The organism is Mesorhizobium sp. AD1-1, assembly GCF_020164655.1.
In the GTDB taxonomy this organism is placed as follows: domain Bacteria; phylum Pseudomonadota; class Alphaproteobacteria; order Rhizobiales; family Rhizobiaceae; genus Mesorhizobium; species Mesorhizobium ciceri.
Genome location: NZ_JAIUGP010000004.1, coordinates 285,040 through 400,382 on the forward strand (window position 1 = coordinate 285,040; position 115,343 = coordinate 400,382).

Here is a 115,343-nt window from a genome sequence, read left to right on the forward strand (position 1 = left end):
GCAAGGATCTGGCCGCCAGTCTCAAGGCCGCCGCCCAGGCGGCAGAGACAGGCGCGGAAGCGACCAAAGCGATGGTGGCCACCAAGGGCCGGGCATCACGCCTCGGCGAACGTTCGCTTGGCCATATGGATCCGGGCGCTGCGTCCGCCGTCACCGTGATCGAGGCGATGCGGACCGCCTTGACCGACTGATCATCAGCGGACTTGCCGCGTCTTTCAGCGCTTGGCGTCGAGCTTGTCGACGGCCTGCACGTTCGCGGCAGATGGGCCATTCGGATCAAACTCGGAGGCAAGCCATGCGTCGGCGATCGATTTCGCCAGTTCGGGACCGATGACGCGGGCGCCCATGGTGATGATCTGGGCGTTGTTGGACTTGGCGGCGCGCTCCGCGGAATAGGTATCGTGGGTCAACGCGGCGCGAATGCCCGGCACCTTGTTGGCAGAGATGCTGACGCCGATGCCGGTGCCACAAAACAGGATGGCCCGGTCGTAGTTGCCGTCGAGAATTTCGTGGCCGACCGAGGCGGCGATATCGGCGTAGAAGCCGGCCTGGCTCAGGTCGACGACCTGCAACTCCGGCTTGGTGGCGAGATGCTTGGCGATGACATCGAGCAGCGGCTTGCCGGCGCTGTCGGCTCCGAGTGCGATCTTCATGATGATGAACTCCTTTGCTTTTGTCTCTGTCTCTTTGATTTGACGCAATTCCGGACGGAAAACCGCTTCACACTTTTCCTGGAATTGCTCGCGCGGTTAGCGCGCGATGGCGGCCGACGCCTTTTTCAGAATGTCGATATAGCCTTCCGCTTGCCACGCCGAGCGGCCGATGAACAGGCCATCAATATGCGGCTGGCCGATAAGTTCGGCCGCGTTGCCGGGGTTGACGCTGCCGCCGTAAAGCACAGGCGGGGCAGCCGGCAGCCGGTCAGCGGCTACCTGCTTGATCAGCGCTTGCTGCTTGTCGGCATAGTCGGCGCTTGCGGGAATGCCCTTCTCCCCGATCGCCCAGACAGGCTCGTAGGCAAAGAGGATTTCCGCCTTCGGTTGATCGCCGCTCAGCTCCTGCAGCGCGCCGAGAACCTGTGCCGTCAGCACCGCCTCGGCGCGGCCTGATTCACGCTCGTCCAGCGTCTCGCCGACGCAGATCAGTGGCACGAAACCGTGCCTGACAGCAGCTGCCGTTTTCAGTCCGACAGTCGCATCCGTCTCGCCGAAATGCTCCCGGCGCTCGCTATGGCCGAGTTCGATTACATCCAGCCCGCAGTCTTTCAACATCACTGGCGAAATCTCTCCCGTCCACGCGCCGGCATCGGCCCAATGCATGTTCTGGGCACCTACCTTCACGCGGGTGTTGGCCAGTGCCGCCTTGACCTGGCGCGCGGCGGTGAACGGCGGAATGACGAAAGGCTGTATCGCCTGATCGAAACCAGGCACGAAGGCGGCCAACGCATCGGCGAACAGCAACGCCTCGGCAAGCGTCTTGTTCATCTTCCAGCTCGTGCCGACCCAATATGGGGCCATTGTTTTTCTCCTTCGATACTCTTGCGGCCGAAGCCGGCTTCCGGGCGACGTATTCGCTCAAGTCCGAGGCTTGAGACTGTCGCGGCCACTGTCGACGTAAGGCGCCCAGAAATCCACCGACTCGCGGATCATCTCGATAACCTGATGGTCGACTGGTTCCCTCTCCCTGAAGGAAAGTTCAAGGCAAATTTCGTTGTCGGTTCCGCCACCCTGCCGAACCGCGTCCAGCAACTTCTGCGGCACTATGCGGCCATCCTTGTTGTAGGCGGCCGTGAACGGCCAATGGCCGCCCTTGTTCATGGAAGACTGCTTGATGTGGATGATCGGAGATTGCAATGGAAACGCTTTCGCCCAGGCGTAGGGATCGGTGTCGGCAGGGTTGGGTGAGGTCACGTCGCCATGGTCGATATCGACCATCATCTTCATCGGTATGGGCAGCTTCGCTGCGTCGATGGCGCCTTGCAGCGTGACGCAGCTTTCGATCGTGTGGCCGAACTCGCGGCCGACCGACATCGGCTCCCAGAACAGGTATGTCAGCCCCGCCGCCCTGGCGTGTTCGGCAACCTCGCGCCAGCATTCGAGCGCGATATCGAGAAGTGCTGCCCGCCGTTGCGGATCGTCAAAGTCCTTGTAGGTGAAGATGGCGAACTGCGTGCCCATGCCTGGCGCGCCGAGTTCGGCGGAAATGTCGGCGAAGGTCTTGAACCAGTCGACATAGTAGCGCCGGACGTCGGCGTCCGGGTGGCCGAAATGGTTGAGCCGGCCATAAGGTCCGGTCATGCCGGAGGTGATCCTGACACCGGTCCGCGAAAGCGCGCTGTTGAACAGGCGCAGGAATTTGGCAATCGTGGCCGCCGGCCAGCCCGGATTGACGAATTCATGCGTCAACTGCACGTCGCGAATGCCGATGCCATAAGCAATCGCGTCGATCAAATCGTCTGGATCGGCGAAGCGATTGACCAGAGGATTGGTGTTGAGGGAAAGCGTGAAGGCCATCAGTCCGCCGTCGCCATGATGTTACCGAACCAATCTTCGAATGCTTTCCGCTCGGCCGCATTGATATGCAGGCCATGCTTTGTGCGGCGTTCCAGTATATCGGCTGATGTGCCAGCCCATTCGGTCTCGACCAGGAACTTTGCCTCCCGTTCATACAGATCGGGACCGAAGCGTCGGCCGAGATCAGCCTCGCTTTGCGCGCCGGCGAGCAATTGCCTGGCGCGGGTGCCGTAGCTTCGAGCGTAGTGCTTCACCAACGACGGGCTGAGCCATGGAAATTCGACATGCAGATCGCTCAGAAACTGCTCGAAGTCCGCATTGGGCAGGTCGCCCCCCGGCAAGGGAATTTTGGCCGTCCAGGCTTTCTTCATCGTCGGAAAGAATGGCTGGATCTTTTCCAGCGCGTGTTCCGACAGCTTGCGGAAGGTGGTGATCTTGCCGCCGAACACCGAAAGCAGCGGTGCGTTGCCGTTGGAGGCGTCGAGTTCGAAAATATAGTCGCGCGTCACCGCGCTTGGATTGTCGGCATTGTCGTCATAGAGCGGACGCACACCGGAGAAGCTGTAGACCACGTCCTGTGGCGTCAGCTGCCGCTTGAAATAGCGATTGACCACCTTGATCAGGTAGTCGACTTCGCTGGCCTCGGCGACCACTTCCTCGGGCCTGCCTTCGTAGGGAATGTCGGTCGTGCCGATCAGCGCCAGATCGTTCTCGTACGGGTTGACGAAGATCACCCGCTTGTCGTTGTTCTGGATGAGATAGGCCTGCCGCCCCTCCCAGAATTTGGGCACGACGATATGGCTGCCTTTTACAAGCCGGACATTGCGCGTCGAATTCTGCCCGGCGACGCGGCTGACAATGTCGTTGACCCAGGGACCTGCTGCGTTGATCAGAGCGCGCGCGCGGACTTTCGTGACGGCGCCCGTGCGGCCATCCTGCATGTCGATCGACCACAGTCCGCCTTCACGGCGCGCCGCGACACAGGCGGTGCGCGTGAGCACTCTGGCGCCTCGCTGCCTTGCATCGAGCGCATTGAGCAGCACCAGGCGCGCATCGTCGACCCAGCAGTCGGAATATTCGAAACCGCGCTTGAATTCGTCCTTGATCGGCGCGCCTTCAGGCGAGGTCCTCAGGTTCAGCGTTCTTGTCCCAGGCAGCCGTTTGCGGCCGCCAAGGTGGTCGTAGAGAAACAGCCCGAGCCGGACCAGCCATGCCGGCCTATCCTGCGGGCTGTGCGGTAGAACGAAGCGCATCGGCCAGATGATGTGCGGCGCCGCCTCGAGCAGCACCTCGCGTTCGATCAGCGCTTCGCGAACCAGCCTGAACTCATAATATTCGAGGTAGCGCAGGCCGCCATGCACCAGCTTGCCGGAGCGCGAGCTGGTGCCTTGCGCGAGATCGTCTTTTTCGCACAGGATGACGGACAGGCCACGACCTGCAGCATCACGCGCTATGCCGGCTCCATTGACGCCGCCGCCGATCACGAAGAGATCGACGACATCTGTTGTATAGCTCAAGATCTTGCTCCTGTGCGGTGCGCCATGCCCTTCCACACCGGCCGAAGCGCCTGGCGCGCCGCAACGAAGGAAGGGAAGAGCGCATCGTATGTTTGCGAAAGCGCCTCGTCATAGGCATCGCAGTCGCCGAGAAGCGGCGTCACCCATTCGGCGGCGCAGTCTTCCATGGAGCCGTAGACGCCGAGCCCGACCGCGGCCATCATCGCGGCACCCGCCGCGCCGGCTTCCTGGCGGCTGCTGGTGCGCACCTGCGCCCTTGTCGCCGCCGCGATGATGCGACGTAGAGACGGACTGCGCGCTGCGCCGCCCGACAGGCGGATCTCACTCGGCACGGCGCCCATCGCCTGGTAGCAATCGCGAGCGGCGAAGGCCAACCCCTCGAGCACGCCGCGTGCCAGATCGCCAAAGCCATGCTTGACCGAAAGGCCGATGAAGCCGGCGCGTGCGTCAGGGTCGACGAACGGCCCTCTTTCGCCGGCTAGCGATATGTAAGGCTGGTAGATCAGCGATCCCGGCTCCGATGCTTCCATCCAAGCGTCGAGGGCCTTCAGCAACTCGTCATGAGAAGGTTTGCCGCCAGCCGTGGCGAGCACGTCGCGCGCAAGGCCAAGCACCCAGTCTATGTTGAGCGTCGCCGCCATGTTGGATTGCAATTGTGCAAAGGCGCCCGGAATAGGCATGGCGATCGTGTAGCCGGAGCCATCTGCGTTCAGCACGACATCGTCGGGAGTGGCTGCGAAGCGCGTGTGTATGCCGGTCGAGCCGATGACCGTGCAGCCGACATTGCCCGAGGGATCATAGAGGCCGGCTCCGAGCGCCGTCATGACCATGTCGACGTAGCCCAGCACCACCGGCGTGCCTTCGAGCAGGCCGGTCTCCGCCGCCGCCGATCGCGATAGCGGATGATGGTCGGTGGTGCCTTCGAGCATGGGAGGCAACAGGCGGCGATGCGTCGTCAGATCCAGGATGTCGAGGGCTTCGTCGGAATAGGTGCGCGACCGAAAATCGCCGAAGGTGAAGGTTCCCTCGGAGGGATCGGTGGCGCGTTCGCCCGTCATCTTGAAGTAGAGCCAATCCTTGCAATGCAGTGCGGTGGCCGCCCGCTCCAGCATGTCGGGATGGTTCTTTTTCATGAAGGCAAGCTGGGCGCCTTGCTGGCAGGAATTCAGCCCCGTGCCGGTCAGTTCGAACCGCCTGCGATCCCGGGGATCGGCGCGCATCTCGTCCACCAAATGTCCGGCGCGGGCATCGAGCCACAGCCAGGCGCGCGAGACAGGCAAGCCGTCGCTATCGATCAGCCAGGTTCCGTCGCCTTGCCCGGTGATGGCCACCGCCGCGGTTCGTTGCGCGAGGTCGGGAATCTTGGCCGCGAGATCGCGAACGGTCCGCGCCATGTCGCGCCAGGTCTGGTCGAGGTCCTGCTCGGCGCCGCCGCCTTCCAGCGTGACGAAGCTATTGGGCACCGACGTCATGGCGAGCTGCCGCCCGGACAGATCGAAAGCGATCGATTTGATCACCGACGTTCCCGCGTCGATGCCGATCAGCAGGTCTTTCATGCCGCAAATTCCGATTGGTTGCGAAGGCAGTTCACGAGGGCAGTCATTTCGTAGAAGAGGCAGGGAGTGCCCGCAAGGACACCCCCTGTACAGGTATTACTCAGACAGCACGAAGGGTGCGGTGTACTTGTCGACATTGTCCTTGGTGATGAGAAGGCAATCGAACAGCTGCTTCTCGGTCGCCGCACCGGTGGCACCCGTCTTGATAAACGAGTCCGCCTGCTGCACGGCCTTGGCCGAGAAGATGGCGACCGGCTGAAGCACGGTGTACTGCAGTTCACCGGACTTGATCGCCGCAACCGCGTCCGGGGAGCCGTCGAAGCCACCGACCTTGATGCCGGCGAGCTTGCCAGCTTCCTTCAGCGCCGCAACCGCGCCGAGAGCCATTTCGTCATTGCCGCTGATCACTGCGATGATGTCGGGATTGGCTTGCAGCATGCTCTGCATCTTGTCGTGGCCCTGGGTACGATCCCAGTTGGCGACCTGCGAAGCAGCCTTTTCGAGATCCGGGTACTGGCTCAGCACAGTCGCGTAACCGTTCGAGCGCGTGGCGGCATTGTTGTCCGACGGGGCGCCGAGCAGTTCGACATATTTGCCCTTTTCACCGACGGCCTGCACCCACTGCTGGGCACCGAGAGCAGCGCCCTGCGCGTTGTTGGAAACGAGCTGCCCCTTGGCGAGGCCTTCCTGGTTGATCTCGGCATTGACAAGGAACACCGGGATGTTGGCTGCAATCGCCTTCTTCACCGCACCGACAGAGCCGTCGGCGTTGGCCGGATCGAGAATGATCGCCACCGACTTGTTGGTGATGGCGGTGTCGATCAAATTGCTTTCGGTATTGGTATCGCCCTTGTGGGCGCCGACATTGGCCGTATAGCCAAGCTTCTCGGCCTCGGCCTTGGCGACGTTGCCCTCGGTCAGCCAGTAGGGATTGGCCGGATCGTTGACGATGATCGAGATCAGGCCCGCGGCTGACGCGGCGGCCGTGAACCCAACGACCATCGCGGCCGCGAGCAGACTTTTCAGCATGGTTTTCATGTACATTCCTCCAATGATTACGCGTGTTGCTGCCAGTTCACCTGGCAGTCTTCCCTTGGGCAGGATTGGCCGGTTCGGCCTTCCCCCGTTTCTGAGAAGTCGGTTGGCCACCTGTCGCGCTTGGGAGCTTGCTGCGGCGGCGATACTGAACGGCATTGAGGAGCACGGCGAGCACGATGACCGCGCCGGTGAACACTGTCTGCCAGTAGGATGAGATGCCGATGATCACCAGACCGTCGGACAGGAAGCCGATGACGAAGGCCCCGAGCAGGGTTCCGCGGATGTTGCCGCGGCCGCCGGTCAGTGCCGCGCCGCCGATGACGACGGCCGCAATGGCCGTCAGTTCGTAGGTGGTGCCGGCGGTCGGTCCCGCCGACGTCAACTGCGAGGACAGGATCAGGCCGGCAATGGCGGCACAGATGCCCGACAGCACATAGACGGAAATCTGCACTGTCTTGACCGGAACGCCGGAGAGTTCGGCCGCGCGTTCATTACCGCCCGAGGCGTAGAGCCAGCGCCCGAAAGCGGTTCGGTTCAGGACGATGCTGCCAATGAGCGCGATGACCACGAGAACCACGACGCCCGTCGGCACGCCGAACAAGCGGTTGAAGCCAAGCGCATCGAAGCCGGTGTTTCCGAGCTCCGGCTTGCCGCCGAGATTGTTGTAGGTCAGGCCGCTGGTCATCAGCAACGCCAGGCCGCGCGCCATGTACATCACGCCGAGCGTGGCCACGAACGCCGGAACCTTGAAGCGCGCGATGAGCACGCCGTTGATCAGCCCGACGACGGCGCCCAGCATGCAGGCCAGCACCGCGACCACCCACACCGGCGGATAGAGAACGACGCCCAGCCAGCTCAGCGTCACCCCTTGCATCAGGAAGCCGGCAACGACGCCGGCCAAGCCCAGCGTCGACCCCACCGACAGATCGATGCCGCCATTGAGGATGACAAGCAGCATGCCGATCGCGAGGATTCCGAAGATGGCGACATGCGAGGCCATGGTCAGGAAATTCGCCACCGAGAGGTAGTAGGGCGACAGGATCGAAAAGACGACGATGATGACGATCAGCGCAAAGAAAGCGCGGCCCTCGAGCAGCAGCTTGGCGAGATCGAAGCCTTCGCTCGCGCTTGGACTGGACTGTTTTCTGGCCTGGCTGACATCGGTCATGGTGTGGGCTCCGAAATTCCTGGTGATCAGGCGACCACGGCTTCGCCCGAGGCGGCCATGATCTGCTCTTTGGTGGCATTGGCGCCGAATTCGGCTGAAATCCTGCCGCGGCGCATGACGACGATGCGGTGGGCAATGCTGAGGCATTCGTTGACCTCAGAGGTCGAGAAGACGACGGCAAGGCCCTGCGCAGCGCGTTCGCTCAGCAAGCGGAAGACTTCGGCCTTGGCGCCGACATCGATGCCGCGGCTCGGCTCGTCGAGAAGGATAACCTTGGGATTGGTCGTCAGCATCTTGCCGATGACGACCTTCTGCTGATTGCCGCCCGACAGCGATCCGATCATGGCATTGCCGCCAGCGGTCTTGACGGTCACCTTGCGGATCGAGTCTTCGACCAGCTCTCGCTCTCTGGAACGAGACAGAAACAGGCCCCTGGCGAACGCTTCGATGCTGGCGAGCGAAAGATTACGACCGACGGTCATCGTTTGCACCAGCCCGTCGCGCTGCCGGTCCTCGGGGACCAGCACAAGCCCTCTGGAGATACGCTGGGCAATGCTCAGCCCCGAGACGTCCTCGCCTTCCAGCAGCGCCCGCCCGCCCGCCATCGGCACTCGTCCGGCGACGGCCTCCAGCAATTCCGTGCGCCCGGCACCCATCAGCCCGTAGATGCAGACGATCTCGCCTGCTCGCACGTCCAGCGACAGGTGATCGACGACGGAATAACCTGAGCCCGAAGTGTCGACGACGCTGACATCCTCGATCGATAGGGCGACTTCGCCGAATTCATGGCCGGTCGGCGGCGAGCCGAGATCGAAATTCTCGCCGACCATGTTGCGCACGATCCATTCGAGATCGATATCCCGGGCTTCGGCCGTCGCGGTAATCGCGCCATCGCGCAGGACAACGGCATAGTCGGTGATCTGCAGCGCCTCTTCGAGGTGATGCGATATGTAGACGATGGAGACGCCGCGGCTGGTCAGATCGCGGATCACCTTGAACAGAACTTCCACCTCGGTTGCGCTGAGCGCGGAGGTCGGCTCGTCCATGATGAGGATGCGCGAATCGACCGACAGTGCCCGGGCGATCTCGACGATCTGCTGTTGGCCGAGGCGCAGATCCTCGACCAGGGTCATCGGATCGATGTCCTCTTCGAGATCAGCCATCAGAGCGCGCGCCTGGCGTTGCTCCTCGGCGAAGTCGAGGCCGGTCCTGGTGCGCAGTTCGCGGCCCATGAAGATGTTGTCGCGAACGCTGAGGTTGGGCGCCAGGCTGAGTTCCTGGTGGATGATCGAGATGCCGCGATCGCGCGCGTCCGAGGACGAAGAAAAGCTGACGAGATTGCCGTCGAGCACGATGTCGCCGGATGTCGGCGTGACCACGCCGGAGAGGATCTTCATCAGCGTCGACTTGCCGGCGCCATTCTCTCCGAACAGCGTGGTGACCTTGCCGCGATGGATGTCGAAATTGACGCCCTTGAGCGCATGGACGCCGCCATACGACATGACGATGTTGCGCGCCGAAAGCACGGCGTCGCCAGTCGCGGGTCCGGTGTCGGCGGCCGGTTTCATTTGACGTCCAGCCTCACGGGGGTGACGAGCCAGCTCTTCGGGTTGACCAGCTTGAATGCGCCGACCACCGATATGGTCTTGCCGGTCAAGGTGCTCGTATCGACCTTGGCCAGGACTTCCTTCTTCATCTCATTGTTCAGCGCCGAACCGGCGTCCTGGTACTCAATCTGGTTGGTGAACTGGCCGAATGTGATCTTGCCCGTGGCGTCACGCAGTTCCGTCCCGTTGATCGCCGGTCCCGTCTGCACGCGGATCATCAACGTATCGGGTACGCCGTCGACGGCGACTTTGTAGATGCCAGATTTTCCTTCGCCGACGACGCCGGTGAACTTGACTGAAATGACCGGTCCGACGCCCGCAGGCACACCGTATTCCTTTTCCGCCGTTGCCCTGTCCTTGGCAATCGCCGTCGCCACCGTCACCGCGTCGGCGGCGCGTGCCTCGACATCGGCCTGCACCTTGGGAAATTCCGACTTGCCGTAGTCAGCGGCGGAAAACACGGCGCTGCGAACGTCGCCTGCCGACCCTATCCTGACCACCTTGGTATCGAGCGCCATGGCGCCGAGCAGGACGACAACCGCGGCGCCGGCAAGTGCCCGACGCAGGGCGGGCGAGGCAGGCCTGGTCGATGCGGTGGCGGCTTTCGCGCTCATGACGCAACCGCCAGCAAGGCTGATCCGCGCTTGTCACGCATTTGGCGATCCTCCGTTCATATGGCGCTTCGCGCCATTGGGTTTTTTCTGTTCGACAAGGGCACGAGCGGTGGACTCGTCGGTGATCAGGCCGCTCAGATAGCGGCTTTCGAGCACCGCTTTGATGGCGCGTATTTTCACTTTGCCTCCGGCGACGGCGACGATCCGGCGGCCCTTCAACTGGTCCCGCGGGAGTGCCAGGATTCTGTCCGACAGCGCCGTTTCCACTGGGCGTCCCTGGTCGTCGAAGAAGTGGGCGAGCAGCTCGCCGACGCCGCCATCGCGTTTGACCTCATCGATTTCGGAATGTTCGATCATGCCGGTGGCGACCAGCGAAGCTTCCCGCTCGGCGGTCCCTATGCCGACGAACATCAGGTCGGACCGGCTTGCGAGGTCGAAGACATCGCTGATGCCGCGCTGCCCAAGCAGCACCTCACGGTCCTCCGCGGTGTTGGCGACAAAAGGCACCGGCATCACATAGGCCTGCGCGCCGGTCCGCTCGGCCAGCCGATGCATGACGTCGTGCGGGTTGGCCGCGAACTTGCGCGTCACACCGCCAAGCAGCGAGACGAAACGGATATGGGCGGCGGCGGTGCGCGTCAGATACTCGACGCTTGCGGCAAGGGTACGGCCGTGGCCGACGCCGATCAGCATGTCCTCGCCGCGATCGATCTCCCGCTTCAGAAACTGAGCGCCGGCGATGCCAAGCGCCTTCAGCGGCAGCTCGTCTTGATCGAGATCCGGAACGACCTCGCAGTAATCGAGCCCGTAAGCATTGATCAGCTGCTGCTCGAGGTCGATGCATTCGCCGACGTCGCCGTCGATGATCACCCTGACCAGGCCATCCTGGGTGGCCCGCGTGATGAGCCGATGCGCCTTGAGGCTGGTCAGGCCGAGCCGCTTGGCCACCTGGGCCTGCGTCAGACCCCCGGCATAGTGAAGCCAGGCCGCGCGGGTGGCGAGGCTGGACTCATGATCGCGGTTAGCGGTTCCGCCGGATTTCAAGCCATCTCCTCCCTGAGATGATATTATTATCTTTGTGTGCAAAAATTTTCACATCCCTGCATCGCTGTCAATCCCCCGCCGGATTTGGCGCATGCACATGCGGGCAATTCACAGGTCTCGCCCTTCCCGAAACACCGGTCTGCCGGCATTCGGCGGGCAACATCGGCCTATTAGGAGGTGAGCATGTTACTCGATCATACCGTGATGTTAATTTAACGTCAATCCATGTTACCTCACGCCTAAGCCAGCAGAATTGCATGGCCATCGGCTATCCAGATTTTCTTCTAACTAGCTGTTTTTCAGGGATAATATCTAATATCGGCAAAATCCCAATCTGCCTGTGAGTTGGGCGATTTGCGGATGCGGCGCATCCATGGGCAAACCGACCGGATTGCCTATGGAAGAGCATCGGTGACGGACTGATCAACCCAGCCGCATCAGGTTCCGGTCCTCGAGTTCCACAATTGCGGCCTCGACTTCCCTTGCAAGGCGCCCGGCGCTCCAGCCCAGCGCCTGTCCGGCAATCGCCGCAATCGCCTGCAGGTCGCGGCCTGTCAGGGAGCCTGATATCGCCAAGGTGCTGCGGCGCATGACGATATCGGCCAGATGTTCGACGAACTCGTTGCGGACGATGTAGTCGATTTCCGATTTGCTGTAGCTTTCTGAATCCGGCAGCCGACCCTCATCGCCCGACCCATGCGTGGCGATCTGCGTGGCTCTGGTGCCGTATCGCGACAGCAGGGCATCGAGACGCCGTTCCTCAGCGCCCGTCTTCGAGCGAGCCAGAGCCAGCCAACTTGCTCGCGCTGCGGCATTGGTCGGGAAATCCCTGCCGCCGCCGATCGGCATGGCTTGCGTCGTCACCTTGCGGCTGCGCTGCAGCCGGCCGAGCACGGTGTCGGCGACTTCCTCGGCGAAACCGCGAAAGGTCGTCCACTTGCCGCCGACCAGCGAGATGACCGCGAAAGGTCTGTTCCGATCCGGCTCGGTGACCGGCGCGGAGTGGTCACGGCTGATCAGCCCGGGCAGCGATGCATCGGAGGCCGGCAGCGGCCTGATGCCGCTATAGGCATAGACGATCTGGTCGCGCTCGAACGCCATTCCCGGCAGCAGAGTCCGCACGCTGTCGAGCAGGTACTCGACTTCGTCGGGCTCGCAGCGCACCGCGTCGGGATTGTCGGCCTTGATGTCGGTGGAGCCGACCAGCGCCAGGCCGAGATAATCGTAGACGAGGCAGATGCGGCCGTCATCGGCTTCGAAATAGAGCATGCGCCCGGCCAGGCTTTTGACCAGTTCGTCATGTTTGAGCAGGATGTGCGAGCCCTTGGTGCCGCCGATCATCTTCGACGGCGCGCCAAGCAATTCGTTGACATCGTCGATCCACGGACCGGCGGCGTTGACCACCAGCTTCGGCCGCACCGAAAACGCCGCGCCGTTTTCCGGCTGGAAGGTCAGTACCCCATCGGCGGACTTGACCAGCGCCGTATAGTTCGCGCTGGCCGAAGCCGCGTTTGCCTGCCGCCCATCGAGGATCAGTTCAAGCACGAGCCTTTCGGGGTGGCTTATCTTGGCGTCGTAGTAGGTGCCGGTGGCGACGATCGAAGGATTGAGCGCCGGCATCCCGCTGAGCGCCTGGCGCCGCCCGACCATGCGGTGGCGCGGCATGACCTGGTTTCGCGAGCCGTAGAAATCATAGATCATCAGGCCGATCTTGATCAGGATGGCGCCGCGGCTGCGCGGTGCGCTGGTCGAGCCGAACAGCGTCCGCAATGCCGCCAACATGCCCTTGCTCCAGGAAAAGATCGGGATGACGGTCGGCAGCGGGCTGACATAGTGCGGCGCGTTCTTCAAAAGCAGATTGCGTTCAAGTGTCGACTGTGCGACCAGCCCGAACTCGCCGGTTTCGAGATATTTCAGGCCACCGTGAATGAGCCGCGATGGCGCGGCACTGGTGCCCGAGCCGAAATCCGCCTTGTCGACGATCAGACAGCTGACGCCTTGCGCGCACAGGTCGCGAAACAGCCCTGCCCCGTTAATGCCGGCGCCAAGAATGACGACGTCGACCTCGCCGGTTCCGGCCATGGCGGCCAAACGCCCGGCGGGATTTTCCGTAAATGTTGCTTCGCTTGAGCTCATGACGCTTTCGTCTTGACGATGCGCAGCTTCACGCCGGCCCGTTCGAGAGCTTGCGCCCGCGCATCGCCCAGGCCTTCGGTCGCCAGCACGACATCGAAGCTGGTCAGATCGTCGAAGACATGCAGCGCGATCCTGTCGAACTTGGCATGGTCGATCAGAAGGATACGCTTGGCCGATGCGGCCATCATCGCCTGCTTGACCCGCACGACATTGGGATCCTGGATGAAGGCCGTGGTTCCGGTGATGGCCGAAGCCGAACAGATCAGCACATTGGCGCGCAGCTGCGCCACGGCGTTCTCGCAGACGATACCGATATAGGCGTTGTAGGTGCCGTGGTACTGGCCGCCGAGACAGATGAAGTCGAGTTCGTCGACATTGATCAGCAGTGATGCCGTCGCTACGGAGTTGGTGATGACGGTCAGCGGCTTGACGTCGAGCAGCAGTGCCGCGACGGCGTTTGCCGTCGAGGAATCGTCCAGCATCACCACCTGGCCGGCTTCGACATAATCGAGTGCTGCCCGCGCCAGCGCATCCTTCTCGGCCCGGTTGACCGTCACACGGTAGCGGAAGGCGCTTTCGTAGAGGCCGGAAGGCTGAACCGTCACCGCACCGTGCAGCTTGCGCAGCACGCCCTGCTGCGCCAGCCGGTCGATGTGCCGGTGGATGGTCATGCGCGACACGCCGAAATGCTCGACCAGATCGTCGATGCGCACCTGGCCGAGCTTGATCACATAGTCGGCGATCTCTTCGCGTCGTTCGTCGGCCTTGATCATGCGGTTCCCCCAGTGTCTGGCCGGCCCAGCTTCTCGATGTCGGGCCAATGCGGTTCGAGCGCACCGGCTATGCGGCCATAGAGGGAAAAGCGCTCGTTGAACACAGCACTCGAGGCTTGGTCAGGCTCGTATTGGCGCGCCGTCATCCCGACCTGCCTGGCGCCCTGTTGCGGCGTCGCGAAGATGCCAACCGCCGCCCCCGCGCAAAGGGCAGCGCCAAAGGCCGCGGCCTCGTCGGTCGAGGTGACGATGACCGGGGCGTTCAGCACGTCGGCAAACATCTGAACGAAGGCCGGATTGCGCGAACCGCCGCCGGTCAGGCGGATCTCGCTGATGGCAAAGCCGTCGCGCAAGGCTTCGACATGGGTGCGGTGATTGAAGGCAATGCCCTCCAGAACCGCCTTCAGCATATCGCCGCGATTGTGCCAGCCGTGCAGGCCGACAAAGCCGCCGCTGGCGACATCGCCATAAGGAGAGCCGAACAGATAGGGATGAAACAGGATGGTCGACGGCTTCTTCAGCGCCGTGTCGATCTCTGCTGCCAGAAGCTCGTGGATCGAGCCACCATCGACCGATGCCTTTTCCTGCTCCGAGCGGCAGAACGTGTCGAGAAACCAGTCGTAGTTCGCGGTCGACGCCGGCGAGATCGCCATGTTGTTCCAGCGGCCTGCGTCGATGGCGTTGCGACAGAGCCAACGCGGGTCGACGCGTGGTTGCGAAGAGACGACTTCGTTGATGGAATAGGTTCCGGCGACGATGGCGAGCACGCCCTCCTCATGGCCGCCCATGCCAAGTGCGGAGGCAGTCACGTCATGCAGTCCGCACGCGACCGGTGTTCCCTTGGCAAGGCCGGTCATTTCGGCTGCCTCGGCGGTGACATGGCCGACGATCGCGGCGGAGTGCGCCATCGGCGGTAGCGCGTCGAAAACATCGTCCAATCCGAAGATTCGCATCGCTTCCGGCGCGAAGGCTTGCGTGCGGAAATCCGTGAATGAGGTGCTGGCCTCGGTACGGTCGGTGCCGATCGTGCCGGTCAGGCAAAAGCGCAGCCAGTCCTTGCAGGCCAGTATATGCCCGATACGCCCATAGCGGGCCGGTTCGTGCTCCCTGATCCAGGCGAGCAGCGCCGACGGCGCCGAGACGTGGGGCGCCTGGCCTGTTCGCGCTAGCGCCTCTTCGAAGACCCGGTCCGCCGACCATCGCTCGACAATCTTGCCGGCGCGGCTATCGAGCGACAGGATTCCAGGCCCCAGCGGCCGACGATCCTTGTCGAGCAAATAGAGACCGTCGCCATGCGCGGTTGCCGCCACCGCCCTGATGTCGTCCGCCGGGCGGCCACATAGCGCGATCGCCTCCTTGATTGCGTCGGCGGTCGCTTGCCAGAGGCCGGCCATGTCGCGCTCCACCCAGCGCGCATGGGGCATCGATTGCGGAACCCGCCGACGCGCCACCGACAACTGCGTGCCATCGGCATCGAAGATCACCGCCTTGGTGACCGTGAGACCGTTATCGATTCCGAGCAAACTGGGCATGGGCGCCGCCGTTTTCAGCAACTGGTGAAGGGCGCTGCAAGGCAATCCTGCAGGTTGGGATAGGGATAACGGACATGACGACAATCAACGAGCAACGGTGATACCAAAGCGCCGCATCCGACGCGGCAAACAGACCATAGTAGCCTGTTAAATTAACGTCAACATGTGATATATTTTGTGGAAATGTCTAACGTAAGCTGAGACATGCATCCGATGCGGGACGAAGCTCCGACCAGTGCCCAACTGGCTGGACCCTGCACGGCGGGCCAGTGGGGGGACGGTGCGACTGACGCTCGAAACGCGTTTGACTGGCTTAGCGAATTCCGTGCGCAGCGGCCGGACCGCCGGCACCGTTCAAAGAAAACGCGACGACTCAAGAAGTTCAGCCACGCCGTCCAGTTCCTTGTGCAGGCGATGCCAGCGACGGTCGAGGTAGACCAGCGAATGCGCCTCAGGGGGGATCTCGTCCGGCTGCACCTCGCCGTCAAGGAGTTCGGCCGCCACCAGTGTCGCGCCCTCGATCGGCAGGACGCCGAGCCGGCGGGCGCGGAACCAGGTCGAGACGCCGGTATAGCGCGGTTCGCCCGTGGGCAGCCGAGCCCAGGCGCCTCCCGGCGGGAAGCGTTCCGCGCCGCTCGACGCGCAGAGCTGCGCCAGGTCGATATCGGTGTAGCGCAGCAGGTGGATCACCATGGTCTGCGCCCGTAGCAAGGGTTCGGACGAGGTCGATTTCATCGACAGCGAGAAGGCGACGACCGGTGGCGCAGCACTTACAGAGATCAGCGAGGACACGGTCATCGCCACCGGTCTGTCGCCGGGATCGGCCGTGATCACGGCAACACCGGCCGGGTGGTGGCGAAAGGCTTCGCGGAAGGCGTTGGTCATCGGATGCGGGAAGCTCATCGACGTCTCTCTTCTGCAGCATGAAATGGGGCCGGATGGGTCCGCCGTCCGGCCCTTGCGACTACTTCTTCTCGATCAGATCGTAGAACTGCCAGGTGCGATCGCTCCACAGCCCGCCGATGTCGCGGCCGGCCGAGGTGACGATCGATGGCGCGATCGTGAAATGGTTGGCCGCCACCATCATCTCGCGGAAGGTGCGCTGGATCACACCGGCGCGCAGCGACGCGCCGCCGCCCGCGCGATAGGCGAAGTTGCAGATATCGACGCCAACCTCATGAATCTCGGATTTGGCCAGATGGACAAGGCTGATCTGCCGCGTCGACATGCTGTTGCCGGCTTCGACCGTCGCCTCGATGTCGCGCCAGACTTCGAAGACGAAGGCGCGGGCAGCGCGATAGCGGGCTTCGGCGCGGCCATAGTCGTGCCAGAATTTCTCGCTCTCGCCGATCAACCCGGCGCGGCCTGACTTGCTGCGGGCGAACTTGGCGATCTCGTCCAGCATCCGCCGCCCGGTGCCGAGTGCCCAGCCGGTATGACCGATGGCGGCGAGGCCGACGACACCGAGACTGAAGAACTCCTTCTGGCGCAGTGGCGGCGCGGTCAGGATCGGGAAGACGAGATCGTCGGCGATGAAGACATCCTCGGCCGCATAGTCGATGCTGCCGGTTCCACCGAGGCCCAGAACGTCCCAATTGCCGAGCTGCTTGTGCTGGGAGATCGGCGCATGGGCGCACATGATGATCACATTGCCCCTATCGTCCTTGGCGGGCTTGCCGGTGCCGTCGTCGACAAAGGCGGCACTGTGGCTATAGGTGGCGTGGCTGAAGCCGCTGCCATAGCTCCACTTGCCGTTCAGCCGGTAGCCACCGTCGACCTTCTTCAGCATGCCGAGCGGCGCCCCCTGTCCCGAGAAACGGTTGTCGGAGCCCGGCGCGAACAGCCGCTCGACCGCGCTGTCCGGCAGAAAGGCAGCCGACATCGCGCCGATGCAGCAATGCACCATGGAAACCCAGCCGGCCGCCCCGGAGTGCCAGGTGATCGCCGCCAGCAGTTCGAGACCCTCGGTGGGTCGCAACTGCGCACCGCCGAGGCTCTCCGCGGCAAAGATATGCGACATGCGCAGCGGCTTCAGCAGCTCGAACGTGGCCGCAGTCAGTTCGCCATTCTCCTCATCGGCGGTGGCGTTGGCTTCCAGGGCCGGTCCGATCTCCGCGATCTTCCTGAGCAAGTCGCGATAGTCGGTGGTCGTCCCCCACGAGCTGTGCTTGATGGGTTTGTTCATCGTGTTCTCCTCCTCCTTTTCAACTGCGATCAGCCGGCGAAGAAATCGCCGATCTTCCTGAGCGTTTCGGGTTTCTCCTGCATGACGAAATGGCCGGCCTCCTCGACGAGGATCAGGCGTGCGTCGGGCAGCGCCTCGACGAAGAGCGGAGCCTGTCCCGCCGGCAGCATACGGTCCCTGGTGCCCCAGACGACCAGTGTCGGATTGGCGATGCGCGCCAGAAAGCGCCGCAGGTTCGGATGCCCCATGCCGAACGGCGCCAGCAGCCGGCCGAGCGTCTCGCCTTCGCGGGCGCGATCGGCGCCGAAGGCCTCGGCAAAGGCGGCGTCGGAACCATCCGGGAAGTAGCGCAGCGCCACCGAGACGTCTTGCGCCAGATAGGCCGGCAACTCCTGCGGCGCGACCGCGCCGAGATCAGTGGCCGGATATGCGGGGTCGTTGAGCCCTGCCGGCGCGATCAGCACCACCTTGTCGAAACGCTCGCGCGCAAGGCCAGCGAGTTCGGTCGCCATCCAGCCGCCCATGGAAAAGCCGATGAGATGAGGCTTCTCCGGCAGACGGAGAACATCGAGCAGATTCAGATAGTGTAAAACCATGTCGGACATCGTAGCGACATGCGGCGCCGGGCCAGAAAAGCCGAAGCCCGGATGGCTCGGGCAGAGCACGCGGAAACGGTCCGCGAGGCCCTCGGCAAAGTCGAAGCCTTCAAGCGTCGAGGCGCCGTGCAGGAACAGCACGGGCTTGCCTCTACCGATGGCCATCACCACCGTTTTCGTGCCATCGATATCGTATTCGAGCGTTTCGAATTGAACGGCCATTTTTCACTCTCCTCAAACAAGGTCCGGCTGGATCAGCACTTTGCATTGCGTGGTGCGGCGGCGAAGGCTCTCGAATATCTGCGGAAGCGGCGAGAGGTCGATCCGGTCGGTGACCAGAGCTTGCGGTGCGAAAGGTCCGCCTCGAAGCGCATCGAGGGCGACGCCGAATTCGTTGCGCTGATGGAAGAAGACCGAAAACAGCAGGTTCACTTCCTTCGTCAGCGCAACGAACGGGTCCCACTGGTCTCCGCCAATGCAGAGGCCGACCCCGACCACCGTGCCCTGCAGCCGGACCGCCTCGACCGCCGCGCCGATGAGGCCACGCTTGCCAACGCATTCGAAGACGATGTCGGGCGCGCCGCCGCAGAGATCGGTGAGGTTCTCGCTCAGCTTTTCGCCGGAAAGCGCGAAGCCGGTCGCGCCGAGAGCAAGCGCACGCTCGCGCTGATGGCCGTGGATGTCGGCCACCACGACACGCGATGCCCCCATGCGCCGCGCCCAGAAGGCGACGAGCAGTCCGATCGGCCCGGCACCCAGTATGGCGACCCGATCCCCCGGCTTCATGCCCGAACGGACGATGCAATGCAGGGCGACCGACAGTGGCTCGGCCAACGCACCATCCTCGAGTGCTACATCGTCGGACAGGATATGACATTGGCGTGCGGCCACGGTCGCGTATTGCGCATAGCCGCCGCCGATCAGCTCCATCTCGTGACAGCGCGCCGGATCGCCGCGCTCGCAGGCCTCGCAGTGTCCGCAACCGCGCATCGGCACGACAGCGACCCGGTCACCGATCCGAAGGCCCGTTGCCTCCGATCCGACCGCGACGATGTCACCGGAGAATTCATGGCCGAGCACAAAGCCTGCCTCGATGCCGAAAGGCACCGGATCCTCGGTGATGTGCAGATCGCTGCCGCAGATGCCGCAAGCGGCGACACGCAAGACGACCTCGTCCGGTGCTGGCGTCGGGTCCGGCACCGTGCCGATCCGCAGTGGGACGCCGACCTTATCGAAGATGGCGGCTTTCATGAAATCCTCCTCGTCAGCGGTTCGGGGTCGACGAGCTTGCGTCGGATCGGGAACCATGGTGCATCCCACCGCTTCGAGATCAGGCCCCAGATGCCCGTCCGGGCGTAGAGCGCCACCAGAAGCGTCATCAGGCCGAGGACGACGAAATAGGTTGCGCCATATTCGCCGAACCAGCGGTCCGCGATGAAGAAGATCAGCGATCCGATCAGAACGCCCTCGATGGACCCGATCCCGCCGACCATGACGATGAAGATCGCGACGTTCGCCCACATCGGATCAAAGGCCGAACCCGGGGTGATGCGCAGCTGCGCCATGAAATAGATCGCGCCCGCGAGGCCGCAGCCGACCGCTGACGCGACATAGATCAGGAAGCGTAGCTTCACGACATTCACGCCCTGGCTGGCAGCCGCAACCGGATTGTCGCGTATGGCGATCAGCGCAAGGCCGAAGCGCGAGCGAAGCAGCCAATAGCTGCCGCCCAGCGTGACGAGCAGCATCCCCGCACAGAGCAGCGACATAGCGACATTCCGCTCGAAGGCCGAATAGTCCTTCATCACGCGAAGCGACATGCCCGCGCCGGAATTGACGAGCGGCAGGTTCGAGGCGGTCAGCCGGAAGACCTCGGCCACCACCCATGTGCCGATCGAAAAATAGGGGCCATCCAGGCGATGCAGCAGCAGGTAGATCGGCACGGCCAGCGCGGCCGGCACCAGGAGCGACAGGAAGACCGCCACAAACGGATTGATGCCGTAGGTCTGCGCCAGCACGAAAAGCGCATAGCCGGCGGCGCCCATGAAGGCGTGCTGGCCCACGGAGACGAGGCCGGCATAGCCGGCGAGCAGGTTCCACATCTGCGCGACGGCGATATAGCAGCACAGCACCAGAACCGACCGGATCGTGCCGGTCGAAGCCCACCACGGCATGACAGCGACAGCGATCATGGCCAGCACCGCCAGCGTCATCGCAATGCGACCGGACCGGGTCTGGCGCTGGACCACGACTTCGGGCACCTCGGTTGTTGCCACATAGGGAATCGCACTCATGACAATGCCTTTCCGAACAGGCCCTGTGGGCGGGTCGCCAGCACGACCAGGAAGACGATATGTCCGGCAAGCACGCCGAAGCCCGGATCGATGCGGAAGCCGATGGCCTGCGAGATGCCGAGCACCATCGAGCCGACGAAGGCGCCCCATACCGTCCCCATGCCGCCGATGATCACCGCTTCGAACGCGTAGATCAGCTGGGCAGGCCCATCGGCCGGAGCAACAGTCGACCGCAGCGCCTGGAAGACGGCTGCAAAACCGAGAATGCCGACCGCCGCCGCTGTCGCCATCGCATAGACGGCGCGCGGGTTGATGCCGGTCATCGCCGCCGCCTCGACATCGGCCGACGCGGCGCGGAGCGCGCGACCGAAGCGCGTGCGCTTCAGCGTCAGGTCGAGGCCTCCTGTCAGGCCCGTGGCAACGGCCAGCACGATCAGCGGCAGGAGGCCGACATAGATGCCGCCGATCTCGATGGACTGGCTCTCGATCCCATGGCCGGGCAGCGATCGGCTGTTCGCGGACCATATCTGGAGCATCAGGTTCTGCAGCGCGATCGACAGTCCGAAGGTCGCGATCAGCGAGGGCAGCGGATCGCTGCCCACCACGCGGTTCAGCACGGCCTTCTGCAGCACCCAGCCCATCAGCACCGCGAGCGGCACCAGCACGATCAGCACCGGCAGCGGTCCCAGACCCCAAGCCGTGGCGATCGAGATGCCGATCAGCGACAAAAGGATCACCAGATCGCCATGGCTGATGTTGACGATCCGCATGACGCCGAACATCAGCGCCATGCCGAGTGCATACTGGGCATACATGCCGCCCAGCAGGACCCCCTGCACCAAGGCGTCAAACCACTCCATGGCCCGCTCCAAAATAGGCTTTGCCGATCTGCTCGCGCGTGATTTCGGCGGACCTGCCGGTCAGGGTCACGCGGCCCTCCAGCATGCAGTAGAGGCGGTCCGTGGCGGTCCGGGCGAGGCCGACATCCTGCTCGACCACGATCATCGCCGTTCCGGTGGCGCGGATTTCGGGCAAGGCGGCATAGATTTCGCGGATCACCTTGGGCGCGAGACCAAGGCTGATCTCATCGCAGAGCAGCACGCGCGGCTGGCAGAGCAGCGCGCGGCCGATCGCCACCATCTGCTGCTGCCCGCCCGAGAGGCTTTGCACCTGGGTGCGAGCCTTCTCCTTGAGGATCGGGAACAGCTGGTGCAGCCGCGGCAGCGTCCATCCGCCCTTGGCGCCCATGCGCGCGGCCTGGTCGATGGCGACGCGCAGATTGTCCTCGACCGACATGCCGGTGAAGAGGCGGCGGCCCTCCGGCACGATGGCGACGCCCTTCTGCACCATGCGGTCGGTGGCGGTGCCGCCGACCGGCTCACCGTGCAGCAGCACCATCTCGCGCCCGACCGGAAGCAGGCCCATGATCGAACGCAGGAGGGTGGATTTTCCGGCCCCGTTGGCGCCGATCAAGGCCACGGCCTCACCCTGGTGCAGCTCGATGTCGACGCCGTAGAGCGCCTGGAAGTCGCCATAGCGGGCCAACAGCCCGTGGGTGGAAAGAACGGCCGTCATCCCTCGATCCCCATGTAGACGCGCTGGACCTCGGGCAGCGCGATCACGTCGGCGGGCACGCCTTCGGCGATCTTCTCGCCGAAATTCAGCACCAACAGCCGGTCGGCCACCGCCAGCAGCGCGTTCAGCACATGCTCGATCCACACGATGGTGATGCCGCGGTCGCGGATGCGGCGCACCAGCGCCACCAGCGCCTTCGATTCATCGTCGGTCAGCCCGCCCGCGATCTCGTCCAGCAGCAGCAGCTTCGGATCCGACGCCAGCGCGCGCGCCAGCTCCAGCCGCTTGCGGTCGAGCAGAGTGAGAGCGCCGGCCGAGACATTGGCCTTGTCGGAGAGTTCGCACTCGCGCAGGACCTGGGCGCAGAAAGCATAGCTCTGCTTCTCGGACCGGCCGCCCCCGCAAGCGGCGGCGACCAGCAGGTTTTCGAAGGTGGTCATGCCGGAATAGGGACGCGGGATCTGATAGGTCCGCCCGATCCCCATCTGGCAGCGGCGGAAGGGCGGCTCGCCGCGAAGCGCGGTGTCGCCGAGCTGGATCTCGCCGCCGGACGTCTTCAAGTCGCCGCTGATCATGTTGAACAGCGTCGTTTTGCCCGCCCCATTCGGGCCGAGGATGCCCAGCACCTCGCCCCGATGCACGTCGAAAGTCACGTCATGCAGGACGCGGACAGCGCCGAAGGACTTCGACACCCCGTGCGCTTTCAGCAGGATTTCCCTACCCATGACTCTGCCCGCGTCCCCGCTCATGTCACCAGGCGATCGGCTGAATAGCCTGTTGCGGCGCGAAGAGCTGATTGACCGTGTTGTCGACGATCTTCAGGTCATAAGGCCATTTCTCGCCCTTCACCCACTGGCCGCCGAAGATCGGCGTCTTGCAGATGTTCTTGTGGGGCGAGCCGTCGAACTTGATATGACCGACCAGCGTCTGCAGATCGGTAGCGACCAACGCGTCTCGGTTGGCTGTACGATCGAGCGGATTGGAAGAGCGCTTCAGGATGTCGAGCGCGACCTCGAGCAAGGCATGCGAATAGCCCAGCGGCTGCGTCCACTGCCGCTTCGAATCGACTTCCCATTGGCTGGCGATGTCGCTGCTGACCTGCCCGGTCAGCGACGACTTGAACGGGAAGGCCGGTGTCCACCAGACCTCCGAGGACATGCCGTTGCCTAGAGGACCCATGGCCTCGACACCCCCCGGGAACAGGAGTGCCGCCGCCACCGTGACCGCCTTCGGCTTGAAGCCCTGCTGGTTGCACTGGGTGACGAAGGTCTTCAGATCGTCCGGATAGGTAATGCCGCCGATGATCTCGCAGCCCTGCTTCTTGAACTCGGCGATCTGTGCGGAAAAATCATTGGTGCGGGGCTGGAAATAGCCGGGCACCACGACCTCGTAGCCGGCCTTGCGGGTCGGCGCTGGCAAGCCATATTCGTCGTTGCCCCAGGTCTCGCCGTCGATGTTCTGCGGAAACAGCATGCCGACCTTCTTGTTGGTCTCCAGATGGTTCCAGAGTCCGACGAAGGTGTTCAGCGCCTCGTCGAGGCCCCAGAAGAAATGATAGGTCCAGTCGAAGGTCTGCTTGCCGCCGCCGCGCGGCATGATCACCGCTTGCCAGGGAGCACCGGAGGAAATGCAGGGGGTCTCATAAAGCTCGGCCTGCTCGGCCGCGGGCAGGATCGTGTCGGTGGTCGAGGCCGGTACGAGCAGATGCACCTCGTCGTTCAGGATGAGGTTGCCGGCGATTTCCGATGCCTTGTTCGGATTGGACTGGCTGTCGCGATCGAAGATCTCGATCTCGTAAGTATTGCCGTCGGCACATTGCAGCTGGCCGCCGAGCAGGGCGCGGATTTTCTGCAAGGTGTAGCCATCCGTTTCACCAAACAGGGCGAGCGGCCCGGTCGTGGGGCTGAGATAGCCGAGCTTGATCTTCCCCGCCGTCGCGGCGCGCAGATAGGTCGGCATGCCCAGCGTGCTGGCGGCAACGCCGGCTCCAATCCCCTTCAGGACGCTTCGGCGGCTGGGCCGCAAGCCCGATTTCACCAGTTTGTTGTAGTAGGTCATTGTCGGTTCCTCCCTGGGTTAAGTTTCTCCGGCCCACGGGACCGGTCTCAGTTCAAAGCTTGTTCAGGTCATCCTCAGCAGCGAGCCGCCATCGATGACGATCAGCGAGCCCGTCACGTAGGACGCGGCCGGCGACGCCAGATAGAGCGCCAGGCCCTTGATCTCTTCAGGGTCACCGATCCGGCCGATGAGCGACTGGGCCTCGAAGGCCTTGCGGTCCGCCGGATTGCGCAGCCGGCCGCCGGCGATGTTGGTGATGAACGGCCCGGGCAGGATTGCGTTGATGCGGATGTTGTAGGCGCCGAGCTCCATCGCCATGTGGCGAACGAGATGGTTCACCGCGGCCTTGGCGGGCATGTAGGGTGTACCCACGATGCTCTCGTTGATCAGCGAGGCGATGGACGACGTGACGATGATCTGGCCGCCGCCATTCGGCTTCATGTGCCGCACGGCATGCTTGATCGTGGTGTAGACCGAGGTCAGGTTTATCTCGATCACCTTGTCCCAGTGCTCGTCGGGCAGGTTCTCGATGGCGCCCTCGGGGTTCCTTTCGCCCGTCGGGGTGTTGAAGCCCGGCCCGGCGTCGATCCCGGCATTGGCGAACACGACGTCGATCGAGCCGGCCTTCTCGGCCACCTTGTCGAAGGCGGCCGCCATGGCCGCACGGTCGCCGACATCGACGACCTGGCCCCAGACATCGCCACCCGCCGCCCTGATCGCCGCCACGGTCTTCTCCAGCCCGGCAGGGTTCAGGTCGAAGATGCAGACCTTCGCCCCGTGCTCGGCCATGATCTCGGAATAGGCCTGCCCGATGCCGCTGGCGCCGCCGGTGACGATCACCGACTTGCCTCTGACATCGAACATCTTCTCAAGTGCGGCCATCAGTTTCCTCCCTTGCGCGACAGCACGAAATCGAACTCTACGTCGTAGAACGGCGCCGCGACCTCGACCCTGGCCGCGGCTTCGGCGTCCTCGACCTTGCGGAATTCGGCGAGCAGGCTTTTCTTCACGCCGAAGACGGCATCTGAATCGATGTACGGATCGTCCGGATCGAAGATGTGCGTGGTCAGCGCGTCGAAGCCCTCGGCCTCGACAATGTAGTGGAGATGCGCCGGACGATTGGGGTGGCGGCCTAGCGCGCCCAGCAGCTTGCCGACCGGACCGTCATCCGGGATCGGGTAGTATTTGGGCTTCACGCCGCGGAACCAGTAACGTCCGTCCGCACCGGTGCGGAACACCCCGCGCAGATTGAAGTCGGGCTGGATGCCCTTCTGCTGCACGTCGTAGAAACCCTCGTCATTGGCCTGCCAGACGTCGATCTTGGCGCCTGCGATCGGGTTACCCTCGGTATTGAGGATGCGGCCATGCACGAACATCGGCTCGCCCTTCTGGTCGAGGCAGATGTTCGATCCCATTGGCAATTCGGGCGCGTCGGCGACGTGGAAAGGCCCCAGCACCGTGGATTCCGAGGCACCCGACGGCTTGCGGTTGTTGATCGCATCGACCAGCATCGAGACGCCGAGAACATCCGACAGCAGGATGTACTCCTGCCGCCATTCGTTGCAGATCTGGCCCGTCTGCGTCAGGAACATGATCGCGCCGAACCATTCCTCCTGCGTCGGCTCGATCTCCTTCACCGCCTCATGCAGCTTGCGGGTGATGACCTCCATCACCTCTTTGAGCCGCTCGTCTTTGGCGTTCCTGTTGCGCGCCACGACGACCTCGGCCGAGTTCGCCTCGGTGAAATAACCGGATTCGTGTTCGTCGATCATGCGATCCTCCTCAGCGCGCCAGAACGGATTTGAAGACCCGGCGCAGTTCGGCCGCCGGATCGGCCGCGAGCGTTTCGGAACGCCAGGCGACGTGGTGGTCGGGACGGACGACCAGGCAGCCGGTGTCGCGGATCTCCCGCGCGCCGGCCCAGTCGCCGGCATGATCCTCGATCGTGCGGCGCGGGCCGATCACATGGCTGCGGATCGGCAGACCGAGCTCCGCGCCCACCGTCTCCGCCGCGGCGACCCACGCCTCGCCGCCAATACCGGTCAAAAGCGTGAACTCGCCATGCCCGCAAAGATCGAGCGTCGAGACCTTCCTGCCCGAGCGCTCGAACACCCAGACATGCGGCAAGCGCGCGCCCGGCCACGTCGTTGGCGCATAGTGCAGCTCGCGATCCTTCTCGAATGCCGGCTCGCGCTGGCCGTCGGTCACCACCGCGCCGGACGCATAGCGCTGGTTCATCTCGACGCCATGGGCGTCGAACTCGTACTTCTTGAAGGCGATAGCCTTGCGGAGCGCCTCGCGCTGCGCTTCGGCCGCGGGCGTCGCGTCGGCGCGGGCCTCCATGTTTCTCTGGATCTTGTCGTGATCGACGCCGCCATCCATGCCGAGCGCCTCGAAGATCGGTCCGAATTCGGCAATGGACTGGTTCGCCCGCGTCACGATCTGGCGCGCGATCGGTGCGCGCTCGGCAGAGTAGCTATCCAGAAGCCCGATGCCCGCCTGCCCCTTGACGACCTTGGCAAGCTTCCAGGCGAGATTGAACCCATCCTGGATCGATGTGTTCGAGCCGAGCCCGTTCGAGGGCGGATGCCGGTGCGCGGCGTCGCCCATGATGAACACCCGCCCCTTCTGCATGTGCGTGGCGAAGCAGTTGTTCACCGTCCAGGTGTTGGCGCCCAGGAGCTTGATCTCGAGCGCGGGATCTCCGACCAATTGACGCGCGACCTCGGTGGCCAGTTCCGGCGTTACCTCCGGCGGCGGCTGGTTGATGTCGTAGCCCCAGACGATCAGCCACTCGTCCCACGGCCGCACCATGCGAACCAGACCCATGCCGATGCCGCCGACGTCGGCGCCGGGCTGCATGACCCAGTAGAGGACGCTCGGCCGGTGCGCGACGTATTTCGACAGATCGGCCCTGAACAGGATGTTCATCGAGCCGCCGACGCCCATCTTCCCGTCGAGCGGCAGGCCCAGATGCTCGGCCACCAGCGAGTTGCCGCCGTCGGCGCCGACGAGGAACTTCGACCGCACGGTGAAATCCTTACCCGACAGCCGATCGCGGCAGGTCGTGGTCACGCCGTCCTCATCCTGGACATGGCCGACATATTCCGTGCTCATGCGTGCCTGCGTCCCGCGGGCGCAGGCCGACTTGAACAGGATCGGCTCCATGAAGGTCTGGGGCAGATCGTTCATGAAACAGGGAGACGACAGCAGATGTTCGGCCTTGGAGAGCGGCGCTGTACCCCAGCTCTTCATGCGGCCGATCTCCTCGCCGGCCAGGCTTTCGCAGAACACGTTCTCGCCCATCAGTTCCTGCGGCGAGGCGTGCATCATGGCCTCTGCCTCGACATCCGGACCGAGGTCGCGCAGCACTTCCATGGTGCGCTGGTTGGTGATGTGGGCACGCGGCGTGTTCGACAACCAGCGATAGCGATTGACGATCATGTTGGCCACGCCGTAGCTCGACAGCAGCGCGGCGGTGGCCGAGCCGGCCGGGCCAGTGCCGACGATCAGCACGTCGGTTTCGATATCCGCCATCAAATTCCTCCCTCGATCTTCGGACCGGTCAGCCTGCGGCGGACCGGAAACAGGTGCAGGCCCTTGCGGGACGCGATCAGGCCCCACAGCCCCTTTGGCGCAAAAAGCATCACGACAACGGCGATGAGGCCGAGCGTCATCAAGTACCAACTGCCGTAGTCGGCCAGCGCCGAACGCAGCGCAAAGAAGACCAGCACACCGAGGATCGGCCCCTCGATGGTGCCGATGCCGCCAATGACGACGATGAAGATGACGTTGGCGGTCCAGTCGGTGACGGCAAAGGCCGCGCTCGGCGAGATGCGGGCCGTCTGCAGGAAAATCAGCGCGCCGGTCAGCCCGGTGGCAGCCGCGGCGATCAGAAAGACCGCCCATCTGAGCCGGGCGGTATCGACGCCCACCGATTGCGCCGTGTCGACATTGTCGCGCACGGCCGCCAGCGCCAGCCCGAGGCGGCTGCGCAGCAGCCAGTAGATGCCGCCCGTCACGGCCACGACCAGCGCCAAAGCCAGCCAGTAGGCCATGACATCGCGTGCCGCGGCCTCGCGGACGCCGAACAGCGCCCGGACCGCATCGGTGCCCAGGATGCTGCTCGTCGCCTCGCGCGGCAGCGACGTGCCGGTGCCGCCGCCAAGTGCCTTCCACTGCGCAACCAGCAGGCGCGTCACTTCGGCGATCACCCAGGTGCCGATGGCGAAATACGCGCCCTGCAAGCGGAACGCGAAAAAGGCCGTCGGAACCGCCAGCACCAGCGCCGCAAGGGCGCCCAGCGGGATCGCCAGGACCGGATTCCAGCCGAGCAGGATCACGCTGGCGAACATCGCGTAGGCGCCGATGCCGACGAAAGCCTGCTGGCCCACCGAGACCAGGCCGCCATAGCCCGCCAGCAGGTTCCAGATCTGCGCCAGCGTCAGCATGGTGAGGATGAAGAACAGATCCTGTATGACACCACGCGAGGCCACGGCAGGCAGCGCGAGCGCGGCGACGAGGAAGAGCGGCACGATGATCGCGGTCACGGTTCCGGCGCGGGTGCGGGTTGTCAGTCGATACATGCCGCCCCCCTCAATCCATTGCGCGCGGAAAAAGTCCGCGCGGCCTGAGCAGCATCACGGCCAGGAAGGCGATGTGGCCGGCCAGTATCTGCCATTCCGGATTGAGCGCGGCGCCGAACGTTTGCGCCACCCCGATGATGATCCCGCCGGCAAGCGTCCCCCACAGGCTGCCGAGGCCGCCGATGATCACCGCCTCGAAGGCATAGATCAGCCGCGCCGGTCCGATCGAAGGATCGAAGTTCGCGCGCATGCCGAGATAGAGCGCCGCCAGCGTCACCACGACCATGGCGATCCCGGTGGCGATCGCGAAAATCCGCTTCGGCTCTATCCCCATCAGCCCCGCCGTCACGGCGTCGTCCGAGGTGGCGCGGAAGGCACGGCCGAGGGCGGTGTGGTAAAAGAGCGCGTTGAGCGCAATGATCGTCACGATCGCCGAGGCAAAGGTTATCAACGGCATGATCCCAACCGTGACCAGCCCTAGATCGAGCGATGCCCCTTCCAACGCGCCCACCGGAATGCGGCGGCTGTCGGCGGAGAAGGCCTCGAGCAGGCCGTTCTGCAAGGCGACCGACAGGCCGAACGTGACCAGAAGCGGCGGCAGGATGTCCTTGCCCAGCACGCGGTTCAGGATGGTGGCCTGCAGCAGCCAGCCGAGCCCGAACATCACGGGCATGGCAATCAGGGCAGCGATCCAGGGCGACAAGCCGAGCAGCGTGACGCCCATCAACACCAGATAGGCGGCAAGAATGATGAGGTCGCCATGGGCGAGGTTCACCAGCCGCATGATGCCGAAGACGAGGCTCAACCCTGCTGCAAACAGGGCATAGAGCCCGCCCAGCAGAATCCCTTGCACGAGGGTGTCCAGCCAGATCATCGCCGCGCCACCTCGATCAGGCCACAAGGGTGCTGCGCGAGCAGACGACCGAGCCTTGGTTCCCGCGTCATGCCGCCACTCCGAAATAGGCAGAGTGGATATCTTCGCGCGTGACCTCGGCCGCCCTGGCGGCCAGCGTGACGCGACCCTCCATCATGCAGTAGACGCGGTCGGCCACTGCCAGCGCCTTGCCGATATCCTGCTCCACCAGCACGATCGCGGCGCCGCCTTGGCGGATCCTGGGAAGTGCTGCGTAGATATCGCGGATGACGACGGGCGCGAGGCCGAGGCTGATCTCGTCGCAAAGCAGCAATTCGGGGTTCGACATCAGCGCCCGGCCGATCGCCACCATCTGCTGCTGGCCACCCGAGAGCGCGGTACCGGGGCTCTTGCGCCGCTCGCCCAGGATCGGGAAAAGGTCATAGACCGCGTCGAGGCTCCACGGCCCCTGCACCTTACGCGCCTGCCCGCCGACCAGCAGGTTTTCCTCGACGGTCAGCGAAGGGAACAGCCGACGCCCCTCCGGCACCATGGCGATGCCGCGCTTCATGATCTCGGCCGAAGACAGCGCGCCGATCGGCTCGCCCCTGTGCAGCACCATGCCGGGCGCGTTGCCGATCACACCGGTGATCGAGCGCATCAGCGTGGATTTGCCGGCGCCGTTGGCGCCGATGATCGCCACGCATTCGCCCGCGGCCACGGTGATATCCACACCGAACAGTGCCCGGAACTGGCCGTAATTCGCGGTGAGGCCGCGCGTTTCCAGCATCAGACCTCAAGCCCCAGATAGATTTCGCGAACCGCCTTCGAGGCCATGATCTCATCAGGCGCGCCGATCCCGATCACGCGCCCGAAATCCAGCACGAGGAGCCGCTCGACCACCGAATTCAGGGCATGCAGCACATGCTCGATCCAGATGATGGTGGTCCCCCTCGCGTGGATGGCTCTGATCGTCGCGACCAGGGCCTTGCATTCGCCCTCCGTCAGACCGCCCGCGATCTCGTCCAGAAGCAGAAGTTCGGGGCCTGTCGCCAAGGCGCGGGCGAGTTCCAGGCGCTTGCGGTCGAGAAGGCTCAACGAGCCGGCCACGAAATTGGCTTTCCTGAGAAGCTCCGTCGCCTCGAGGATACCAGCGCAATCCTCGACCATCTCGGCCTCGCGTCCGCCGCGGCCGAAGGCGGCGGCGGTCAAGAGATTTTCGAACACGGTCAGCCCCTCGAAAGGCTGCGGAATCTGGAAGCTGCGGCCGACGCCCATGCGCACCCGCTCCATGGCCGGAGCGCGGGTCACGTCGCGGCCGAGGAATTCGATGCGACCCTCATTTGCAAACAGATTGCCGGTGATCAGGTTGAAGAGCGTCGATTTTCCCGCGCCGTTCGGGCCGATAATGCCCAGCGCTTCGCCGCGCGGCACGCTGACGGTCACGGAATCCGCAACCTTCAGGGCGCCGAAGGACTTCGAAACGTTTTCCAGCCTGAGTATCATCACAGTCATCCTTGGGTCGCGCCGAACGAGGGCGGCGGTATCAGCCGCCCCCGGCAGCGTCAGGCCAGGGCTTCCATCTTGCCAGCGGTGGGAATCTCGGTAGCGCCGGCGTTCTCGACGATCACCAGATCGAACCCGCCACCGGCCTTCTTCCGCCACTGGCCGCCAACGAGCGGCGTCTTGCAGACGTTCTTCGCGGCGAAAGGCGGCAGTCCCGCACCGCTCCATGCCACTTTCCCCACCACCGTCGTCATGTCGGTGGCGGCTATGGCCGCCGCGATCGCCTCGGCATTGGTCGGATCCGAAACGCGCCCCATGACATTGGCCGCCACCTCGAACAGCGAATGGACAAAACCGATCGGCTGCGTCCAGGGGCGCCCGGTCTTGGCAGTGAAATCCGCCGCGATTTCCGCCGAGCTCTCGCCCGTCACGGACGATTTGAACGGATGCGAGGCCGACCACCAGACCTCGGATGAGAGGTTGTGGCCAGCATCGCCCAGCGTCTCGACCGATTGCGGAAAGAGGATCGCTTTGGCCACCGTTATCGCCTTGGGCTTGAAGCCCTGCTGGCGGGCCTGGTTCCAGAAGGTGGTGAAGTCCGGCGGAATGACCACACCGGTAACGATCTCGGCATTGGCCGCCTTGAAGGCGTTGACCTGCGCGGTGAAATCGTCCGACAGGTTCTGATAGCGGCCGGGATCGGCAAGGCTGAAACCGGCGGCATCGAGGCCCGGCTTCAAGCCGTTCTTCGGATCACCCCAGGCATTGCCGTCGGCATCGTTGGGGAACAGCCCTCCCACCTTGCCGTTGGTGGAAAGCTGCTTCCACATGCCGGTGTAGACGGCGATGATGTCCTCGAGACCCCAGAAATAGTGATAGGCGAAGTTGAAAGGCTTCCACGAGGACGGATCGGCCGGATTGCCCTGCTGGCCGATGAACCAGGGCTGCCACGGCGCCATCGTCGAGATCACCGGCACGCCCTCCGCCTCGCAGGTGGTGGCCACCGGATTGGCGTTCTCGGGCGTCGAGCCGACGAGCATCAGGTTGATCTCGTCATCGACGATCAGGCTCTTGGCCACCTCGGCCGCGCGATTGGGGTTCGACTGGCTGTCCTTGACGATGACCTCGAAGTTCTTGCCCGCGTCGGAAGCGAGGAAGGCCTTGATGTTGTAGTCATCGCTTTCCGCGAAGCCGGCGAGCGGCCCCGTCTGCGGCGAAACATAGCCCAGGCGGATCTTGGCGCCTTGCGCGATGGCCGGCGTCGCCAGACGCGAACCGGCGAGCGCCAGGCCTGTCGCCGCCGAGGCTTTCAGTAGGCTGCGTCTTGTGATCATGTTTGGTTCCTCCCTTTCGTTTTGTTCTCAGTCCCCCGGACGGCGTCCCTCCCACGCCGCCTGAAGGAGTTCCCTTATCGATCCCGGATCAATCGGCCTTGGATTCGCATAGGCATTCTTCACCGCGATTGCCGCCGCGCGGTCGAGATCGGCCTCCTCGATGCCGATCGCCTTCAGGCTCAGCGGAGAGCCGACCGACTGTGCGAAATCCCAGAGCCCACCGCCCGCCGAACCACCACCGAATGCCTCAGCGATCGGGCGCAGCAGATCGGGCACCGCCGCTTCGTTGAAGGCGGTCGTGTAGGGCAGCAGGATGGCGTGGGTTTCGGCGTGCGGCGTGTCGAACGAGCCGCCGAAGACGTGCGCCAGCTTGTGATGCAGCGCCATCGAGACATAGCCTAACGCAGTCGAGCAGCACCACGCCGCATAGAGCGCCTGCGTCCGCGCCGCGCGATCCTGCGGATTGCCGATCAACCTTGGAATGCCTTCCCGGAAGGCAACCATGGCATCCCTGCACATCAGCACGATGACCGGATGGCGATCGGGGGCATACAAGGCTTCCATCGCATGAGCGATCGCGTTCATCGCCGAGGTTACGGTGAGGTTTACCGGCAGGCTCAGTGTCAGATCGACGTCGTAGATCACCGTCTCTGGGCGAATGTCCGGCGAGCGGCGGGTGGTCTTCTCGCCGGCTGCCGTCTCGCCGAGTATGTCGGTCATTTCCGAGCCGGCATAGGTGGTGGGAATGACCACCTGGTCGGCGCCCGTGCGCACGGCAATGGCCTTGCCGAGCCCAGTGGTCGAGCCGCCGCCGAGGCTGACGACCGCCGAAGCGCCACTGCCGCGGAAGGTGTCGATGGCCTTTTCCGTGACCTCGACAGGGGTATGCATGACCGCGCCGGCAAAGATCCCAGCGGCGAGGCCACCAAGGCTTGCGGCCAGCCTTTCCGCATCGCCCTTCTGATGCGGCGTCGAAAGCACCATCACCTTTTCATGGCCGAGCCGCCGGACTTCCTCCTCGACGCGAGCCATGGTGCCGGAACCGAAGACCACCCGTGTCGTCAGGCCCGGAAAGGTGAAGCTGTCCATCATCGCGCCGCCTCCATGCGCGGGCCACGCCCGGCCGCGAGGTCGTCGAGGATAGTGCCCAGCATGGCAATCTCGGCGTCCGAGACCTCATGGCCGCGGCCCGGGAACAGATCGGCCCGCAGGCTCGCGCCAATCCGGCCCAGCGATTGCGCGGCATCGGCAAACGCCGAGACCGGTATCCAGGGATCGGCATCACCACCGGAAAGATAGATCGGCATTCCGGCCGGCGCCGCCTCGGATCTTTCGTCCGCCGGAACGCCGACACGGCAGCCCGTGAAGGCCGCCAAAGCGTCCGGCGGCGGCAGACCCGCACAGAGATATTCGATCGAGAGACACGCCCCTTGCGAGAAGCCCGCGAGAAGCAGCGGCAGTCCGGGCAGTTCGGCACGCGCCGCAACCATTGCGGCCGCAAGGTGGTCGAGCGCATCAGAGAGCTGCGCGCGGGCGACCGACGTCAACGGGTCGACGGCACGCGCCTCCCACCACATGCCGTGCGGCGCGCGCGGCAGGATGAAGGCCACGGCCGACGCGGAAAGCCGCGACAGCACATGGGACTGCATCTCTTCGGGCGATTGGCCGCGGCCGTGGACGAAGACGCAAATCGCCTTGGCCTCCGGGCCTCTTGGCCCAAGCCGGAGCGGACCGCTGCCTGAACTCACGCGAAATCCGCCTGTTCCAGGCCGGCCTGCAATTCGCTCTCGCGGTCCTTGAACCAAGGCGGGAAGACCAGCGTCTTGCCGATCTGGCCCGGAGGCTCGTCCTTGGCCCAGCCTTCCGGCGTGGTCCAGGCAATTTCGAACAGCGCGCCGCCGGGCGAGCGGACATAACAGGACTTGAAGTAGTTGCGGTCCTTCTGCTCCGATATGTCCGTGAAGCCGAGGCCCTCGATATGAGCGCGCAGCTTCAACTGGTTCTCTTCGTCGCCGGTGTTGAGGGCGAGGTGGTGGATCGTGCCTCCCGCCAGAGTCCAGGTGCCCTGCGGGCTGTCGCGGTCGACAATGACCTCCACGCGCTGTGCGACGCCGGCCGCATCCGGCACGCGGAACACGAGCCCCTCGTGGTCGTCGGCCTCTTTCTCCATCGGCAATGCGATGGTCAGGAAGTCGTCCATGGCGGTGCGGTCCATCACCGCCACCACGGCGCCGTAGATTCCCTTGATGCCGTGGGCCTTGCCGATGCCCTGCGCCTCGTTGGTGATGGGCGCGCGGGGATCCCTGTCGCTTTCCACCAGCTCATGCGGGATGCCGCAGGGATGTGCGAAAGCCGCACGGTCGGCGCCAAAACGGGTGATCTTGATGGCCTCGATGCCGCGCGCATTCAACCGGTCGACCCAGAAATCCGCGGCGCCCTTGGGGATCGACTGCATGATGGTGCGCGATTGGTTGGACCCGCGGCGGCCATAGACGCCCGGCTTGCGGAACGGGAAGGTGGTGATGATCGTCGACGCATCGCCATTGGGCGAGCCGTAATAGAGGTGGTAGACCGGGATGACGCCGTCGAACAAGACGGTGCGCTTCACCGAATGCAGGCCGAGCGCCTTGGTATAGAAATCAAAATCTTCCTGAGCGCTGTCGGTCGAGAGCGTCAAATGGTGGTAGCCGCTGATACGTGCCATCGGTCATCTCCTCCCAGAGGTTTCGGTATCGCTCCGCCGCTGCGGGCAGAGCACGAGGTTGAGGTCCAGCGCGTGCTTGCGTTTTCCTCCATTGGGCGGCAGCGCGCGGAACTCGGCCATGAGTTCGGGTTTGACCCCGAAGATGGCATCCCGGCCGATCGCAGGGTCCGACCGGTCGAAGATGTGGGTCGTCAGCGTCTCGAAGCCCTCCGCCGAGACGCGAAAATGGATATGGGCCGGCCGCTCGAGGCCAAGGCCCAGCGCTGACATCAATTGACCGACCGGTCCGTCCGACGGCAGCGTGTAGCCCTTCGGCTTCACCGTCGTGAAGCGGAACCGTCCCTGCGGATCGGTACGGAAGCGTCCGCGCAGATTGAATTCCGGCTGGCGGTCGGGTTCCTGGTTCTCGTAGAGACCCTCGGCATTGGCCTGCCAGATCTCGACCGTCGCATCGCCGACCCCCGCGCCGTCGAGCGCGACGATGCGGCCCGCGACCTCCAGCGGCTCGCCCTTGTGATCGCGCGAGATGTTCGCGCCGGGTGGCATCTCCGGCACGTCGGCCCGGTAGAAGGGCCCGGCCAGGGTGTTTGGTGTCGCTCCGGCGGGGCGCGGGCTGTTCTGATCCTCGATCAGCGAAGACACGCCCAGGACGTCGGCGAACAGCACCCATTCCTGGCGCCGCGCATCGGCGTAGTGGCCAACCTCGGTCAGAAAATCGATCGCCTGGCGGAATTCCTCGCCGGAGGGCCGCAACTCCACGATCAGCGCGTGCAAACCATCCACGGCTGCCTGCGCCGCCGCCGCCAGGCGGGACTGGCCCATTGCCGTCAGGCGCCGCGAGAATTCCTCGGCCTGCGTCGATATCGCCTTGGGGGACTCATCCCGCTTCGGGTCGTGCTGGCCGTGCATTCCGCCGGGGCCTCCCTTCCCCTTGCCAAGCGGGATAGCACGGCCCGACGCGATGCTTGATGAGATGTGACGTCCCTTGTATAGCGTTTTGCTATGAAGCTGAACGAGCGCCACCTCATGCAGCTCGCCGCGGTGCTGGATGCCGGCGGCGTGTCGGAAGGAGCCGCCATGCTGGGCTTGACCCAGCCGGCGGTCAGCCGATCCCTGGCCATGCTGGAGGCGCGGGTGGGTGAGCCGCTGTTCCTCAAGGGCCGCCGGCCGCTGCAGGCGACGCCGCTCGGCTTCCAGCTGGCGGCGCAGGGCCGCACGATCATCACCGCGTCCCGCAAGGCGTCGGATGCGGTGCAGGGTTTCATGAAAGGAACGAAGGGCGTCGTGCGTGTCGGCGGCGTGCCTTTCTTCATGGACGCGATGATCAGCCGGATGATCGGAGAATTCCAGAAGCTCGAACCCGAGGTCACCGTTCAGCAGAGCTATATGAACCTGCCCGAGATGGTCGCGGCGCTGGACAGCAACCAGATCGACCTCGGCATCGTGCCGATCGGCGTTCTCGACCTTGGTCCCGGCTTCGAATTCACCGAAATCCTGCCCGGACGCAATGTCGTGGCTTGCCGGCCCGATCATCCCCTGCTGCGAAATCGCCGCCTCAGGGCGCATGACCTGACCAGCTTTCCCTGGGTGGCTCCCCTGCCCGGCTCTCCGCTGATGTCGGACCTGCAGATGATCCTGATGAGCATCGGCATGTCGGACCTGAACATCCGCTATTCGGGAGGCTCGCTGATGAGCGTGATCAACTTCCTTGCCGAAACCGATGCGTTGGCCGTGCTGCCATTCTCCGTAGTCTTCGCGCAGCGCAAGGAGAGCCGGGTTACGGTGCTGCCCTATGAAATCCCGCAGCCCAGCCGCTCACTCGGTATCCTTCGCCGGGTCAGCGGACCACGCTCACCGGCGGCAGAGCGCTTCGCGGGCCACGTCACGACCGCCTTCGAAAACCTGAAGCACATCATTAAACGGCATGAGAATGCCGTTGTCTGGGGACGGTAAACCAGCCTCGCTATTCGAATGATGCGGTAGCGTCACACAACGCGCATGTTTCCTCCAGCCGGAGGCGCTTCATCCCCGCGTCGCCGGTTAGGCTCGACGGCCGCCCGCCCCCAAAAGCCGTCGGGCCGCCAGAAATCCCAATATCCTATTGGTCACGCCCTCCTCCACCTCGCCATCACTGCGTAAACGCTTTGGACATCTGATCCGCAAAGGGTTTCAACAGATAAGACCAGACATTGCGTTCGTCGGTGCGGATATGAACCTCGGCGGGCATACCTGGCCTCAGCACCTTCGCTTCGGTCAGGCAGCTTGATTTGCTTTCAACCTTGATACGCGCCGAAAAATAGGAAAGCTGACGTTGCGGGTCTTTAATCAGATCTGCCGAGATGTGTTTCACTGACCCTTGGCAGACCGGAGTGGTTCCCACGTCGAACGCCGGAAAACGGATCGACACCGGCTGCCCAGGCCGGACGTCGTCGACCCGCGACGGAGGGATCAGCGCGTCCACCACAAGATCGTCGGTATCAGGTACGATGGTCATAAGCATCTCGCCAGGCGCGATAACGCCGCCGACGGTATGGACAGCCGATTCCTGTATCGTTCCGGACTGTGGCGCGCGGATCGTTGTCTTGGTCAGTTCATCCTGCGCCACAATCCTCCGTTCGTTGAGTTCGGTCTGCTTGGCTTCCGTCTCGCGGAGTTCGGTCGTCACGTCGGTGCGCCTTTGGTCATCCAGCTGCAGCATCTGCAACCCCGTTTCGCTGATGCGCGCCTGGGCTTCAGCTACTGCTGCAGCGAGGCGCCCCGATTCTCCCCTGGCCCGGGTGGCATCCAACTTGATGTTGCTTACCCTCTCCTTGGAGACGAGTTTTTTGGCGTAGAGGGAATCAACGTCGGCGAAATCCTTGCTCAGCAGGGCAACCGATTCATCCACCGCGCTCTGTTGCGCTTTAAGACCGTCGATCTGACGTTCAAGTTGCTGGGATTGGCTTCTCAGCTGTGCCTTCTGTCCAGCCAAAGCCGAAGAGCGCGTTTCAAAGAGAGCGCGTTCGCCGTTGACGAGCGCAGCCAGCTCCGGTTGGTTCATTCGCGCTTTCAGGCCGACCGGCAGCTGCATTTCCGCCAAGCCCGTGCGCTCGGCCTCCAGCCGGGCGAGGCGAACGGTCGCGCGATCGAGATCCTCGCTGATGATTTGCAGGTTCGCGCGTGTCAGCGTGTCATCCAGCCTGACCAGCACGTCGCCGGCTCGCACATGATCTCCGTCCTGCGCGAAGATCCCGCCCACTGTTCCTCCGGTTTGATGCTGGACCTTCTTGACGTTGCTTTCTACCACCACGGTGGCCGGTGCAACCACGGCGCCGGCGATCTTGGTCAATCCCAGCCACAGGCCGCCGCCAAGGACCAGCAGACCTGTAATCACCAAGCCGAATATCAGGTTGGCCCGTATACCGTCCGGCAGATCTGGCGAGCTCACGGCAGGTCCTTTGCTGCCACGAAGGGTCCGGGCATAGGACGAGAAGGTGACGAATGTTTCGAGCAGAGCCTCATGCATGCCCGGCAACCCCCGGTATCGGCGCCAAAGAAGATGGCCGAGGTGAAACAGGCGGTGAAGGTCGGAGCACGTTCGCCAAGACCTCCTCGCGCGAGCCAAAGGCATGAACCGTCCCGTTCGACATAACCAGCACCTGATCGATGTTGGCGAGTGCCGAGGGACGATGCGCAACGACAATGACGATGCCCCCGCGCTGACGCACTGCCCGTATGGCGCCGGCCAGGGCAGCGTCTCCATCCACGTCGAGGTTCGAGTTCGGTTCGTCGAGCACGACAAGGAACGGCTCGCCATAAAGTGCTCGGGCGAGACCCACGAGTTGCCTCTGCCCTGCCGACAGGGCCGCTCCCCCCTCCCCGATGCGGGTCTGAAATCCCTGAGGGAGTTGCATGATCATTTTCTCGACGCCGGCGGCTCTTGCCGCCGCAAGGACGCCTTTTGGATCCGTCTTGCCTCGGAACCTCGAAATGTTGTCTGCTACCGTGCCGTCAAACAACTCCACATCCTGCGGCATGTAGCCGATATGGGCGCCGAGATGTTCCGAGTTCCATTGATCGAGAGAGGCGCCGTCCAATCTCACCGAGCCATGGAGCGGCTTCCACACCCCGACCAACGAACGGGCCAGCGTCGTCTTGCCGGAGCCGCTCGGGCCGACGACGGCCATTCCAGCCCCCCTCGACAGGTGGAAACTTACATTTACAACGGTCGGTCTTGTCAGGCCGGGCGGCGCGACTGTCAGTTGCTCGACGGCAAATCGTGCCTGTGGACGAGGCAATTCCATCGGATCGTCCTGACTGCCAAATGCAGCCATGACAGCTGCCAGCTCGCTATAGCTGCGCCGGGTCGATAGAAAACCTCTCCAGTTTGCAATCGCCGCGTCAACTGGGGCCAAGGCCCGGCCGAGCAATATGGAAGATGCGATAATCACCCCAGGAGAAGCTTCACCGCCGATGACCAGGTAAGCACCGAGCCCCAGAACGCCGGATTGCAGACCCATGCGAAGCGCCTTCGAGAAGGAACTGGCGCCACCGACGACATCCGAGAGGCGCTCCTGCTGACCAAGATATGCGCGGCTGACGTCGCTCCAGCGTCGAGCCAGTCGACCAGAAAGCCCCATTGCATGAACAACCTCGGCGTTGCGCCGGGCGGAGTCGGCAAGCGCCCGTTGCGACGACAAGCCTTCGGAGGCGCGCGCGGCCGGACCACGGCTAAAGACTTCCGCAACCGCCGTCAGGAGGACCACGGCGATCGCGCCGACGGTTGCCAACAAGCCGAGCAAAGGATGGAGCAAATAAATGATCACCAGATAAAAAGGGATCCACGGAGCGTCGAAGATGACCGTCGGTCCCGTTCCGGAAAGAAAGCCGCGCAGTCGGTCAAGATCGTGCAAAGGCTGCAAGCGGCCCGCATCACGTCCTGCCTTGAGCGGCAAGGACAGGGAGATGGAGAACACCTTTTCCTGCAAATTTCTATAGAGAAGACTGCCGATGCGGACCAGCACGCGAAGCCGCACGAAATCCAGGAGCCCGTAGACCGCATACAAGCCCAGCATGCCGATCGTGAACCCCACCAGGGTTGGAACGCTCTGCGACGGCAGAACGCGATCGTAGATCTGCAACATATAGACCGAACCGGTCAGGGCGAGAATGTTTATCACTGCCGAGAACAGCGCCACGCCAAGCAGCCCAGGCATGCAGGCGAGAATGGCGGAACGCAGCTCGGGAGAACCGGCCCCCGATGTTTTCATGACCAGCGGTCGTTCGCGCGACACTGCCGCGCCATTACTTCCGTAAATTGTGATGGCTCAAACCTTTCTTGGTGCGCATAGCAGCCGCTATCCGTCGCCCCCCTTATTACGCTCTGCTTACATACGTCGACTTTGAGGAAAATGCAGCGGATTCGTGGCGCAGGACCAACGAAACGCGACCCGCAGCGTGCACAGGCTGGGGATAACTCCCCCAAAAAACGGCAATTCACGCTAGTAACGCAGTCCAGAATGGAACACGCAAAAGGGGCTTATGTCCTTGCTTCCACACACTTTCAAAGACGCCACGGTCGTTGACACAAAATACCTGATGCGGAGCAACAACTTAGATCAATCAAACCTTTTGTCGTTCTGTATTCTGTATTTGATCTCGTCCCGATACACCAATCACCCGAGCAGACCATCAGTCTCCCAGACTTCCAGAGGCGGCAAATTGACGACCGTCAGGCCGGCACGCCGGATCGTCATTCAAACGGAGGAGGACGGTGATCGAGCCTGACGTATTGTGGTTTAACGCATGCGCAGGGATGGCGACTGGAGGGCTCGTTCACCTCGGGGCGCTGGCCGACGGGTTCGACTGGCCCCATCTGTGACGGCTGCCAACCTGCCCAAGGAGGCGGATCGCGCCTTCGCCATCGTCGTTATCAGAGCGGACGCCGCGTTAGCCGTGCGTTATCCGCGTAGTGGGGTGTTGCGTGGAAAAGAAGTATCGGAAATTAAGAAGAGCTGTCTGGGAAACGATATATAGGGTCAGCTTGATAACCCCGAATTTCTACGTTCTGAACTACCCCATAGCAGCAGCGGGATTCTTTAACGGGAACAACAGGTTCCCAAGACGGGTTTCCAGTCAATCGGCTACGATAAATGATTTTATATTTGACAGAATGATACGAAATAGATGGGGATACCTGGAGAAGATTTGCGTTGATAAGCATTATGCTAAGTACATAGCTAGTGGAATCGCAGGCCTTAAAATCCCAAAGACGATCTCTGTATTCAAGATAGATAGAAATACGACGGCAGATGACATTTTACTTTGGATCCAGCCTTTCCTCGGACGTCATTTCGTGATGAAGCCGACCCATTCCTCTGGAAAAATTATATTCCTCGACAAACCGCTCAATAGGAAAACTCTAGAGGAATTCTTAAATTTCTCTAAGAGGTCGTACTTTAATATCGGACGAGAGACACAATATTATAAAATGGAAAAGAAATTAATTGTCGAAGACAACATTTCTACTGGTGGTGAATTAAGTGACTACAAATTCTTTTGCGTTCGCGGCAAGGCAATTTATCTTCAGGTCGACGTCGGTAGATTTGTTGATCATAAAAGGGCTGTCTTTTCTCTTCCGGATTTTAAGCAGATTGATGTCATGTATGGTTATGACCTACCAGAAAACGTAGAAAGGCCGGAAAATCTCGAAAAAATGATCGAGATCGCGGAAACGATATCTAGGGATGTTGAGTTTGTCAGGGTCGATTTGTACAGCATTAATGGTGACATATATTTTGGAGAGATGACTTTTTCTCCATGCGCTGGGTCGGATCATATTTCAAACGAGAGTTGGGCCATCGATTTTTTAAATAGGATCAAGGCAGAAAGTGCTCCTAAAGCAGCGATAGGTGGCCGCTTCACGTCGCAAGCGGCACGATCTTTCGACCGTCAAGTTGGCGGGTGAGCCGCGAGGGCGTCAGCGCAAGCCTCGGTTCATGTGCCGAGACACCCCCAATTGGCTTTCCCCTAGTTGGGGATAACCCGGTCGGGAAAGGCGGATATTTCCCAATCACGCGGCTCAACAATGAGCCGGATGAGAGGGGCTTATGTTGTTGTTGCGGCACTGTTTTAAAAGACTTCGGTTGACCGAAGCGGAACATCTCCTGCTGTGCAGCAATCCTGTCGGCGATCAAAGATTCTATCCAGCGGGTGTCGTATTTGATTTGGGCCTAATATGCGCCGTCAACTAAGCAGACGTGGGGCATAACCGAATCAACCAAAGGATTTTTGGATGACACTCCACTACGCGTCCGGTGGATCAGCCGCCGAGATCGCAACCGCCGGATTCAATCTGGCTGATGTTCAGTACGTTTCGCAAGTCAATGCCTTGCCGGATGGCATGAAAGGCTTGGTTTATCTCGGTGAGCACGACGGAGTAACTTCGTCTTTCATTGATAAAGTCACTCCCTTCATAGGTAATCCAAATGTGTTCGGGTTTTACCTTAGCGACGAGCCTGATCCGACAGGCAAGTGGGGCAGCTACGCAACCGCTGCAAACCTAAAGGCGGAATCCGACTGGATTCATTCTCATGTTCCCGGCGCCAAGACCTTCATCACGATGATGAACTTGGGCACGGATGGCTCCCCGAGCTACATGAACCCGAACGACCCGGCCCACGCCGCTTACAATCCGGCGAATACGGGCATCGATTTCTACGGTATCGGCTATTACCCCATCAACAACACTTCGGCTCCCGACTACACCCATATCGACAAGATGGTTGCGGCTGCCGGTGAAGCAGGCATCCCGATTGACAAGATCGTCCCGCTTTACCAGGCGTTCGGTGGTGGCAACTGGGAAACCAGCGCTGGCGGCAAGTTTGTCATGCCCACCGCTGCCCAGGAGCAGGCCATGATTGATCGTTGGGCCGCACTGGTTCCGTCGCCGGCCTTTGACTATACCTATAAATGGGGAACGCAGAATGGCGACACCGCGCTTGAAAGCGCCTCGGAACTGAAAGCCTTTTTCCTCCAGCACAATCTCGAGGGCACCCATGCCCCGGTCTCGCCCCCGGTTAGTGATCCTGTCACGCCCCCGGTCAGTGATCCGGTCGGCACACCGACCACACCTCCTACTCACGTCGGCACCCCTGCTCCCACCGCGCCGGCCCCGTCGGGCAGCGATCATGTCTTCCATGGCACGCGCGGCGCAGACGTTTTCCACGCAACCAGGGGCAATGACAAATATCTCGTCAACAATGCTCATGACAAGGTTATGGAAGCGCCAAACGGGGGCTTCGACAAGGTCGCGGCCTCGGTGAGTTACGCTCTTACGGCGGGATCACATGTCGAGCAGCTCTCCACCGCCAATTCCGGTGGCAGGGCGTCCATTAACCTGACCGGCAACGAATTCGGTCAAGCCATCTATGGAAATGGCGGTGCCAACAAGATCAATGGCGGCGGTGGCGCCGACAAGATGACCGGCTATGGCGGCAATGACACCTATTACGTCGACAATGCCCACGACAAGGTGGTGGAGCAGAGAGGAAGCGGCCTCGACAAGGTTCTTGCCTCGGTGAGCTTCGCTCTTTCGGCTGGCTCGCACATCGAGCAACTCGCAACCACCAAGGCGTCCGGCAAGGCCGCCATCAATCTGACCGGCAACGAATTCGGACAGACCATTCACGGCAATGCCGGTAACAACAAGATCGACGGTGGCGGCGGGGCCGATACGTTGACCGGGCACGGGGGCAGAGATGCCTTCGTGTTCAGTACCGCCCTTGGTTCTGGAAACGTCGACAGGATCACTGATTTCAACAAAGCCCAGGACAAGATCCACCTCGACCATTCCATCTTTGCCGGTCTCGATCAGGGGGGCCTCTCGTCGGACGCTTTCTTTGCCGGCAAAGCGGCGCATGACAGTTCCGATCACATTATCTACAACAGTTCGACCGGAGCTCTTTCTTTCGACAGCGACGGCGTCGGAGGCGCAAACCAGATCCATTTCGCGAGCCTCTCTCCGCATCTGTCGATTACCGCATCGTCTTTCCTGGTCACCTGACGCTCCAGCGACGAATGCCTTAAAGGTCGGCGAGGTCTTGGTGCCTCGCCGACAGTCGTTTGGGCCGAGCGTCCGAACTTCGCGCCCATCAGCGAGCCGCGGAGTTCAGGTCCGCCACGCCTTACTCCAGCCACTCATCGTACCCACTTCAGGCAATGCCGTGGGGGCGTCCCGGTGAGACTGCGTCGGCAAGACAGGAGGGACATTAGCGCTCCCCACTGCGAGGGAATCTCGCCTCACTGGTCCTACCCCTTTCCAAACATCATGGTGTCATTCAAACGGACGAGGACAGGAACCCGGCCTCCCCATAGCGTGCACTCGGGCGGGATGCGCTCATAGGTGATGAAACCGGGCCGTGGCAGCATCGAGAGCGTCAGTTACTCGATTGCCCGCCGTGTGCGCTGGGAGAGGCAGATGAACCCACATCTGGTCTGCGTGGGAGGCGAGGATCACGCCTTGAGAGTTCCCTTCCTCATCGCGCTGCGAGAGAAAGGCTTTCGCGTTACGGCGGTCTCGAGCGGTTCTCCCGTACCGTTTTTAAGGCATGACATTTCGCATCACAGGTTCTCCTTCGACCGGTTTGCATCTGGCGGCGGAGAATGGCGTGCTCTCGGAACGATGCGCCGATTGATGCGGGAGCTTCGGCCCGACATCATCCAGAGTTTCGACACCAAGCCAAATCTGTTGACGCCCCTTTCCATGCGGGGAACAGTTCCGGTTATTCGCACCATCAACGGGCTGGGCTGGACGTTCTCATCTCTGGCGCCTCGCGCTTTGGCCCTGCGTCCGGTCTATTGCGCGCTGCAATGGCTCGCGTCTTCGTGGACGGCGGCGACCGTTTTCCAAAATCGTGATGACCAACTGTTCTTCGAGCGCTTTCGGCTGACCGGTCGCGGAAGCTCGCGACTGATACGCAGTTCCGGAATCGATGTCGATGCGTTCGCAACGGTGCGCCATCTCGGGTCCTCGGCAACGAAGATGCGTAAGGAACTCGGCCTCCAGTCCGCTGAAGTGGTGATCTTTGTCGGCCGCTTGACCCGTCAGAAGGGTGTGGGAACCCTCCTCGAGGCGGTTCCTCGCGTCGTGGCCGAAAGACCAGCAGCACGATTTGTGCTTGTCGGCCCGCGAGAATCCGAAGGCTCATTCGCAATCGACAAGTCCGAGATCGACCGGCACGCATCTCATGTGCTGGCCTTGGGTCCACGACGCGATGTCGCTGATCTCCTCGGCATGGCCGATGTATTCGCCTTTCCCACCCAGTATCGCGAAGGAGTACCGCGTGTGTTGCTGGAAGCGGGGCTTTCGGGACTGCCAATCGTGGCTTCCAGGATGCCAGGCTGCAGAGACGTCGTCGAAGACGGGTGGAATGGCTACCTAGTTGCACCGCATGACGCCGATGCCCTTGCCTCGCGAACAATAGACTTGCTGTCCGACCGCGCTGGGGCAAAGGCAATGGGCGTCCGTTCCGCTGAACTTGTGCGGGAGCGATTTGCCCTGCCGTTGGTGGTCGATCAGTACTGCGACCTGTACGAAAACACACTCCGCGCGGGGCTTCCGCGACCGCTCCCTGCTGTCGCACTTGAGGGCACCCTCGCAGATCACCGGGACGGAGCACGTCAATGATCCGGGACGCCTTGCTCGCCCTGGGAGTTGCGATGTCCTACGCGACGCAACTGGCCGTTCCGGGATTGCCGCTCGGCTATGGCGAATTGTTCATCGCGATCTGGATCGTTCTGGCGATTGGACGAATATTCGCCGGGGGTCGTCTCCAGGTCACACCCGCTTTTGTCCAACTGGCGAGCTTCTGGCTGATCTTGTCGCTGGCTTTGGGAATCGGCACGATCGTCGGCTACCTGACCACCGTCCTTTACTTGACCGGGCTGGCACATGACCTGATGGCCTACATGCTGCTGGCCGGCTTCACATGCCTGGCGGCCGCGGAGCCCGACGCCGATCGTCACCTTCGCCGCAGTGCCTGGTGGGTGATCGCCATCGCCAATGGAAGCTTCGTAATTCAGCTGGGATTGGCATTTGGGGTAGCCCACCAGCCCGGCGTCGACCCCTGGTTCTGGGACAGATTCCGTGGCTGGTCCGAGAACCCGAACCAACTTGCGCTCTATTGCGCGCTTTTTGGCCCCCTGGCTTTGCACCTTGCCACGACCACCCGTAACCCATGGCGCCGTTTGCTCGCATTCTCCAGCCTGATCCTGACCTTTTATGTCGGCCGGCTGACGAAGAGCGACACCTATCTCTACACCAGTATCCTGAGCTGCCTCGTCTTTCTCGGATTGCGGCTTCGTGCATGGATCGCAACAAGCGGTCGCGCCAGCCTGCCCCGCTTGGCAGCAATTGTGCTGTTGGCGGGTTCCTTGCCTTTAGCGCTGGCGATGACGCCGTACGCGCTCACCGAAGAGGCCAGCGTCGCCCATTTTGCCAAGAGCCTTACAAAGGACCAGGGTGGGGAAGCGACACTCGAAACGTTCGAACTCCGGCTCTATCTGTGGCAGGATGCGGTGGAAACGGGGTTGAAATCCGGGTCCCTGGGATTAGGCCCTGGGCCTCACCTCGAGCGCCCGCCCGTCGCCGACCGTCAATTTCTACAGCGACCTTTCGAGGCCCATAACACCGTTCTTGACCTTTACCTGCAGGGCGGATTGCTTGCGGTGATGGCATTGGTCTGGATCGTGGGAGCCGCAATGTCGCTTGCCTGGCGAGCGGGATTCGACGCGCTGCTGGTGCTCGGTGCGTCGACGATAATCTTCAGCATGCCTCACCTGATCATCCGCCATCCGATCGTGTGGTTTTCGCTGGCTTTCTGCCTCGTTGCCGGAAATCCGACCGCACTTCGGCCGCAACTTGCCGAGCCCAGGGTGCCCTAAATGTGTGGGATCGCCGGAATTCTATTGGCTTCCGATGCCACAGACATAAAGCCGCTCCAAGCGATCGGGCGGATGACCGCATCGCTGCGTCACCGGGGCCCGGATGGCGAAGGGCTCTGGGCCGACCGCGAGGCTGGAATCGCATTGGGCCACAGGCGATTGGCAATTGTCGACCTGTCAGCCGCCGGGCACCAGCCGATGCATTCTGCCAGCGGCCGGTACGTGATCACCTTCAACGGTGAGATATACAATTTTCGCGATTTGCGTCGCGAACTCGAGAGTGCGGGCCAAATCTTTCAAGGCGCCAGCGACACCGAAGTGATGCTCAGCGCAATCGAGCATTGGGGGCTTGAAACCGCCCTCAAACGCTTTGCCGGAATGTTCGTGTTCGCATTGTGGGATCTGAAGACAAGAAGCCTTTATCTGGCCCGTGACAGGATGGGCAAAAAGCCCCTCTATGTTGCTTCGACCCGAGACGCATTGGTCTTCGCCTCTGAGCTGAAGGCGATCAACACCTTTCCGGGCTTCTCTCCCGACCTTGATCTTGATGCCGCGGCGGCAATGCTTTCAACGGGATGGGTGCCGGACCATCTCTGTATCTGGCGAGGCGTGTTCAAACTGCCGCCTGGTTCCGTCCTTTCCATCACCGCGGCGAATTATGCCGAAGACCGCAGCGCGGACCGTCTTTCGCAACGCGTTCACCGCTGGTGGTCACTGGCTGACGTTGCAGCCGATGGGCGACGGAACCCCGCTACCGGCACCGACGAAGATCTGGTTGACGAACTGGACAACCGGCTTCGGCTGGCCGTGCGGGAACGCATGATCGCCGACGTCCCTCTGGGCGGCTTCCTGTCGGGCGGGATCGACAGCTCAGCCGTGATCGCCCTGATGCAGGCTCAATCCTGCAAGCCGGTTCGCAGCTTCACGATCTCGTTCGCAGAGGGCGGCTTTGATGAAGCTCCATACGCAGCGGCCGTTGCCCGTCATCTGGGCACCGACCACTCCGAACTTCACCTCTCGCCCAGCGCCGCACGCGACGTCATTCCCGAGTTGCCGCAGGTCTGGGATGAACCCTTCGCCGATGAATCGCAGATACCGACCTTGCTCGTTGCCAGGCTCGCTCGTCAGCACGTCACCGTAGCGCTGTCGGGCGACGGCGGTGACGAATGCTTCGCAGGATACGGCCGCCACTTCATGGCGGAGCGGTTGAAACGACACCTGCGCCTGCCCCGGCAACTGCGCCGAACCTTGGCGGCAGGGGCAGGTTTTTTCGCACGCGCCGGACGCGACGATGTCATCGGCAAACTGCCACTCTCTGCGAGCGCGAGGCATTTTATCCGGAGCGACCGGATGGAACGTCTCGCCCGGCTGCTCGCGGCATCGAATGAAGACGAATTGTTTCAGCGGCTGGCGCGGCCACAGGCTGAAAACCTGGGACGTCAGCGGCCCACCGAACCAATCTACGGCCACGGCGGTCCGCCGCTTGACGACCTGCTCTCCCGTCTTCTGTGCGATGACATGGCGGGGTACTTGCCTGGCGATATCTTGGTGAAGCTGGACCGTGCCACTATGGCCAACAGCCTTGAGGGCCGGTGTCCTCTGCTTGACCACCGCGTTGTCGAATTCTCCTGGCGGCTGCCATCCAACATGAAAGTTCGTGATGGCGCCGGCAAATGGATCCTTCGTCAATTGCTACGCCGCTATCTCCCGCAGCACCTGATCGAGCGTCCGAAACAGGGCTTCGATGTCCCTATCGCAGCATGGCTGCGGGGTCCGCTGCGCAACTGGGCCAGCGATCTTCTCGCCGACATGCGAGCAGAAAGCAGTGACGTATTGGACGCTGCGAAGATCGACGCCTGCTGGCGCGATCACATTGATGGCCAGAACCGCTCGCGCGAATTGTGGTCCGCATTGATGTTCCAGGCCTGGCGGAGCCGAGCCAACCGGCAAGCACAGCAAACCGGCCCAATTCATGAACCCGATCTGGCAGGAGTATAAAATGGTAGGTTCCGCAATCAGCCCGATCCAGCTGCCACGGATCAATCAACCACCAGCACCGGTTCTCGAAGGCAGAGCGCACGTGCGGTCGTTGCGCGAATATGTCGAGCCGGCCACCGCGTCGCACCAACTCTTCGTGATTCTGGCAAGGCGAAAATGGTCTATTGTTGCCTTCGCTGTGTTGGGCGGGCTGCTGGCGGGGTTGCTTGGAAGTCTTCGCCCGGTTCTCTACGAAGCAACTACTCAGCTTATCATCGACGCCCCATCGCGCGGTTCACTGCCCGTCGGCGCCCCGTCTTCGCAGGACCTCGTCGATTCAAGCATAGATGACCACATCACGATGCTATCGTCGCAAGACCATCTGCGCCGCGTCATGGCGGCACTGCGCAAGACAGGTGCGGCTGAAACCGGACAGGACAATTCCGCTAGCGGGAATTCCCGGCTTGAGCCGTCTGCCATCCCTCCCCCAAGGACACGCTCGCTTGCCGGTGGTCTACTGGACCGACTGTGGCCAGGAGCGGACAAAACAATCAGCGATTCACAGGCCGAGGATGCCTCCGAATTGAGAGCCTTGCGGCAAGGAATGCGGGTCGGGCAGGAGCTGCGATCGAGAGTAGTCTCCGTCGCTTTCGCCGATGACAGTCCCGAGCGGGCGGCGCTCGTGGCCAACACATTCGCTCAGGTCTATGTCGACAATCTGATAAGGAGAAGGCAGGCATCCGACCAGCAAGAACTCGATGCGATCACCACCAGCCTGCCCAGGCTGCAAAACGATCTGCAGGCAGCGGCCGACCGCCTTGAGAAATATCGGTTGAGCCACGGAGCCATCGACCAAGGCTCGGCGGACAATGCAGCCAGGGAACGGGCCGACCTCAGCCAGCAATTGTCGATGTCAAACGCAGATCTCGCCGCTGTGGAAACTCGGCTGCGACACATTCAGGAGCTTCGAGCGCAGGGGGCTTCTTTCGTCTCCGTGGCCGAAGCCATTGGCGGGCCTGAACTTGCCGATCTCGCGGCTCGACAGGCTCGCGCGCCTGCGGACCAAGAACTCAGAAACATGACCGAAAGCAAGGTCGAACAAGGCATCGACAAGATTGCTGCGGACGCAAACATTTTCCGTGCCCAGATCGCCACTCTTGAGAGCCGGAAGGCCATTTTGGATGCGGTCATGGCCGACACCGCCAGCCGGCTTTCCGGGTTGCGGGTTCTCGAGCCGCAGGTCAGTTTGCTGACCCAGCGATACAACGAACTTCTTGGCCGGCAACAGGATTTGACGCGGCGTATCGGAGTTCCCTCGGCTGGAATTTCCATCCTATCGGCGGCATGGCCGCCGACCATCCCGCAGACCTTGCCCGCCATCTTCCTTGTTCCGCCCGGGATGATTGTGTTCGCTATACTGGGCGCGATTTTCGTCACGATGCGCAATCACTTCGATCGGACTTTCCGCGGTGAGACCGAGGCGGAAGCGGTGCTCAAGGTTCCATGTATGGGGCAGATTCCCGAAGCAGGCAGGGTGCATGCCAAACGACTGCGAACCCTTGTCCTGGGCGAGCGCAGCTCCGCCTATAGCCGCGCCGTGACGTCGTTGCTGATTGCTGCGGCGCCCAATGCGCTGAGGGCTCGTTCGTCGTACACGGCGCTTGTCACCTCCAGCGTCCCGGAGGATGGGGGGACCGAGCTCGCATGGAGTCTGGCGCTGGCCGGCACGCGGATGGGCGGTCGTGTTCTCTTGATCGATCTTGAACGCAAGGGCGTTCAACTCACGCTCGAGTTCCTGCATCAGTTCAGCGAGCGCAAGAGCCGCCATTCCTTCGCTGACTATGTCTGCAATCGCAGCAACCTGGAAAACGCCGTGGCCAGTCTGCATGAAATCGGCATCGACGTGATGACCGCTGCTCCGTCGGACGATCTGCTGGCGGTGTTGTCCTGCGAGGATGGGGGCAAAGTGATGGCGGATCTGCACTTGACCTATCGCATCGTCATCATAAACCTGCCGTCGGCGCTCGGGCGGCCGGAAGCCAAATTTCTGGCTGGATGGGCTGATGCGGTGCTTTTTGCCGTCCGATGGAGGAAAACGCCACGTACCCTCGCTCGCGGGGTGCTGGAACTCCTTCAGGGCAACGGTTCTCTTGCGGTACCCGTCGGCAGCGTCCTCACGCAAGTGAACTTGAAAAAACATGCCGGATATCGGCTCGAGGATAGCGCCGACCTCTTGCGCGAGCAGATAGCATGACCAAGCACAGGCTCGTCCTTGGGCCGCGGACGATCCGGGGGCGGTTCATCCAGGGAGCGGCCCGGACGATTCAGGGTGCAGCCTGTCCGCAGAGCGCGTCATTCAGGTGAATGATGGCAAGGTTCGGTGTGCATCGTAGGCTGCGGCAATCCCCGATATTTGCCTCCCTCGGAAGCGCGAACCGATGGCACTGAGCGACCTTCTGAGACCCAAGATGGTTCCCGCGGCCGACACAGCCATCATCGCTGTTCGGCCGAGCACGATCGGTTCGATCATTCGTGCAGCTGGTGAAGTGTCGGCGATGGCAATTGTCGGCCAACTCACCCTTCTTGCTGCGATTCCGGTCTTGGCGCGGCTCTATTCGCCTGCGGATTTCGGCATCTTTACGATTTATCTGTCGATTGTGAACATACTCGCCGGGGTCGCAGCATTGCGCTTCGAGGCGTCACTCTATGGGGTTAAGGGGAGCGCCCAGGCCTATGTGACGGTCAAGCTTATCCTTTTGGCTGTGTTCGTGACCACCGTCCTGGCCTTTTCGGCCGGACAGATGCTGTCGAACCTTGCTCCCAACCGCCTCGGCTCGCTTGCCTGGCTCATTCCGATCGGAATGGGAGGCGCAGGTCTGGTCGAAGCCATGAACTGCTGGAGCCTGCGTGCTGGGCTTTTGCGCGACTTTGCCCTTGGGCGGCTGATCCTGCCGGCGAGCATGGCTGCACTGCAATTGGTTTTCGGCATTGCCAACCTTGGCGGCGAAGCGATGATCCATGCCCATATTTTGAGCCAGTTCGTCTTTATCGGGTATATCGGTTATCGGGTGACGAGCTGGGAGGATTTGCGCGGCATCGCCCGGGCACCCTGGCGTGCGGTGTTCGAAAAGGCCCGGCGGGAATACAAATTTCCTCTGTTCGATATCCCCGCAACACTCGCGAGCATAGCGATCAACAATCTTCCGGCAGTTCTTGTCGGTGGGCTGTTCGGCACCGCATTTGCCGGATATTTGGGCGTGGCAACGCGCCTGGTTACCGGTCCAGTGACGCTGATCGCTTCACCGCTCAGCAATGTTTTTGTCGCCGAAGCAAACCAGAACAACAATCGTGGACACCTGCTTGGCGTGGCACGCGGGCTTCTCCTGCTGGCTGCCGGCTTTACCGCGGTGCCGATATTGCTGCTTGGACTCGCCGCGCCCTATGTGGTCGTTCCGCTCCTGGGCGAGCCTTGGATGCCCACCGCGGAAATCATGACCGCACTGGCGCTGATGGGCGCGGCACAAGCGTTGTCGACTCCGCTTAGCGACGTTCCCGCTCTGCTACGTCGGCAAGGAACAAGACTGGTCATCGACCTCGCACGAGCGGTTCTCGTGTTTGGCCCGTTGCTCGCCGGCGCCCAGGCGGGCTGGCAGCCAGTCACCGTCATCTATTTCATGGCCGCCGGCGGCGCGTCGGGTTTCGCTCTGAAAATGGCAGCATCGCTGTATTTGTTGACCCACGACCCTCAACCAGCAGGCGCTGCAACGTGCATCCAACATGAATGTCTCGAGGAAAAAACACCATGAATTCGTCGTCGGTTGACAATCTTCAAGCGGCAGTTGCGGTCACCCAGCATGACCGTGCCGATGTCTCATGGTCACGCCCTTTTATCTCTGTCGGGATACCAACCTTTCGCCGGCCCGATACGATCCGCAGGGCGATCGACAGCGTCCTGGGTCAGGATTACTCCGATTGGGAGTTGGTCGTGAGCGACGACGAGGGACCGGAGGGCGAGACCTGGGCTATCGTGACCGACTATGCACGAAGCGAACCTCGCATCCGCATCATCGAGAACAGCCGAGGTCGCGGTCAGGTGGAGAACACCAACAACGCTATGCTGGCTTGCTCTGGACGGTGGATCAAGTTGCTGCACGACGATGACTGGCTTGCGCCAGGTGCACTCAGGACATTCGCCGAAGTTGCCAAACAGCACCCGTCGGTTGCCTTCATGACGTCAGCCGCAAACATAATCGAGGACAAGCGAGTGAGATTTCGCCAAGTCCCCAAGGAGCAGGAAGCGATCTCCCTTTATTCCAGCCAGCAGTGCCTGATGGACCTCTATCTGGTGCGCGCGACACGCTGCCTGGGGATCATTCCATCCACATTGTTGATCAACAGCGACGTCATTCGTGCCGGCTGCTTGATGCGCACGCACAAAGAGATTCCGGCCGGAGTGGATCAACTGTTCTTCGTCGATCTAGCCAGCCATGGGGACATGGTGGCGATAAGCGATCCGCTTACCTTTTATGATGCAACGAGCCATCCAAGCATTACCACGTCAAAGAGTTTCCGCGAGGTCGACGAAGTGACCCTCGCCGTCAAGCAGCTTAACTGGAATCTCATCAAAGACCGCAACCATCTCCCGCCTCCCGAGACATTGCTGCGGGCGCTGCGGGTTGCTCGTATTCCCATGCGGTTCCACCAGCAGTCCTGGTTGACCACATTCCTGGATGGGATACAGATCTTCCGGCCTTCGGTCATGAAGGTGGCGGGCTGGCACGTGCTTAATCACGTGTTTGCAATCCGCCCAAGATTGGGACGGGTGCGCACGCGACGGCGGTAAGGTGAGGCTGGCCGACAAGCACATCAGCGACAGATTGCGCGCACAAGCCTGTTGTGCGCGCGCATGGTAAAGGCGTTTGCCTCACGGCAAAACGCATATGCGCCCAAGAAGAGCTACCAGTTCCGCCTGTCGCCGTGTTTCGGTCTTGGCGAACAGCGACGCCAGCTGCGACCTTATCGTGGTCCGGCTCAAGCGCCGCTTGCGGGCTATTTCCAAAGGGGCATCGCCCTGCGCCAAGCGCAGTGCGAGCTGCGTTTCGGCACTCGTCAGACCAAACATTCTTTGCAGCGTCTGGGGATTTGGCCCGGACCTGTTTTCACGATCCAGCAGCGCCACGATGCTTGTCGCGTCAGGCGTTGCTATGCCCTTCTCGTTCAATATCAGGGGCCTGTCGCCCATGCCTCGGATCACCACCCATGAAAGCGTGCCAGGAGAAAAATTGCCCGGCACGTTTGCGATCAGCCGTCTCAGCGCAGCAAATACCTTGCTGGCCGTATCGGCTGCCTCGCCTTCGCGCTCCAAGGTGTTTTGAGCGGCTGAATTCCACTCCATGACCTTCCTGTCGCTGTTCAGGATCAGGTAGCCACAACCGATGCGATCAAGCATTCTCACAACAGATGCAAGGCTGCTCTGCCGTGGCTCGACAGCAACGCTGTCGAACCGTTGTGGTGCTTGATGCCAAGCGGAAGCATGGTCACCTTGCGTTCTCAAGGCGGAGACAGGCTTTCCCCCGAAACTTCCATATTGGCGACCAAGAATTCCATCATCTTGCCTACCAACCAGTGCCATTTTCTTACCTCCCGCAAAACGGCAACGCCTCCCAGTCAAAAGGAGGTGCCTTAAACATGTCAGTCAGGTCGCTTGGAGAGTAGCGGTCCGATCCGCCCCCGACATCGGACAAAATGCGCGCTACAATCCCGGGGAACAATCCTGCGGTCGGACTAGTCTGTACGCTTTTCGGTCTAATCTCGACGGACTAGTCAGAAGGTTATAGTCTGGCACATGCGTTTGCATTCGCTCAGTTTGCATCCGAACAGCTCAGGCAAGTTGCTGACCCGCCTTGCCTCGATGTCGCTCCTGATAGCGACACTTGCAGTCGAGACAGCGCTGCCGACCTCTGTGGCATACGACATCGGCTTTTTTGAGTTTGTTCCCGCCATTATTGCCATCTCATATCTCGAAGATCGCATGATCGCTCTTGCGGCAACATTTGTGATGGTTGCCGTCGGCTTGTTGACGCGGGATGTCCTGCACCATCCAATCGATGTCGGCCTTTGGGTTCAAGCCATTCTGCTGCTGGTTGCAGGGGGGATGATCGCCCTGACTTTCCACCGGCAGAGGCAGGACTACCGCACCCTTTTGCAGGTTGCGGAGGCTAGACTCGCGGCCTTGGAAGCAACCGAAAACAGGTATCGCTGGGCATTCGAACGTGCCGCCATTGGCTTTGCCAACATGAATGAGAACGGAGAGTTGCAACGGTCCAACAAGCGTCTTTGTGAGATGACAGGGTATGTCGAGGAGGAGCTTTCAAGTCTGCCGCTCAGCGCACTCGTCCACCCCGACGACAACCACACCTTGGCGGAAGCGTTGACTCGCCTGAAAGACACGACTTCGTTCGGCTCGGAGATCCGTCTCCTGAGAAGAGACGGCACGATTTTGTGGACAAGATTGGCCCTGTCTTTGGCCGTGCCAGCCGATGCTCTCCCTCAAAGCATTTTTGTAGTGGTGGACGACATATCGGGAGAGCGAACCGCCCGCGAGGCACTCCGGGCTCAGAAGGAATGGTTGGACCTGGCGCTATCGTCAAGCCGGTTGGGAACATGGCGCATAGATTTCGAGAGCGGGTCCGTGAAGGGCTCAGCCGCGTTCTGGGAAATGATGGGGCTGGCACCCGCGCCGAGCCGTCCATTGCAGGAATTGACTGCGGTCGTTCACCCGGCCGACTTGCCTAATCTGATGGCCCCGGGAGAGCTTGCATCAGGCGCCGACTATGACGCTGAGATCCGCATCAGGCGAACTGGCGGACATATCCGCTGGATTGCTCTTCGGGGACGGGACGAATTGCGCGACGGTCGTGCACAGCGAATAGGAGTCGCCGCGGATCTCACCGATCGGCGCATAACCATTCTGCTGCGGGCTGCGGCGAAGAAGCGAGAGCGGGCCATGCTTGAACAGCGCCATAGGCTCAACAATCTGTTTCCGGTGATCACGGCGCTTGTGAATATGGTTGGTGCCCCCGACAATGATATCGCCAGCTATAAGCAGACACTGATCGAAAAGATCGGCGCACTCCAGGCGACGCATCTGCTTCTTTCACGCGATGGCAGCCTGTCGGCTTCCCTGCGTGACCTCATCGTTCAGGAATTGCAGCCCTATATGGGGACGCATGACATTTCGATCAGTGGACCCGAAATAAAAATGGCTGAGGGTTCGGCTGAGAGCTTCGCAATGATCGTTCACGAGCTTACGACCAATTCCGTGAAGCATGGGGCTCTCGGCACTCCGGCAGGACGGATCGAGGTGGTGTGGCAATTCGTGGCCCAGGAGCCCGGCGCCGACATAGTGTTTGAATGGTCGGAATCGGGAGAGCGCCGGGTCTCCACCTCGGCTCGGCGTGGCTTTGGGTCGTTGATTATCGGAGCCGACGGTGAGCCTATCGTGGGCCACTCTTCCAAGCTTGAGATGCTGGATCACGGACTGAAATATTCGGTCCGGCTGCCGCCAAAAGCAATCGGCGCTAGTTGATGTCCCTGGCGGCCCATGTCTTCAGCAAAACCGCGGCTTCCGTCCGATTTCGTGCCCCAAGTTCGCGCAGCACGGCAGCCGCATGAATCTTCGTCGTCGCTTCTGCAATTTCAAGAGAGCGGGCAATCTCTTTGTTCGAGTAACCTTCAGCCATCAACCTGAGGACTTCCTTCTGTCTGGACGTAAGCCTGCCCAGATTGTTGACGCTGATGGTCCTGTGGGGCATTTGCGTGGGAGCCTCGGATGGAAGGCGCACCGACTCCTTGGACCTTTGTGAAAGAAGTGCCGGAACGTAAATGCGGCCAGCCAGGATTTCGTTCACCGCCAGGACCACCTCCTCGTCCGTTTGGGACTTTACGATATAGCCATGAAGTCCAATCGAGAGGGCAGTTAGAATCTCGGCGCGTGAATCGGTCCCTGAGACAATTGCAAACCGTGTGTCGGGATGAGCCGGTAAGACGTCGCGAAGGTCGTCCTGACCGGACAGTCCCGGCATGTTCAGGTCGATGATGGCGAGATCAACAGGCGCCTGATCTTCAAGCAGGCTTATGACGGTATCAAAACACGCCGCTTCGAATATTTCCAAGTCTGGAATGCCGGCCATCAAAGCCAGTCGCAGCCCACGACGATACAAGCCGTGATCATCGGCGATGATAATACGATACATGAACCACCCACCTTTTGGCAGCCCGCATGTGTCCCTAGCTGCCGAAACCTCCCTTTGGATGGACTGTACGGTGACCCAACACAGATCAGCCGCCCGCTGATCCCCCGTATGTCGACGCTCGCCGCCGCCCATCGGCACATTTCAACCTTCTAATATAGCTTACAATCGCACACATTTCAGGGCCAGATGTTGAAGTGTTTTTTTCGTACGAACGGTAGCGATGCCCTTCCGAGCAGGTCGTTGCCGGCGCCGGACATGTGAACAGTTCCCAGCTCTGATCGGCCTGCCGCGCCCATGCCCTGCCAACTGGAATATTGAATCAAAAGGCCGGGAAAGTGCCATTCAAATGCACGACGACGCCTTCTCAAGCGCCACTTACCATCGCTGCACTCCGGAGAGGCAAAACCAACACTGGCGTACCTTCCGGCCGGGTGGGTTGGACCCATCACACCGCGACAGTCGTATCAATAGGAGGACGAGATGAAAGCGGTCATTCAGTGCGGTGGAATGGGAACACGCCTTCGGCCTTTCACATCCATATTGCCCAAGCCTCTCATGCCGATCGGTGCTCGACCGGTTCTTGAATTGCTTTTGAAGTGGCTGCGGCGGAACGGCATTCAGGAAGTCTACGTCACGACCGGCTATCTGGGGCACTTGATCCGCACCGTATGCGGGGACGGATCCCAGTGGAATCTAAGGATACGCTACACCCAGGAACTGGAACCTCTCGGCACCATTGGCCCGCTCTCCCTGATCAGGGAGGAACTGGACGAGCCGTTCATTGTTCTCAATGGGGACGTACTTACCGATCTCAGTCTCAGCCGGTTTGTGGCATCACACCGCACACACACGGATCCAGTCACCATAGCCACCGCATCCCGCGTCATCAAAATGGACTTCGGCGTCATCGACGAGGTCGACAATACCGTTCAAGTATTTCGTGAAAAACCGACGCTATCCCATCTGGTAAGTATGGGAATATATTGCATGAATCCAGACGTTTTTCGTTTTATACCTGACGGCATCGCCTTCGGATTCGACGATCTCATGCTGCAGATGATGCAAAACGGCACGAATGTGCACGTCTACAAACATGACGGGCTTTGGCTGGATATCGGACGCGTTGAAGATTTTCAAAACGCACAAACCATTGCCTGGGAAGAGCAGTCCGCATCGATCGAGGTCTCGGCAGCGGCCGCTTGAGGGCTGAACGCTCGACCACGCCAACATGAGGAGGTCGTAATGCTCTTGGTCAGCGCTCCTATTCTTGGCTTTCCGGAAAAGGCGGCCTTGGCCAAAGTTGTCGACAGTGGCTGGCTGACGATGGGGGACCAGGTACGAGCCTTTGAAGAGGCCTTCGCGGCCGTGCATGATGCGGTCGATTGCGTTGCCGTCAGCTCTTGCACCGCCGCCCTGCATCTCATTCTCCATGCACTTGGGATCGGTCCCGGAGACGAAGTTCTGGTTCCCTCGCTGACCTTCGTGGCGACCGCGAATGCAGTGCTCTACGTAGGAGCAACACCGGTATTCGTCGACATAGAGTCGGCCGAAGTGCCACTGATGTCCCTAAGCGACGCGGAAGCCAAGTGCACCGGACGCACCAAGGCCGTCATTCTCGTCCACTTTGCCGGCTACCTCGCCGACCGGGAAGAATGGCAGAGATTTGCCCGTGTGCGAGGACTGCATATCGTCGAGGATGCCGCGCATGCTCCCGGCCTTAAGGAGGTGGGGACTTACGGTGCGGCCGCGGCCTTTAGCTTCTACGGCAACAAGAACATGACCACCGCGGAAGGTGGGGCCGTAATCGCCCGGGATGCACAGCTCCGTGAAGCGATCCGCCAGGCTCGCGGACATGGGATGACCAGCGGCACACATCAGCGGCTGAACAGCCGCACGCCGCAATACGATGTGACGATGCTCGGGTTCAATTACCGCATGGATGAATTGCGCGCCGCTATTGGCTTGGTCCAGCTTCAGAACCTGCAGGAATGGAATGAAATCCGGCGCATATTGGTCGTCCTCTATCGACGTCTGATCGCAGACTATTGCTCGGCTGTGACAGTTCCGTTCTGCAAACCGCGGACCTCGGCCTATCACATCATGCCTGTCCTCCTGCCACATGACGTCGACCGGCAAACGGTGATCGACCATCTGCGAACGAAGGGAATACAGACCACAATCCACTATACGCCCGTGCACCAGATGACGCTCTATCGCCAAATGTTCACTGAAATCCATCTGCCGAAGACCGAGGATTTCGCGCAGCGGGAGTTGACGATTCCACTACACCCGCAAATTACGGCAAGTGCGATCGAGTCGGTGGTTGTTGCGTTGGCCACCGCGATTGAAAGCAGCGGGCGCGCGGGAGCCGCGGCATGAACGCACTCGACGTGACGATGCATCGGCCCGCCGTAGCTGGCACCAGCCACGGAATTGCCAGGCGCGCGATGGATATCATCCTCGCCGCAGCAGCGGGAATGGCACTCGCTCCGCTGATGCTACTGATTGCTGTTGCACTCTTTGTCGAGGGTGGTTGGCCCGTGCTTTTCGCACAGACGCGCCTGGGTGCCGGCGCAAAACCGTTTCGCATGTACAAGTTCCGCAAATTCAAGACAACAGCCGATCCTTTCGGCCTTGCGCTGACCATGAACGATGACAGCCGGATGACGCGGATAGGCCGTTTTCTCGCGGCAACGAAACTTGATGAGTTGCCGCAACTGTGGAACGTTTTTACGGGAGACATGGCAATTGTCGGCCCGCGGCCGGAAAGCCTTGCCTTCGCCGATTGTTTCCGCGGCGGCAATGAAGCCGTCCTGCAGTGGAAGCCCGGCCTGCTCGGCCCGACCCAGGTTCTCTTCCGTCACGAAGCCTGTTTTTACCCGCCCTCCCTTGATCCGCTCCTGTTTTATCGAGAGGTCCTGTTCCCGGCCAAGGCAACGATCGACCTCGCCTACTATCCGCGGCGCACGATTGCATCGGACCTCGTCTGGATAATGCGAGGCTTCAGGGCGGTTTTCGGCGTGTCCCTGCCTCCCGCGGCGAGTGGGTAGAGTTGGAAGGTGAGGAGAGTTTGGCATGAATGGATTGTTGTTCGTTCGCCAGTTTGACAGCTCACACGATCAAAGGAGTGCACAGTCGTGAGCTATCGCGGCAGGAAGGTCCTGGTCACGGGTGCGGATGGATTTATCGGATCCCACCTCACGGAAGCGCTGGTGCACGAAGGCGCCGATGTCACGGCACTGGCCCTATACAACTCGTTCGACAGCCATGGCTGGCTGGACGATTTACCCGACCACGTTCGAAGCCAGTTGCAATGCATTCGTGGGGATGTTCGTGACAGCGCGTTCATCAACCGGATCGTGCGCGGCCAGGCGGCGGTGTTTCATCTGGCTGCGCTGATTGCGATTCCCTACTCCTACGCGGCTGCCCAATCCTATGTGGAAACCAATGTGCTGGGCACCGTGAATGTCCTCGAAGCGGCACGCCACTGGGAAACCGAACGCATTGTGCATACGTCCACGAGCGAGGTTTATGGCACCGCTCTGACCATGCCGATCGACGAATCCCACCCGCTGCAGGGACAGTCCCCCTACTCTGCGTCCAAGATCGGCGCAGACATGATGGCGGCGTCCTATGCCAGGTCCTTCGATGTGCCGGTGGTCATCCTGCGACCGTTCAATACATACGGGCCGCGCCAGAGCGAGCGGGCCATCGTGCCGACCATCATAAGGCAGGCTCTGGACGAGAACTGTCCGGCGATCATGGTCGGAGACACCAGCCCTATCCGCGACCTTACCTTTGTGGAGGACACTGCGGCGGCATTTGTGGCGGCAGGGGCGGCCGAGCTTGAATTTGGCCATGCCTACAATGCAGGCAGCCAGCGCGCCGTCAGTGTCTCGGACGTTTTGGAGTTGGTGCTCGAGTTGAGTGGCACCAGGAAACCAGTTCGTCGAGATGAAAGCCGGATGCGGCCGCAAAACTCCGAGGTTCGCGCGTTGCTCGCCGATTCCTCGAACCTTGAAAGTAAAGTCGGATGGCGGGCACATACGAGCTTGCGTGATGGTCTGGAAAAGACCATCGAGTGGTGGCGCTCGCGCCTCAGCGAAGGCCGCGTCCGACGCGAAATGAGCTACATGACATGACCTTTCCGCGGCTCATACCAGCTTTGCTGTTGATGGCCGCTCTGCTGGCGCTGCACACAGCCGGAAACCGGCCGAGCGGTGCGGCAGGCACGGAGCCGGCAATGGATCTGCCCGCTTATCTGAAACCTGCAACTGATCCGGCGACAGGGATCCGCTTTACTCGGATCACTCAGCCCGGAGCGCTTGGCAGCGGAATTGTCTGCGGCAAAATATATTGCAGTCATCGCTACTCGAGCGCGCAAGCCTGGAATGCCAATCAGAGCCTCCTCGTCCTCATGAACGGCTGCAACGGCATGTGTTTCCTCGACGGGAAAACCTACCTCCCTTTGTTTCATCGCAACAAGTCGGGTGAGTGCGAATGGCGCCCTCGAAACGCGGAGATGATGATCTGTGTCGATGGTCAAAAGATATCGACCTGGGCGCCCCGCACCAATCGTGAGGACATAGTGTATGCCGCAACGAAATATCGGGATCTCGAATTCGGCCCGTCCAAGGGAAATCCTAGTCGTGACGGCAACCGCATTGCCGTACGCGCGACCCGCAATGATGGAGCTGCTGTCGTCTTCGCATACGACATCGACCGGCGTCTGAAATACCCGGACATCGATCTCGCCCAGGTTGCCGGAACGACCAGTTCCTGCACCATTTCTCCGCTCGGAGAGAACATCCTGTGTTTCCAAAATCTGGTCGACGGCACCGAACAGCGAGCCATTTTCGCAGTCGACGGCACCCTGCGCCAAACGTGGAAGGATCATCATCGGCCCGGCCATGGCGATTTGACTCTCGATGCGGATGGCAGCGAAATTTACGTCGGAACCAGCAAATCCGCTCCGGACAAATATCAGGTGATCAAGCGTCGGCTGTCCGATGGAAAGGTCACGTCGCTCACGAAGTACGGTGAGGCCGAGCATACGTCGCTGCGTGCTTTGGACAGGCCCGAATGGGCATTTATAAGTTACGGGGGCAATCCCGATGAGGTTCGGAGCCACCCGGACTGGGCGCCATACACGCGCGAAGTGATCGCGCTGCGTGTCGACGGTCGTCAGGAGGTCCGACGCATCGTGCAGACGCGAAACGCTCCGTTCGACTATTGGAGCGAGACACATGCCTCACCCTCCCCTGATGGGTCGCAAGTGATCTGGTCGAGCAATTGGGGGGTGCCTGGTGGGCCGGTCTACGAATTCGTCGCCCATCTCGATTGGCCGCAGCAGCCGGGCCTGAATTAAAGGGAGATTGCCATCGATGGCCTTCGTTAGCCGAATTTTCTTTGCAGCCCTTGCCGGCTGCCTGGCCCTGGATATCGCAGCCGCGGCTGAAGCGCCGGTGGCCTATAAGCTGTCGCCCGGCGATACGGTGGAGATAGGAATAGCCTCCATAGCGGAGCGAACGCAACGCGCGATCGTGCAAATGGATGGCTCGATCGCGCTGCCCGAGTTCGGGATGATCCCGGTTGGCGGGCTGACGCCGGCCGAATTGCAGACGCGAATGGAGGCGGTGCTGCCAACCAAGATAGTCCATCAGCGCCTACCTGATGGACGGGAGCAAATGATCGTCATCAAGCCGAGCGACGTCACGGCCGTGATCGCGGAGTACCGTCCGATCTATGTGACTGGCGATGTGCTGACACCAGGGCAGCAGACTTACCGGCCACTCATGACTGTCCGACAGGCAATTGCCGTCGCCGGCGGTTTTAGTCTCCTGCGGTCTCGGGCAAGCCAAAGCGGACCTGATCCCGTTGATCTGCGACGCGACTACGAGTCGATCTGGGGGGACTACATCAGAGACTACTTTCATGGTGCGCGCATCCGCGCCGAACTTCAGAACCAGGCAGAATTTGACATGCAACCGCCGCAAGGCTCGCCCCTGTCGAATGCATTGATATCGGCGGTCGCGCAGGCGGAAGCGGAGGGCCTCAAGATTTCGCTGAACAATTTTCAGCAGGAGCAAAGCTATCTCGACAAGACCGCCAAGGATGCCGAGGCTCAGGTCGAGGTTCTGCTCAAGCGCGAGCAGACGGAAGCGGCCGCGGTGAAACAGGATGAAGACGATCTTGCGCGGGTCACCAAATCGTTCGAATCGGGCAACCTGACCAACAGCAGACTCGCCGACGTCAGACGTGCCGTGCTGATGTCGTCGAGCCGGGCGCTCGAGACCTCGGTCGAACTGATGAGAACGCGGCGCCAGCAGGAAGACTCCGTCAGGCAGCAGGAACGCAATGAAAATCAAAGAAGGATCGGCCTTCTGAACGAATTGAGGGACACCGACCTTCGCCTCGCCGAGACCACTGCAAGGCTCCACGCAGCCAGCCAGAAGCTTCAGCCATCAGGGGCGTCCGCGCTTCCACTGCCCGTCGCCGGCGAAACCTTTCAGGCGCGGATCACAATAACCGGCGGGGCCGGCGACGCGTCGAGAGGTCGACCGGTCGACCAGGACACCGAGGTTGCGCCTGGAGACACCATCGAGGTGAGGTTCAGCAGCGAACTGCAGAGCGCGGCGATCCAGTAGTTGCGCGGACGTGAACCGAGCCGGGAACGACGTTGCTGATGGCTCGCCCACGTCATGAAGACCGGGCGCCTGAGAAATCGACATGGGGAAATCAAGAAAGCGGGTTTGCCGTGATTGGTGAAATAGATGTCGCCAGCGCCTACAGCACCGGCCGCACCGACTTCATGGGGCTGAAGTTGGTTGTCGCGCCCGGCGTGCTCGTCCCTCGCCCGGAGACGGAACTGCTCGGCAGCACCGCCCTCAATGTGCTTCGTGAACTTAACAGGCCGGTACCGCGTGTCGTGGACATGTGCTGCGGGGCGGGCAATCTCGCCTGCGCCATTGGATACAAGGTCCCCACCGCGCGCGTCTGGGCGAGCGATCTCACTGACAGCTGCGTCGAAACCACCTGCCGGAACGTTGCCCATCTTGGCCTGGCCGGACGCATTTCGGTGCTACAGGGCGACCTCTTCAATTCCTTCTCGGGTCTGGAGCTCGAAGGTACGATCGATCTGGTTGTCTGCAACCCGCCTTACATCTCGGAGAAGCGGCTCGAAAGCGACCGCGCGCATCTGATGGAACTTGAACCCCGTGAGGCGTTCGCTGCCGGGCCTTACGGCCTGAGCATTCATATGCGGGTGATCAAGGAGGCGCAGCACTATCTGCGGCAAGGTGGCATGCTGCTTTTCGAGGTCGGGCTTGGCCAGGACCGGCAGGTCATGAGTTTGGTTGAGCGTTCCAAAGCCTATGAGAGCATTCGCACGGTTGCGAACAAAGCCGGTGAAGCCAGGGTGGTTTGTGCACGGGCCAAAGCGTCAGCGTGAGCCGCGCCATGGGTTTGCACGCTCGGTTGGGACGACGCCCTCAAGCCGTGGCCCGGCGATCAGTTTTCCTTGCTGACCACGTAACGTGCAATTCCCTGGATGGAATCGAAATTCTCCGGCAGAAGTTCACTGTCCTCGACAGTGATGCCGAATGTCTCCTCGACGAATCCGATAACTTCAAGCACTCCAGTCGAGTCTATGATGCCCTGATCGAGCAACGACGTTTCAACTTCCAGCGCATGCGGGTCGGCTACGTAGAAGTTTGACGCCAGAAAGGCGCGGATTTGATCGCTGTAGGTGTCAATTCTGTTGTTCGTGCTCAGCATTGAATTGGCCTCCGATCCAAATAATTTCCGTAAATTGCTTTATGACAGCGCCATTTTCTTGAGCTTGCCCGTGTCCGTCATCGGCAGACTGGACACAATTTGGATGGACTTCGGAATCATGAAGTTTTCCAATCGCTTCTGACATTCCATCCGCAGCTGCTTTTCGCCCATGATCGTTCCTTGCTCCATGACGACAAACGCTTTCACTGCTTGCCCCAGCAGGTCGTCAGGTACTCCGACAACCGCGGCTTCCCGTACTCCCGGGATTTCCATCAGCACGTTTTCGACTTCCCTAGGCGCCACCTTTTCTCCCCGCGATTTTATGATCTCATCGCTGCGGCCGACAAAATAGAGGTAGCCTTCCTCGTCCATTCGGCAGTAGTCGCCGGTGTACAGAACCTGCTCGCCGGGCAAAGGACCTGGCTTGAGCTTCTTCGCGGTAGCCTCCGGCTTACCCCAGTAGCCCTTCATGACCGTTGCCCCGCGGATGACCAACTGGCCGACGACATTGGGACCAACCCTTCGGTCATCCTCATCGACAATCCACATTTCGGTGTTCGGGATGGCGATCCCCACGCTCAACGGTTTTCGGGCAAGATCGTCCGGCGGAAGATAGGTGCAGCGTTTGCATTCGGTCAGGCCGTACATCGAATAGATGCGGGCGGCGGCAAACAGTTCCTGGAGCAGGCGAATGTGCTTAAGCGGCAGGGCTGCCGCCGTGTTCGTGACATACCTTATGCTTGCAAAATCATTTGCCTTCAGCGTCCTGAGATCCGACAGCGCGGCAAAGATGGTCGGCACGCCGGGAAAGCCTGTAACTCTCTCCCTTTCGATGATCGCAAGTATCTGTGCGGGGAAGGCAAACGAGCGCTCGAGGACCAACCGCGCCCCGGTACGGAATGCCATTATCATCTGATAGAGGCCGTAGTCGAAGGCCAGGGGCAAGACATTGAGGATCACGTCGTCTTCGCCAAGCTCAAGGTACGAGGCGATAGACGTGCAGGCTGTCATCATGTTCCTGTGTGTCAGCATCACGCCTTTGGGTTCGCCGGTCGAGCCCGACGTGTAGATGATGGCTGCGAGATCGATATCGATGCGGCGGCGGGCCGGCGCTTTGCCGTGGCCGGCAGCCGCCTCATCCCAGCGCACGGCATGCGGCAATCCCCGGAGCTCGGCGTCGTCCACCTGACCGGAGACGATGAGCCGCCGCAGCGACGGACAGTTACGCGCCGGCTCAGCAAAGACCGGCTGCAAATGTTTGTCGGTGATCAATGCTGCCGGAAGGCAATCGTTGAGCAAATACCCCAGCTTGTCGCTCTTGGTGAGCGGATTGACGACGCACACAACGGCGCTCGCCTTGAGAACCGCCCAGAAGCTGACCACGGTCTCGACGGTGTTGTCGGCGAAGATCATAACGCGGTCACCGGGAGCGACCCCGGACGTGACGAGATGACGGGCGACCGCGCTGGAGCGTGTCTCAAGCTCGTCATAGGTGAGCCGGTGCTCGCCGCACACCAGCGCTATCTTGTCGCCGAGCCGTTCGGCCGAATGGCTGAGGTAATCGTCCAGCAGAGGTACGGCGCCATGCATCATACCAGCACCTCTTCCCTGTGCAGGTGATCGACGTCTATCCTGAGGTCGACCGCATGCGCGCTCGATGGGCGGCTTGCGACAAACTGCTGATGGAGGAGCTGCGTCGACAGCACGCCGACCAATGCCATGTTGTCCGAGTTGGACAGATCCCCATCGCCGGTCTTGGCAGCGCATTTGTCCAGCAGGCGCGCGACCGAGTTCGGATCAAAGACATTCGCCGCGCGCAGAGCAGTCTCGGAGAGTGCTTCGCGGACATAGGCGGGTGCGCCATCGCCCGTGAAGCAAAGTGCGTTGGGCGCCCGGTAGGGTTGCTTCTTGCGGGCCACGACTTCCACGGGCACGATCGATTTCGCCACACGCTTCAGCACGTGTTTCTCATCCAGAATGCGCAGCTTGTAGTCGGGCGGGAGCGAATTCGCCAACGCCACGAGCCTGTCGTCCAGGAACGGGAAGCGCCCCTCGACAGAATGGGCCATCAGCATCCTGTCACCCTGCGAGGAGAGCAGGTAGCCCGACATCAGTGTCCTGATCTCAAGGTACTGGTCCTGCGCGAGAGGACCCCATCGTGGAAACTCTTCGGGCAGGCGGCCAAGCAGGTCCGCCACCACGTCGTGACGCGCCGCTTCGGCATGCATGCCGGCCGAGAACAGCCGTTTGATGGCGCTGGTGGTGCGCCAGCGGGTGTCATGCGCGAAGCCGGGCGCGCCAAATGCATGGATATCGTGTCCAAAGAACTGGCGCGCCATCGCCTGCTGCTTGACCGGCGACCGGCTCAGATAGGGGTAGAGGCGTTCCAGCAGTCGCGCGCGTCGGGCGGATGCGGGCTGCCGCCCCCAGAAACGGCGGACCTTGCCTTCACGGAACAGGTCGTAGCCGGCAAACATCTCGTCGGCGCCCTCGCCGGTCAGGACGACCTTGATGCCATGTTCGCGCACCAGTCTCGAGAGAAGGAACAACGGCGCCGGCGCGGTCCTGAGAATCGGACGCTCGGCGTGACGGATCACATCTGGGAAAACCTCGGCAATATCACCGCGCGAAACCATCACCTCGTGGTGCTCGCCGCCGCTCGCACTTGCAACCAGCCGCTGGTAACGGGTTTCATCATATTCGGCGTCAGCAAAACGCAACGAGAAGGTCTGGAATGGCGCGCCGGCGAAGCGCCTCCCGAGCATGGCGACAAGTGAGCTGTCGAGCCCGCCGGAAAGGTAGCAGCCAACCGGCACATCCGCCTTGACCATTCTAAGCGCCGTCGCGGCCTGCAAGGCGCTACGCACTTCGTCCACCGCATCGTCCAGTGAGCCGGTGAAGGTGCCGTGGGCCTGGTCCGCGATCTCGGGATAACAAGGTTTCCAGAAAGCGTGCTCACGAACGCTGCCATTGTCGTAGATGCGTACATGGCCGGGGGTAAGTTCCTTCACTCCCTGAAATACGCCTTGCGGCGGTACGACCGTCCACAGCGTGAAAGTCTGGTCTATCCCCGCCGGATCGAAGGCCCGCGGTATCGCCGGGTCGGCTGCGAAAATGGCCTTCACTTCGCTGGCGAAGTGAAGGCGGCCAGCATGTTCGCACAAATGCAGCGGGCAGATGCCGAACCGGTCGCGCGACAGGACGAGGCGGCCTGTCAGCGAATCCCAGATGGCGAGTGCCCACTGCCCGTTTAGCCTCTCGAACGCGGCCACGCCCCAGGCGCGGTAGGCGTGCACGATGACCTCGGTATCGCTGCGGGTGCGGAAACGATGCCCCAGCGCCATGAGTTGTTCACGCAGCTCGACGTAGTTGAAGATCTCGCCGTTGAACACGATCCAGGTGGTATCGCCGGTGTCCGCGAGGGGCTGCTGTCCGGTCGAGAGATCGATGACCGACAGACGGGTATGCGCCAGCCCCGCCCGCCTGTCGCGGTAAACGCCGCTCTCATCCGGGCCTCGATGGGAGAGCGCGGCTGCCATTCGTAGAAGCGCGGCTCGTGAAGGAGGCTCCGCAGCCGCGTTCAGCGCCACAATTCCGGCGATGCCGCACATGGGTCAATCCCTGTCCATCGCAGCGGACAGCTGCGGCCGGGCGTGAAGGTAGCGGGCGGCGCGGCGTTTGCTGACGATATCCTTATAGACCTTCTCGACCTGCTCGGCCGTCAGGCCGGCGGCGGCGGCAACCACGCCGGCCGAAATTCCGTGATTCATGCCGTAGAGGCACAAATCCATCAGCTGATAGGGCAAGGCGAAGTAGAACTCCTCCTGGGTTTGCGCCATGGAAAACGTGTCCGTGGTCGGCGGCCTCGTTCGGACCTCCTCGTCAATCCCGAGATATTCCGCCAGCTGATAAACCTGGGTCTTGTAGAGATGGACGATCGGCATCACGTCGGCGACGCCGTCGCCCTGCTTGACGAAGAAGCCTTGGTCATATTCGAGCCGGTTTGGCGTGCCTGCCACTGCATAGTTGAGGCGGTCCGCATGATAGTATTCAGTCATCTTGCGAACCCGCTGCTTGTAGTTGGTTGCAGCGACGATCTGCAGGTAAGCCGCCGGCGAAAGACGCACGGTGTCGATCTTTCCGTCCGGATCCTCGACGGTGAGGCGCGTGATATTAAGGCCGCTGCTCTCCAGCACCGATGCCATGACCAGCTTGCATTTCCAGCCTTCGCCATATCCAGGGACGGCAGTTCGGATGGCCTCCATCTGTCGGGCATAGGCACCGATGCCCTCGAGCGCCGGCTGGATATCTTCAAGGATTGTGTCGATGCCAAGCTGCCCGGCGACGCTGCGGCCAAGCCTCAACGAGTCGCCGGATGAATCGCGCTCCGGCATGAACAGGCCCAGTACCTTGTCCCTGCCGAACGCGCGTGCGCAGACCGTTGCGACGACCGAACTGTCGATGCCTCCGGAGAGCCCGACAACCACTCCGCGGCGCCGTTGTGTGCCGAGAACCTGTTCGCGCAAGGTCTCGACGATGCGATCGATCTCCAGCCGGGCATCGAGCGCCAGCACATCGCTGCTGAATTCCCCGATCAGGTCGATGACACTGCCTCCCGTTTCTGTGACTCGATTGAAGAGTAGGTCTCAGTCACAGCGTTTTCGATGAGCGGGCGATTGATGGTCAGATGAGGCTCCACGACCATGTCGATGTGAGTGCCGGCGATCGGAATGACGTCCAGATGGACGAATGCCCGATCCCACCCAAGTGCAAGCGGCATTCCGGGCCGCGCGCAACGGAACAAGGTGCCGGTGATCGGCAGTATCGGCCTGGGTTCTGTGAGCCACTGGAAGAAGGCGCGCGCGCGCAGAACTTCCTGCAGTTCCAGTTTGGTTCTGAAGCTCGTCGGGTTGAACTGACCCTCGGCATAGCGGTCGAGGAAGCTGGCAAGCCGGGATTCGCAGTGCATTTTGACCGCGACCTTGGCAAGCGCGCGGCATGCCACTCGACTAGCCGATATACGATTGGTTCGGATCCGGTGAAATGTCCGGGTAATCGTCTCCCAACGCTTGCTGCGTTCGCCAACCAGGCTGGTATCCAGAATGCCCGTGAACGCTACAGCTCGCCCTTGATCAAGCAGACGCGCGGCAACCTCAAAAGCGACCGCTCCTCCGAGCGAGTGACCAAGCAGGCGAATACAGCCGGTCGGCTGTACGCGGTTGATATGATCGATTGCAGCTTCGACCATTGCGGCGACGGTGTTCTGACCTTGCAGGATCATGCCCAGGGCCGGATATCTGATGGGAGACACCCTGGCGACCTTGCTTATTGCCGATGCGAACGAAGCAAGGCTCGGACCATAGCCGACCGAGCCGGGGAAAAGGAAAAGCAGCGGAGGCTCGTGTTTCCAAGCGGGCGCGTGCTCGCCGCCTCCTTGAGCAGAAATGACCGCTGCAACCATCTCATTGAAGCTCATTCCAACCGTGAAGGCTTCCAATCCGAGCTCCTGCCCGATCGCGCTTTCGATTTCCATGACGCAGTGCAGCAGCTTCAGCGAATCTCCCCCCGCTTCGTCCCAACAGCCCAGGGCGACCCGCGTCTTGAGGACCTTGGTCCAGGCACGCCGTACGATCTGATGAGCAGGAACTTCATGTCCTGCATGGGGTATTTGCGGTGGGGGCGTGGTTTCCCGAACCGAAAGGTCAATTGCAGCCAGCGTTGTCATGTCGATCTTTCCGCTGGGCAGTCGCGGTATCTCGGCGCTTGCATGGAGTCGCAACGGGCAAAGCGCCGGCGGCAATTTTGTCCTGGCAAGTTGGCGCAGCTCGTCGCAAAAACTGGCTCCCGCTCCGCTGTGCGGTACGGCGAATGCAACCAGTTCATTCGCCGGGGTGACGATAACCACGGCATCCTTCACCGACGGCGCGCCACGCAGAACCCGTTCGAGTTCGGCCGGCTCAACGCGCCGCCCATTGACCTTTATCTGGCGCCCTTTGCGGCCTATGATCCGCAGCAGGCCGTCACTCCCGATTTGCACAAGATCGCCCGTCGCAAAGATGCGAAGCGTCTGGTCGTCGGGGTCTACTTCAAACGGAACAACGGCCCCGTTTTCCCAATGTCCAAGCGCGACATACGGGCTTCTGATCAACAGTTCTCCGATCTTGCCGGGCTGAACCGGGTAACCCTCTTCATCGACCACTGCGAAGCTGATTCCCGGAAGCAGCCAGCCGACGGGAGCCGAAGAATCGAATTCCGGCCAATCGTGCGGCAAGAACCACTGCGATCCCGTCGTTTCCGTCGATGAATAGCCGATCTGCACCAGGCAATTTGGCGGGACAGCCTTGCGCACGAGGCGGATGTCGGCCGAAGATACCTTCTCGCCTCCAATTCGGGCAACTCTGAGCGAACCAAAGGCGTCCGCGGGTTCATCCGCCAAGAGAGCGCGAAGCAATGCAGGCACCAGATAAGTGATCGTCACGCCTTCGGATTGCATGCGGCCGCGAACCGCGCGCAGGCCGACGGCTTCAACCTCCACAAGCTGCAACGTGGCACCCGTGAGCAGAGCGGCAAGAATTTCCCGACAGCCGGCGATGGTTGCCGGGCCGGTCAGAGGCAGGAATACATCCTGTGCATTGATGTGGCACGCATCGACATATTGCTGCACTCGGCACAGCAAGTTCCGCTGGCTGTTGACAATCCCCTTGGGGCGGCCCGTGCTGCCGGAGGTATAAAGCACGATTGCCGGTGCATCGACAGAAACCACACGGTGTGCGGCTGGATGGGGCGTTGCCTGCAATGATTGCGCCATATCGATCCAGGCAACGTGCTGGGGCAGATCAAGGCCGTGGAGGCCTTTGTCGCCAATTATGGCGGAGAGCCTCGCGTCGGCGACGATTTCGTTGATGCGCGAGTCCGGATCTCGCACGTTAAGCGGCACTGACGGCCGACCGGATGCCATGCTGGCCAACATCGCAACGGTGTACCAGACCGAGTTGGCCTGAAGTATTCCAACCGCATTTCCGTCGGGAACGACGGCTTCAATCCAGCCGGCCAATGCCTCGACCGCCCGAAAAAGCTCGGAATAGGTCAGTCGATTGGTGCCGTCGCTGGCGGCTAATTTTTCGGAATAACGCCCGGCGATCTCCCTCAGGTGATCAAAGACAGGAACGTCGGCGAAGCCAGTTCCCATCCGTTGATGCAGACGTAGAACAGGCCCGCCATGGTCAAGAGCATGATCGGGAGCTTTTAACCATCGGCAAGGGACCACCGCTTGGTAGTCAGCCTGCACCGTTTGAATCGCCCTCGAAGATTCTAAATGCGCCAGAGACATAAGGGCCCCACGCTAGGATTGTTGCCGCTTATCGCTCCGCGGCATGATCTTTTCATCAATCATTCGGATGATGCGTGAGACGGTCTTAATCGCTTGAATTATTCGAAGATGAAGAGGCCAGCCTGCGCCCGCCCGGGCTGCGGGACTACCTTACCTTACAGAGGTGTCGGGCTGCGCGCTGCTATCCGCTTTGCCAGTGCTTGAAACGAAGCAGTATGCGAACACTTCCCCTCCAAGCTCATCCGTTACACGAACCCAATTGTTTTCCCAAGTCCGCAGGGTAACCTGGCGTCCCGTTGACATAGTCGCCGCCGTGAACGGGCTGGACGCATTGACGTTACTCGCCGCGACCACGTCATCCCCCTCCATTTGTTCCACCAGGTATGTTTGCATCACTGCTCCTGACTGTGGGGCAAGGCCGGTTCAATCGCGTGTAGCTGGACAACTCCAACCGCAGGGAACGGATTTCGTTCCATGCTACAGGCAACCCTACCGCCGGAAGTCAGCCTTCAGATCGCCTGCCCTCCTGGCAGGACCGTGGCCTAGCCGCTGAACGACTGGTCAGGACTGAGCTATGCTTTGGGGGAGACGGACCTCGCCCTGCGAATCCGCATACTTCTGGAAAAGTGCAATCTTGTCGGGATACGTAATCCGGATTTCGCTGTGACAGCCCTCGCAGCGATATTTGGACGCAACCTGGAACCAGCGCCCGGGTTTGAGCAAAGCCAATCCGCAGCGCGGACATTTGAACGTCATTTCAAGAGGGCATAGATTCTGACACAGCGGCATTTCGCAAAGTCCATAAGGGATACCTAATGTTAGGCAACGACAGCCGGCCGAAATCGTTCCTGGACGCCGTTCTTTTCGTCAGGCCGACGACCAGCCCCGGACGCCGGGAGATTATTGGATTGTCCGCGATGCCAGATTTACTGACCCGGGCCTGAACTCAAGCGCACCCCGATTTCCGGTGGCGTAGCGCCGTTGCAGGCGTTGACTGATGTCAGCAGCTTGCAATCCGAATGAGCAAGCCCGGAGCGAGGTGGCCTCGGGGGGACGACGGGGCCGCACGGTCGACGACACGGCCTATCCGGATGCTGAAACAACGCCGCGCGCCAACCCTGTCGAACAGCACCAGTGGAACAAGCAGGACGAAAAGCGGCGCAACAGGCGGTAATACTTAAGTCTCTCGCCTATATCGTAGCTCGGGAGCCGCGATCCCGACCGAGTTGATGGATATGGAAGCGCTGTTGAAGGGAACCGACGCATCCCTTGGCGAATGCGTCGGTTCCAGAAGTTTATGCGTGGCGGATTTCCGTTCCCAGCACCTTCAGACATTCGCGGATGAACGCAGCAAGCGCCGTCCAACCTTTGGCCGAAACCATTGTCCCGTCCACATAGGCCTCGGTCGGCGACAGGTCGATATAGGTGCCACCCGCCAGTGTCACCTCCGGCTCGCAGGCGCCGAGTGCCGCGACCTTCTTGCCGCGCACCACGCCGTCGACAGCGATCAGGATCTGCACGCCGTGGCAGATGGTGAAGATTGGCTTCTTGGCCTCGTGGAAATGGCGCACGATCGCCTGCACGCGCTTGTCGGTGCGGATGTATTCCGGGCCGCGGCCGCCCGCGCAGTAGACGGCATGATACTGATCGAGCTGCCTCTCGGCTTCCGAGAAAGTCTTGTTGATCAGCGCATAATGGCCGAGCTTTTCGGTGTAGGTCTGGTCGCCCTCGAAGTCGTGCAGCGAGGTCTTGATCAGATCTCCGGCGTTCTTGTCCGGGCATACCACGTGGATGGTGTGACCGACGGCTTCCATCGCTTGCTGATAGACAAAGATTTCGTATTCTTCGGTGAACTCACCGGTCAGCATCAGTATCTTTTTGCCTGGCATGGTTCTTCCTCTCAGTGTTTTGAGCTAGGCAAGGCGCAGACTGCGCCTGCCTTTCTGTGAAATCGGATAGGGTCAGAATGGCGAATCCGGAAAGTAATATTCCTTGGCGTTGGCCTGGGTGATCAACGGCGCGTCGAGCTTGACGGTGCCACGGACGGGTGCCTGGCCGATCAGGTTGGCGACTGTCATGTAGATCGCGGTCTTGATCATCGACGGCGGGTATGGCGTCTCGACCGGCGTCATGGCGTCGCCGTCGATCACTTTCTTGACGATGTCCTTCATGCCGTTGCCACCGAGCGCAAGCTTGATGTCGGTCCGCCCCGACTGCTTGACCGCCTCGAGCACGCCAAGCAGCATGTCGTCGTCATTGGCCCACACCGCATCGATATGCGGGTACTTGGCCAGATAGTCCTGCATCAGCTTGAAGGCTTCGTCGCTGTTCCAATGCGCGTACTGGATGTCGAGGACTTTCAGATCAGTGCCTTTGATCGTGTCCTGGAAGCCCTTGATGCGCTCGTCGTCGATGACGGTCGGAATGCCGCGCAACACAACGACGTCGCCCTTGCCGCCAAGCTTGTCGATCATGAACTTGGCGGTGTTGGTGCCAACCGCGATATTGTCGCCGGCGAGGTAGAGATCCTGGACGGAGGCGTCAGTCAGACCGCGATCGACGACGGTGATGAACGTGCCCATGTCCTTGATAGCCTTGACCGGCTGGGTCAGCTCTTCCGAGCTGTAAGGCAGGATCACCAGAGCATCCAGCTTGCGGCTGGCCGACAGGTCCTCAAGCGCGCTGACCTGCTCCGCCGCGGACGGCGACGTCTTCACGACCACTTCGACGTTCGGGAACGCGGCGTTGATTTCCTTGGCCGCCGCTTGTGCGTGGTAGACGATGCCCGCTGTCCAACCGTGGTCAGCGGCCGGTATCGACACCGCGATGACCTTCTTGTCTTGCGCCATGGCCTGGCCGGCCAGCAGCAGCGCGCCAAGTGTCGCTGCCGCAATCCATTTTCTACTGAACATTGTCTTCTCCCTTGGACCTACAAGAACGTTAATCCGCGTGGTCCGGACGCGGCGCTATTTCGAATTCGAAAACCGCTGGATGAGCATGGCGATGATGATGATGACGCCTTGAACAGCGGCAACGAGGTATTCGGAGACGAAGTCTGACAGCACCATGAGGTTGGCGATGAGTTCCAGGATGACGGCGCCGGCGACTGTCCCCCACACATGGCCCTTGCCGCCGCGCAATGCGGTGCCGCCAATCACCACGGCGGTGATGACCTGCAGTTCCCAAAGCTGTCCGGTTGTCGGCGTTGCGGCGCCCAGGCGCGGCACGTAGCAGATCGCGGCAATCGCCACACAGACACCCTGGACGATATAGGCCACGGTCCGTGTCCTGATCACCGAGATGCCGGAATAACGGGCGACATCCTCATTGGCGCCGACCGCCGCACATTTGCGCCCATATTTCATCTTGTAAAGGATGAAGGATGCGACCGCGGCGACTGCGATGGATATGAGGATTGGAACCGGGATCCCGCCGACCGTGCCGAAATAGACAGGCCGGTAGGCCTCGCGCAACGACCTGTCGATCGGTATCGTGCCGCCATCGGTCAGATAGGTTATCAGCGCCCGGAAAATCCCCATCGTGCCCAGCGTGGCGATAAACGGTTCGATCCTGCCGACCGTGACGATGAGCCCGTTGGCAAGCCCGCACAGCAGGCCGACCAGGATCGCAACCGCCATACCGGCGGGAATAGCCCAGATGCCGGCATGCGGCGCCACCGCGTTCATGAACATGATGGTGATGCCGGTGATGAAGGCGGCCATCGAGCCGACGGAAAGATCGAGCCCCCCCGACGAGATCACAAATGTCGCGCCGACCGCGATAATAGCGATGAAGGCGCTGCGGGTGATGACGTTGGCGAGGTTGGTGGCGGACAGGAAATCGGGGTTGATGAGGTAACCGACCACCAGCAGAGCTGCCAGCGCAAGAAAAGGCCCGATATCGGTCCAACTGATGTTGAGATCGAGGGGGCGACGCCTGGGTGCGGATTCGCTCATGACAGCCATTTTGTGCCTCCCTTGGCTTTTGGCCCTTGCTTGGGGCCACTGGTCGCCAGTACCGCCACATTGCTTTCGGTCATTTCGGCGCCACTGACCTCGCCGGTGATGCGGCCTTCGCGCATCACCAGGATGCGGTCGCAGATGCCGATCAATTCCTGCATCTCCGAAGAGATGACGATGCAGGCCTTGCCCTTGGCCACAAGCTCCTGGATGAAGGCATAGATCTGCGCCTTGTTGGCGATGTCGATGCCATGCGTGGGCTCGTCGATAATGACCACCGAAGGATCGGTCAGCAGCACCTTCGCCAGCAGCAGCTTCTGCTGATTGCCCCCGGAAAGCTGGGCCGCTTTGGCGCCGAGGCTCTTCAGCCTGATGTCATATGTCTCCACGGCCTGTTCCAGGGCTTGCGCTTCGCGGCGCCGACCCATCGAGAGGCCGGGATGGAACACATCGAGCGCCGACAGCGTCAGGTTAGGCGCCAAGTGCTCTTGCAGCAGCAGTCCCTTGCCCTTGCGATCCTCGGTCAGGTAACCGACGCCGGCGTCGATCGCCGCGCGCGGCGATTGGAAATGGACCGACTTGCCTTCAAGTTCGATCTTGGCAACTGCCGGGCGCAAGCCGATAATGCCCTCGAAGAGTTCGGTTCGGCCTGCGCCGACCATACCGGCGAACCCCAGGATCTCGCCCTTGTGGACCGTGAACGACACGTCCTCCACATAGCCGGGAACGGAGGCGTTCCTCACGCTCAGCATCGGTACATCCGAAGGCGCTGCGGTTCTCTCAGGATAGAGCGCTGCCAGTTCGCGCCCGACCATCAGCCGCGCCATATCCATCTGGCTCAGCGTCTTGCCGGGATAGGTGCCGACCGTCTTGCCGTCGCGCAGAACGGTCACTTTGTCTGCGACCCGCTGCACCTCATCCAACCGGTGGCTGATATAGAGCACGGCGGTGCCGTGAGCCTTGAGTTGCAGGACGATCTCCAGCAGGCGCTCGACCTCGCCACCGGTCAGAACGGCGGTCGGCTCGTCGAAGATAACCACCTTGTGGTCGTCAAGCAGGGCGCGAGCGATCTGCACCATCTGCCGGTCTGCCAGCGAAACGTCGCGCACCAGTGCCCTTGGCGAGACCGCGCAGCCGATCTGCGCCAGTTTCTCGGTTGCCAGCCGGCGCATGGTGCGGTCATCCACGACATGGCCACGCGAACGCTCTCGCCCGAGAAACAGATTGTCGGTGACCGTGAGCCCCTCGGCGAGCAGTATCTCCTGATGAACCAAAGCGATACCCGCATCCTGTGCTTGGGCAGGCTTGGCAAATTTCACCGCGTGTCCGTTCATCGACAATGTGCCGTGGCTTGGCTCGACATAGCCGGACAGCAGCCGCATCAACGTCGACTTGCCGGCACCGTTCTCGCCAATGATGGCATGGATCTCTCCCGGCAGGACGTCCAGGGTGACGTCCGACAACACCGTCACTGGGCCGTATTGCTTGGACAATTCCTGGGCGCGCAGCACCGGTTCAAGCGAACCAGGCGCTTCGCTGGACAACGTGCTCCCGCCCTCCCCGGCGATATTCGCGGCAATGGACATCCGTTCCGACCTCAATCGAATGCCGGGAGCAGGCGATCGCGCGAGTGCTCGATATGGATGCGCATCGCCTTTTCGGCGGCATCGGGATCGGCCGAGCCGAACGCGGCAAGGATCGCCTCGTGTTCGTCAAGCGCCTCCTCGGTCACGCGTGCATGGAACATCAGGCGGAAGATGTGGAAGTGCGTGTGCTGGTGGCTCAACGTCTCGCGGATGAGTTCGTTTTGAGAAAACTCCATGATCTTGTCGTGGAAGATCGCATCCTGCCTGGCGAAATTCGAATAGCGCACGCGATCATCCTTGCCTTCGCGGCGTGACATCACGCCGGCAGCTTCGAGCAACAGATCGAGCTTGGCGTCGTCCATCGTTGCGGCGGCCTTTGCGGCGCCATGCGGCTCGAGCAGCAGACGCATCTCGTATAATTCGTCGAAACGGCGCCGGGTGATCTGGGGCGCGGCACGATAACCGATCAGATGCGTCTTGAGCACCAGGCCTTCGCCTTCGAGCCGTCCGAGGGCTTCCCGGATCGGCGTGTGCGAGACGTTGAATTCCTTGACCAGGCTGTCGACTGTGATGCGTGAGCCGGGGGGGATCTTCAGCGCCATCAACTGCGCGAAGATGGCTTCATAGACATCTTCGACGAGACTGTTGGCGCGCTGGATGCGACCAGCTCCAATGCTGGCGTCGCTTGGGTCGGGTAAGTTTGCGGTCTGCATATTTTGCCTCTTGACAGTGAGGACTGCTAACACGATGGTTCCACGGATGCAATCCTATATCCTATACGATTTTGAAGCGGATATGCTCTAAGTGCGAGAGACACACTCTTGGACCATCCGATCCCAAGCCCAGTTCAATGCCTCTCCAGTCAGCCGCCGACAAAGGACCGATCATGACCCTCTTCGCCGCCCTGCGGTTGCCGCGTGAAATCCTGTTCGGGAAGGGGCAACGCCATGTGCTGCCGACGGTCGCCGCCCGGTTCGGCCGACGCGCGCTGGTCTGCACCGACGAGCGTTTCGCGGGCACAACGGTATTCGCCGACATCATCGAGTCCCTTCAGTCAGCCTCGATCGAGGTCCTGGTGCATGATCGTGTTCTGCCCGACGTGCCACGCGATACGGTCGGCATCTGCGTCGAGGAAGCGAAGGGGTTCGGGCCGGATATGGTGATCGGCATCGGCGGCGGCAGCTGTCTCGATTTCGCCAAATGCGCCACCCTGCTGCTCAGCCATGGCGGCAAGCTCCAAGACTATTACGGGGAGTTCAAGGTGCCGGGTCAGACACTGCCGCTGATCGCCGTACCCACCACGGCCGGCACCGGCTCCGAGGTGACGCCGGTCGCGGTGATTTCCGACCCGGACCGGACGCTCAAGGTCGGCATATCGAGCCCTCACCTTATCGCCGCGGTCGCTCTGTGCGATCCCGAGCTGACAATGACCTGTCCGCCTGGCCTGACCGCGATCGCCGGCGCCGACGCCTTGACCCATGCGATTGAGGCCTTCACCGCCATGCGGCGCGGTGAAGACCCCAATCTGCCGCAACAGCATGTCTTCATCGGCAAGACTGCGCTGACAGACCATTTCGCGTTGCTCGCGATAAAGCTGCTTGGCCGGAGTCTGGAGAAAGCCTGCAGCGACGGCACGGATGCCGACGCGCGTGCCGATGTCATGATGGGCGCTCTGGCGGCGGGCTGCGCGTTCGGCACCGCCGGCACGGCGGCGGCGCATGCCGTGCAATACCCGGCAGGCGCCCTCACCCACACCGCCCATGGTTTGGGCGTGGCCACAATGATGCCTTACGTGATGACCTATAACAGCCGCGTCGCCGCTCACGAGATGGCAGAGATCGGCGCGGCACTTGGCTTGGAGGCCAAGGCGCGAACCGCCGACGAGATGGCAGCCGCCACGATCGAGGAGATCAGGCGATTGTTCGCGGCGATCGGTATTACGCCAACATTGGCGGATCTGGGCCTCCCTGCCGATAAGCTTGACTGGACCGCCGAGCAAGCGCTCGGCATCGACCGCCTGATCAAGAACAATCCGCGTGCGTTCGATCTCGGCACGATGCGACGCCTCGTCCAGGCCGCCCATGACGGCGACCTCGCCGCCTGCGTTATGTGAGAAACGGAACAAAGCGATGAATTTGAACGCTCAGCAACTCGACCAGGATGGCTATGACGTGCGCGGTTTTTCGCACGGACTCTACATCGACGGCACTTGGCGGTCGTCCTCCGACGGTCGGCTCATCGATGTCGTCGATCCCTCCTCCGGGGCGGTGATCGCGGCGGTTCCCGATGCGACGGTCGAGGACGCCACCGCCGCCGTCGAGGCGGCGGCCAAAGCAGCTAGGAGATGGCGGGAAACTGCGCCGCGCAAACGCTCGGAAATCCTCAGGCGCTGTTTCGAACTGATGGTCGAACGCTCCGAAACGCTCGCCATGCTGATCTCGCTGGAGAACGGCAAGGCGCTGCGCGACGCGCGCGGCGAAGTGGCTTATGCCGCCGAGTTCTTCCGCTGGAATGCCGAAGAGGCGGTCCGGATCACCGGTGAATTCGGCACCGCGCCATCCGGCACCAACCGGATCGTGGTCGATTATGAGCCGATCGGAATTTGCGTGCTGATCACACCGTGGAATTTTCCGGCCGCGATGGCGACCCGCAAGATCGCGCCGGCGCTGGCGGCAGGCTGCACTGTCGTCCTGAAGCCGGCCAGCGAAACACCGCTGACGGCCTATGCGCTGGCGGCACTCTACAGCGAAGCCGGCGTGCCTGCCGGCGTCGTCAACGTGCTGACCACGACCAGTCCTGGGCCGCTGACTTCGGCCATGCTTGCCGATCCGCGGGTCAGGAAGCTGTCCTTCACGGGATCGACGGGTGTCGGCCGAACCTTGCTCGGCGAGGCTTCAAAGCATGTCATTTCGTGTTCGATGGAACTCGGCGGCAATGCCCCGTTCGTCGTCTTCGACGATGCCGATCTCGACGCCGCCCTCGATGGCGCGATGATCGCCAAGATGCGCAACGCCGGCGAAGCCTGCACCGCCGCCAATCGCCTCTATGTGCAATCGGGAATCTATGATGCTTTTGCCGACGGGCTCCGCAAGCGCATGGCGGCACTTAAGGTGGGGGCGGGCCCGAATGCCGACACCGAGTGCGGGCCGATGATCACCAGAAAGGCTGTCGACAAGATCGACCGCCTGGTCAAGGACGCGGTGGGCCGGGGAGCCAAGGTGCTTTGCGGCGGGGCGATTTCGGAGGAAGAAGGATTCTTCTATCCGCCCACAGTGCTGTCCGATGTGCCGCCCGATGCGGAGATGGCGCACGAGGAGATTTTCGGCCCGGTGGCACCTATCACACGCTTCGACACCGAGGCCCAGGCCATCGCCCATGCTAACAACACGGAATATGGCCTGGCCGCTTATATATACACACGCGATGTTGGGCGCGGCATGCGGGTGGCGTCGGGGATCGAGGCCGGCATGATCGGCCTCAACCGGGGACTGATGTCGGATCCGGCCGCACCATTCGGAGGCGTCAAGCAGAGCGGCCTTGGCCGCGAAGGCGGCCAGCACCACGGCATCGCCGAGTTCATGGAGGCTAAGTATATTGCCGTCACCTTCTGAACCGGCGGTCATGTCAAAGGACCCTTTCCGCACGCGCGACCATGTGGCCGATTTTGACGATATCGTGACCGACATAGTGACTCGCAGCGCCGAAACCCGGGCGACCCTGCCAATGTCGGCTGGTATCGCCTATGGCGAGGGTGAGGCCGAAAGGCTGGACCTGTTCTTTCCGCCCGGTGTGCGCACGGATCTTCCCGTGCACATCTTCATCCATGGTGGCTACTGGCGCATGTTCTCCAGGAGCGACTATTCTTATGTAGCGAACACAGTCACCAAAGCTGGGGCGGTCGCGGTCATCGTCGACTATGCGCTGATGCCCGAATTCAGGATGGCGGCAATCGTCGACCAGATCCGGCGTGCCAAACAATGGGTGCTGGACAATATAGCCGCCCATGGCGGCGACCCTGCCCGGCTAAGCGTAAGTGGTCATTCGGCGGGTGCGCACCTGGCCACATTCCTGTTCGAAAAGGCGCCAATGCCGTCGCGCATACGTGCGGCGCTGCTGCTAGGCGGCCTTTACGACCTCAAGCCCCTTCAGACCTCCTTCCTCCAGCCGTTAATCGGCATCACCGATGAGGAGGCAGCTGCCTTCACCCCAATGACGCGGTGGCATGACCCGGAGACGGCAGCGACCATTCTCGTCGGAGATCAGGAAACGTCACCTTTTCACCAGCAGGCCGCCGACTTCGGAAAGCGCTTGCGCGCGCAGGGGCACCCTGTCAGCGACCTCCGCCTGAATGACCGAAACCACATGAACAGCGTGCGTGATCTGGGCATCAGCGGCACACAAGCTGGCGATTGCCTGATGGCGATGATCGAGGGAAACGGCCTGTAGGACGGAAACCCAGGGAGAGCAGGGCCCGCTTGTGCCTTACTTGACGCTCCCGTCACTCAAGAAAGTACCGTCATGGGGATCGCGGCACGCTGCCGGCATCGGGCTGAGCTTTGCGACAGGTGAAATCCGGCAGAGCACACAACCGACGATTCCTCATCCTCTTTTTCCACACTGACGAACTGCACAGCGCATCAGAAAATCGAAATTGCCCCTGCCGCCCTGAGCCGCGATGGTCTTTACGCAAGCAGCCGGCTTAGGGCCGTGGAGGAAACGTCGTCGCGGCAAAGCCCCTGGGGCAAGGCCGCTTTGGCACGCCGCCGGTTCAAACCGGCAGCGAGGGAGGAACAGACTTGGCTGGTTCGGGCAAATCCGATACCGCGCGCTTGGGCATCAAGATGTCCCAGGAACTCGTCGTCGGCGCGATCTCGGCCGTCCTCTTCCTGGTGTTCTCGGCGACGCTCAACAATTTCCTGAGCCAGGGCAACATCCTTGCCATTCTCAAGAATGTCTCGATCCTCGGCACGCTGGCCGTCGGCATGGGGTTCATCGTCGTCGGGCGTGGCATCGACCTGACCATGGTGGCGGTGATGGTCGTCGGCGTCGCGTTCAGCATTTGGATCTCCACCTGGGGCGTCGACTTCACGCTGGCCGTCGTCTTCGGGGCCATCCTGGTCGCGGCCATCGGCCTGTTCACCGGCGTCATGGTGGCGGTGGCCGAAATTCCGCCGATCTTCGCCACCCTTGCCATCGCGTCCTCGGTCTACGGCTCTGGCCGCATCGTCTTTGCGTCCGACGTGCTCTATGCCCCCTCCGATATCGGCTGGCTGAAATTCGTCGGCAACGGAACCATCCTCGGCATCCCGATGTCGGTGATCATCTTCGCGGCGGTGGCCGCGCTCATGGGCTTTTTCCTGAGGAAGACCCGCTTCGGCCGGCTGGTCTATGCTACTGGCGACAACCCGAACGCGGCCCGCACGACCGGGCTGCCGACGCGCCCGATCATCGTGACGCAATATGTCATCAGCGCCCTCATTGCCTATATCGCCGGCATCATCATGCTGGGGCTGGTCACCGGCATCGACACGCGCCTCTACAATTCCAGCCTGATCTATGACGTGCTGCTGGTGGTCGTGCTGGGCGGCATCGGCCTCTCCGGTGGCCAGGGCGGCGTACGCAACGTCATCGTCGGCACCATCCTGGTCGGCATCCTGACCAACGGCATGACGATCCTGAACTTCAGCTACACCAGCCAGAACCTGATCAAGAGCGTGATCCTGCTGGGCGCGCTGGCGATCGACGCCATCATCAATCCGCGCGACGAGCAGACCTCGCAAAGCGGCGACATCTGAAACAAGAACCGAGACATAAATCTGGGAGGATACCATGAAGTTGTTCAAGAACTGCCTGCTCGCGGGCATGACAGCGCTGGCGCTGCTGGGCGCGGCGAAAATCGCCACGGCGCAGGAAACCGATCAGGTCGGCCGCTCTACCTATCTCGAGGCGCTCAAGGGCAAGAAGGTCATCTTCGTGCCAATCTCGCAGGGCATGGACCTCAACCAGGCCTGGGTGGTGGTGTGGCAGCGTCACGCCGCTCGCTACGGCTTCAGCCTCGAAGTGCGCGATCCCTCCGGCGACACCAATGCCGGCATTCGCGCCATGCAGGGCGCCATCGCCGAGAAGCCGGACCTGATCATCGTGCAGAACCCCGACGTCCAGACCTACGCACGCTTGTTGAAACAGGCGCAGGCGGCCGGCATCAAGGTGCTGCAAGTCAACATGCAGTCGGCCACCCAGACGGACAGTTATGTCGGCAACGACTGGATCGAAATGGGCCGTCTCGAAATGGGCGAACTGGCCAAGCACTGCACCGGGCCCAATGCCGTCTCGCACAAGGTGGTCTGGCTCGCCGGCGTCCAGACGGGTGCCGCCAACATCTACATGCGCACCGGCATCGACGAGGTGCTGAAGGCCAATCCCGAGCTGCAGCTCGTCTCCGACCAGCCGGCCGATTACATGAGCGAAAAGGCCCGCCAGATCACCGAGACGGTCCTCCAGCAGCATCCGGACCTGTGCGGCATCATGGGCATCTGGGATAATGCCGAGGTCGGCGCCGGTGCCGCCGTCGTGGCCGCCGGCAAGCAGGACCAGGTGACGATCGTCACCAATGGCGCGGGTAGCGCCACGGGCTGCGAGAGCATCAAGAACGGGCTGCTCGACGTGATCTTCAACTTTAATGCCCCGATCCAGGCCGAGATCGCAGCACAACAGATTTCCGAGCTGCTGCAGCAGTCCGGCCGGCAGGCGGGCAGCGAGAAGACCATCTTCTTCGGTCCGATCACCCGCGTCGACAAGGCCAATGCGACCGGCAGGAATTGCTGGAAGCTGGACGAGCTCAAGTAACGGACTTCCTTGATGAGCATGGCTGAAAGCCTTGTGCGCTGGCGCTACCGCCTGCTCCCCGACCACGTGGTCGGGGAGATCCTGACCAAGAAGTGGATCGACAGCGTCATTCCCTTCATGGCGCTGGTCATTTTGTGCGCGATCTTCGGCTCGATCGTGCCGGGCTTCTTCGATCTGGCGACGCTGACCAATCTCAGCGGCCAGACCGCCGAGCTTGGCCTTGTGGTGCTCGGCATGACCATCGTCATGGTGTCAGGCGGCATCGATCTGTCTGTCGGGTCGACCTTCGCGCTCGCCGTGCTGGTCACGCTCTATGGGATGAATGTCGAGCAGTGGAGCTTTGGTACCGGCCTGTTGGCGTGCCTGGGCCTCGGCGTCGTCTGCGGCGCCATCAACGGCTTCCTGGTTGGCTTTCTGCGCATGCGGGCGTTTCTCACCACGCTGGTGACGCTCATCATCTACCGCTCGACCTTCGACATCGTCTTCCCGCAGGTCTCGACGCGGATCGTCACCAGCGGTCCGGATTCGCCGGCCTATGATTTTCTTGGTTTCGGTACGATCTGGGGCGTGCCGACGTCCTTTGTGGTCTTCGTCGTCATCGCGCTGATCATCCATCTCGTGCTGTCGCGCGCCCGCTATGGCTGGCGGCTGTTCGCGGTCGGCGGCGCGCGCCGCTCTGCCTACAATGCCGGCATCAATGTGCGCTTCATCTTGTTCAGCGCCTATGTCTTGTGCTCGGTACTGGTGGCGCTCTCCGGCTTCTTCTTCTCGGCCCGCATCGGCAGTGCCGCTTCCGACATCGGCACCGGTCTCGAACTGCAGGTGTTGACCGCGACCGTGCTCGGCGGCATCTCGCTAGGCGGCGGGCGCGGCTCGGTCGCCAAGGCGCTGATGGGCACCGTCTTCGTGCTTGTCCTGTCGAACAGCCTGCTTGCGCTGGCCGTGCCCGGCCCGGTCAATTTCCTGATCCTCGGCATCGTGCTGCTTTTGTCGGTGCTTCTCGACGTTCGCTGGGTGAAGAACCGCCACAAGATCCTGCGCAGCGTCTACATCTCGCCGACCTTCGCCCAGATGCCGCAGGCGATCTCGACCGCGCCCGGCGCGCCAATGGCGATGAATGACCGGTTGAAGGACGTCGGCGTCATCGGCCTCGGCGTTCTCGACGGCGCGGAGGATGTGATCTTCGACCGGCAGGACCGTCTCTACACCGGCAGCCGCCAGGGCGAGATCCTGCGCTTCCAGCCGCCCCATTATACCGATAGCGAAGTGTTCGCACATATTGGCGGCTCGCCGCTCGGCATGGCTTTCGACCGCGACGACAACCTCGTCATCTGCGTCGCCGGCATGGGCCTCTATCAGGTCTCGCCGGCCGGCGACGTAAAGCTGCTGACCGCCGAAACCAACCGCTCACTGACCTCGGTGGTCGACGACTCGACCATGAAGCTCGCCGACGACTGCGACATTCTTCCGGACGGCCGCATCGTCTTTTCGGAAGCCACCGTGCGCTTCGAAATGCATGACTGGTATGCCGACGCGCTGGAAAGCCGTGGCAACGGGCGCATCATCGTCCATGATCCCAAATCCGGTTCGACACGCACACTGCTGTCGAACCTCGTCTTCCCCAACGGCATCTGCACGGCCTTCGACGGCCAGTCGGTGCTGTTCGCCGAAAGCTGGGCCTGCCGCATCAGCCGCTACTATTTCGATGGCCCGAAGAAGGGCCAAGTCGAGCGCGTCATCGAGGGCTTGCCCGGCTATCCCGACAACATCAACCGCGCCTCCGACGGTACCTACTGGCTGGCCCTGATGGGCATGCGCACGCCGGCCTTGGATCTCTCGCTTGAAATGCCGAGCTTCCGCCGTCGCATGGCGCGGCGCGTATCGGAAGACGCGTGGCTGATGCCCAATCTCAACACCGGCTGCGTGCTGCGCTTCGACGAGAACGGCCAGATCCTCGAAAGCCTGTGGGACCAGGCCGGCGAGAAGCATCCGATGATCACCTCGATGCGCGAGCACAAGGGCATCCTCTATCTCTGCGGCATCTTCAACAACCGCATGGGCACCTTGCCCTTGAAAGGCGTCGATCCCGACTGGTTCAGCTCGGATTCCTACTGGGGCAAAAAGCCATGAGCGGTTTGAGCCAGCTTTTTGACCGCTTTCTCGGCCGTGGCGAGTGGGCAGTGACCGTGCCGACGCTCGACGGGCCGTTGCTGCCCAACCAAGGACTGGAGGAAGCCGAGCCGTTCGCCGGCCTCGCCGAGGCCGACAATCTCGTACGCACCGAAAAGGGCATTCTGGCAAGCAGCGCCAACCGGCTGATGCGCTTTAGCGCCGACGGCCATGCCGAAACCTTGCAGGAATTTCCGGGCGAGATCACCGCACTCGCCCATGCCCGCGGCATGACCGCGATGGCCATCGACGGCAAGGGCGTCGTCGTCCACGGCGGCCTGCATGACGGGCGCGAGGCGACGGGTGAGGAGGCTCGGCGCCTTTCCTGCATCACCGCTCTCACCTTCCTCGACAGCAACACCTTGCTGGTGGCCAACGGTTCGGCCTCAGTGCCGGCGAGCGGTTGGCGTCGCGACCTGATGCAGAAGAGCGTGTCCGGTTCGGTCTGGCGGCTCGATCTAAAAAACGGCCGGCTGGAGCTTGTCAGGGACGGCTTGGCCTGGCCGGCCGGCATCGCCACCACCGGCTCCAACCGCATCTACGTTTCGGAGGCCTGGCGCCACCGCGTGCTGGCGATCGACCTTGCCACCACGGCGACGCTGCCCGTGCTGGAGCATCTGCCGGCCTACCCCGCCCGCATCGCCCCGGCCTTCAACGCCGGCTATTGGCTGACCTTCTATTCCGTGCGCAACCAACTGGTGGAGTTCATCCTGCGCGAGGAGACCTACCGCACCCGCATGCTGGCGGAAGTCCCGGAGGCCTACTGGATGGCGCCGTCGCTCGGCTCATGGCGCGACTATCGCGAGCCCATGCAAGGCAGCCAGTTGAAGCAGATGAACGTGCTGAAGCCATACGCGGTGACAAGGTCCTACGGGCTGGTGGTTCTTTGCGACCAGAACATGAAGCCGCTGTCGAGTTTCCATTCGCGCGCAGACGGCAAGGTGCACGGGACGCTGAGCGCCTGCGAGCTGGGCGATGATCTGCTGGTCGCCTCGCGCGGCGGATCGAGGATCGTACGCGTGGCGAGCGCCGCCAGCGGCAAGCGAGGCTAAGCGATGTCGGACGCCAACATCATTGAACTCAGGGATGCCGCCAAGGCATTCGCGCGCATTCCGGCCTTCAAGAATGTCAATTTCGACCTGCGCAAAGGCGAAATCCACGCGCTGCTCGGGGAAAACGGCGCCGGCAAGTCGACGCTGACCAAGGTCATGGCCGGTGTCTTCAAGCTGACCGAGGGCAAGATGACCTTCGACGGCAAGGATGTGTCCTTCGCCACGCCCGCCGAAGCGCTGCGCGCCGGAATCGCCATGGTGTTCCAGGAAACCAACCTGGTGCCGGCCATGACCGTAGCGCAGAATCTCTATCTCGGCGAAGAGAAGATGTTCAACCGGTTGCGCGGCCTCTACATTCAGGCGCGGCAGTTCCTCGCCGGCATGGGCTTCCAGGTCGACCCGTCCGCGCAGGTCAGCACGCTGGGCGCGGCGCACAAGCAGATGGTGGAGATCGCGCGCGCCGTCCACCACAAGGCCCGCGTCATCATCTTCGACGAGCCGACCGCGACGCTGACGCCTGAAGAGAAGAGCCACTTCTTCAAACTTTTGCAGCGGCTGGTGAAGGAGGGCATCGCCGTCATCTTCATCACCCATGCGCTGGAAGAGGCGCTTGCCGTCGCCAACCGCATCACGGTCATGCGCGATGGCGAGATCGTCGCGTCCGGCGAGGCCAAGGGTTTCACCCGCGCCTCGATCGTGCAGGCCATGGTCGGCCGCACGCTCACCGAAACGCTGCATGGCGAGGTCAAGCGCACGGCGCGCCCCTATGGCGACAAGGTGCTTTCGGTCGAGAATCTGTCCTGCGCCGGTCTGGTGCGCAACTCTTCCTTCTCGGTGTTTTCAGGCCAGGTCACCGGCATGTTCGGCCTTGTCGGCGCCGGCCGCACCGAAATGGCCAAGGTCGTCGCCGGACTGTTGAAGCGCAACATCTTCCACGGCGGCGAGATCCGCCTGCTCGGCAAGTCGGTGCGCTATCGGGTGCCCAGGCCTGCGGTGCGCGACGGCATCGTCTATGTCACCGAGGATCGCAAGGTCGACGGTTTCTTCGAAACCATGACCGCGGGCGAGAACCTGCAAATGGGTGAACTGACCGAGGGCGCCAATCCCGTCTCCATGGTGTCGCTGGCGCGAGCCAGGCAACTTGCCCGCGAATGGGGCGAACGTCTGAGCCTGCGGCAGACCAGCGACCGAGCCCGGATGATCGAGCTCTCCGGCGGTAACCAGCAAAAGGTCGTGATCGCCAAATCGCTGATTCAGAAGCCGAGGCTGGTGATCTTCGACGAGCCGACACGCGGGGTCGACGTCGGCGCCATCGTCGAGATCCACCAGCTCATCAGCGATCTCGCCGAGCAAGGCATGGCCGTCGTTGTCATCTCGTCCTACCTGCCTGAAATTCTCGCCGTTTCGGATCGCATTCTGGTGGTCAAGCGCGGCCGCGTTGTCGAGGAGATGATGCTTTCGGAGGCCACCGAGGAACGCGTCATGTTCGCCGCGGTTCATTGAGCGGCTCGACAAGAGAGACACTTTTGCCGGCCAAGCCAGGACCAATGTCTGGCCTGCCCTATTGCCTTGCAATCGGTTCCGCGTCTGAATAGGTCAGGGGTCAGATCACCCTGCCCGAGCGGATATGCCCAGCGTCAACCTCAAACTTCTGCAGACGTTCCTGCTTGCCGCCGAAAACGGCAGCTTCCGACGTGCTGCCGAGGAGAGCAACCGTTCGCCATCGGCGGTCTCGATGCAGATTCGCGACCTTGAGGAGCAGATCGGTATCTCGCTGTTCATCCGCACCGCACAGCGTGCCAGCCTGACGCCGGAAGGCCAGATCCTGTTCGAGGAGATCGCCAACGTGATGTCTCAGGTGCAGACCAGCCTCGACCGCCTGACGGAGGTCGCCGCTCGGCGCAAGGGCAAAGTGCAGATCGCCTGCGCCCCGACGCTCGCGGCAAGCCGGCTGGGCGATATCCTGGCGACATTCAAGTTGCGCTATCCACGCAGCATCGTCGAGGTCATCGAGAGCCCGCCACAGGCCGCGCTTGGCCTTTTGCAACAGCAGGAGGTCGAGTTCTACATCGGCCCCGAACTGCCAAACCTGACGGACTTCCAGTTCGAGTCCATCCTCGACGATCCGCTGATGGCCTGCATCCCCACGGAAATATACGGTGGCGAAAGGAAGCTGCTGCTCTCGGACCTGCTGCGCTATCCGCTCATCCTGCTCAGCCGCAAGACCGCCGTGCGCGGCCTTGTCGATCGGCTGACGGCGGCGGAAGGCATCGAGTTCAAGCCGCAATACGAGGTCGAAAGCGCACAGACGGCGGTGGCGCTGGTGTGTTCGGGACTTGGCGTCTGCGTGGTGCCCGGCATCGCCATTTCGCGCAATGACGAGCGTATGCGGGTGGTGCCGATCGACCATCGCGACGCCCACCGCTCGGTCGGCATCATCACCGCGCGGGGCTATGTGCACCACTCCTTCTCCGAACAGCTGATGAACCTCATCCGAACCAATTTGCGCGAACTGGCAAACTGAGCGTCGCGCCTTCGGACAGGCACCTTGCACGAGCGCCGAGAATGGTGCGTTGGGAACGCCGCCATTGGCAGCCCGGCCTCTCCTGAATATCAGCGCACCCTCAGTCGGTCTGGATCCAGATCGACTTGGTCTCCAGATATTCATGCAGATGTTCGATGCCGCCCTCGCGGCCGTAGCCGGACATCTTCATCCCGCCGAACGGCACCGCCGGGTCGATGGCGTGGTACATGTTGACCCATACCGAGCCGGCCTTGATGCGGCGGGCGAGCTTGTGGGCGGTGCCAAGATGACTGGTGAAAATGCCGGCCGCCAGGCCATAGGGCGTCGCATTGGCCCGCGCCACGGCTTCGTCGAGCGTGTCGAACGGCATCGCCGAAATCACCGGACCAAAGATCTCTTCACGCGCGATGGTCATCTTGTCCGACACCGCACCGAAGACAGTCGGCGCGATGAAATTGCCGCCGTCGTAGGGGCCGCCGGTCAGTCGCGAGCCGCCCGCCATCAGTTCCGCGCCTTCGTCGCGGCCGGCCTTGATATAGCCCACCACCTTGCCGGCCTGCCTGGCATTGATGAGCGGGCCGATTTCGGTTTCCGCCTCGATGCCATGGCCGATGCGAAGCCTGCCGGCAAACTCGGCGACCCGGCGCACGAATTCGTCATGGATTTCGCGGGCCACGAAAAGCCGCGAACCGGCGATGCAGATCTGGCCCGAATGCACGAACACAGCCATCGCGGCGACAGGAACCGCCTTGTCGATGTCGGCATCGCGGCAGACGATGATCGGCGATTTGCCGCCGAGCTCCAGGGAAACGCGCTTAAGGTTGGTCACGCCCGCCCGCGCGATGGCCTGGCCGGTCAGCGTCGAGCCGGTGAAGACGATCTTGTTGACGTCGGGATGTTCAGCGAGCCGCGCCCCGGCCTCTGTCCCGGTGCCGGTGACGACGTTGACGACGCCGTCGGGAACGCCGGCCTCCTGCATCAGCCTGGCGATCAGCAGCGGCGTCAACGAAGCATCCTCCGAGGGCTTCAGCACGATGGTGCAGCCGGTGGCGAGCGCCGGCGCGATCTTCCAGATCGACGCCGCAGTCGGAGCGTTCCAGGGGATGATCGCGCCGACAACGCCTACCGGCTCGCGCCTTGTGAACGAGACGATCTCGCCGGGGATCGAATTGTCTATGGATTCGCCATGCAGCGCGGTCGCCATGCCCGCATAGAAGCGCAGCATGCCGATGACGCGCCGCCGGTTGGCTAGCGTGCGCGTGATCGGCAGTCCCATGTCGAGAGTGTCGGAAACGCTGAGTTCTTCCCAATGGGTCTCGAAGAGATCGGCGATGCGCAGAAGCACGCACTGCCGCTCGTAGGGCGAGAATTTTGACCACGGCCCTTCGAAGGCCGTGCGCGCAGCGGCCACCGCCGCATCGATGTCGGCCGCCGAGCCACGCGGCACCGTGGCCAGCACTTCGCCAGTCGCCGGGTTGAGCGCCTGCATCTCCTGGCCGGATTGTGCCGGAACCCACTTGCCGCCGACGAACATCGGCCGGAATTCGCCATGGTAGAGCGCCGTGGCCTTCGCCCGCGGGTCGAAATTCAGCGTCATCTCTTCCTCCTCACAATTCCGTGGCGACTATGACTCCCACGCCGGTCGACCTCAAACAAGGAAAGCTAAAAGGGCGTTCAGATAATCGGACTGTGCAATGCACGCGACTTCCCCGATGGTGCCGGCAACGGAGGAACAGATATGAGACTTGCTGGCAAGGTCGCTATCGTCACGGGCGGCGGTTCGGGATTTGGCGAAGGCATCGTCAGGAAATTCGTCACCGAAGGTGCGCTGGTCGTGTTGATGGACCGTGATGAGGCCGCCGCGGCCCGCGTTGCTGCCGAAGCCGGCGAAAATGTGCGGCCAATCACTGGCGACGTCTCGACACTCGGAAGCTTCGAAGCGGCGGCAGACCTGGCCCGCTCGGCCTTTGGCGGTCTCGACATACTGGTCAACAATGCCGGCGTGGCCCAGCCGCCCTTGGCGCTCGAGACAATGGACGAAGAGATGTTCGACCGGATCGCCAACGTCAACATGCGATCCATCTACAATGGCGCCCGTGCGGTCGTTGCGCATTTCAAATCCATCAAATCAGGCGCCATCCTCAACGTCGCCTCCACCGGCGGCGTCTCGCCGCGCCCGAATTTGACGTGGTACAATGCTTCCAAAGGCTGGGCGATTGCCGCCACCCGGGCCATGGCCGTGGAACTCGCCCCCTTCGGCATCCGCGTCAACGCCATCAACCCGGTTGCCGGCGACACGCCACTTCTGTCCACTTTCATCGGCTCCGGCGAGGAGAACCGCGCCCGCGTCGTCGCCACCATTCCGATCGGCAGGCTGTCTACGCCGGCGGACATGGGCAATGCCGCGGCATTCCTGTGCTCCGACGAGGCCAGCATGATCACCGGCGTCGACCTCAACGTCGATGGCGGCAAGTGCATCTGAGCGTTAGACCATTTGGGAGTTGGCGATGAAGCCTGTCTACGAAATCGCCGTGGTGCATGGCGACGGCATCGGCCCGGAAGTCTGCGCCGCAGCGGTTCAAGTGGTAAAAGCAGCGCTCGGTCCCGGCAGCCCCTTGCACTTCAGCGAATACCCGGCCGGAGCCGAGCATTTCCTGAAGACCGGCCAGAGCTTTCCCGAGCCGACCTTCCAGGCCTGCCGCGAGGCGGACGCCATCCTGCATGGTGCGGGCGGCTTGCCGGGCGTCATCCATTCCGATGGGACCGAAGCAGGCCTGGATTTCACGCTGAGGCTGCGCTTCGAACTCGATCTCTATGCCAACATCCGCCCCGTCAGGCTCTTCGAGGGCGTGCCGAGCCCGTTGAGCGGAGTGAAGGCCGGCGATATCGACTACATCATCTTGCGCGAGAACAGCGAAGGGCTTTACGCCGCGCGGGGATCGGGCGCGCTGTTGCGCGGCGAAGTGGCGGTCGACACGCTGGTGCAGACCCGCTCCGGCATCGAGCGCATCGCACGCAAGGCCTTCGAACTGGCGCGCCAGTCGGGCGGCGCGCCCCGTGACGGCGTGCGCCGGGTGACCTGCTGCGACAAGGCCAACGTGCTGCGCAGCTATGCCTTCTTTCGCTCCGTCTTCGACGAAGTGGCGAAGGACTATCCCGATATCGCGACCGAGCACGCGCTGGTCGACGCCATGGCGATGCATCTCGTGGTGAAACCGGGTCATTTCAACGTCATCGTCAGCGAGAACATGTTCGGCGACATCCTGTCCGACCTCGCCGCCGCGACGGTGGGCGGGATGGGCATGGCGCCTTCAGCCGAGATCGGCGCGGCCAACGGCTTCTTTCAGGCCGCGCACGGCTCGGCGCCCGACATTGCCGGCCAGGGTATCGCCAATCCGTATGGGACGATCCTGTCGGCAGCCTCGATGCTCGACTGGCTCGGCCACAAGCATGGCGACGAGAGACTCAACCAGGCCGCAGCGCGCATCCGTCGCGTGACCGAGGACTGCCTGGCCAACGGGCTTCTGAGCGCCGATCTGAAAGGCAGGGCGTCGACCAGCGAGATAACCCGTTCGGTCTGCGACCGGCTCGCTGCCGGGCGCAACTGATATGACCAAGCCAAGGATAAATCTTGTTGGACCTGGCAAGGTCGGCCAGACGCTCATGCGCCGGATATTCATCGCCGGCCGGCACAGGGTCCAGACCTGAGATGGGCGCTCTCGATCGCCAGATTTCGGTCGAGGACTTTCGCACGCTTGCCCGTCGTCGTCTGCCGAAATCCGTCTTCGAATTCATCGATGGCGGGGCGGGGCAAGAACTCACCCTCAAAGCCAATCGAAGCGATTTCGAAAAAATCAGAATTTTGCCGCGCGTGCTTACCGATGTTTCGCATCCGAACGTTTCCACGACGCTCTGGTCCGAGACCTTGCCAACACCGCTGGTGATCAGCCCGATGGGCTCCTGCGCGCTGGTCAGGCCCGGAGCCGACATTGCCATCGCGAGGGCGGCAACCGCTCGCAGCATCCCCTACACGCTCTCCACCATGGCCACGGCCAGCATCGAAGGCATGGCGCGAGCCGTACAGGGGCCGCTGTGGTTCCAGCTTTATGTGCTCAAGGATTTCGACTTCAATCGCCAGTTGGTGAGGCGAGCGGAAGAATTTGGCTATTCGACGCTGGTGGTGACCGTTGATCTGCAAGCCGGTGGCAAGCGCGAAAAGGATCTTAGGAACGGCATATCTATCCCACTGCGGCCTTCGGCCCGGCATCTCTGGGAAGGCATGCTTCATCCTGGCTGGTCGCTGCGCCTGCTGCGCGGCGGTCTGCCCCAGTTCGAGAACGTCCGCGGCTATCTCGGTGACAACAGCGCCGGCCTGACGATCGCCGCGCGTGTTGGCGGCAGCCTCCATGCAGGTTTCGACTGGGACGATTTCCGCCAGATCCGCGACTGCTGGAAAGGCCGGCTGCTGGTCAAGGGCGTCCTGCACCCGGGCGATGCGTCGCGACTGGTGGCGGCTGGTGCCGATGGCATCTGGGTGTCCAACCATGGAGGCCGCCAGCTCGACGGTGCTGTATCGAGCATCGATGCCCTGCCCGCTATCCGTCAGGCACTTGGCGCCCAAATCCCGATCCTCATCGATTCCGGTATCCGCACGGGCACGGACATCGTCAAGGCCAAGGCACGCGGCGCCACCGTCGCGGCGATCGGCCGGGCCGCCCTGTTCGGCGCCGTGGCTGGCGAGCCCGGCGTGGCCAAGGCACTGGATATCATCCTGGACGAAGTGGTGACTTGCCTCAGGCTCTGCGGGATCCCCCGTTTTCAGGAAGCGGGATCAGAAATGATAGCATAGCGCCAAGACGAGTGCTCACGCTTGGTCAAGAGGTACAGAAAACCCCCGCTCGTCCAATATTCTTCCTCATCATGCCAAGGTTTTGCTATCGCGGTTGTGCAAGCGGCTGCGGGCGGCCGACCAATTGCCGCCCTCACACGCCGCTCCTTCCCAAGCCCAGCGGCCGCCTGTCAGAGAGCACTTGTTTGATGCACACCCGCTAGCGGCGGTCGTGATTAAATTCGAGAGGCTGCGCAGTCTGATAGGCAGACTAAGGTCGGCCGCCCGGTGCTGTTTTCGGTTCCATCCACCCGTTCTTCAGAATGTCGCGAAGCACGTTGCGGATGTCTTCGCCCGCTGCCGTTGCGCCGCTCGCCCAAGCGATCGCCAGTGCCCCGAAAAAGATGTCGCGCCCGGTCATCGTCCGTCGTGCAAGCCCTTCGTCCTGTGCAGCCTTCAGGATTCGCTCCGTCGTCGCGATGACAGCATGGCAGGTCGGCGTCAGCGGGGATTCTACTCGGCAAGCCGCCCGTAACGGTTCAGGCAAGCCCTCATAAGCCAGCATCCAGTCGCCGAGAGCTTCAACCCAGAGTTCGAGTGCGCGGCCTGCATCGCTCTCCCCGGCTTCGATTTCAACGCGACGATGGTCGAGGCCTTCATAATGAAGAACTAACAGCGCAGCCAGCAGGGCGTCTTTGTTTGGAAAATGGCGGTAGAGCGTCCCTGCTCCCACGCCCGCCAGCTTCGCAATAGAATCCATCGAAACGTCAACACTATCGTTGCCGAACGCTTGTCGCGCCACCTCGAGAATGTGCGCCCGATTATGCTGCGCGTCCCTGCGCAGGGCTGACGCGACCGAAAATTGCGACATTACTGACCTTGAACCCTTGAATACCGGAGACACTCTCCGTATCTAAAAGCCGAATCGGAGAGAGTCTCCATATAGCCCCCGGTCGACTATTCTAACAGGTCGGCATCAGCGAGCGAAACGAGGACACGATGATCAGGCAGATGATACCGGCATGCATCCGGGCAACGGGCACCGCAACCTGCCTGGCGCCTGGCGCGCGCCGTCAGTAGATGCCGCGAGCTATACGAGTTTCGAGGCGGGCTGCTCCGTCGGCAGCACCGCCCTGCGCGACCCTCTGGATGTCCGCTCAATACGGAATAGATCAGCGCACCATGCGCTGAGCTCATAATCACAATTATCTGGAAGGAAATCGGCATGAAGATCGGCATTATCGGCGCGGGAAATATCGGCACCACCCTTGCACGAAAGCTGTCAGCCGCCGGACACGCGGTGAAGCTGGCGGGCTCGAAGGGGCCTGAGGACATCGGCGAGAAAGCGACGGAGGTTGGTGCGCTCCCGGTTGCCGCGCACGAAGCAGCCAGGGATGTCGAGGCGATCGTTCTATCGATCCCGTTTGCGAAGATCCCCGATGTCGCCGGCCTCTTTGCCCATGTACCAGCCAACGTGGTCGTGATCGACACCTCCAATTATTATCCCTTGCGCGACGGGAATATCGCGGAGGTTGACGATGGCAAGCCGGAAAGCGTGTGGTCCAGCGAACAACTCGGCCGGCCAGTGGTCAAGGCATTCAATGCAGTCCTCGCCCAAACGCTCGCAGAAAGTGGCGCAGCGGCCGGAATGACCGGACGCATCGCGATCCCCGTCGCAGGCGATGATGTGCATGCCAAAGCGATCGCACGCGAACTGGTGAACGAGACCGGTTTCGACGCACTTGATGCCGGCGATCTCGCGAATTCCTGGCGCCAGCAACCGGGCACGCCCGCCTACTGCACGGAACTGACGTTGCCTGATCTTCAGGATGCGCTGTCCACGGCGGAAAAGGCGCGCGCACCCGGAATTCGCGACGCGCTGATCAAGGGCTTCATGGAGGCGACGCCTCCCCTCCGCCACGAGCAGATCGTAGCCCGCAACCGTGAAGTCACCGCCCGCCGATGAGAAACTTCTCCGGTTCCGGTCCGAGGTGACCAATAAGACTGTCCAAGAATTCCTTCTGTTTGTCGGGAGCAACCTGAGGGGCGACGATGACGAGGTAATTGGGACAAAGGTGAAATCCCCCTTGAGGATGCGAGGCATCAGCTCCTGAGCGCGGCATGCTCCGCTGCTCAACCAGCGAGCCTGAGCCATAGCGCCTGACTGGCGGCAGGAGATTAGCCGCCGCCGCCCATGGTTACGGACATAAAGGCCCGGAAGGCCGCAGCCGCCGGTTCGATTGATCTGTCACGCGACCAGGCAAGGCCAACGTCCATAGTGGGGATGGGCTCGACAAGCCCGCGCACTTCGATGCGCTGCCCCTCCAAGGACCAGGGGCGGTAAACCATGTCGGACAGGACAGTGACCCCCATGCCGGCAGCCACGAGCGACCGCACGGCCTCGACCGAACTGGTGGTAAGGACGGCGCGGAGCGAAAGGCCCGCGGCATCCCAGTAACGGGCGGCCGTCGTGCGTGCCTCGTCAACCGTCAGCATGACATAATCTTCCGCCGCCACATCGGCCAGGCTGATCTCCTGCCGCGCGAGGAGGTGATGATCAGCCGAAAGCCAGAGCCGGCGGTTCGACCGCATCAAGACCTCCTGCGCCAACTCCTTGGTGTGCTCCAGGTTCGACACCAGCATCACGGCCATGTCGATGTCCCCGCACATCAACCCGCTTTCGAGAGCGTCTCGGGGCAGTTCCAGCACCTCGACCTCGATCTCGGGATAGGTCTTTCGAAACCGCGCGTAGTGGCGCGACATATAGTAGCCGACGACCGTGTAGGTCATGCCCAGCCGCAGCTTGCCCGCCAGGCCTTTCCTATCGCGCAACGGGCTTCGGACGGCGGCAGCGACGGCCCCGGTGATAACACGCGCATGTTCAAGAAACCGCGCGCCCTCCATCGTCAGTCTTACGCCAGCGTGGTTACGCTCCAAAAGCCGTACGCCCAGGTCAGCCTCAAGCGTCTTTATCGCCGCAGTGACCGCCGATTGCGAGATGTTGAGTTCCACCGCGGCATGACTGACCTGTCCGCTCTCGGCGGTCGCGATAAAATAATCCAGCTGTTTCAAGGTGATGGTCATGGTGCGCCCTGGCCCAGAACCATTATCTGTTTTTTTGATATGACAATCAATAAACTACTATTTCACAAATGCCCTCGCATGCGCAAAAAATGCTGCAACGCCGCAAAGACGGCAGCTTCGAGGGGTAACAATGCGATGGCGGTGACGCTAAACTGCGACATGGGCGAAAGCTTTGGCCTCTACAAGGTTGGCGACGATATGGGCATGATGCCCATCATCGACGTTGCCAATGTCGCCTGTGGTTTTCACGCTTCCGATCCGGATCACATGCACGCCGCCGTCCGCAGCGCCAAGGCGAGTGGCGTAAAGATCGGCGCCCATCCAGGCTTGCCCGACATTCAGGGTTTCGGCCGGCGCGAGATGCGGATGACCCGCGAAGAAGTCAGGAACACCATCATTTACCAGGTGGGAGCGCTTGCCGGCTTCCTCAAGGCCGAGGGTGTGGAACTCCACCACATCAAGCCGCATGGCAGCCTCTACTTCATGGCCATGCAGCAGGAGGCAATCGCCCATGGCGTGTGCGACGCGGCAGAGGTTTTCGGCGTACCCCTCTTCGGCATGACGGGCACCCTGCACGAGAAGATCTATCAAGAGCGCGGTATCCCATTTGTCGCTGAGTTCTATGCCGATCTCGACTACGATGCCTCCGGCAAGCTGATCTTGACACGCGTTCATGACGCCAAGGACCCCGCAGAGATGGCCGAGCGGTGCGTACGCGCCATCAGGGAGGGCGAGGGCACGGCAGAGGACGGCAGTTTCTTCCCTGTACGCTGCGAAACCATCTGCGTGCATTCCGATACGCCGAACGCCATCGAAATAGCCCGGGCCGTGCGCACCGCAATCGCCCCCTGGCACTGAACTCGACCGAACCCGCCCGTGCGGGCGGTTCCAGATTAGTCTGTCCGCAGTTTTCCGGAGCTTTTTATGGCCCAGATTCTTTCACCTCTTCCCGGCACTTTTTATCGCAGCGCTTCGCCAGACCAGCCGCCATACAAGGCGGATGGCGACGCGGTGTCCGCCGGAGACGTAATCGGTCTCATCGAAGTGATGAAGTCGTTCCACGAAGTGAGGGCCGAGACGGCCGGTACGAACATCCGCTTCATTGCCGACAATGAGGACCCCATCATGGCCGGCGCACCTATTGCGGATCTCGACTGATGCTGAAAAAGCTTCTGGTTGCCAACCGGGGCGAGATAGCGGTCAGGATCATCCGGGCCGCGCAAGATCTGGGGATCGCCACCGTGGCGGTGTATTCGGCCGCAGACGCCGAGTCGCTCCACGTCCAGCTTGCGGACGAAGCGGTCAACATCGGCCCACCAGCTGCAAAGAAGTCCTATCTCAATGTCGAAGCAATTCTGAAGGCTGCCCGCGACACCGGTTGCGACAGTGTTCATCCAGGCTATGGGTTCCTTGCCGAGAATGCCGCGTTTTCCGACGCAGTCACAGGCGCTGCATTGGTCTTCGTCGGCCCGTCGGGAGATGCGATCCGGATGATGGGAGACAAGGTCTCGGCGCGATCGGCCGCTGCCGCTGCAGGTGTCCCTGTGGTGCCTGGTTCGGCTGGCCGGGTCGAGGGCCTCGAGGCTGGCCACGAGGTGCTGACCGCAACCGGTTTTCCGGTGATGATCAAGGCGGCGGCAGGCGGCGGCGGGCGGGGCATCCGCATCGCGAACTCGTTCGCCGAGTTCGAACAAGCCTTTCCTCAGGCCGAAGCAGAAGCCCTCGCCGCCTTTGGCGATGGTGGTCTCTACATGGAAAAGGTGATCGGCAAGGCCCGCCATATCGAGGTGCAGGTGCTGGCAGACGGAAGCGATGCCATCCACTGCTACGAGCGGGAGTGCTCGCTGCAGCGGCGACGCCAGAAGGTTTGGGAGGAGGCGCCGTCGCGCGCACTTTCAGACAGGCTGCGCGAAGAGCTCTGCGCTTCAGCGGTCGCCTTGGCCAAGGCGGTCAAATACTCTGGTGCCGGCACGGTAGAGTATCTTTACGACGATGAAGCAGACCGCTTTTACTTCATCGAGATGAACACCCGTATCCAGGTCGAGCACCCGGTCACCGAAGCGATCACCGGCATCGACCTCGTTGCGGAGATGCTTCGCATCGCCGGCGGCGAGAAGCTGCGGATCCGGCAAAGCGATGTCTCCGTCAAAGGGCATGCGATCGAAGTCCGGCTCAATGCCGAAGACCCGGCGAAGGAGTTCGCTCCATTCCCCGGGCAGGTGGCCGAGCTTCGCATTCCCGGCGGTCCGGGCGTACGCTTCGATTCGATGCTCTATCAAGGCTATCAGGTGCCGCCCTTTTATGACTCGCTGCTTGCCAAGCTGATCGTGCATGCAGAGACGCGCGAGGCGGCGATAGTGCGCCTGATCCGCGCGCTCAACGAGTTGAAGATCGGCGGGCTCAAGACCACCAAGCCGCTGTTTCTTGCGCTGGCCGCCGATCCGGCGATGCGGGCGGGAGACGTGCATACCCGCTGGCTGGAAGGCTGGCTCATCGAAAACGCCGCAGCATTGGCGGGTTAAGGAGGACCGATGTCGATACGATTCAACTTCGGCGGTGACGAACATATCTTCGGCGAGGTGTCCGAAGAAATGTCGCTCACCTCCTTCTTTACCGGCCTTTCGATGACCAATGCGGTGCGTACGGCAGGCATCCGAGGCGTCACCGAGATCTGCCCAGCCAACGCCAGCTTCCAGATTCGCTTCAACCCCGACATCGTCAAGCCGCAGGATTTGCTCAGCGAACTGAAGTCGATGGAAGAGGCCGCCTCGAAGTCGGACCCGGTGCTGAAGACCCGGATCATCGAACTGCCGGTTTATTTCCAGGATCCATGGACGCGTGAAACCTGCCTGCGCTTCCGCGAGCGCCATCAGGACCCCTCCTCCACCGATCTTGAATATTCGGCACGCATCAACGGCTACGCCACGGTGGAAGAGTTTATCGAGGCCTATTCCGGCCAGCCCTGGTTCGTATCGATGGTCGGCTTCGTCGCCGGACTGCCCTTCCTGTACCAGATGGTTGAGCGCAAGAAACAGATTCAGGCGCCGAAATACTTGCGTCCACGCACCGACACTCCCAAGCTCACCATTGGCCATGGCGGCTGCTTTGCAGCGATCTATTCGGTACGCGGCGCTGGCGGCTACCAGATGTATGGCATAACCCCGGCCCCGATCTACGACCCGACCAGGAAGGTGCGCTACCTCGCCGATGACATGTGCCTGTTCAAGCCAGGCGACATCGTCAAGTTCAAGGCCATTGGCCGCGATGACTACGACGCCACGCTTGAGGAAATCGAAGCCAATCGGTGGCAGCCGACGGTTCGCGAGTGCACCTTCAGCCTGAAGGATTTCAACAGCGACATTTACGGCACCAATGCAAAGCTGATGGAGCTTATCAATGGCCGTTAAGGTAATCTCTCCCGGCCTCTCCACTTCCGTGCAGGACCTTGGCCGACCCGGCCACTATCATGTCGGCATTCCAGAAGGGGGCGGCATGGACCGCTTTGCGACACGCATCGCAAACCTGCTTGTCGGCAACGATCCGGGTGCCGCGGTGCTCGAAGCCACTTTCATGGGTCCCGAACTCGAATTCACCCAATCCGCGGTCGTCGCCGTCACAGGTGGAGAACTCCCACCCAAACTCAATGGCGAGGAACGGTCGACGTGGGAAAGTTTTCCGGTGAAGGCCGGTGACCGGCTTTCCTTCGGCTTCCTCAAGAGCGGCGCGCGCGCTTATCTGGCCGTCTCCGGCGGCATCGACGTACCCGTGGTTCTCGGTTCGCGCTCGACTTACATTCTGGGCGCGCTTGGCGGCCATCAGGGCCGCACGCTGAAGGCGGGCGATGAGCTTCCCCTCGGCGAAGGTTCCGGCAAAGCCGGTCTTTCACTGCCTGCAAATCTGCGCCGCGCGCGCAATAGCCCGGCGGAACTCAGAATGCTTCCCGGCATATACTGGCATCGGATCACTGAGGCTGCCGGCAATCGGTTCTTTGAGGAAACCTGGAAGGTCGCGCCCGAAGCCGACCGTATCGGCTATCGCTTCCGGGGCGGGACGCCGCTGGAATTCGTCGAGCGCGAGCAGCCTTTCGGTGCGGGCTCCGACCCCTCGAACATCGTCGATGCCTGCTATCCCTACGGATCTGTCCAAGTGCCGAGTGGCACGGAGCCGATCGTTCTTCACCGGGACGCGGTTTCGGGTGGCGGGTACATGATGCTGGGCGTGGTGATATCGGCCGACATGGACCTTATCGCCCAGCTCCAGCCGCACACCCCGGCGCGCTTCGTCCCGGTGACGCTGGAAGACGCGCTTGCCGCGCGAACCGAACAGCGCGCCGCGCTGGCGCGTGCTGAAGGGCATCTGGCCGGCTGACGTCAGCCGGGAAAATGCCGGCGGAGGAGCCGGAGGCGAGGAGATCGGCCGGCCAAAACCGACCGCGCGTGGCGGAAGACAAAATCCGGTGCGCGAAACGACAAGACGACGCCGGGCAACGGCGTGAATTTGGCACCCGAGCAGTCCGCTAGAGACCGCCGGAACCGACAGGGGAAGACATTCGCAACGTGACTGGCCGCAAGGCCGGATGCTTCGCGCCTTTCCGTCGGTAGAAAGAAGGAAAGGGTCATGAGTCATCTGAGCGCGGAGAACGTCTCGGTATCGTTTGCGGGGCTGAAGGCCCTGTCATCGGTAGACCTCCAAATTACGCCCGGCCGCATCAGTGGCCTCATCGGCCCGAATGGCGCTGGCAAGACCACGCTCGTCAACGTGCTGACCGGCTTCCAGGCACCGACGGAAGGCACTATCAAGCTCGACGGGGCGGCACTCACGGGTCTCAAGCCGCATCAGGTCCGGCGGCGCGGCATCGCCCGCACCTTCCAGGGTGGGCGGCTCTTCCGCGACCTGCCTGTGCTGGACAATTTGGAAGTGACCGGCGTTGGCCTGGGAATGAGCCGGCGCGCTGCCATCGCCGAAGCGGAAGCAATGCTCGACTGGATAGGCATCGGTGCGCTGGGTACCCGCATCGCCGGAACGTTGCCATACACGGACGAGCGCCGCGTCGCCATTGGCCGCGCCTTGATGGGACGGCCCGCATACATCCTGCTCGACGAGCCCGCGGCTGGCATGAGCGCACTGGAGGCGCGGGAGCTTTCCGCCCTGATAAGACACATCGCCAGCGATCTCGGCTGTGGTGTCCTGCTCATCGAGCACAATGTCGGGCTGGTGCTCGGCCTTTGCCAGCATATCGTCGTGCTCGATTCCGGAGCGATCATCGAGGAAGGACCGCCTGCCGCGATCCGCGACAGCGAGAAGGTGCGCCACGCCTATATGGGCACGGCCGCGAACACCGACCTGCCTGTGCTGGAGGCGATGGAATGAGCCTGCTCGCCCTTTCCGACATCACCATCCGCTACAGCCGTCTCACGGCGGTCCGCAATGTCTCCTTCTCCATGGACGAGGGAGAAATCCTATTCATCACCGGCCCGAACGGAGCCGGGAAGTCTTCGCTGCTGCGCGCGATCGCCGGTGTTACGCCGGTGGCGGGCGGCCGGATCGACCTTGCTGGTCATGAGATCACCGGCCAGGCGCCGGAGAACATCGCCCGGCTCGGATTCTCCATGGTGCCGGAGGGGCGCGATGTCTTCGGCTCGCTGACGACCGAAGAGAACCTTCTGGTCGGAACCGGCATGCACGCCCGCGAACGCGGTTGGCGCAGCCGAGCGGCCGACGAACTCGAAGCCGTCTACGCAACCTTCCCGATGCTGAAAGAGAGGCGGCACGGGCAGGCGGGATTGCTGTCCGGCGGACAGCAGCAAATGCTGGTCATCGGCCGCGCGCTGATGACCAATCCGCGGCTTGTAGCCATCGACGAGCCTTCACTGGGCCTCGCCCCCAACATCAACGACCAGGTCTACGAGCGGCTGATCGCGCTGCGTGCGCAGCGCCAGCTCACGCTCCTGATCGTTGAGCAGAGCTCGGCCCGGGCGATGATGGTGGGCGGGCGGATGATCCTGATGCGTGGCGGACAGATCGTGCTCGATGGCGACGCGCGGACGCTCGGCAATGGCGAGGCGATCCAGGCTGCCTATTTCGGCTACGAGGACAATTGAGATGCTTCAGATCCTGTTCGACGCACTCTCGCTTGGTTCGCTCTACGCGCTCGGGGCGCTCGGCATTGCCCTCATCTTCGGCGTCATGCGGCTCGTGAACTTCGCGCATGGCGACGTCATCGCCTTCTGCGTCTTCGCCCTGTTATGGCCGTCTACGGACGCAATGGCCATCGTCTTCGCCGGCCAATTGCCGTGGTACCTGCTGGTGCCATTCGTGCTCCTTTGCGGGGCCGGGCTGTCGGTGCTGTGCGAAATCGTCGTCTTCAGGCGGTTCCGTCAGGCAAATCCGGCAACCATGATGATCGCCTCCTTCGCGCTCGGTTTCGTCATTCGCTACTTCCTGCTCATGCTTTTCTCCAGTCGGCCGAAATCGATCTCGCTGCTGCCCGAACTGTCCCAGCCGGTGGAGATCCTTGGTGCCAGGCTTCCCCTCCTCCAGCTCATAACGATCGTAGCCACGATGGTCATCCTGATCGGCCTGACACTGTTCCTGCGTCAAACCCGCTTCGGCCTGGAGATGCGGGCGGCGGCCGAGAACTTCTCGATGGCCCGAATGCTGGGTGTGCGTGCGAACCGGGTTATCATGGGCGCGTTCGCCCTCTCCGGCGCGTTGGCCGCCGCCATTGCACTGATCTTTGGCGCCCAGACAGGCACGCTGGACATCCAGATGGGCGCCTCGATCATGTTGATGGCCTTCATCGCCACCGTCATTGGCGGCCTCGGCAGCCTCGGGGGAGCCGTGCTCGCCGGCTTCCTGCTGGGTGCCGCCTCGGTGATCATGCAAGTCATGCTGCCCATCGACGCCCGGCCATTCCGCGATGCCTTTGTCTATGGAGCGGTCATCCTCGTCCTCCTCTTCCGCCCACAGGGGCTTATTGCCGCGCGCGGCACCAAGGAAAGGATCTGATTTCATGGGTGTCGCCGCCTCCCTCACCGACTCTCCCGCTGCCGGTGCCCCGGCTGCCGAGCGAAAGCCCGCCCGCTTCGCGCTTGCCCGCCGCACAATCCTGACACCGGTCCTGCTTTCTCTGCTGCTGCTGGCCATCGCGCTGATCACGGTGATGACCGGATCGCGGCCCTTCAACCAGACGGTGATCGACGTGTTCGTCCGTGTCATCCTCGTCGTGGGCCTATACATCTTCATCGGAAATTCGGGCGTTCTCAGCTTCGGGCATATCGGCTTCACCTGCCTTGGCGCCTACGCGGCCGCGTGGCTCACCATCAATCCGATGATGAAACGCGGTTCGCTGCCGGGACTGCCCGAATGGCTGCTGGCGACCCGATTGCCGTACTGGCAATCGGCTATGCTGGCAGCATTGTTCGCCGCCCTCGCCGCTCTCATCTTCGGGCGGGTGCTGATGCGATTATCGGGCATCGCGGCTTCGATCGCGACCTTCGCGATGCTCGCCATGATCAACACAATTTATTCCAACTGGGAGAGCGTGACCGGAGCGACCTCATCGGTCGTCGGCATTCCGATCGTACGCGTGATCTGGCCGTATCTCATCGGCGCCGTGGTCGCGATCTTCATCGCCTGGGCGCACGCGATCTCCCGGTCCGGCCTGGCCCTTCGTGCTGCCCGCGACGAGCCCACCGCCGCCGCGGCTTCCGGTATCGACATTCCCAGGGAAAGATTGGTGGCATTCGTCATATCAGGCGCGGTGATGGGGCTGGGCGGTGCGCTCATGGCTCATTCCATCGGCGTGGTCACACCCGACACATTCTATCTCGGTCTCACCTTCATCACCCTTTCCATGCTCGTTGTCGGCGGCATGGGCAGCCTGTCGGGGGGTGTGGTGGGTGTCGTCCTGCTGTCCGCCCTCATCCAGGCGCTGCGCTGGCTGGAGGCAGGCGTATCGCTCGGCGAGTCCACTTTCGCCCTCCCGAAAGGGGTTCAGGAAATAGCCCTCGGCGTCATCATGATCGTGATCCTCGCGCTTCGCCCATCCGGACTCATGGGCAACCGCGAGATCACCTTACCCCGCAGCAGTCGCAACAAGTGACCGGCGGCACAAGCCCGACCGGGAAACAAAAAGGAGACGTGCATGACATACAAAATGAGAATTGTCGCAACCGCTCTGGCCTCGATGTCCATCGCATACCCGGCCCTGGCCGATGACAAGACCATCGTCATCGGCTTCGCCACTGCGGAGTCGGGCTTCATGGAAGCCTATGACAAGCCTGCGCAGGAGGCGGCCTTGATCCGCATCGACGAGATCAATGCGGCTGGCGGTCTGCTTGGAAAGCAGATCAAGGTCGTCAAGGCCGACACCAAGTCCGACCGGGCCGAAGGCGCCAAGGCGGGCCTCTCCGTGCTCGACCAGGGCGCGGATCTCGTGGTCGTCTCGTGCGACTACGACTTCGGATCGCCGGCTGCGCTCGCGGCCGAGGACGCGGGCCGTATCTCCTTCTTCCTGTGCGCGGAATCCGTCAAGGCCGGTATCCAGGGTGTCGGCCCGCACAGCTTCTCCGCGTCGGTGCTGGCGCCCGTGCAGGGCGCGACCATGGCCGAGTGGGCATTCAAGGAAAAAGGCGCAAAGGACTTCTACCGTCTGCTCGATACCTGGACGGCCTACAACAAGGGCATCTGCGACGGCTTCGACTGGATGATGCCGAAGCTCGAAGCCCAAGGCGCGAAGCTTGTCGGTGAAGACACCTTCAAGAACGAGGACGCCTCCATCGCCGCGCAGATCACCCGCATCAAGTCTCTGCCGAAGGAGCCGGATGCGATCATGCTTTGCACAATGATGCCGGGCGCTGTCTCGGCCATCAAGCAGCTTCGTGCCGCGGGCATCAACTCCATGATCCTGAATGGCTCGGGCGTCGACGGTAGCTATTGGCTATCCGCTGTGCCCGATCTGACGAACTTCTACGTCCCCGTTCAGGGATCGATCTATGGCGACGATCCCAATCCGGAAGTGCTGAAGTTCAATGCCACCTACAAGGCGAAGACAGGCGCCGATCCCTCGAGCCAGTATGTCTTTCCGGGTTACGTCATGGTCGACGTCTGGGCCAAGGCGGTGGAGCGTGCAGGCACGACCGATGCCGACGCCGTCGTCGCGGAACTGGAGAAGATGAAGAACGAGCCGACGCTGTTCGGGCCTCGTACCTTCACGCCGGAACTGCATCACCAGAACCAGACGCGGTACCTGATCGTCGAGACCAAGGCCGGCAAGCCGGGTGTTGTAGGCAACTGGACGATTTCCGAGCCGGTACCGATGGAAGCCTTGCTCAAGTAAGAAGATGGGCCGGGTAAGCCCGGCCCTTTCATGTTTTGAGGATCTTGCCTTTAGACAAAAAACGAGGGCGGCCCGCTTGGACCGCCCTCGTTGCCCGATGAATTCAGATTTTCGCTACCCTCGCGCTTTGCGGTAGGAATCCTTGAGCGCTATGAGCTCCCCCGAGAAAGCGAAGATATCGCAGCCGTCGACTTCGATTTGCTGCCCCGCTGCCGTGGTGCCGACGAAGCGCCATGATGAAAGCCCGGTGTCGCCCGTCACGACGTGCCGTCCTCTGGTCCACGCGGCCTTCGGGAAAGCATCGAACAGCGCTGCATAGGCGGCGCGCACGGCGTCACGCCCCATATGCTTGCGCCCTTCGGCATCGGGTCCAGCCGAGCCGTGGAAAGCGCAATTCTCAGCCATGCAGTCCATCAGCGCGCCCACGTCGCGGGCGTTCCAGGCTGCGAGGAACCGGTCGAGCACGGCGAGCCGCCTGGCTGCGAGGTCGCCGGCCTCAACGACCTCGACCTCCAGAAAGGCCAGCGGCGCATCGCCGGCATTGATGACGTTATGGGCCACACCCGTCCGCCGCGAATAGGGCACCCCTTGGGTGAGAGCGGCTTGCGCCTGCGCGCCGTCCGGACCTTCGAGACCGAGCTTGCCGTCCGTAAGCGGCACGATGACGTAGTCATGTCCGTGGATGTGCCAGCCGGTCTCGGCCCCGGTGGCAAAGCGCCATTCGGTGACCCGAAAGCGTTCGTCGTCGATATGGACGACCGGTTCGGCTTTCATGCGGGTCATTCGAGTCCCTCCTTGGCAACCGCACCGGTCAGGCGCTCAAGCGTCCGGCCCATGCGCGTCATGATTTCTTTCACATCGTCTTCTGTCGAGATCATCGGCGGGCAGAGCGCGAGCTGATCGCCGATGGCGCGGAAGATGAGGCCTTCCTCGTGGCCGATCCCTGCTGCGATACCCCCTGCGCGCCCAACCTTGGCGAAGGGGCGTTTCGTCGCCTTGTCTGCCACCAGCTCAACGGCGCCGATAAGACCGGTGCCCCGCGCTTCGCCGACAAGCGGGTGATCGGCAAATGAGCGGATGCCGGCCTGGAACGACGTCTCGAGGCGGGCCGCGTTTCCGATCAGGTCCCGCTCCTCGAAGATGGCCAGGTTTTCGAGACCCACTGCCGTCGCGACCGGATGACCTGACGCCGTGAAGCCGTGGCCGAAATTGCCGATCGTGGCGGTGTTGTCGGCGATCGCCTGATAGATCGCATCGGAGAAAATGACGGCGGCAAGCGGCATATAAGACGACGTGATTTGCTTGGAGACCGTCATGATATCAGGCGTGAAGCCGTATTTCTGAGCGCCGAAGGGCGTACCAAGCCGCCCGAAACCACAGATCACCTCGTCCGCTATCAGAATGATATCATTTGCCCGGCAGATTTTCTCCACGCCTTCCCAGTACCCGACCGGCGGTGGCAGAACGCCGCCGGCTGCCATGAGCGGCTCTCCTATGAAGGCTGCGATGGTGTCAGCCCCTTCTTCGGCGATCACCGCTTCCAGCTCGGCGAGCAGGCGCGCCGTGAAGGCGGCTTCGTCTTCGCCTGCCATGCCGAAGCGATAGAAGTGCGGGCAGGTCAGGTGGCGAACGGGAATGGCCGGCAGATCGAAGTCCCGATGGTTGACCGGCAAGCCTGTCAGGCTGCCGGAGGCGACGGTGATGCCGTGATAGCCCTTGGTCCGTGCCAGGAATTTCTTCTTTTTTGGCCGGCCCAGCGCGTTGTTCATGAACCACATCATCTTGACGATGGTGTCGTTGGCTTCCGAGCCCGACGACGTGAAGAAGACACGCGTCAGGTTTTCCGGCGTCATCTCCACGAGTTTCTCCGCGAGCCGGATGGATGGCTCATGCGCCTTGGAGGAGAAGGTGTGGTAGTAGGGCAGCTTCAGCATTTGCTGATAGGCAGCGTCGGCCAACCGCTTTTCCGAAAAGCCGACGCCCACCGACCAGAGCCCGGCCAGCCCTTCGATGTATTCCTTGCCGCGTTCGTCATACACACGGATGCCGTCGCCGCGGCTGATGATCAGCGGCCCGGTTTCTTCGTGCTGACGCAGGTTGGTGTAGGGGTGGATGGTGGCGGCGATGTCGGCGGCGGCGAGAGAGTTGGAAAGCGCATCCATGGAAGTCCTCAGCGGCTTGGAGAAATGGTTCGGGCAGTGAGTTCGAGATAGTCCTCGAGTTCCTTGCGTGGAGCTTTCACGATTCGGGAGAATGAATCATGGCAGGCCGTTGGAATGAGTGTCGATGATCCGCCGCATCAGCGCGGCGACGTCGCGCGCATTCGGCGGATCGGAGTGGATGCAGACGGTGTCGAAGTCGACCGGGCGGATCGTGCCGTCTGTCGTGACGAGTTCGCGTCGGGTAAGCGCCCCCATCATGCGGTGCTCGGCAAGCGTCAGGTCGATGGCCGACTGGACGCGCGGGATGATCAGGCTGCCGCCGGGAGCGTAGGCAAGATCGGGAAAGAACTCGCCCACGAAGGCAACGCCGAGTTCGGCTGCCGCCGTCTCGTGACAGGTTCCCGCCATGCCGAAGAGAGGGACGCCGAACGGCTTGACCGCCGCGGCAATTGCCCGGGCAGTGTCGACGTCGTGCGCGGCCATGCCGTAAATGATGCCATGCGGCTTGACATGGCTGAGTTGCCCGCCCTCGGCGGCCAGCATCCCTGTCAGAGCACCGATTTGATAGAGGAAGGCAGCTGTCAGTTCCTCCGGCTGAAGTCTCATTTCGCGCCGGCCGAACCCCTCACGATCGGGAAGGGAGGGATGCGCGCCGACCCGCTTGCCATGCGAAAGGGCGAGCCGCACGGTCTTCAGCATCGTCCATGGATCGGAGGCGTGGAAGCCGCAGGCGATGTTGGCGCAATCGATATGAGGCATGATGCCGGCATCGTCACCGAAGCGCCAGTTGCCGTAGCTTTCGCCCATGTCGCAGTTCAGGGTGACCATGGTTTACTTGCCTCAGCCCAGAGTGTTCAACGCCCAGCCGGGGGCGATGTGCGGGAATTCCGGCGGTGGTTCGCGCTCATGCAGCAGTCGAAGCACGCGCGGCGGCGTCAGTGGCAGCTGCCGCACCGGCTTGCCGATGGCGCGTGCCACAGCGCAGCCGATCGCCGCGCCCACCGCCAGGATCGGGACCTCGCCCGCACCCTTGGTGCCTAGAGGCCCCATCGACGGCGCGCCCTCGTAAAGGTCGGCGGCGACCGGAACCACATCCTGCGCCAGCGGCAGGCGATAAGTCTCGAAATCGTCCTGCGCGATGCATCCGTCGGCGGTGAGCGTCACCTCCTCGTGCAACGCATAGCCGAGCCCCTGTACCACGCCGCCCTGTATCTGGCCCAGGATGGCGCGCGGGTTGAGCGCGCGGCCGACATCTTGAACTACGCGATAGGCCAGCACCTCGACATGGCCGGTGTCCGGATCAACCGCCACCTCGGCCTCGTGAACGACGAAGACGGGAATGTCGAGCGCATCGATGAAATGCCCCATCGCGCAGCCGGACATTGCCGGAGTGTTCCTGGCGGCAAAGGCCCCGCTTCCGGTGATCGGGCCAGTGGTTGCCTGTGCATGGGCGACGACAGCGGGGATCGACATGCCGGAACCGGGACGTCCCGTGATCTCGACACGACCGTCCCGCAGCACCAGGTCTTCCGGTCGGGTCTGGAGCATCTCGCCGGCGGTCCGCAGCAGCTTCTCCCGCACTTCCGCGCAGGCGGCGATGCTCGCGGCACCAATGGACACGGTGGTGCGCCCACCGCCAACGCCGACATCGAGACCGGCGGCATCCGTATCGGCTTCGCGCACGATCACCTGGTCGGGAGCAAGCCCGAGCTGCCCAGCCACGATCTGCGGCAGGGATTGCACCATCGTGCCGGATCCGATCTCCACACCCGAGGTGACCAGCGTTGCGCTGCCGTCGGCGTTCAAATTCACCGTCGCCGCCGAAGGCCCGACGAAAACGAACCATGTGCCGACCGTGGTCGCAATTCCATAGAGCCTGCCGTCGGCCTCGGCCTCTGATGTACCGGTGCTGGCGCGCAGTGTCTCCATGCGATCGAGCATCGGACCCAGCACGTCGGCCTCGAAAACCTGCCCCGTGGCACCGAGATCGCCATCTCCCAGGACATTTTTCTTCCGGAACTCCATTGGGTCGAAGCCTAGCGCATCGCAGATTTCGTCGGTGTGTCGCTCCAACGCGAAGGTGTTGTAGACGCCGTTGCAAGCTCGGAAAGCGCCGTTGGGTGGTGTGTTGGTGTATACGGCGCGGCTGACGAGCCGCGTTGCGCCAACCCTGTAATTGCCGCCCAGCGTGTGCGCCGTCATCGTTGTCAGGAAAACCTGTTCGCCGCCATACGCGCCGCAGTCCATCAGCACGACCGCCTCGCGTCCGGCGATGTATCCTTCGGCAGTGACAGCGGACCGGATGCGGATTTCCGCATTCTCGCGGCAGAGGCAAGTTGCCATCTCTTCCTGCCGGGTGTTTTCCAGGACCACCGTGCGCCCGGTCATCCGCGCCAGAAGTGCCGTGATCGGCTCGATGGACGCATCGAATTTCAGGCCGAACCCGCCTCCGACAGGCGGCACGGTGACCCGCACACGCCCGGGCGCAAGCTGCATGACCCTTCCGGTGACGTTGCGAACTGTCCAAGGCACCTGCGTCGAGGTCTGGATGTGAGCCCGGCCGTCCTCCCAGGAGCCGATGGCAACGCGCGGTTCGAAAGGCACATGGCTCTGCCGGCCGACGGTAAAGCTGCTCTCGACTATGCGTATGTCGGGACGGGCGAAGGCCGCATCGACGTCGCCGCGGCTGGATTTTGCCTCCCATGCGATGTTGCCGGCACGTGCGCCGCCCTCGGTGATCACCTCATAGCCGCGCCAGCCCTCGTGGACGAGACGGGCTGCGGGCTGGAGCGCTTCGGCCATGGTGGACACCGGTGCCAGCGGCTCGATCTCAAGCACGATGGCGGCAAGCGCCGCCCGCGCCTGCTTCTCCGTTTCGGCGGCAACGACGGCGATTGGCTCGCCATGATAGCGGATGGTGTCGATGGCCAGGAGCGGATGGTCGGCAATGCCGATGCCGTAGCGGCCTGGCGCGTCGGCGCCGGTCGCCACCGCGCGCACGCCAGGACAGCGAAGTGCCGCCGAAAGGTCGAGCTTGCGGATACGCCCCGCGGAAACGGTCGACCGCAGCAGCACGGCATGCAACATGTCGGGGCGAACCCGGTCGTTGGTGTATTTCGTCCGCCCGCGCAGCTTGTCTTGCGCATCGCGGCGGGAAAGATTCATCACCGTGGCGGACAGCTCAGACATGGAGGCCTCCCACCGGCTGGCCAGCCTTCCGCGCTTGGTCAAGGCAGTCGGCCACGGCGTCGACGATCCGCTCATATCCGGTGCAGCGGCAGATGTTGCCGACCATCGCGGCCTTGATGTCGGGACGGCTCGCATGCGGATTGTTACGCACGAACGCCGAAAGGCCCATAACCATTCCTGGAAAACACATGCCGCATTGCACGGCATCGGCGGCCTCTAGATTGGCCTGGAGCGGATGCAGCGCCTGGTTTCCGGAACTCAATCCCTCGATGGTCGTGACCGCGCACCCCTGGACCAGGCCAATCGGCTTCAGGCAGGACGGCACCGCTTCGTCGTCGACATGCACCGTGCAGGCGCCGCAGAAGCCTTCGCGGCACACGGCTTTGGTCCCCGTCAGGAATCGTTCCCGCCGCAAGATGTCGACGAGCGGCGTCATCGGATCGCCGTGAAAGCTGCAGTCCTCGCCATTCAGCTGGAATGTCACAACCATGCCAGGCCCTCGGTCTTGAGAAGTGCGGCAACACCGCGCTTGACCAGCGGCGGAAGAACCTGGCGCCGGTACCAACCCTCCGCTTCCCTGCCGTCGCGGCCCTGAAAATCATTGTGCTCCAGTGCAAGCCCGGCAGCGCGCTCCGGATCGAGCGCGGAGGCCTGGCTTGCCCTCATCGCCTGTTCGAGCGCCGTCCAGCGCCGCGCTACCGGCTCCACCGAGCCGACGGCGATGCGACATCGTTTGTCCTTGTCCACCGCAAGCGAGACGACGGCGACCGGATAGTCGCCAGCCTTCCGAAGCGGCAGGCGGATATGCGCGCTTGCGACAAGGTCGCGGCGCAGATGAATTCTCGTCACAATCGCCTCTGCCAGCAGCGCATGCCTGTCTTTGAGGAAATCCGAAATACCGATGAGTTTTGGGCCTTCGAACGTCTCCAGCTCCACCGTCGCCTCACAGACGAGAAGCGCAGGGGCGAGATCGGCGGCGGCAAAGTCGAGGGCACAAATGTTGCCGCCCACGGTGGCGACCCTTCGGATACCGGGATTGGCCGCGTTCTCCGCCGCGGCAACCAGACCTTCGAAGCCCGCTGCCCCATGCAACGCGCGGCCAAGGACTGCGTGGGTAACAGTTGCACCTATCACGACATGGTCCGAGTCGATTTCGACCTTGGACAAGGCCGGTATTCGGTCGAGTGCGACCACAGCGTCGGGAAGGTCGACCCCGCGTTGGGGATGACGCATCATCCAGGTGCCGCCTGCAAGCACCACCGCGCCCTGCCGGCGTGCGGCCATTGCCTCTTCAAGTGTGCTGGCCGCGGTGAACGATCGTCCCACGCCTGGTGCCATCTGTCATACCCCTCGGAGCAGCCAACCTTCGCGGCGCTGCGACATTGTTGCTCCAGCTTTAGGTTCCTGTGAAATAGTAATTCTTTGAATATGGTATCGAAAAAACAGATAACTCTGGCATCCCGCGAGCGCCCGCAAGATTGCGGCGCGCTCGCTGGCGCTCAGACCCAGTGGGTGACGGTCCGTTTCTCAAAACTCTCCCGGAACTGGGCGGTGGTTTTGGGAAGTAGTTCGCCGGTCTCCCAGTCGAGGATCACGGCATAGTGCCGAACCGCATCGAGCGTATCGATCTCGCCGGAGCGGTATTTGCGCGCGACCTCCTCGGGATCCATGCGTGCCCAGCCCTTCCGTTTCGCCCGGATGTCGGTACGGCAGGCTTCGGTCGCCGTCTCGTCGATTTCGTACTGGCACAGGTCGCGGTCGATTTCGCGGATCACCACACCGTAGTCAGTCCTGGCACGCTCCAGGGAAACGTAGTCGTCGATCACGTCCTCCATCACCTTGCGGGGCTCGCGCTGCAGTGGATCGCCGAAACCACCGCCGCCGGCCGTCGGACGAGCGAACTGGTCGCCTGTGTGGACGGAGTAATCGGAGAATACGGAGCCGAGCCAGATCTCGGTCTCTTCTCCGGCGCGCTTCATGGTCAAGCCGTGGGGCATCGACGGCAGGCCTCCTTCGACACCCCAGACGACAGCACGCTCGCGGTCGCAAATATAGGACATGACGGCATTTTCAGCCTCAAGCAGCAATGAGGTCTTCTGCACGCCGACGCCGCCCCGCCACTTGCCGGGCCCGGCTGAATCCTGCTTGATCTGGA

At 62.1% G+C, this 115,343-nt stretch carries 99 protein-coding genes (2 of these 99 only partly in view); 41 read left to right on the forward strand and 58 right to left on the reverse strand.

What is annotated here, in order from left to right:
* Window positions 1–191 carry the 3' end of a dihydroxyacetone kinase subunit DhaL gene (gene dhaL, locus LB519_RS11015; protein ID WP_027163948.1) on the forward strand. It extends 451 nt beyond the left edge of the window, so only the last 191 of its 642 coding nucleotides appear in the window; the start codon falls outside the window, past its left edge; it ends in the stop codon at window positions 189–191.
* A 24-nt stretch (window positions 192–215) separates the two neighbouring features.
* Here dhaL and LB519_RS11020 read toward each other — a convergent pair whose 3' ends face one another.
* The 34 genes from LB519_RS11020 to LB519_RS11185 all read right to left on the reverse strand — a co-directional run bounded on the left by LB519_RS11020 (window position 216) and on the right by LB519_RS11185 (window position 36,098).
* Window positions 216–653 carry an RpiB/LacA/LacB family sugar-phosphate isomerase gene (locus tag LB519_RS11020; protein WP_024502451.1) on the reverse strand — a complete coding sequence of 146 codons (438 nt, stop codon included), beginning with the start codon at window positions 651–653 and terminating at the stop codon, window positions 216–218.
* A gap of 96 nt (window positions 654–749) precedes the next feature.
* The gene (locus LB519_RS11025; protein WP_013533068.1) at window positions 750–1,517 is read right to left on the reverse strand and encodes a triose-phosphate isomerase; all 768 of its coding nucleotides are present in this window, start codon (window positions 1,515–1,517) and stop codon (window positions 750–752) included.
* 57 nt (window positions 1,518–1,574) lie between these two features.
* Complete coding sequence (locus LB519_RS11030; RefSeq protein WP_013533069.1) at window positions 1,575–2,513, reverse strand: sugar phosphate isomerase/epimerase family protein; 939 nt, start codon at window positions 2,511–2,513, stop codon at window positions 1,575–1,577.
* Entirely contained in the window at window positions 2,513–4,030 is a 1,518-nt protein-coding gene (locus LB519_RS11035; protein ID WP_224619938.1) for a glycerol-3-phosphate dehydrogenase, read from the reverse strand. The genes LB519_RS11030 and LB519_RS11035 overlap by 1 nt, the downstream gene beginning before the upstream one ends.
* Window positions 4,027–5,586, reverse strand: coding sequence for an FGGY-family carbohydrate kinase (locus tag LB519_RS11040; protein WP_064995016.1), 1,560 nt, complete (start codon window positions 5,584–5,586; stop codon window positions 4,027–4,029). Before LB519_RS11040 ends, LB519_RS11035 begins: the two co-directional genes overlap by 4 nt.
* A 96-nt stretch (window positions 5,587–5,682) precedes the next feature.
* On the reverse strand, window positions 5,683–6,624 hold the full coding sequence (locus LB519_RS11045; RefSeq protein ID WP_013533072.1) for a D-ribose ABC transporter substrate-binding protein: 942 nt from the start codon (window positions 6,622–6,624) through the stop codon (window positions 5,683–5,685).
* Between the two features lie 37 nt (window positions 6,625–6,661).
* Window positions 6,662–7,792: an ABC transporter permease gene (locus tag LB519_RS11050; protein WP_013533073.1), complete on the reverse strand. Its 1,131-nt coding sequence runs from the start codon at window positions 7,790–7,792 to the stop codon at window positions 6,662–6,664.
* Between the two features lie 26 nt (window positions 7,793–7,818).
* Complete coding sequence (locus tag LB519_RS11055) at window positions 7,819–9,360, reverse strand: sugar ABC transporter ATP-binding protein (RefSeq protein WP_013533074.1); 1,542 nt, start codon at window positions 9,358–9,360, stop codon at window positions 7,819–7,821.
* On the reverse strand, window positions 9,357–10,013 hold the full coding sequence (locus tag LB519_RS11060) for a DUF2291 family protein (RefSeq protein ID WP_024502445.1): 657 nt from the start codon (window positions 10,011–10,013) through the stop codon (window positions 9,357–9,359). Before LB519_RS11060 ends, LB519_RS11055 begins: the two co-directional genes overlap by 4 nt.
* Window positions 10,014–10,046: 33 nt before the next feature.
* Window positions 10,047–11,057 carry a sugar-binding transcriptional regulator gene (locus LB519_RS11065; protein ID WP_024502444.1) on the reverse strand — a complete coding sequence of 337 codons (1,011 nt, stop codon included), beginning with the start codon at window positions 11,055–11,057 and terminating at the stop codon, window positions 10,047–10,049.
* Window positions 11,058–11,480: 423 nt separating this feature from the next.
* Entirely contained in the window at window positions 11,481–13,193 is a 1,713-nt protein-coding gene (locus tag LB519_RS11070) for a glycerol-3-phosphate dehydrogenase/oxidase (RefSeq protein WP_411909241.1), read from the reverse strand.
* On the reverse strand, window positions 13,190–13,966 hold the full coding sequence (locus tag LB519_RS11075) for a DeoR/GlpR family DNA-binding transcription regulator (protein ID WP_024502442.1): 777 nt from the start codon (window positions 13,964–13,966) through the stop codon (window positions 13,190–13,192). Before LB519_RS11075 ends, LB519_RS11070 begins: the two co-directional genes overlap by 4 nt.
* A complete protein-coding gene (locus LB519_RS11080; protein ID WP_224619940.1) occupies window positions 13,963–15,498 on the reverse strand; it encodes an FGGY-family carbohydrate kinase in 1,536 nt (511 codons plus the stop codon). Before LB519_RS11080 ends, LB519_RS11075 begins: the two co-directional genes overlap by 4 nt.
* 354 nt (window positions 15,499–15,852) lie before the next feature.
* A complete protein-coding gene (locus LB519_RS11085; protein ID WP_013533080.1) occupies window positions 15,853–16,401 on the reverse strand; it encodes a flavin reductase family protein in 549 nt (182 codons plus the stop codon).
* A gap of 61 nt (window positions 16,402–16,462) precedes the next feature.
* Window positions 16,463–17,683, reverse strand: coding sequence for an acyl-CoA dehydrogenase family protein (locus LB519_RS11090; protein ID WP_063171525.1), 1,221 nt, complete (start codon window positions 17,681–17,683; stop codon window positions 16,463–16,465).
* Window positions 17,684–17,712: 29 nt separating this feature from the next.
* Window positions 17,713–18,501, reverse strand: a complete 789-nt coding sequence (locus LB519_RS11095; RefSeq protein ID WP_013533082.1) for an alpha/beta fold hydrolase — start codon at window positions 18,499–18,501, stop codon at window positions 17,713–17,715.
* 12 nt (window positions 18,502–18,513) lie between these two features.
* Window positions 18,514–19,530 carry a zinc-dependent alcohol dehydrogenase gene (locus LB519_RS11100; protein WP_224619942.1) on the reverse strand — a complete coding sequence of 339 codons (1,017 nt, stop codon included), beginning with the start codon at window positions 19,528–19,530 and terminating at the stop codon, window positions 18,514–18,516.
* Window positions 19,527–20,573: a branched-chain amino acid ABC transporter permease gene (locus LB519_RS11105; protein ID WP_063167506.1), complete on the reverse strand. Its 1,047-nt coding sequence runs from the start codon at window positions 20,571–20,573 to the stop codon at window positions 19,527–19,529. Before LB519_RS11105 ends, LB519_RS11100 begins: the two co-directional genes overlap by 4 nt.
* Window positions 20,570–21,433, reverse strand: a complete 864-nt coding sequence (locus tag LB519_RS11110) for a branched-chain amino acid ABC transporter permease (protein WP_013533085.1) — start codon at window positions 21,431–21,433, stop codon at window positions 20,570–20,572. Before LB519_RS11110 ends, LB519_RS11105 begins: the two co-directional genes overlap by 4 nt.
* Complete coding sequence (locus LB519_RS11115) at window positions 21,420–22,148, reverse strand: ABC transporter ATP-binding protein (protein WP_013533086.1); 729 nt, start codon at window positions 22,146–22,148, stop codon at window positions 21,420–21,422. The genes LB519_RS11110 and LB519_RS11115 overlap by 14 nt, the downstream gene beginning before the upstream one ends.
* A complete protein-coding gene (locus LB519_RS11120; protein WP_224619944.1) occupies window positions 22,145–22,873 on the reverse strand; it encodes an ABC transporter ATP-binding protein in 729 nt (242 codons plus the stop codon). Before LB519_RS11120 ends, LB519_RS11115 begins: the two co-directional genes overlap by 4 nt.
* 25 nt (window positions 22,874–22,898) lie before the next feature.
* On the reverse strand, window positions 22,899–24,206 hold the full coding sequence (locus tag LB519_RS11125) for an ABC transporter substrate-binding protein (RefSeq protein ID WP_224619947.1): 1,308 nt from the start codon (window positions 24,204–24,206) through the stop codon (window positions 22,899–22,901).
* A 63-nt stretch (window positions 24,207–24,269) separates the two neighbouring features.
* A complete protein-coding gene (locus LB519_RS11130; protein ID WP_013533089.1) occupies window positions 24,270–25,088 on the reverse strand; it encodes an SDR family NAD(P)-dependent oxidoreductase in 819 nt (272 codons plus the stop codon).
* Complete coding sequence (locus LB519_RS11135; RefSeq protein ID WP_013533090.1) at window positions 25,088–25,978, reverse strand: intradiol ring-cleavage dioxygenase; 891 nt, start codon at window positions 25,976–25,978, stop codon at window positions 25,088–25,090. The genes LB519_RS11130 and LB519_RS11135 overlap by 1 nt, the downstream gene beginning before the upstream one ends.
* A gap of 10 nt (window positions 25,979–25,988) precedes the next feature.
* Complete coding sequence (locus tag LB519_RS11140) at window positions 25,989–27,743, reverse strand: FAD-dependent oxidoreductase (protein WP_224619950.1); 1,755 nt, start codon at window positions 27,741–27,743, stop codon at window positions 25,989–25,991.
* Window positions 27,743–28,792, reverse strand: a complete 1,050-nt coding sequence (locus LB519_RS11145; RefSeq protein ID WP_224619952.1) for a branched-chain amino acid ABC transporter permease — start codon at window positions 28,790–28,792, stop codon at window positions 27,743–27,745. The genes LB519_RS11140 and LB519_RS11145 overlap by 1 nt, the downstream gene beginning before the upstream one ends.
* A gap of 10 nt (window positions 28,793–28,802) precedes the next feature.
* Window positions 28,803–29,666, reverse strand: a complete 864-nt coding sequence (locus LB519_RS11150) for a branched-chain amino acid ABC transporter permease (RefSeq protein ID WP_224619972.1) — start codon at window positions 29,664–29,666, stop codon at window positions 28,803–28,805.
* A 67-nt stretch (window positions 29,667–29,733) separates the two neighbouring features.
* Entirely contained in the window at window positions 29,734–30,435 is a 702-nt protein-coding gene (locus LB519_RS11155) for an ABC transporter ATP-binding protein (protein ID WP_063171519.1), read from the reverse strand.
* A complete protein-coding gene (locus LB519_RS11160) occupies window positions 30,435–31,151 on the reverse strand; it encodes an ABC transporter ATP-binding protein (RefSeq protein ID WP_063170177.1) in 717 nt (238 codons plus the stop codon). Before LB519_RS11160 ends, LB519_RS11155 begins: the two co-directional genes overlap by 1 nt.
* A gap of 59 nt (window positions 31,152–31,210) precedes the next feature.
* On the reverse strand, window positions 31,211–32,485 hold the full coding sequence (locus tag LB519_RS11165; RefSeq protein ID WP_224619973.1) for an ABC transporter substrate-binding protein: 1,275 nt from the start codon (window positions 32,483–32,485) through the stop codon (window positions 31,211–31,213).
* A 27-nt stretch (window positions 32,486–32,512) separates the two neighbouring features.
* Window positions 32,513–33,577, reverse strand: a complete 1,065-nt coding sequence (locus tag LB519_RS11170; RefSeq protein WP_411909242.1) for a maleylacetate reductase — start codon at window positions 33,575–33,577, stop codon at window positions 32,513–32,515.
* Window positions 33,574–34,233 (reverse strand): alpha/beta hydrolase, encoded by a 660-nt coding sequence (locus LB519_RS11175; RefSeq protein WP_013533098.1) that lies wholly within the window; start codon window positions 34,231–34,233, stop codon window positions 33,574–33,576. The genes LB519_RS11170 and LB519_RS11175 overlap by 4 nt, the downstream gene beginning before the upstream one ends.
* Window positions 34,230–35,189 carry a VOC family protein gene (locus LB519_RS11180; RefSeq protein WP_064995004.1) on the reverse strand — a complete coding sequence of 320 codons (960 nt, stop codon included), beginning with the start codon at window positions 35,187–35,189 and terminating at the stop codon, window positions 34,230–34,232. Before LB519_RS11180 ends, LB519_RS11175 begins: the two co-directional genes overlap by 4 nt.
* Window positions 35,190–35,192: 3 nt before the next feature.
* Complete coding sequence (locus tag LB519_RS11185) at window positions 35,193–36,098, reverse strand: dioxygenase (protein WP_063167498.1); 906 nt, start codon at window positions 36,096–36,098, stop codon at window positions 35,193–35,195.
* Between the two features lie 93 nt (window positions 36,099–36,191).
* Between LB519_RS11185 and LB519_RS11190 the strand changes: the two genes are divergently transcribed.
* Window positions 36,192–37,142, forward strand: coding sequence for a LysR family transcriptional regulator (locus tag LB519_RS11190; RefSeq protein WP_013533101.1), 951 nt, complete (start codon window positions 36,192–36,194; stop codon window positions 37,140–37,142).
* Window positions 37,143–37,317: 175 nt separating this feature from the next.
* On the opposite strand, the gene LB519_RS11195 is transcribed toward LB519_RS11190, so the two are convergent.
* Both LB519_RS11195 and LB519_RS11200 read right to left on the reverse strand, forming a co-directional pair.
* Window positions 37,318–38,694: an HlyD family type I secretion periplasmic adaptor subunit gene (locus LB519_RS11195; protein ID WP_013533102.1), complete on the reverse strand. Its 1,377-nt coding sequence runs from the start codon at window positions 38,692–38,694 to the stop codon at window positions 37,318–37,320.
* A complete protein-coding gene (locus tag LB519_RS11200; protein WP_224619975.1) occupies window positions 38,687–40,438 on the reverse strand; it encodes a type I secretion system permease/ATPase in 1,752 nt (583 codons plus the stop codon). Before LB519_RS11200 ends, LB519_RS11195 begins: the two co-directional genes overlap by 8 nt.
* A 713-nt stretch (window positions 40,439–41,151) precedes the next feature.
* Between LB519_RS11200 and LB519_RS11205 the strand changes: the two genes are divergently transcribed.
* The 8 genes from LB519_RS11205 to LB519_RS11240 all read left to right on the forward strand — a co-directional run bounded on the left by LB519_RS11205 (window position 41,152) and on the right by LB519_RS11240 (window position 53,931).
* Entirely contained in the window at window positions 41,152–42,135 is a 984-nt protein-coding gene (locus LB519_RS11205; protein WP_224619986.1) for an ATP-grasp fold amidoligase family protein, read from the forward strand.
* Window positions 42,136–42,462: 327 nt separating this feature from the next.
* Window positions 42,463–44,232, forward strand: coding sequence for a calcium-binding protein (locus tag LB519_RS11210; RefSeq protein ID WP_224619988.1), 1,770 nt, complete (start codon window positions 42,463–42,465; stop codon window positions 44,230–44,232).
* 414 nt (window positions 44,233–44,646) lie between these two features.
* Window positions 44,647–45,855, forward strand: coding sequence for a glycosyltransferase family 4 protein (locus LB519_RS11215; protein WP_224619990.1), 1,209 nt, complete (start codon window positions 44,647–44,649; stop codon window positions 45,853–45,855).
* Entirely contained in the window at window positions 45,852–47,111 is a 1,260-nt protein-coding gene (locus tag LB519_RS11220) for an O-antigen ligase family protein (protein WP_224619992.1), read from the forward strand. Before LB519_RS11215 ends, LB519_RS11220 begins: the two co-directional genes overlap by 4 nt.
* The gene (gene asnB / locus LB519_RS11225) at window positions 47,112–49,109 is read left to right on the forward strand and encodes an asparagine synthase (glutamine-hydrolyzing) (protein ID WP_224619993.1); all 1,998 of its coding nucleotides are present in this window, start codon (window positions 47,112–47,114) and stop codon (window positions 49,107–49,109) included. It begins immediately after the preceding gene.
* 1 nt (window position 49,110) lies between these two features.
* The gene (locus LB519_RS11230; RefSeq protein WP_224619995.1) at window positions 49,111–51,342 is read left to right on the forward strand and encodes a GumC family protein; all 2,232 of its coding nucleotides are present in this window, start codon (window positions 49,111–49,113) and stop codon (window positions 51,340–51,342) included.
* A gap of 184 nt (window positions 51,343–51,526) precedes the next feature.
* Window positions 51,527–52,894 carry an oligosaccharide flippase family protein gene (locus LB519_RS11235; protein WP_013533110.1) on the forward strand — a complete coding sequence of 456 codons (1,368 nt, stop codon included), beginning with the start codon at window positions 51,527–51,529 and terminating at the stop codon, window positions 52,892–52,894.
* Entirely contained in the window at window positions 52,891–53,931 is a 1,041-nt protein-coding gene (locus LB519_RS11240; protein WP_024502430.1) for a glycosyltransferase family 2 protein, read from the forward strand. The genes LB519_RS11235 and LB519_RS11240 overlap by 4 nt, the downstream gene beginning before the upstream one ends.
* An 81-nt stretch (window positions 53,932–54,012) precedes the next feature.
* On the opposite strand, the gene LB519_RS11245 is transcribed toward LB519_RS11240, so the two are convergent.
* Complete coding sequence (locus tag LB519_RS11245; protein WP_024502429.1) at window positions 54,013–54,720, reverse strand: helix-turn-helix transcriptional regulator; 708 nt, start codon at window positions 54,718–54,720, stop codon at window positions 54,013–54,015.
* Between the two features lie 213 nt (window positions 54,721–54,933).
* Here LB519_RS11245 and LB519_RS11250 point away from each other — a divergent pair, with 213 nt between their 5' ends.
* Window positions 54,934–56,676 (forward strand): PAS domain-containing protein, encoded by a 1,743-nt coding sequence (locus LB519_RS11250; protein ID WP_024502428.1) that lies wholly within the window; start codon window positions 54,934–54,936, stop codon window positions 56,674–56,676.
* Here the strand turns inward: LB519_RS11250 and LB519_RS11255 are convergent.
* Entirely contained in the window at window positions 56,669–57,343 is a 675-nt protein-coding gene (locus tag LB519_RS11255; RefSeq protein ID WP_013533114.1) for a LuxR C-terminal-related transcriptional regulator, read from the reverse strand. The genes LB519_RS11250 and LB519_RS11255 overlap by 8 nt on opposite strands.
* A gap of 480 nt (window positions 57,344–57,823) precedes the next feature.
* Here LB519_RS11255 and LB519_RS11260 point away from each other — a divergent pair, with 480 nt between their 5' ends.
* From LB519_RS11260 to LB519_RS11290, 7 genes are all read left to right on the forward strand, one after another.
* Entirely contained in the window at window positions 57,824–58,546 is a 723-nt protein-coding gene (locus LB519_RS11260; protein WP_013533115.1) for an NDP-sugar synthase, read from the forward strand.
* A 39-nt stretch (window positions 58,547–58,585) separates the two neighbouring features.
* On the forward strand, window positions 58,586–59,722 hold the full coding sequence (locus tag LB519_RS11265; RefSeq protein ID WP_013533116.1) for a DegT/DnrJ/EryC1/StrS family aminotransferase: 1,137 nt from the start codon (window positions 58,586–58,588) through the stop codon (window positions 59,720–59,722).
* Window positions 59,719–60,393 (forward strand): sugar transferase, encoded by a 675-nt coding sequence (locus tag LB519_RS11270; protein WP_013533117.1) that lies wholly within the window; start codon window positions 59,719–59,721, stop codon window positions 60,391–60,393. The genes LB519_RS11265 and LB519_RS11270 overlap by 4 nt, the downstream gene beginning before the upstream one ends.
* An 87-nt stretch (window positions 60,394–60,480) precedes the next feature.
* Entirely contained in the window at window positions 60,481–61,485 is a 1,005-nt protein-coding gene (locus tag LB519_RS11275) for an SDR family NAD(P)-dependent oxidoreductase (RefSeq protein ID WP_064994999.1), read from the forward strand.
* On the forward strand, window positions 61,482–62,711 hold the full coding sequence (locus tag LB519_RS11280) for a hypothetical protein (protein WP_224619997.1): 1,230 nt from the start codon (window positions 61,482–61,484) through the stop codon (window positions 62,709–62,711). The genes LB519_RS11275 and LB519_RS11280 overlap by 4 nt, the downstream gene beginning before the upstream one ends.
* A gap of 16 nt (window positions 62,712–62,727) precedes the next feature.
* Window positions 62,728–63,990, forward strand: coding sequence for a polysaccharide biosynthesis/export family protein (locus LB519_RS11285; RefSeq protein WP_063167489.1), 1,263 nt, complete (start codon window positions 62,728–62,730; stop codon window positions 63,988–63,990).
* Between the two features lie 110 nt (window positions 63,991–64,100).
* On the forward strand, window positions 64,101–64,793 hold the full coding sequence (locus LB519_RS11290; RefSeq protein ID WP_224620049.1) for a N5-glutamine methyltransferase family protein: 693 nt from the start codon (window positions 64,101–64,103) through the stop codon (window positions 64,791–64,793).
* A gap of 59 nt (window positions 64,794–64,852) precedes the next feature.
* Here the strand turns inward: LB519_RS11290 and LB519_RS11295 are convergent, their stop codons facing one another.
* The 10 genes from LB519_RS11295 to LB519_RS11340 form a co-directional block, all read right to left on the reverse strand.
* Window positions 64,853–65,119, reverse strand: a complete 267-nt coding sequence (locus tag LB519_RS11295) for an acyl carrier protein (protein ID WP_224619999.1) — start codon at window positions 65,117–65,119, stop codon at window positions 64,853–64,855.
* A 39-nt stretch (window positions 65,120–65,158) separates the two neighbouring features.
* Window positions 65,159–66,712 (reverse strand): class I adenylate-forming enzyme family protein, encoded by a 1,554-nt coding sequence (locus tag LB519_RS11300; RefSeq protein WP_164767669.1) that lies wholly within the window; start codon window positions 66,710–66,712, stop codon window positions 65,159–65,161.
* A complete protein-coding gene (asnB, locus tag LB519_RS11305) occupies window positions 66,709–68,730 on the reverse strand; it encodes an asparagine synthase (glutamine-hydrolyzing) (RefSeq protein WP_224620001.1) in 2,022 nt (673 codons plus the stop codon). The genes LB519_RS11300 and asnB (LB519_RS11305) overlap by 4 nt, the downstream gene beginning before the upstream one ends.
* 3 nt (window positions 68,731–68,733) lie before the next feature.
* The gene (gene nadE, locus LB519_RS11310) at window positions 68,734–69,717 is read right to left on the reverse strand and encodes an NAD(+) synthase (protein ID WP_032898949.1); all 984 of its coding nucleotides are present in this window, start codon (window positions 69,715–69,717) and stop codon (window positions 68,734–68,736) included.
* Window positions 69,714–72,308, reverse strand: a complete 2,595-nt coding sequence (locus tag LB519_RS11315; protein ID WP_224620003.1) for a non-ribosomal peptide synthetase — start codon at window positions 72,306–72,308, stop codon at window positions 69,714–69,716. Before LB519_RS11315 ends, nadE begins: the two co-directional genes overlap by 4 nt.
* A gap of 1,436 nt (window positions 72,309–73,744) precedes the next feature.
* The gene (locus LB519_RS11320) at window positions 73,745–74,338 is read right to left on the reverse strand and encodes a DJ-1/PfpI family protein (protein ID WP_013533129.1); all 594 of its coding nucleotides are present in this window, start codon (window positions 74,336–74,338) and stop codon (window positions 73,745–73,747) included.
* A gap of 72 nt (window positions 74,339–74,410) precedes the next feature.
* Window positions 74,411–75,361 carry a substrate-binding domain-containing protein gene (locus tag LB519_RS11325; RefSeq protein ID WP_013533130.1) on the reverse strand — a complete coding sequence of 317 codons (951 nt, stop codon included), beginning with the start codon at window positions 75,359–75,361 and terminating at the stop codon, window positions 74,411–74,413.
* A 54-nt stretch (window positions 75,362–75,415) separates the two neighbouring features.
* Window positions 75,416–76,414 carry an ABC transporter permease gene (locus tag LB519_RS11330; protein WP_127365748.1) on the reverse strand — a complete coding sequence of 333 codons (999 nt, stop codon included), beginning with the start codon at window positions 76,412–76,414 and terminating at the stop codon, window positions 75,416–75,418.
* Window positions 76,402–77,994, reverse strand: coding sequence for a sugar ABC transporter ATP-binding protein (locus LB519_RS11335; protein ID WP_224620005.1), 1,593 nt, complete (start codon window positions 77,992–77,994; stop codon window positions 76,402–76,404). Before LB519_RS11335 ends, LB519_RS11330 begins: the two co-directional genes overlap by 13 nt.
* An 11-nt stretch (window positions 77,995–78,005) precedes the next feature.
* Window positions 78,006–78,707: a GntR family transcriptional regulator gene (locus LB519_RS11340; RefSeq protein WP_013533133.1), complete on the reverse strand. Its 702-nt coding sequence runs from the start codon at window positions 78,705–78,707 to the stop codon at window positions 78,006–78,008.
* Window positions 78,708–78,880: 173 nt separating this feature from the next.
* Here LB519_RS11340 and LB519_RS11345 point away from each other — a divergent pair, with 173 nt between their 5' ends.
* The 9 genes from LB519_RS11345 to LB519_RS11385 all read left to right on the forward strand — a co-directional run bounded on the left by LB519_RS11345 (window position 78,881) and on the right by LB519_RS11385 (window position 90,585).
* Window positions 78,881–80,107: an iron-containing alcohol dehydrogenase gene (locus LB519_RS11345; protein ID WP_224620008.1), complete on the forward strand. Its 1,227-nt coding sequence runs from the start codon at window positions 78,881–78,883 to the stop codon at window positions 80,105–80,107.
* 16 nt (window positions 80,108–80,123) lie between these two features.
* Window positions 80,124–81,605 carry an NAD-dependent succinate-semialdehyde dehydrogenase gene (locus LB519_RS11350; RefSeq protein WP_013533135.1) on the forward strand — a complete coding sequence of 494 codons (1,482 nt, stop codon included), beginning with the start codon at window positions 80,124–80,126 and terminating at the stop codon, window positions 81,603–81,605.
* Between the two features lie 10 nt (window positions 81,606–81,615).
* Complete coding sequence (locus tag LB519_RS11355; protein ID WP_224620010.1) at window positions 81,616–82,440, forward strand: alpha/beta hydrolase; 825 nt, start codon at window positions 81,616–81,618, stop codon at window positions 82,438–82,440.
* 350 nt (window positions 82,441–82,790) lie between these two features.
* Window positions 82,791–83,789 carry an ABC transporter permease gene (locus LB519_RS11360; RefSeq protein ID WP_224620012.1) on the forward strand — a complete coding sequence of 333 codons (999 nt, stop codon included), beginning with the start codon at window positions 82,791–82,793 and terminating at the stop codon, window positions 83,787–83,789.
* Window positions 83,790–83,823: 34 nt separating this feature from the next.
* Window positions 83,824–84,840 (forward strand): sugar ABC transporter substrate-binding protein, encoded by a 1,017-nt coding sequence (locus tag LB519_RS11365; RefSeq protein WP_127370934.1) that lies wholly within the window; start codon window positions 83,824–83,826, stop codon window positions 84,838–84,840.
* 12 nt (window positions 84,841–84,852) lie between these two features.
* Complete coding sequence (locus LB519_RS11370) at window positions 84,853–86,970, forward strand: ABC transporter permease (protein WP_224620014.1); 2,118 nt, start codon at window positions 84,853–84,855, stop codon at window positions 86,968–86,970.
* Window positions 86,967–88,061, forward strand: coding sequence for a hypothetical protein (locus LB519_RS11375; RefSeq protein WP_027163981.1), 1,095 nt, complete (start codon window positions 86,967–86,969; stop codon window positions 88,059–88,061). Before LB519_RS11370 ends, LB519_RS11375 begins: the two co-directional genes overlap by 4 nt.
* A gap of 3 nt (window positions 88,062–88,064) precedes the next feature.
* A complete protein-coding gene (locus LB519_RS11380) occupies window positions 88,065–89,564 on the forward strand; it encodes a sugar ABC transporter ATP-binding protein (protein WP_024502414.1) in 1,500 nt (499 codons plus the stop codon).
* Window positions 89,565–89,688: 124 nt separating this feature from the next.
* A complete protein-coding gene (locus LB519_RS11385; protein ID WP_027163982.1) occupies window positions 89,689–90,585 on the forward strand; it encodes a LysR family transcriptional regulator in 897 nt (298 codons plus the stop codon).
* Between the two features lie 100 nt (window positions 90,586–90,685).
* On the opposite strand, the gene LB519_RS11390 is transcribed toward LB519_RS11385, so the two are convergent.
* Window positions 90,686–92,182: an aldehyde dehydrogenase family protein gene (locus tag LB519_RS11390; protein WP_127384525.1), complete on the reverse strand. Its 1,497-nt coding sequence runs from the start codon at window positions 92,180–92,182 to the stop codon at window positions 90,686–90,688.
* Window positions 92,183–92,323: 141 nt separating this feature from the next.
* Here LB519_RS11390 and LB519_RS11395 point away from each other — a divergent pair, with 141 nt between their 5' ends.
* The 3 genes from LB519_RS11395 (at window position 92,324) to LB519_RS11405 (ending at window position 95,434) form a co-directional block, all read left to right on the forward strand.
* On the forward strand, window positions 92,324–93,067 hold the full coding sequence (locus LB519_RS11395; protein WP_013533144.1) for a glucose 1-dehydrogenase: 744 nt from the start codon (window positions 92,324–92,326) through the stop codon (window positions 93,065–93,067).
* 25 nt (window positions 93,068–93,092) lie between these two features.
* Window positions 93,093–94,193, forward strand: coding sequence for an isocitrate/isopropylmalate dehydrogenase family protein (locus LB519_RS11400; RefSeq protein WP_224620016.1), 1,101 nt, complete (start codon window positions 93,093–93,095; stop codon window positions 94,191–94,193).
* 101 nt (window positions 94,194–94,294) lie between these two features.
* On the forward strand, window positions 94,295–95,434 hold the full coding sequence (locus LB519_RS11405; protein WP_224620018.1) for an alpha-hydroxy acid oxidase: 1,140 nt from the start codon (window positions 94,295–94,297) through the stop codon (window positions 95,432–95,434).
* 250 nt (window positions 95,435–95,684) lie between these two features.
* Here the strand turns inward: LB519_RS11405 and LB519_RS11410 are convergent, their stop codons facing one another.
* A complete protein-coding gene (locus LB519_RS11410) occupies window positions 95,685–96,284 on the reverse strand; it encodes a TetR/AcrR family transcriptional regulator (protein WP_063167472.1) in 600 nt (199 codons plus the stop codon).
* A gap of 354 nt (window positions 96,285–96,638) precedes the next feature.
* Here LB519_RS11410 and LB519_RS11415 point away from each other — a divergent pair, with 354 nt between their 5' ends.
* The gene (locus LB519_RS11415; protein ID WP_224620019.1) at window positions 96,639–97,379 is read left to right on the forward strand and encodes an NADPH-dependent F420 reductase; all 741 of its coding nucleotides are present in this window, start codon (window positions 96,639–96,641) and stop codon (window positions 97,377–97,379) included.
* Between the two features lie 212 nt (window positions 97,380–97,591).
* Here LB519_RS11415 and LB519_RS11420 read toward each other — a convergent pair whose 3' ends face one another.
* A complete protein-coding gene (locus LB519_RS11420) occupies window positions 97,592–98,497 on the reverse strand; it encodes a LysR family transcriptional regulator (protein ID WP_013533150.1) in 906 nt (301 codons plus the stop codon).
* Window positions 98,498–98,632: 135 nt separating this feature from the next.
* Between LB519_RS11420 and LB519_RS11425 the strand changes: the two genes are divergently transcribed.
* The 10 genes from LB519_RS11425 to LB519_RS11470 all read left to right on the forward strand — a co-directional run bounded on the left by LB519_RS11425 (window position 98,633) and on the right by LB519_RS11470 (window position 107,837).
* On the forward strand, window positions 98,633–99,355 hold the full coding sequence (locus LB519_RS11425; protein ID WP_127255327.1) for a LamB/YcsF family protein: 723 nt from the start codon (window positions 98,633–98,635) through the stop codon (window positions 99,353–99,355).
* 66 nt (window positions 99,356–99,421) lie between these two features.
* Window positions 99,422–99,655: an acetyl-CoA carboxylase gene (locus LB519_RS11430; protein WP_013533152.1), complete on the forward strand. Its 234-nt coding sequence runs from the start codon at window positions 99,422–99,424 to the stop codon at window positions 99,653–99,655.
* A complete protein-coding gene (locus LB519_RS11435; RefSeq protein ID WP_224620021.1) occupies window positions 99,655–101,019 on the forward strand; it encodes an acetyl-CoA carboxylase biotin carboxylase subunit in 1,365 nt (454 codons plus the stop codon). Before LB519_RS11430 ends, LB519_RS11435 begins: the two co-directional genes overlap by 1 nt.
* A gap of 9 nt (window positions 101,020–101,028) precedes the next feature.
* Window positions 101,029–101,904 (forward strand): 5-oxoprolinase subunit B family protein, encoded by an 876-nt coding sequence (locus tag LB519_RS11440; protein WP_013533154.1) that lies wholly within the window; start codon window positions 101,029–101,031, stop codon window positions 101,902–101,904.
* The gene (locus LB519_RS11445) at window positions 101,894–102,865 is read left to right on the forward strand and encodes a biotin-dependent carboxyltransferase family protein (protein WP_024502403.1); all 972 of its coding nucleotides are present in this window, start codon (window positions 101,894–101,896) and stop codon (window positions 102,863–102,865) included. Before LB519_RS11440 ends, LB519_RS11445 begins: the two co-directional genes overlap by 11 nt.
* A 249-nt stretch (window positions 102,866–103,114) precedes the next feature.
* On the forward strand, window positions 103,115–103,867 hold the full coding sequence (locus LB519_RS11450; protein ID WP_027163992.1) for an ABC transporter ATP-binding protein: 753 nt from the start codon (window positions 103,115–103,117) through the stop codon (window positions 103,865–103,867).
* Window positions 103,864–104,598 carry an ABC transporter ATP-binding protein gene (locus LB519_RS11455; protein ID WP_013533157.1) on the forward strand — a complete coding sequence of 245 codons (735 nt, stop codon included), beginning with the start codon at window positions 103,864–103,866 and terminating at the stop codon, window positions 104,596–104,598. The genes LB519_RS11450 and LB519_RS11455 overlap by 4 nt, the downstream gene beginning before the upstream one ends.
* Before the next feature lies 1 nt (window position 104,599).
* The gene (locus LB519_RS11460; protein ID WP_084016124.1) at window positions 104,600–105,505 is read left to right on the forward strand and encodes a branched-chain amino acid ABC transporter permease; all 906 of its coding nucleotides are present in this window, start codon (window positions 104,600–104,602) and stop codon (window positions 105,503–105,505) included.
* Window positions 105,506–105,509: 4 nt separating this feature from the next.
* Window positions 105,510–106,601, forward strand: coding sequence for a branched-chain amino acid ABC transporter permease (locus LB519_RS11465; RefSeq protein WP_224620023.1), 1,092 nt, complete (start codon window positions 105,510–105,512; stop codon window positions 106,599–106,601).
* 42 nt (window positions 106,602–106,643) lie between these two features.
* A complete protein-coding gene (locus LB519_RS11470) occupies window positions 106,644–107,837 on the forward strand; it encodes an ABC transporter substrate-binding protein (protein WP_013533160.1) in 1,194 nt (397 codons plus the stop codon).
* 114 nt (window positions 107,838–107,951) lie between these two features.
* Here LB519_RS11470 and LB519_RS31305 read toward each other — a convergent pair whose 3' ends face one another.
* The 7 genes from LB519_RS31305 to LB519_RS11510 all read right to left on the reverse strand — a co-directional run.
* On the reverse strand, window positions 107,952–108,620 hold the full coding sequence (locus LB519_RS31305; protein ID WP_013533161.1) for a nuclear transport factor 2 family protein: 669 nt from the start codon (window positions 108,618–108,620) through the stop codon (window positions 107,952–107,954).
* Entirely contained in the window at window positions 108,617–109,999 is a 1,383-nt protein-coding gene (locus LB519_RS11485; protein WP_224620025.1) for an aspartate aminotransferase family protein, read from the reverse strand. Before LB519_RS11485 ends, LB519_RS31305 begins: the two co-directional genes overlap by 4 nt.
* 96 nt (window positions 110,000–110,095) lie before the next feature.
* Complete coding sequence (locus LB519_RS11490) at window positions 110,096–110,827, reverse strand: LamB/YcsF family protein (protein ID WP_027163996.1); 732 nt, start codon at window positions 110,825–110,827, stop codon at window positions 110,096–110,098.
* Window positions 110,828–110,839: 12 nt separating this feature from the next.
* Complete coding sequence (locus LB519_RS11495) at window positions 110,840–113,188, reverse strand: xanthine dehydrogenase family protein molybdopterin-binding subunit (protein WP_224620026.1); 2,349 nt, start codon at window positions 113,186–113,188, stop codon at window positions 110,840–110,842.
* Window positions 113,181–113,678 carry a (2Fe-2S)-binding protein gene (locus LB519_RS11500; RefSeq protein WP_224620028.1) on the reverse strand — a complete coding sequence of 166 codons (498 nt, stop codon included), beginning with the start codon at window positions 113,676–113,678 and terminating at the stop codon, window positions 113,181–113,183. Before LB519_RS11500 ends, LB519_RS11495 begins: the two co-directional genes overlap by 8 nt.
* On the reverse strand, window positions 113,669–114,526 hold the full coding sequence (locus tag LB519_RS11505; RefSeq protein ID WP_224620031.1) for an FAD binding domain-containing protein: 858 nt from the start codon (window positions 114,524–114,526) through the stop codon (window positions 113,669–113,671). The genes LB519_RS11500 and LB519_RS11505 overlap by 10 nt, the downstream gene beginning before the upstream one ends.
* Window positions 114,527–114,687: 161 nt before the next feature.
* On the reverse strand, window positions 114,688–115,343 hold the final stretch of the coding sequence (locus LB519_RS11510) for a hydantoinase B/oxoprolinase family protein (RefSeq protein ID WP_224620033.1). It continues 1,312 nt past the right edge of the window; only the last 656 of its 1,968 coding nucleotides appear in the window; its start codon lies off the right edge, out of view; its stop codon occupies window positions 114,688–114,690.

Excerpts from the sequence above, each read along its gene's own strand:
- LB519_RS31305 (WP_013533161.1), bottom strand. The coding sequence starts at position 108,620 with ATGACCCGCATGAAAGCCGAACCGGTCGTCCATATCGACGACGAACGC.
- LB519_RS11415 (WP_224620019.1), top strand. The coding sequence starts at position 96,639 with ATGAAGATCGGCATTATCGGCGCGGGAAATATCGGCACCACCCTTGCA.
- LB519_RS11335 (WP_224620005.1), bottom strand. The coding sequence starts at position 77,994 with ATGTCCATTGCCGCGAATATCGCCGGGGAGGGCGGGAGCACGTTGTCC.
- LB519_RS11465 (WP_224620023.1), top strand. The coding sequence starts at position 105,510 with ATGGGTGTCGCCGCCTCCCTCACCGACTCTCCCGCTGCCGGTGCCCCG.
- LB519_RS11120 (WP_224619944.1), bottom strand. The coding sequence starts at position 22,873 with ATGGGTAGGGAAATCCTGCTGAAAGCGCACGGGGTGTCGAAGTCCTTC.
- LB519_RS11425 (WP_127255327.1), top strand. The coding sequence starts at position 98,633 with ATGGCGGTGACGCTAAACTGCGACATGGGCGAAAGCTTTGGCCTCTAC.
- LB519_RS11270 (WP_013533117.1), top strand. The coding sequence starts at position 59,719 with ATGAACGCACTCGACGTGACGATGCATCGGCCCGCCGTAGCTGGCACC.
- LB519_RS11485 (WP_224620025.1), bottom strand. The coding sequence starts at position 109,999 with ATGGATGCGCTTTCCAACTCTCTCGCCGCCGCCGACATCGCCGCCACC.
- LB519_RS11320 (WP_013533129.1), bottom strand. The coding sequence starts at position 74,338 with ATGCCAGGCAAAAAGATACTGATGCTGACCGGTGAGTTCACCGAAGAA.
- LB519_RS11190 (WP_013533101.1), top strand. The coding sequence starts at position 36,192 with ATGAAGCTGAACGAGCGCCACCTCATGCAGCTCGCCGCGGTGCTGGAT.
- LB519_RS11260 (WP_013533115.1), top strand. The coding sequence starts at position 57,824 with ATGAAAGCGGTCATTCAGTGCGGTGGAATGGGAACACGCCTTCGGCCT.
- LB519_RS11300 (WP_164767669.1), bottom strand. The coding sequence starts at position 66,712 with ATGATGCATGGCGCCGTACCTCTGCTGGACGATTACCTCAGCCATTCG.
- LB519_RS11125 (WP_224619947.1), bottom strand. The coding sequence starts at position 24,206 with ATGACCTACTACAACAAACTGGTGAAATCGGGCTTGCGGCCCAGCCGC.
- LB519_RS11365 (WP_127370934.1), top strand. The coding sequence starts at position 83,824 with ATGAAGTTGTTCAAGAACTGCCTGCTCGCGGGCATGACAGCGCTGGCG.
- LB519_RS11255 (WP_013533114.1), bottom strand. The coding sequence starts at position 57,343 with ATGTATCGTATTATCATCGCCGATGATCACGGCTTGTATCGTCGTGGG.
- LB519_RS11380 (WP_024502414.1), top strand. The coding sequence starts at position 88,065 with ATGTCGGACGCCAACATCATTGAACTCAGGGATGCCGCCAAGGCATTC.
- LB519_RS11410 (WP_063167472.1), bottom strand. The coding sequence starts at position 96,284 with ATGTCGCAATTTTCGGTCGCGTCAGCCCTGCGCAGGGACGCGCAGCAT.
- LB519_RS11250 (WP_024502428.1), top strand. The coding sequence starts at position 54,934 with ATGCGTTTGCATTCGCTCAGTTTGCATCCGAACAGCTCAGGCAAGTTG.
- LB519_RS11055 (WP_013533074.1), bottom strand. The coding sequence starts at position 9,360 with ATGAAACCGGCCGCCGACACCGGACCCGCGACTGGCGACGCCGTGCTT.
- LB519_RS11295 (WP_224619999.1), bottom strand. The coding sequence starts at position 65,119 with ATGCTGAGCACGAACAACAGAATTGACACCTACAGCGATCAAATCCGC.
- asnB (WP_224620001.1), bottom strand. The coding sequence starts at position 68,730 with ATGTGCGGCATCGCCGGAATTGTGGCGCTGAACGCGGCTGCGGAGCCT.
- LB519_RS11100 (WP_224619942.1), bottom strand. The coding sequence starts at position 19,530 with ATGAAAGCCGCCATCTTCGATAAGGTCGGCGTCCCACTGCGGATCGGC.
- LB519_RS11185 (WP_063167498.1), bottom strand. The coding sequence starts at position 36,098 with ATGCACGGCCAGCACGACCCGAAGCGGGATGAGTCCCCCAAGGCGATA.
- LB519_RS11395 (WP_013533144.1), top strand. The coding sequence starts at position 92,324 with ATGAGACTTGCTGGCAAGGTCGCTATCGTCACGGGCGGCGGTTCGGGA.
- LB519_RS11405 (WP_224620018.1), top strand. The coding sequence starts at position 94,295 with ATGGGCGCTCTCGATCGCCAGATTTCGGTCGAGGACTTTCGCACGCTT.
- LB519_RS11455 (WP_013533157.1), top strand. The coding sequence starts at position 103,864 with ATGAGCCTGCTCGCCCTTTCCGACATCACCATCCGCTACAGCCGTCTC.
- LB519_RS11030 (WP_013533069.1), bottom strand. The coding sequence starts at position 2,513 with ATGGCCTTCACGCTTTCCCTCAACACCAATCCTCTGGTCAATCGCTTC.
- LB519_RS11490 (WP_027163996.1), bottom strand. The coding sequence starts at position 110,827 with ATGGTCACCCTGAACTGCGACATGGGCGAAAGCTACGGCAACTGGCGC.
- LB519_RS11110 (WP_013533085.1), bottom strand. The coding sequence starts at position 21,433 with ATGGAGTGGTTTGACGCCTTGGTGCAGGGGGTCCTGCTGGGCGGCATG.
- LB519_RS11135 (WP_013533090.1), bottom strand. The coding sequence starts at position 25,978 with ATGATCGACGAACACGAATCCGGTTATTTCACCGAGGCGAACTCGGCC.
- LB519_RS11445 (WP_024502403.1), top strand. The coding sequence starts at position 101,894 with ATGGCCGTTAAGGTAATCTCTCCCGGCCTCTCCACTTCCGTGCAGGAC.
- LB519_RS11460 (WP_084016124.1), top strand. The coding sequence starts at position 104,600 with ATGCTTCAGATCCTGTTCGACGCACTCTCGCTTGGTTCGCTCTACGCG.
- LB519_RS11375 (WP_027163981.1), top strand. The coding sequence starts at position 86,967 with ATGAGCGGTTTGAGCCAGCTTTTTGACCGCTTTCTCGGCCGTGGCGAG.
- LB519_RS11155 (WP_063171519.1), bottom strand. The coding sequence starts at position 30,435 with ATGCTGGAAACGCGCGGCCTCACCGCGAATTACGGCCAGTTCCGGGCA.
- LB519_RS11500 (WP_224620028.1), bottom strand. The coding sequence starts at position 113,678 with ATGGTTGTGACATTCCAGCTGAATGGCGAGGACTGCAGCTTTCACGGC.
- LB519_RS11160 (WP_063170177.1), bottom strand. The coding sequence starts at position 31,151 with ATGATACTCAGGCTGGAAAACGTTTCGAAGTCCTTCGGCGCCCTGAAG.
- LB519_RS11025 (WP_013533068.1), bottom strand. The coding sequence starts at position 1,517 with ATGGCCCCATATTGGGTCGGCACGAGCTGGAAGATGAACAAGACGCTT.
- LB519_RS11130 (WP_013533089.1), bottom strand. The coding sequence starts at position 25,088 with ATGGCCGCACTTGAGAAGATGTTCGATGTCAGAGGCAAGTCGGTGATC.
- LB519_RS11505 (WP_224620031.1), bottom strand. The coding sequence starts at position 114,526 with ATGGCACCAGGCGTGGGACGATCGTTCACCGCGGCCAGCACACTTGAA.
- LB519_RS11220 (WP_224619992.1), top strand. The coding sequence starts at position 45,852 with ATGATCCGGGACGCCTTGCTCGCCCTGGGAGTTGCGATGTCCTACGCG.
- LB519_RS11350 (WP_013533135.1), top strand. The coding sequence starts at position 80,124 with ATGAATTTGAACGCTCAGCAACTCGACCAGGATGGCTATGACGTGCGC.
- LB519_RS11095 (WP_013533082.1), bottom strand. The coding sequence starts at position 18,501 with ATGGCCGTTCAATTCGAAACGCTCGAATACGATATCGATGGCACGAAA.
- LB519_RS11230 (WP_224619995.1), top strand. The coding sequence starts at position 49,111 with ATGGTAGGTTCCGCAATCAGCCCGATCCAGCTGCCACGGATCAATCAA.
- LB519_RS11400 (WP_224620016.1), top strand. The coding sequence starts at position 93,093 with ATGAAGCCTGTCTACGAAATCGCCGTGGTGCATGGCGACGGCATCGGC.
- LB519_RS11245 (WP_024502429.1), bottom strand. The coding sequence starts at position 54,720 with ATGGCACTGGTTGGTAGGCAAGATGATGGAATTCTTGGTCGCCAATAT.
- LB519_RS11495 (WP_224620026.1), bottom strand. The coding sequence starts at position 113,188 with ATGTCTGAGCTGTCCGCCACGGTGATGAATCTTTCCCGCCGCGATGCG.
- LB519_RS11145 (WP_224619952.1), bottom strand. The coding sequence starts at position 28,792 with ATGTATCGACTGACAACCCGCACCCGCGCCGGAACCGTGACCGCGATC.
- LB519_RS11390 (WP_127384525.1), bottom strand. The coding sequence starts at position 92,182 with ATGACGCTGAATTTCGACCCGCGGGCGAAGGCCACGGCGCTCTACCAT.
- LB519_RS11420 (WP_013533150.1), bottom strand. The coding sequence starts at position 98,497 with ATGACCATCACCTTGAAACAGCTGGATTATTTTATCGCGACCGCCGAG.
- LB519_RS11200 (WP_224619975.1), bottom strand. The coding sequence starts at position 40,438 with ATGAAAACATCGGGGGCCGGTTCTCCCGAGCTGCGTTCCGCCATTCTC.
- LB519_RS11235 (WP_013533110.1), top strand. The coding sequence starts at position 51,527 with ATGGCACTGAGCGACCTTCTGAGACCCAAGATGGTTCCCGCGGCCGAC.
- LB519_RS11060 (WP_024502445.1), bottom strand. The coding sequence starts at position 10,013 with ATGAGCGCGAAAGCCGCCACCGCATCGACCAGGCCTGCCTCGCCCGCC.
- LB519_RS11080 (WP_224619940.1), bottom strand. The coding sequence starts at position 15,498 with ATGCCCAGTTTGCTCGGAATCGATAACGGTCTCACGGTCACCAAGGCG.
- LB519_RS11325 (WP_013533130.1), bottom strand. The coding sequence starts at position 75,361 with ATGTTCAGTAGAAAATGGATTGCGGCAGCGACACTTGGCGCGCTGCTG.
- LB519_RS11280 (WP_224619997.1), top strand. The coding sequence starts at position 61,482 with ATGACCTTTCCGCGGCTCATACCAGCTTTGCTGTTGATGGCCGCTCTG.
- LB519_RS11180 (WP_064995004.1), bottom strand. The coding sequence starts at position 35,189 with ATGGCACGTATCAGCGGCTACCACCATTTGACGCTCTCGACCGACAGC.
- LB519_RS11450 (WP_027163992.1), top strand. The coding sequence starts at position 103,115 with ATGAGTCATCTGAGCGCGGAGAACGTCTCGGTATCGTTTGCGGGGCTG.
- LB519_RS11085 (WP_013533080.1), bottom strand. The coding sequence starts at position 16,401 with ATGAGCTTCCCGCATCCGATGACCAACGCCTTCCGCGAAGCCTTTCGC.
- LB519_RS11075 (WP_024502442.1), bottom strand. The coding sequence starts at position 13,966 with ATGATCAAGGCCGACGAACGACGCGAAGAGATCGCCGACTATGTGATC.
- LB519_RS11370 (WP_224620014.1), top strand. The coding sequence starts at position 84,853 with ATGAGCATGGCTGAAAGCCTTGTGCGCTGGCGCTACCGCCTGCTCCCC.
- LB519_RS11355 (WP_224620010.1), top strand. The coding sequence starts at position 81,616 with ATGTCAAAGGACCCTTTCCGCACGCGCGACCATGTGGCCGATTTTGAC.
- LB519_RS11345 (WP_224620008.1), top strand. The coding sequence starts at position 78,881 with ATGACCCTCTTCGCCGCCCTGCGGTTGCCGCGTGAAATCCTGTTCGGG.
- LB519_RS11090 (WP_063171525.1), bottom strand. The coding sequence starts at position 17,683 with ATGAACAAACCCATCAAGCACAGCTCGTGGGGGACGACCACCGACTAT.
- LB519_RS11265 (WP_013533116.1), top strand. The coding sequence starts at position 58,586 with ATGCTCTTGGTCAGCGCTCCTATTCTTGGCTTTCCGGAAAAGGCGGCC.
- LB519_RS11195 (WP_013533102.1), bottom strand. The coding sequence starts at position 38,694 with ATGCATGAGGCTCTGCTCGAAACATTCGTCACCTTCTCGTCCTATGCC.
- asnB (WP_224619993.1), top strand. The coding sequence starts at position 47,112 with ATGTGTGGGATCGCCGGAATTCTATTGGCTTCCGATGCCACAGACATA.
- LB519_RS11240 (WP_024502430.1), top strand. The coding sequence starts at position 52,891 with ATGAATTCGTCGTCGGTTGACAATCTTCAAGCGGCAGTTGCGGTCACC.
- LB519_RS11045 (WP_013533072.1), bottom strand. The coding sequence starts at position 6,624 with ATGAAAACCATGCTGAAAAGTCTGCTCGCGGCCGCGATGGTCGTTGGG.
- LB519_RS11435 (WP_224620021.1), top strand. The coding sequence starts at position 99,655 with ATGCTGAAAAAGCTTCTGGTTGCCAACCGGGGCGAGATAGCGGTCAGG.
- LB519_RS11385 (WP_027163982.1), top strand. The coding sequence starts at position 89,689 with ATGCCCAGCGTCAACCTCAAACTTCTGCAGACGTTCCTGCTTGCCGCC.
- LB519_RS11285 (WP_063167489.1), top strand. The coding sequence starts at position 62,728 with ATGGCCTTCGTTAGCCGAATTTTCTTTGCAGCCCTTGCCGGCTGCCTG.
- LB519_RS11050 (WP_013533073.1), bottom strand. The coding sequence starts at position 7,792 with ATGACCGATGTCAGCCAGGCCAGAAAACAGTCCAGTCCAAGCGCGAGC.
- LB519_RS11140 (WP_224619950.1), bottom strand. The coding sequence starts at position 27,743 with ATGGCGGATATCGAAACCGACGTGCTGATCGTCGGCACTGGCCCGGCC.
- LB519_RS11165 (WP_224619973.1), bottom strand. The coding sequence starts at position 32,485 with ATGATCACAAGACGCAGCCTACTGAAAGCCTCGGCGGCGACAGGCCTG.
- LB519_RS11150 (WP_224619972.1), bottom strand. The coding sequence starts at position 29,666 with ATGATCTGGCTGGACACCCTCGTGCAAGGGATTCTGCTGGGCGGGCTC.
- LB519_RS11440 (WP_013533154.1), top strand. The coding sequence starts at position 101,029 with ATGTCGATACGATTCAACTTCGGCGGTGACGAACATATCTTCGGCGAG.
- LB519_RS11070 (WP_411909241.1), bottom strand. The coding sequence starts at position 13,193 with ATGAGCTCAAGCGAAGCAACATTTACGGAAAATCCCGCCGGGCGTTTG.
- LB519_RS11040 (WP_064995016.1), bottom strand. The coding sequence starts at position 5,586 with ATGAAAGACCTGCTGATCGGCATCGACGCGGGAACGTCGGTGATCAAA.
- LB519_RS11105 (WP_063167506.1), bottom strand. The coding sequence starts at position 20,573 with ATGAGTGCGATTCCCTATGTGGCAACAACCGAGGTGCCCGAAGTCGTG.
- LB519_RS11215 (WP_224619990.1), top strand. The coding sequence starts at position 44,647 with ATGAACCCACATCTGGTCTGCGTGGGAGGCGAGGATCACGCCTTGAGA.
- LB519_RS11170 (WP_411909242.1), bottom strand. The coding sequence starts at position 33,577 with ATGATGGACAGCTTCACCTTTCCGGGCCTGACGACACGGGTGGTCTTC.
- LB519_RS11340 (WP_013533133.1), bottom strand. The coding sequence starts at position 78,707 with ATGCAGACCGCAAACTTACCCGACCCAAGCGACGCCAGCATTGGAGCT.
- LB519_RS11470 (WP_013533160.1), top strand. The coding sequence starts at position 106,644 with ATGACATACAAAATGAGAATTGTCGCAACCGCTCTGGCCTCGATGTCC.
- LB519_RS11315 (WP_224620003.1), bottom strand. The coding sequence starts at position 72,308 with ATGGGAACTGGCTTCGCCGACGTTCCTGTCTTTGATCACCTGAGGGAG.
- LB519_RS11430 (WP_013533152.1), top strand. The coding sequence starts at position 99,422 with ATGGCCCAGATTCTTTCACCTCTTCCCGGCACTTTTTATCGCAGCGCT.
- LB519_RS11210 (WP_224619988.1), top strand. The coding sequence starts at position 42,463 with ATGACACTCCACTACGCGTCCGGTGGATCAGCCGCCGAGATCGCAACC.
- LB519_RS11020 (WP_024502451.1), bottom strand. The coding sequence starts at position 653 with ATGAAGATCGCACTCGGAGCCGACAGCGCCGGCAAGCCGCTGCTCGAT.
- LB519_RS11330 (WP_127365748.1), bottom strand. The coding sequence starts at position 76,414 with ATGGCTGTCATGAGCGAATCCGCACCCAGGCGTCGCCCCCTCGATCTC.
- LB519_RS11115 (WP_013533086.1), bottom strand. The coding sequence starts at position 22,148 with ATGACGGCCGTTCTTTCCACCCACGGGCTGTTGGCCCGCTATGGCGAC.